Source organism: Flavivirga spongiicola (assembly GCF_030540825.1).
Taxonomy (GTDB): Bacteria; Bacteroidota; Bacteroidia; order Flavobacteriales; family Flavobacteriaceae; genus Flavivirga; species Flavivirga spongiicola.
The window spans coordinates 2,456,989-2,572,331 of record NZ_JAUOEO010000001.1 but is presented as its reverse complement, the minus strand read 5'-3'; the positions used below and the strand labels follow the sequence as shown (position 1 = coordinate 2,572,331).

101 protein-coding genes and 1 tRNA gene (1 of these 102 running past the window's edge) are annotated in these 115,343 nt (G+C 32.4%); 31 read left to right on the top strand and 71 right to left on the bottom strand.

The window, feature by feature from the left end; genetic code table 11:
- Positions 1-64: 64 nt before the first annotated feature.
- The 3 genes from Q4Q47_RS10280 to Q4Q47_RS10270 form a co-directional block, all read right to left on the bottom strand.
- Positions 65-1,381: a RagB/SusD family nutrient uptake outer membrane protein gene (locus tag Q4Q47_RS10280; RefSeq protein WP_303306571.1), complete on the bottom strand. Its 1,317-nt coding sequence runs from the start codon at positions 1,379-1,381 to the stop codon at positions 65-67.
- A gap of 18 nt (positions 1,382-1,399) precedes the next feature.
- Entirely contained in the window at positions 1,400-4,411 is a 3,012-nt protein-coding gene (locus Q4Q47_RS10275) for a SusC/RagA family TonB-linked outer membrane protein (protein ID WP_303306570.1), read from the bottom strand.
- Positions 4,412-4,599: 188 nt separating this feature from the next.
- Complete coding sequence (locus Q4Q47_RS10270) at positions 4,600-7,467, bottom strand: TonB-dependent receptor (RefSeq protein ID WP_303306569.1); 2,868 nt, start codon at positions 7,465-7,467, stop codon at positions 4,600-4,602.
- Between the two features lie 464 nt (positions 7,468-7,931).
- Between Q4Q47_RS10270 and aspS the strand changes: the two genes are divergently transcribed.
- From aspS to Q4Q47_RS10255, 3 genes are all read left to right on the top strand, one after another.
- Positions 7,932-9,686 carry an aspartate--tRNA ligase gene (aspS, locus tag Q4Q47_RS10265; RefSeq protein ID WP_303306568.1) on the top strand — a complete coding sequence of 585 codons (1,755 nt, stop codon included), beginning with the start codon at positions 7,932-7,934 and terminating at the stop codon, positions 9,684-9,686.
- Positions 9,687-9,733: 47 nt separating this feature from the next.
- Positions 9,734-11,521: a chloride channel protein gene (locus Q4Q47_RS10260; RefSeq protein WP_303306567.1), complete on the top strand. Its 1,788-nt coding sequence runs from the start codon at positions 9,734-9,736 to the stop codon at positions 11,519-11,521.
- A 134-nt stretch (positions 11,522-11,655) separates the two neighbouring features.
- Entirely contained in the window at positions 11,656-11,892 is a 237-nt protein-coding gene (locus Q4Q47_RS10255; protein WP_303306566.1) for a hypothetical protein, read from the top strand.
- A gap of 135 nt (positions 11,893-12,027) precedes the next feature.
- Here Q4Q47_RS10255 and Q4Q47_RS10250 read toward each other — a convergent pair whose 3' ends face one another.
- Entirely contained in the window at positions 12,028-12,477 is a 450-nt protein-coding gene (locus tag Q4Q47_RS10250) for a nucleoside deaminase (RefSeq protein WP_303306565.1), read from the bottom strand.
- A gap of 41 nt (positions 12,478-12,518) precedes the next feature.
- On the opposite strand from Q4Q47_RS10250, the gene dxs reads away from it, so the two are divergent.
- Together dxs and Q4Q47_RS10240 are read left to right on the top strand one after the other, a co-directional pair.
- Complete coding sequence (gene dxs / locus Q4Q47_RS10245) at positions 12,519-14,282, top strand: 1-deoxy-D-xylulose-5-phosphate synthase (protein WP_303306564.1); 1,764 nt, start codon at positions 12,519-12,521, stop codon at positions 14,280-14,282.
- 130 nt (positions 14,283-14,412) lie between these two features.
- Positions 14,413-14,628: a hypothetical protein gene (locus Q4Q47_RS10240; protein WP_303306563.1), complete on the top strand. Its 216-nt coding sequence runs from the start codon at positions 14,413-14,415 to the stop codon at positions 14,626-14,628.
- A 226-nt stretch (positions 14,629-14,854) separates the two neighbouring features.
- On the opposite strand, the gene Q4Q47_RS10235 is transcribed toward Q4Q47_RS10240, so the two are convergent.
- The 3 genes from Q4Q47_RS10235 to Q4Q47_RS10225 all read right to left on the bottom strand — a co-directional run bounded on the left by Q4Q47_RS10235 (position 14,855) and on the right by Q4Q47_RS10225 (position 20,850).
- Positions 14,855-15,544 (bottom strand): fibronectin type III domain-containing protein, encoded by a 690-nt coding sequence (locus Q4Q47_RS10235; RefSeq protein WP_303306562.1) that lies wholly within the window; start codon positions 15,542-15,544, stop codon positions 14,855-14,857.
- Between the two features lie 10 nt (positions 15,545-15,554).
- The gene (locus tag Q4Q47_RS10230; RefSeq protein ID WP_303306561.1) at positions 15,555-19,442 is read right to left on the bottom strand and encodes a PA domain-containing protein; all 3,888 of its coding nucleotides are present in this window, start codon (positions 19,440-19,442) and stop codon (positions 15,555-15,557) included.
- Between the two features lie 61 nt (positions 19,443-19,503).
- On the bottom strand, positions 19,504-20,850 hold the full coding sequence (locus Q4Q47_RS10225) for a deoxyguanosinetriphosphate triphosphohydrolase (protein ID WP_303306560.1): 1,347 nt from the start codon (positions 20,848-20,850) through the stop codon (positions 19,504-19,506).
- A gap of 163 nt (positions 20,851-21,013) precedes the next feature.
- On the opposite strand from Q4Q47_RS10225, the gene Q4Q47_RS10220 reads away from it, so the two are divergent.
- The 3 genes from Q4Q47_RS10220 to Q4Q47_RS10210 all read left to right on the top strand — a co-directional run bounded on the left by Q4Q47_RS10220 (position 21,014) and on the right by Q4Q47_RS10210 (position 26,891).
- Positions 21,014-21,400, top strand: coding sequence for a carboxypeptidase-like regulatory domain-containing protein (locus Q4Q47_RS10220; protein ID WP_303306559.1), 387 nt, complete (start codon positions 21,014-21,016; stop codon positions 21,398-21,400).
- A 437-nt stretch (positions 21,401-21,837) separates the two neighbouring features.
- Positions 21,838-24,582: a TonB-dependent receptor gene (locus Q4Q47_RS10215; protein WP_303306558.1), complete on the top strand. Its 2,745-nt coding sequence runs from the start codon at positions 21,838-21,840 to the stop codon at positions 24,580-24,582.
- A gap of 269 nt (positions 24,583-24,851) precedes the next feature.
- The gene (locus Q4Q47_RS10210; RefSeq protein WP_303306557.1) at positions 24,852-26,891 is read left to right on the top strand and encodes a hypothetical protein; all 2,040 of its coding nucleotides are present in this window, start codon (positions 24,852-24,854) and stop codon (positions 26,889-26,891) included.
- Between the two features lie 71 nt (positions 26,892-26,962).
- On the opposite strand, the gene Q4Q47_RS10205 is transcribed toward Q4Q47_RS10210, so the two are convergent.
- A complete protein-coding gene (locus tag Q4Q47_RS10205) occupies positions 26,963-27,676 on the bottom strand; it encodes a tetratricopeptide repeat protein (protein WP_303306556.1) in 714 nt (237 codons plus the stop codon).
- A 234-nt stretch (positions 27,677-27,910) separates the two neighbouring features.
- On the opposite strand from Q4Q47_RS10205, the gene Q4Q47_RS10200 reads away from it, so the two are divergent.
- Complete coding sequence (locus Q4Q47_RS10200; RefSeq protein WP_303306555.1) at positions 27,911-28,387, top strand: CBS domain-containing protein; 477 nt, start codon at positions 27,911-27,913, stop codon at positions 28,385-28,387.
- A 27-nt stretch (positions 28,388-28,414) separates the two neighbouring features.
- On the opposite strand, the gene Q4Q47_RS10195 is transcribed toward Q4Q47_RS10200, so the two are convergent.
- The 7 genes from Q4Q47_RS10195 to Q4Q47_RS10165 form a co-directional block, all read right to left on the bottom strand.
- The gene (locus Q4Q47_RS10195) at positions 28,415-29,122 is read right to left on the bottom strand and encodes a hypothetical protein (protein ID WP_303306554.1); all 708 of its coding nucleotides are present in this window, start codon (positions 29,120-29,122) and stop codon (positions 28,415-28,417) included.
- A 49-nt stretch (positions 29,123-29,171) separates the two neighbouring features.
- Positions 29,172-29,522, bottom strand: a complete 351-nt coding sequence (locus Q4Q47_RS10190) for a hypothetical protein (RefSeq protein WP_303306553.1) — start codon at positions 29,520-29,522, stop codon at positions 29,172-29,174.
- Between the two features lie 2 nt (positions 29,523-29,524).
- Positions 29,525-30,055, bottom strand: a complete 531-nt coding sequence (locus Q4Q47_RS10185; protein WP_303306552.1) for a GNAT family N-acetyltransferase — start codon at positions 30,053-30,055, stop codon at positions 29,525-29,527.
- A 14-nt stretch (positions 30,056-30,069) separates the two neighbouring features.
- Positions 30,070-30,579: a DinB family protein gene (locus tag Q4Q47_RS10180; protein ID WP_303306551.1), complete on the bottom strand. Its 510-nt coding sequence runs from the start codon at positions 30,577-30,579 to the stop codon at positions 30,070-30,072.
- Between the two features lie 7 nt (positions 30,580-30,586).
- Entirely contained in the window at positions 30,587-31,111 is a 525-nt protein-coding gene (locus tag Q4Q47_RS10175) for a DinB family protein (protein WP_303306550.1), read from the bottom strand.
- Positions 31,101-32,258 (bottom strand): serine hydrolase domain-containing protein, encoded by a 1,158-nt coding sequence (locus tag Q4Q47_RS10170; protein WP_303306549.1) that lies wholly within the window; start codon positions 32,256-32,258, stop codon positions 31,101-31,103. Before Q4Q47_RS10170 ends, Q4Q47_RS10175 begins: the two co-directional genes overlap by 11 nt.
- Positions 32,259-32,827: 569 nt before the next feature.
- Positions 32,828-32,995, bottom strand: coding sequence for a hypothetical protein (locus Q4Q47_RS10165; protein WP_303306548.1), 168 nt, complete (start codon positions 32,993-32,995; stop codon positions 32,828-32,830).
- Between the two features lie 321 nt (positions 32,996-33,316).
- Between Q4Q47_RS10165 and Q4Q47_RS10160 the strand changes: the two genes are divergently transcribed.
- Positions 33,317-33,748, top strand: coding sequence for a hypothetical protein (locus tag Q4Q47_RS10160; RefSeq protein ID WP_303306547.1), 432 nt, complete (start codon positions 33,317-33,319; stop codon positions 33,746-33,748).
- 229 nt (positions 33,749-33,977) lie between these two features.
- Positions 33,978-34,310 carry a single-stranded DNA-binding protein gene (locus Q4Q47_RS10155; RefSeq protein WP_303306546.1) on the top strand — a complete coding sequence of 111 codons (333 nt, stop codon included), beginning with the start codon at positions 33,978-33,980 and terminating at the stop codon, positions 34,308-34,310.
- 153 nt (positions 34,311-34,463) lie between these two features.
- Here the strand turns inward: Q4Q47_RS10155 and nadB are convergent, their stop codons facing one another.
- From nadB to Q4Q47_RS10140, 3 genes are all read right to left on the bottom strand, one after another.
- The gene (nadB, locus tag Q4Q47_RS10150) at positions 34,464-36,023 is read right to left on the bottom strand and encodes an L-aspartate oxidase (RefSeq protein ID WP_303306545.1); all 1,560 of its coding nucleotides are present in this window, start codon (positions 36,021-36,023) and stop codon (positions 34,464-34,466) included.
- A gap of 3 nt (positions 36,024-36,026) precedes the next feature.
- Positions 36,027-36,953, bottom strand: a complete 927-nt coding sequence (gene nadA, locus Q4Q47_RS10145; RefSeq protein WP_303306544.1) for a quinolinate synthase NadA — start codon at positions 36,951-36,953, stop codon at positions 36,027-36,029.
- Between the two features lie 324 nt (positions 36,954-37,277).
- The gene (locus tag Q4Q47_RS10140; RefSeq protein ID WP_303306543.1) at positions 37,278-39,086 is read right to left on the bottom strand and encodes a hypothetical protein; all 1,809 of its coding nucleotides are present in this window, start codon (positions 39,084-39,086) and stop codon (positions 37,278-37,280) included.
- 359 nt (positions 39,087-39,445) lie between these two features.
- On the opposite strand from Q4Q47_RS10140, the gene Q4Q47_RS10135 reads away from it, so the two are divergent.
- Positions 39,446-42,034, top strand: a complete 2,589-nt coding sequence (locus Q4Q47_RS10135; RefSeq protein ID WP_303306542.1) for a phosphoenolpyruvate carboxylase — start codon at positions 39,446-39,448, stop codon at positions 42,032-42,034.
- Positions 42,035-42,573: 539 nt separating this feature from the next.
- A complete protein-coding gene (locus Q4Q47_RS10130) occupies positions 42,574-43,209 on the top strand; it encodes a hypothetical protein (RefSeq protein WP_303306541.1) in 636 nt (211 codons plus the stop codon).
- Positions 43,210-43,369: 160 nt separating this feature from the next.
- On the opposite strand, the gene Q4Q47_RS10125 is transcribed toward Q4Q47_RS10130, so the two are convergent.
- The 3 genes from Q4Q47_RS10125 to Q4Q47_RS10115 are packed head-to-tail and all read right to left on the bottom strand — an operon-like array spanning position 43,370 to position 45,974.
- Positions 43,370-44,587 (bottom strand): ammonium transporter, encoded by a 1,218-nt coding sequence (locus tag Q4Q47_RS10125; RefSeq protein WP_303306540.1) that lies wholly within the window; start codon positions 44,585-44,587, stop codon positions 43,370-43,372.
- A 25-nt stretch (positions 44,588-44,612) separates the two neighbouring features.
- Positions 44,613-44,951, bottom strand: coding sequence for a P-II family nitrogen regulator (locus Q4Q47_RS10120; RefSeq protein ID WP_303306539.1), 339 nt, complete (start codon positions 44,949-44,951; stop codon positions 44,613-44,615).
- 21 nt (positions 44,952-44,972) lie between these two features.
- Complete coding sequence (locus tag Q4Q47_RS10115; RefSeq protein WP_303306538.1) at positions 44,973-45,974, bottom strand: outer membrane beta-barrel protein; 1,002 nt, start codon at positions 45,972-45,974, stop codon at positions 44,973-44,975.
- Between the two features lie 464 nt (positions 45,975-46,438).
- On the opposite strand from Q4Q47_RS10115, the gene gltB reads away from it, so the two are divergent.
- On the top strand, positions 46,439-50,953 hold the full coding sequence (gene gltB, locus Q4Q47_RS10110; RefSeq protein WP_303306537.1) for a glutamate synthase large subunit: 4,515 nt from the start codon (positions 46,439-46,441) through the stop codon (positions 50,951-50,953).
- Positions 50,954-50,957: 4 nt separating this feature from the next.
- On the top strand, positions 50,958-52,421 hold the full coding sequence (locus tag Q4Q47_RS10105; RefSeq protein WP_303306536.1) for a glutamate synthase subunit beta: 1,464 nt from the start codon (positions 50,958-50,960) through the stop codon (positions 52,419-52,421).
- 420 nt (positions 52,422-52,841) lie between these two features.
- Here the strand turns inward: Q4Q47_RS10105 and Q4Q47_RS10100 are convergent, their stop codons facing one another.
- The 5 genes from Q4Q47_RS10100 to Q4Q47_RS10080 form a co-directional block, all read right to left on the bottom strand.
- The gene (locus tag Q4Q47_RS10100) at positions 52,842-54,338 is read right to left on the bottom strand and encodes a VWA domain-containing protein (protein WP_303306535.1); all 1,497 of its coding nucleotides are present in this window, start codon (positions 54,336-54,338) and stop codon (positions 52,842-52,844) included.
- 3 nt (positions 54,339-54,341) lie between these two features.
- The gene (locus tag Q4Q47_RS10095; RefSeq protein ID WP_303306534.1) at positions 54,342-55,892 is read right to left on the bottom strand and encodes a M48 family metalloprotease; all 1,551 of its coding nucleotides are present in this window, start codon (positions 55,890-55,892) and stop codon (positions 54,342-54,344) included.
- Positions 55,893-56,038: 146 nt separating this feature from the next.
- Positions 56,039-56,707 carry a response regulator gene (locus tag Q4Q47_RS10090; RefSeq protein WP_303306533.1) on the bottom strand — a complete coding sequence of 223 codons (669 nt, stop codon included), beginning with the start codon at positions 56,705-56,707 and terminating at the stop codon, positions 56,039-56,041.
- Between the two features lie 7 nt (positions 56,708-56,714).
- Positions 56,715-58,646: a tetratricopeptide repeat-containing sensor histidine kinase gene (locus Q4Q47_RS10085; RefSeq protein WP_303306532.1), complete on the bottom strand. Its 1,932-nt coding sequence runs from the start codon at positions 58,644-58,646 to the stop codon at positions 56,715-56,717.
- Between the two features lie 117 nt (positions 58,647-58,763).
- On the bottom strand, positions 58,764-58,925 hold the full coding sequence (locus Q4Q47_RS10080) for a hypothetical protein (RefSeq protein ID WP_303306531.1): 162 nt from the start codon (positions 58,923-58,925) through the stop codon (positions 58,764-58,766).
- Between the two features lie 195 nt (positions 58,926-59,120).
- Here Q4Q47_RS10080 and Q4Q47_RS10075 point away from each other — a divergent pair, with 195 nt between their 5' ends.
- The 8 genes from Q4Q47_RS10075 to Q4Q47_RS10040 all read left to right on the top strand — a co-directional run bounded on the left by Q4Q47_RS10075 (position 59,121) and on the right by Q4Q47_RS10040 (position 66,916).
- On the top strand, positions 59,121-59,861 hold the full coding sequence (locus Q4Q47_RS10075) for a hypothetical protein (RefSeq protein ID WP_303306530.1): 741 nt from the start codon (positions 59,121-59,123) through the stop codon (positions 59,859-59,861).
- A 13-nt stretch (positions 59,862-59,874) separates the two neighbouring features.
- Positions 59,875-60,999 carry a hypothetical protein gene (locus Q4Q47_RS10070; RefSeq protein ID WP_303306529.1) on the top strand — a complete coding sequence of 375 codons (1,125 nt, stop codon included), beginning with the start codon at positions 59,875-59,877 and terminating at the stop codon, positions 60,997-60,999.
- Positions 61,000-61,183: 184 nt separating this feature from the next.
- Positions 61,184-61,474: a hypothetical protein gene (locus Q4Q47_RS10065; RefSeq protein ID WP_303306528.1), complete on the top strand. Its 291-nt coding sequence runs from the start codon at positions 61,184-61,186 to the stop codon at positions 61,472-61,474.
- 80 nt (positions 61,475-61,554) lie between these two features.
- Entirely contained in the window at positions 61,555-62,532 is a 978-nt protein-coding gene (locus tag Q4Q47_RS10060) for a vWA domain-containing protein (protein WP_303306527.1), read from the top strand.
- A 37-nt stretch (positions 62,533-62,569) separates the two neighbouring features.
- Positions 62,570-63,097 carry an outer membrane protein gene (locus tag Q4Q47_RS10055; protein WP_303306526.1) on the top strand — a complete coding sequence of 176 codons (528 nt, stop codon included), beginning with the start codon at positions 62,570-62,572 and terminating at the stop codon, positions 63,095-63,097.
- A 96-nt stretch (positions 63,098-63,193) separates the two neighbouring features.
- Entirely contained in the window at positions 63,194-64,870 is a 1,677-nt protein-coding gene (locus tag Q4Q47_RS10050; protein ID WP_303306525.1) for a hypothetical protein, read from the top strand.
- A gap of 35 nt (positions 64,871-64,905) precedes the next feature.
- Positions 64,906-65,937, top strand: coding sequence for a right-handed parallel beta-helix repeat-containing protein (locus tag Q4Q47_RS10045; RefSeq protein WP_303306524.1), 1,032 nt, complete (start codon positions 64,906-64,908; stop codon positions 65,935-65,937).
- Position 65,938: 1 nt separating this feature from the next.
- Positions 65,939-66,916 (top strand): T9SS type A sorting domain-containing protein, encoded by a 978-nt coding sequence (locus Q4Q47_RS10040; RefSeq protein ID WP_303306523.1) that lies wholly within the window; start codon positions 65,939-65,941, stop codon positions 66,914-66,916.
- A 67-nt stretch (positions 66,917-66,983) separates the two neighbouring features.
- On the opposite strand, the gene fbp is transcribed toward Q4Q47_RS10040, so the two are convergent.
- The gene (gene fbp, locus Q4Q47_RS10035) at positions 66,984-67,991 is read right to left on the bottom strand and encodes a class 1 fructose-bisphosphatase (protein ID WP_303306522.1); all 1,008 of its coding nucleotides are present in this window, start codon (positions 67,989-67,991) and stop codon (positions 66,984-66,986) included.
- 124 nt (positions 67,992-68,115) lie between these two features.
- Between fbp and Q4Q47_RS10030 the strand changes: the two genes are divergently transcribed.
- The 3 genes from Q4Q47_RS10030 to Q4Q47_RS10020 are packed head-to-tail and all read left to right on the top strand — an operon-like array spanning position 68,116 to position 71,699.
- The gene (locus Q4Q47_RS10030; protein WP_303306521.1) at positions 68,116-68,595 is read left to right on the top strand and encodes a GNAT family N-acetyltransferase; all 480 of its coding nucleotides are present in this window, start codon (positions 68,116-68,118) and stop codon (positions 68,593-68,595) included.
- A 1-nt stretch (position 68,596) separates the two neighbouring features.
- Complete coding sequence (locus tag Q4Q47_RS10025; RefSeq protein ID WP_303306520.1) at positions 68,597-69,847, top strand: aspartate kinase; 1,251 nt, start codon at positions 68,597-68,599, stop codon at positions 69,845-69,847.
- Positions 69,848-69,869: 22 nt separating this feature from the next.
- Positions 69,870-71,699, top strand: a complete 1,830-nt coding sequence (locus Q4Q47_RS10020; protein ID WP_303306519.1) for a lysophospholipid acyltransferase family protein — start codon at positions 69,870-69,872, stop codon at positions 71,697-71,699.
- Here Q4Q47_RS10020 and Q4Q47_RS10015 read toward each other — a convergent pair.
- From Q4Q47_RS10015 to Q4Q47_RS10000, 4 genes are all read right to left on the bottom strand, one after another.
- Complete coding sequence (locus Q4Q47_RS10015; RefSeq protein ID WP_303306518.1) at positions 71,696-72,121, bottom strand: arsenate reductase ArsC; 426 nt, start codon at positions 72,119-72,121, stop codon at positions 71,696-71,698. The genes Q4Q47_RS10020 and Q4Q47_RS10015 overlap by 4 nt on opposite strands.
- A gap of 321 nt (positions 72,122-72,442) precedes the next feature.
- Complete coding sequence (locus tag Q4Q47_RS10010) at positions 72,443-72,940, bottom strand: GNAT family N-acetyltransferase (protein WP_303306517.1); 498 nt, start codon at positions 72,938-72,940, stop codon at positions 72,443-72,445.
- Positions 72,924-73,421 (bottom strand): DUF6428 family protein, encoded by a 498-nt coding sequence (locus Q4Q47_RS10005; protein WP_303306516.1) that lies wholly within the window; start codon positions 73,419-73,421, stop codon positions 72,924-72,926. Before Q4Q47_RS10005 ends, Q4Q47_RS10010 begins: the two co-directional genes overlap by 17 nt.
- 11 nt (positions 73,422-73,432) lie before the next feature.
- The gene (locus tag Q4Q47_RS10000) at positions 73,433-73,756 is read right to left on the bottom strand and encodes an ArsR/SmtB family transcription factor (protein ID WP_303306515.1); all 324 of its coding nucleotides are present in this window, start codon (positions 73,754-73,756) and stop codon (positions 73,433-73,435) included.
- A gap of 99 nt (positions 73,757-73,855) precedes the next feature.
- Between Q4Q47_RS10000 and Q4Q47_RS09995 the strand changes: the two genes are divergently transcribed.
- Positions 73,856-74,218, top strand: a complete 363-nt coding sequence (locus Q4Q47_RS09995; protein WP_303306514.1) for a DUF805 domain-containing protein — start codon at positions 73,856-73,858, stop codon at positions 74,216-74,218.
- A 256-nt stretch (positions 74,219-74,474) separates the two neighbouring features.
- Here the strand turns inward: Q4Q47_RS09995 and Q4Q47_RS09990 are convergent, their stop codons facing one another.
- From Q4Q47_RS09990 to Q4Q47_RS09900, 19 genes are all read right to left on the bottom strand, one after another.
- Positions 74,475-74,927 (bottom strand): TM2 domain-containing protein, encoded by a 453-nt coding sequence (locus tag Q4Q47_RS09990; RefSeq protein WP_303306513.1) that lies wholly within the window; start codon positions 74,925-74,927, stop codon positions 74,475-74,477.
- Positions 74,928-75,015: 88 nt separating this feature from the next.
- A complete protein-coding gene (locus Q4Q47_RS09985; protein ID WP_303306512.1) occupies positions 75,016-75,471 on the bottom strand; it encodes a hypothetical protein in 456 nt (151 codons plus the stop codon).
- 65 nt (positions 75,472-75,536) lie between these two features.
- Complete coding sequence (locus Q4Q47_RS09980) at positions 75,537-76,301, bottom strand: sulfite exporter TauE/SafE family protein (protein ID WP_303306511.1); 765 nt, start codon at positions 76,299-76,301, stop codon at positions 75,537-75,539.
- A 32-nt stretch (positions 76,302-76,333) separates the two neighbouring features.
- Positions 76,334-76,720 (bottom strand): VOC family protein, encoded by a 387-nt coding sequence (locus Q4Q47_RS09975; RefSeq protein WP_303306510.1) that lies wholly within the window; start codon positions 76,718-76,720, stop codon positions 76,334-76,336.
- 13 nt (positions 76,721-76,733) lie between these two features.
- Complete coding sequence (locus Q4Q47_RS09970; protein ID WP_303306509.1) at positions 76,734-77,195, bottom strand: DUF1801 domain-containing protein; 462 nt, start codon at positions 77,193-77,195, stop codon at positions 76,734-76,736.
- 4 nt (positions 77,196-77,199) lie between these two features.
- Positions 77,200-77,709: a DUF4199 domain-containing protein gene (locus Q4Q47_RS09965; protein WP_303306508.1), complete on the bottom strand. Its 510-nt coding sequence runs from the start codon at positions 77,707-77,709 to the stop codon at positions 77,200-77,202.
- A 178-nt stretch (positions 77,710-77,887) separates the two neighbouring features.
- The gene (locus Q4Q47_RS09960) at positions 77,888-78,259 is read right to left on the bottom strand and encodes a VOC family protein (protein ID WP_303306507.1); all 372 of its coding nucleotides are present in this window, start codon (positions 78,257-78,259) and stop codon (positions 77,888-77,890) included.
- Between the two features lie 260 nt (positions 78,260-78,519).
- Entirely contained in the window at positions 78,520-78,930 is a 411-nt protein-coding gene (locus Q4Q47_RS09955) for a response regulator transcription factor (RefSeq protein WP_303306506.1), read from the bottom strand.
- A 233-nt stretch (positions 78,931-79,163) separates the two neighbouring features.
- The gene (locus Q4Q47_RS09950; RefSeq protein ID WP_303306505.1) at positions 79,164-80,120 is read right to left on the bottom strand and encodes a 2-hydroxyacid dehydrogenase; all 957 of its coding nucleotides are present in this window, start codon (positions 80,118-80,120) and stop codon (positions 79,164-79,166) included.
- A 137-nt stretch (positions 80,121-80,257) separates the two neighbouring features.
- Complete coding sequence (locus tag Q4Q47_RS09945; protein WP_303306504.1) at positions 80,258-80,623, bottom strand: cupin domain-containing protein; 366 nt, start codon at positions 80,621-80,623, stop codon at positions 80,258-80,260.
- Positions 80,624-80,730: 107 nt separating this feature from the next.
- Positions 80,731-82,104, bottom strand: coding sequence for a magnesium transporter (gene mgtE, locus Q4Q47_RS09940; protein WP_303308455.1), 1,374 nt, complete (start codon positions 82,102-82,104; stop codon positions 80,731-80,733).
- A gap of 10 nt (positions 82,105-82,114) precedes the next feature.
- Positions 82,115-82,909: a 16S rRNA (adenine(1518)-N(6)/adenine(1519)-N(6))-dimethyltransferase RsmA gene (gene rsmA / locus Q4Q47_RS09935; protein ID WP_303306503.1), complete on the bottom strand. Its 795-nt coding sequence runs from the start codon at positions 82,907-82,909 to the stop codon at positions 82,115-82,117.
- Between the two features lie 70 nt (positions 82,910-82,979).
- A complete protein-coding gene (locus Q4Q47_RS09930) occupies positions 82,980-83,303 on the bottom strand; it encodes a DUF4286 family protein (protein WP_303306502.1) in 324 nt (107 codons plus the stop codon).
- Positions 83,304-83,305: 2 nt separating this feature from the next.
- Positions 83,306-83,818, bottom strand: a complete 513-nt coding sequence (locus Q4Q47_RS09925; RefSeq protein WP_303306501.1) for a GNAT family N-acetyltransferase — start codon at positions 83,816-83,818, stop codon at positions 83,306-83,308.
- A 9-nt stretch (positions 83,819-83,827) separates the two neighbouring features.
- Positions 83,828-85,603, bottom strand: coding sequence for a tetratricopeptide repeat protein (locus Q4Q47_RS09920; RefSeq protein WP_303306500.1), 1,776 nt, complete (start codon positions 85,601-85,603; stop codon positions 83,828-83,830).
- Between the two features lie 595 nt (positions 85,604-86,198).
- Positions 86,199-87,470, bottom strand: coding sequence for a serine--tRNA ligase (gene serS, locus Q4Q47_RS09915; RefSeq protein WP_303306499.1), 1,272 nt, complete (start codon positions 87,468-87,470; stop codon positions 86,199-86,201).
- A gap of 230 nt (positions 87,471-87,700) precedes the next feature.
- Positions 87,701-89,017, bottom strand: a complete 1,317-nt coding sequence (locus Q4Q47_RS09910; protein ID WP_303306498.1) for an HTTM domain-containing protein — start codon at positions 89,015-89,017, stop codon at positions 87,701-87,703.
- A complete protein-coding gene (locus Q4Q47_RS09905) occupies positions 89,010-89,942 on the bottom strand; it encodes a bifunctional riboflavin kinase/FAD synthetase (RefSeq protein ID WP_303306497.1) in 933 nt (310 codons plus the stop codon). The genes Q4Q47_RS09910 and Q4Q47_RS09905 overlap by 8 nt, the downstream gene beginning before the upstream one ends.
- A 59-nt stretch (positions 89,943-90,001) precedes the next feature.
- Positions 90,002-90,457, bottom strand: a complete 456-nt coding sequence (locus Q4Q47_RS09900) for a hypothetical protein (RefSeq protein ID WP_303306496.1) — start codon at positions 90,455-90,457, stop codon at positions 90,002-90,004.
- 165 nt (positions 90,458-90,622) lie between these two features.
- Between Q4Q47_RS09900 and Q4Q47_RS09895 the strand changes: the two genes are divergently transcribed.
- Together Q4Q47_RS09895 and Q4Q47_RS09890 are read left to right on the top strand one after the other, a co-directional pair.
- Complete coding sequence (locus Q4Q47_RS09895) at positions 90,623-93,358, top strand: zinc-dependent metalloprotease (protein WP_303306495.1); 2,736 nt, start codon at positions 90,623-90,625, stop codon at positions 93,356-93,358.
- A gap of 269 nt (positions 93,359-93,627) precedes the next feature.
- The gene (locus Q4Q47_RS09890) at positions 93,628-97,131 is read left to right on the top strand and encodes a zinc-dependent metalloprotease (protein WP_303306494.1); all 3,504 of its coding nucleotides are present in this window, start codon (positions 93,628-93,630) and stop codon (positions 97,129-97,131) included.
- Between the two features lie 36 nt (positions 97,132-97,167).
- Here the strand turns inward: Q4Q47_RS09890 and pth are convergent, their stop codons facing one another.
- The 3 genes from pth to Q4Q47_RS09875 all read right to left on the bottom strand — a co-directional run bounded on the left by pth (position 97,168) and on the right by Q4Q47_RS09875 (position 99,632).
- Positions 97,168-97,794, bottom strand: a complete 627-nt coding sequence (pth, locus tag Q4Q47_RS09885; RefSeq protein WP_303306493.1) for an aminoacyl-tRNA hydrolase — start codon at positions 97,792-97,794, stop codon at positions 97,168-97,170.
- A gap of 78 nt (positions 97,795-97,872) precedes the next feature.
- Positions 97,873-98,520: a 50S ribosomal protein L25/general stress protein Ctc gene (locus Q4Q47_RS09880; RefSeq protein WP_303306492.1), complete on the bottom strand. Its 648-nt coding sequence runs from the start codon at positions 98,518-98,520 to the stop codon at positions 97,873-97,875.
- 170 nt (positions 98,521-98,690) lie between these two features.
- Positions 98,691-99,632: a ribose-phosphate pyrophosphokinase gene (locus Q4Q47_RS09875; RefSeq protein ID WP_303306491.1), complete on the bottom strand. Its 942-nt coding sequence runs from the start codon at positions 99,630-99,632 to the stop codon at positions 98,691-98,693.
- A 145-nt stretch (positions 99,633-99,777) separates the two neighbouring features.
- Between Q4Q47_RS09875 and Q4Q47_RS09870 the strand changes: the two genes are divergently transcribed.
- Positions 99,778-99,859 (top strand) — tRNA-Leu (locus tag Q4Q47_RS09870).
- A gap of 190 nt (positions 99,860-100,049) precedes the next feature.
- Here Q4Q47_RS09870 and Q4Q47_RS09865 read toward each other — a convergent pair.
- The 6 genes from Q4Q47_RS09865 to Q4Q47_RS09840 all read right to left on the bottom strand — a co-directional run bounded on the left by Q4Q47_RS09865 (position 100,050) and on the right by Q4Q47_RS09840 (position 106,733).
- A complete protein-coding gene (locus Q4Q47_RS09865) occupies positions 100,050-100,985 on the bottom strand; it encodes a phospholipase D family protein (RefSeq protein WP_303306490.1) in 936 nt (311 codons plus the stop codon).
- Positions 100,986-100,996: 11 nt separating this feature from the next.
- Entirely contained in the window at positions 100,997-102,598 is a 1,602-nt protein-coding gene (locus Q4Q47_RS09860) for a hypothetical protein (protein ID WP_303306489.1), read from the bottom strand.
- A 56-nt stretch (positions 102,599-102,654) separates the two neighbouring features.
- Positions 102,655-104,592, bottom strand: coding sequence for an AAA family ATPase (locus Q4Q47_RS09855; protein ID WP_303306488.1), 1,938 nt, complete (start codon positions 104,590-104,592; stop codon positions 102,655-102,657).
- A 2-nt stretch (positions 104,593-104,594) separates the two neighbouring features.
- Positions 104,595-105,140: a hypothetical protein gene (locus Q4Q47_RS09850; RefSeq protein WP_303306487.1), complete on the bottom strand. Its 546-nt coding sequence runs from the start codon at positions 105,138-105,140 to the stop codon at positions 104,595-104,597.
- On the bottom strand, positions 105,137-106,369 hold the full coding sequence (locus tag Q4Q47_RS09845; protein ID WP_303306486.1) for a dsDNA nuclease domain-containing protein: 1,233 nt from the start codon (positions 106,367-106,369) through the stop codon (positions 105,137-105,139). Before Q4Q47_RS09845 ends, Q4Q47_RS09850 begins: the two co-directional genes overlap by 4 nt.
- Positions 106,370-106,514: 145 nt before the next feature.
- Positions 106,515-106,733 (bottom strand): helix-turn-helix domain-containing protein, encoded by a 219-nt coding sequence (locus tag Q4Q47_RS09840; RefSeq protein WP_303306485.1) that lies wholly within the window; start codon positions 106,731-106,733, stop codon positions 106,515-106,517.
- Between the two features lie 88 nt (positions 106,734-106,821).
- Between Q4Q47_RS09840 and Q4Q47_RS09835 the strand changes: the two genes are divergently transcribed.
- Positions 106,822-107,388, top strand: a complete 567-nt coding sequence (locus Q4Q47_RS09835) for a hypothetical protein (RefSeq protein WP_303306484.1) — start codon at positions 106,822-106,824, stop codon at positions 107,386-107,388.
- 10 nt (positions 107,389-107,398) lie between these two features.
- Here Q4Q47_RS09835 and Q4Q47_RS09830 read toward each other — a convergent pair whose 3' ends face one another.
- From Q4Q47_RS09830 to Q4Q47_RS09775, 12 genes are all read right to left on the bottom strand, one after another.
- A complete protein-coding gene (locus tag Q4Q47_RS09830; protein ID WP_303306483.1) occupies positions 107,399-107,914 on the bottom strand; it encodes a GldL-related protein in 516 nt (171 codons plus the stop codon).
- An 18-nt stretch (positions 107,915-107,932) separates the two neighbouring features.
- Entirely contained in the window at positions 107,933-108,289 is a 357-nt protein-coding gene (locus Q4Q47_RS09825; RefSeq protein WP_303306482.1) for a hypothetical protein, read from the bottom strand.
- A gap of 483 nt (positions 108,290-108,772) precedes the next feature.
- Complete coding sequence (locus Q4Q47_RS09820) at positions 108,773-109,696, bottom strand: tetratricopeptide repeat protein (RefSeq protein ID WP_303306481.1); 924 nt, start codon at positions 109,694-109,696, stop codon at positions 108,773-108,775.
- Between the two features lie 19 nt (positions 109,697-109,715).
- Positions 109,716-110,396: a DUF6891 domain-containing protein gene (locus Q4Q47_RS09815; protein WP_303306480.1), complete on the bottom strand. Its 681-nt coding sequence runs from the start codon at positions 110,394-110,396 to the stop codon at positions 109,716-109,718.
- Positions 110,397-110,423: 27 nt separating this feature from the next.
- Complete coding sequence (locus Q4Q47_RS09810) at positions 110,424-110,819, bottom strand: hypothetical protein (protein ID WP_303306479.1); 396 nt, start codon at positions 110,817-110,819, stop codon at positions 110,424-110,426.
- 74 nt (positions 110,820-110,893) lie between these two features.
- Positions 110,894-111,355 (bottom strand): hypothetical protein, encoded by a 462-nt coding sequence (locus Q4Q47_RS09805; protein ID WP_303306478.1) that lies wholly within the window; start codon positions 111,353-111,355, stop codon positions 110,894-110,896.
- Positions 111,356-111,365: 10 nt separating this feature from the next.
- Positions 111,366-112,151 carry a hypothetical protein gene (locus tag Q4Q47_RS09800; protein WP_303306477.1) on the bottom strand — a complete coding sequence of 262 codons (786 nt, stop codon included), beginning with the start codon at positions 112,149-112,151 and terminating at the stop codon, positions 111,366-111,368.
- 49 nt (positions 112,152-112,200) lie between these two features.
- On the bottom strand, positions 112,201-112,923 hold the full coding sequence (locus tag Q4Q47_RS09795; protein ID WP_303306476.1) for an SMI1/KNR4 family protein: 723 nt from the start codon (positions 112,921-112,923) through the stop codon (positions 112,201-112,203).
- 4 nt (positions 112,924-112,927) lie between these two features.
- Positions 112,928-113,320, bottom strand: coding sequence for a hypothetical protein (locus Q4Q47_RS09790; protein WP_303306475.1), 393 nt, complete (start codon positions 113,318-113,320; stop codon positions 112,928-112,930).
- Between the two features lie 208 nt (positions 113,321-113,528).
- Complete coding sequence (locus tag Q4Q47_RS09785; RefSeq protein ID WP_303306474.1) at positions 113,529-113,954, bottom strand: hypothetical protein; 426 nt, start codon at positions 113,952-113,954, stop codon at positions 113,529-113,531.
- Positions 113,955-113,975: 21 nt separating this feature from the next.
- Entirely contained in the window at positions 113,976-115,040 is a 1,065-nt protein-coding gene (locus Q4Q47_RS09780; RefSeq protein ID WP_303306473.1) for a tetratricopeptide repeat protein, read from the bottom strand.
- Between the two features lie 8 nt (positions 115,041-115,048).
- A protein-coding gene (locus tag Q4Q47_RS09775; RefSeq protein ID WP_303306472.1) for a hypothetical protein crosses the window boundary here: on the bottom strand, positions 115,049-115,343 show its 3' portion. Its footprint extends 263 nt past the window's final position; only the last 295 of its 558 coding nucleotides appear in the window; the start codon falls outside the window, past its right edge — the gene reads right to left on this strand; it ends in the stop codon at positions 115,049-115,051.

Below are 115,343 nucleotides of genomic sequence, written 5' to 3'. Positions count from 1 at the left end.
GAAAAGCCTCAACGTCATGTTGAGGCTTTTCATTTTTATTCAATTATGAGAATACCTTTTAATATTATTGTCCCTCACTTTGGGGAATAGGGAATTGACTAGGTACTGGCGATATATCACCAGCTCTATCAAAACTTTGGTTTATATCAGCGAGCCTTCCAAAACGTCGCATATCAATCCAACGGTGACCTTCTCCAAAAAGAGAATACCGTCTTTCAAATATAATTTGATCTTCATCAACATTTCCAGCACCAATTACACCTAATCCTGCAGCTGCTCTAACAGCATCTATGGCTGCTTCTGCCTCACCAGGATTGGTAACCATATTGGCCTCTGCATATAATAATAATAATTCCTCATTTCTTATTATTCCTACAGGGTCAGTACTAGATTGATATATCCATACATCATATGCTCCAGCCATACCAGCAAGTTCTAATTGAACAGGGAAGTCAGCACGAGCAACAACCTTATTTAATCTTGTATCTCCAGGCTCGAAGGATGGTACAGAAGGGGTTTCTATAAAATCGGGATAAGCTACGGCAGCTCCTGTATCGCCAGAATTCAAAGCAATAAACAATGGATTTAACTGATCTGCTCCTGCAGCTGAATATCGAAAATAAGCACCCAAATTCATGTCACCATTTATATCCATAAAAGAATCAGATAGTGCACTTAAAACTCCTGCCATATTTCCTTGATATGCTGCAACTCTAGCTGCAATAGCTCTATTGAATTCTATGTAAGAAACACCTAAAGTGTTAGGAGACACTTCTCCTCCAGTAGTAAGATCTGTAAAGCCGGAATCTAAAAGCCCCGCAATGGTAGTTAATGCTGCATCATAAGTTTCAAAAGGGCCTAAATTATCAGGGTCAGCCACATCTGTTCTTATCCCATTTTGATATACCAAATTTAAAACCGATAGCAATTCATGAGCTTTTATTGTATTTGCAAACCCTCTAATAGCAGCTATTTCATCTGAAGAAAAAATTGTAATAGTGCTTTCCGCTTCTAAACTTTCTAATAGAATATTACATTCCTTAACGACAGCGTACCTTGCAGTATATGGTCTGTTTATAAAAAATGCCGTATTACTCAACAATCCAGCAGCCAATTCTGTCCCCCATCCTGGGTCAGAACTTTGAAGATGCCAATATTCTCTCCCTAATACAGATAATACATCTCTTTCTGTTTCCATGTCAATTCTCATATCTGATAATATTCCAGCAACCACCTGTGGAAGTTCTGGTCTTGAGAGTCCTTCAGAAATTGAAGTAATTTGAGGTCCATTTAAACTTTCCCCTTCGTTGAGACTACAAGAAAAAGCAATACTCAATGCGAAGAATATGGTCAATATTTTTATTTTATTTGAATTTTTCATATTATTATTTTTTAAGTATTAAAGTCCAACTGATAAGTGAAACATAAATCTTTTTGATGATGGAAACGGAGCCACCTCTATACCAATTCCAGCCGCTGCTGAACCAAAATTCGACACCTCAGGGTCATAACTATCATAATCAAAAATATTAATTAAGTTTCTACCTGATAATCCTACTTTTATATCTGAAACATTGCCGTTAAACCATTTCTTTAAATTATTGCTAGGAATGTTGTAATACAACCCAACCTCTCTTAATTTTAAATAGCCAGCATCTTCGATGTACGCATTTGTACCATTCCCTAAAGTACCAAGTCTATATAATCCATTTATGGTTGCACCAGCTGGATCTAAGGTAAGGTCGTCATAATCATGACTTGTTGCTGAATCATCTGTAAGTAGACGTGTTAAATTTACATTCTCGCCGCCTTTTTTCCAATGCCACAAAAATGATAAAGTAAAATCTTTATATTTAAGATTATTATTAAAAGACATTTGGAAATCTGGCTCTGAGTCACCCATCACAACAGGATTACCATTAGCATCATTACCAAATATTGCTGTTGCACTTTCTCCTTCTACAATTCTAAAGGTTCCTAAACTCGTTCTAAACCCTTGTGTATTAAACGGGTTTACATCTAATCTGGTAATTTCAGATTTGTTTTTAAAGTAAATAATTCCCGTATCCCAAGAAAAGTCTTCATCATCAAATACTCTTCCATTTAATGCTATTTCAACACCTTTATTTTCTAATTCACCAGCATTGGCCCAACGAAATGAAAAACCAGAAGATCCTTGATTATCAGCAGAAAGAATTAAATCTTCTACATCTTTTTTATAATAAGTAAATTCTAAAGACACGCGCTTATTAAATAAACCTAAATCAAACCCTAGTTCTAATTCTTTTTGGCGTTCTGGTTGAATGGTTGGGTCGCCTAATGTGTTAGATGTTATGATTCCTACATTTGGATTTCCCGAAGGGTCATTAATTAATGTATTCAAATACCGTGAAAATAAGGCTCCATTAGGCGCGAAATTTCCAGCTTCACCATATGCGGTTCTAAGCTTTAGTTGCATGGTTTCCGGCATGCTAAACAAATTATGTAAATTAGCAGCCACTGACGCCTTAGGATAATAGAAGTACTCATTAGCATCACCATTGTTTGATGATTTATCACCTCTTATACCTAAAGTTCCTATAATTTTATCTTGATAATTTACTTCCTCCTGAACAAAAAACCCAAAGTCCTCCTGTATCAGTCTAGTTTGAGTCACGCCTACATTTGTGGATTGATCTACATTTGATTCTGAAGCTATTAGCCCATTTGAAGTCACTCTAACCGTATTTTGATCAAATTGGTTATTAGTTACCCCCGCCTGGGTTTTAAAATTAATATTGTTATCCGTAGTATAATTATGAACTAAAAAAGCCGAATAATTAGCATCGGTATTTTGAGTTGTTCCATCTGATGTCAATCCATCCAATCCCAATGAACCAGTTACTGGATTCATAAACTGTAATTCTCTAGGAAAAAACACTGTTGTTTTTAGTGTATAGTTATCAAACCCTGCTTTTAAAAACAATTTTAGGTTTTGTTTATCTGTACTAAATAAATTAATATCTAAACCAGCTCCTGCAATAATCCTGTCTACTGATTCATTATTAGTAATCACATCACGTGTGTGTATTGGGTTTGAACTTCCTGTTAGATTATCAGGATAAATACCATTAACTGGGAAAAAATCATCCCAAGGTCTGGAAAATAATTGTGTCACTCCAATTGTAGTTCCACTATTTTCATTATTAAAAAAGCCTCTGTCTGCACTAGAATTTATATAATTACCTGTTAAAGCCAATTTAATATTACTCGTTATTTTGTGATCAACATTTACTCTAAATGACTTTTTTTCAGCGCCTGTTCTTTTAACAATACCATCTTCTTCATTATTAGTAAAACTACCAAAGAATGTCGTTTTTTCATTTCCTCCAGAAACACTAATATTGGTATTTGTAATGAAACCTTTCTCTCCATAAATTTCATCTTCCCAATCAACCAATTTACCTGCATTTTGTGCTGCTGTAAATAAAGCACCAGCACCAACACGTCCTCCTCTTCCAGCACCATTTGCGGTATTACCATTTTCAGCTAAATCAGCTGTCCATTTTCTTGTACCTAGCAGATTAATAGCTTCATTCCAACCTAAGGCTTGTGAAAATTTAATTTTTGTCTTTCCTTGTTTACCTCTTTTAGTTGTAATAATTACAACACCAGCTGCGGCACGAGCTCCATAAATAGCAGAAGCAGAAGCTCCTTTTAATATCTCAATATTCGCAATATCATCAGGGTTAATGTCTGCAATTCTATTAGATGCATTATCCTGAGAATCAACAGAGGTTGCACCACCTCCTGCTGCATCAGAAACTTCATTTAATCCGCCAGCAAAAATACTATTGTTATTTACATAGACGCCATCTATAATGTAAAGCGGTTGTCCATTAGCATTAATAGAAGTCACCCCTCTAAGCTTTACAGATATGCCTCCTCCAGGGGCACCAGAAGCAGCCGTAATTTGAGCTCCGGAAAACTTCCCTGCCAAGGCCCCATCTAAGGTTTGTGGTGGTGTTCTTCCTGCCAAATCATCAGCAGAAACAGATGCTACAGCATTCGCAGCATTACTCCGCTTAATTGAGGATGCTAAACCTGTAATCACCACTTCTTCTAAAGACTCAGCTGACTCTTGTAAAGTGACATTTACTGTTCTAACCTCATTTACTACGACTTCAATGGATTCAAACCCTAAAGAAGAAATTTCTAATGTCACAGGAAAGCTGCTAACATTTAAACTAAAACGTCCATCAAAATCGGATGTTGTTCCAATTTGTGTTCCTTTAATAATAACATTTGCACCTGGCAAGGGCAAACTTGTAGCTCCATCTGTTATCGTTCCCGAAATCTGCTGTGAAAAAGCAATTACTGGAATAAAAGATAACAACGTTAGAAGCAATTTAAATTGTAAAACTTTGCTCATAATGTAATTTATTTGAAATTAGTCAGCATTAAATATCTAAAAAAAATATGGATATTCATAAAAACTAATTACATAAATTAAGAATTTAACAAAATTAGACCAGTATTTTTAAGAATATATCAAAACAGAATAAACACGAAAAGCCCCATGAATATTCATGGGACCCTCAAAATAAAGTCTTTATTTTCTTACTTTAACTTAAAGCTAAGTCTGGCAAAAAGAAAGCGTCCAGCGACACCAAATTGTTGAGAACGTCTAGACCAATCGAAACGACCACTACTTCGGTTTGCTTCAATGGTTCTATCTGGGTATACATCTAACAAGTTATTTGCTCCTACCGTTAATGTTAAGCTTTCTGAAGCTTTATAACCGAAAGATAAATCGGTTACTAATTTAGAACCATACACTTGTTGGTTAGCTACATTTGTTGTAGCTTCTGAAACTTCACCAAACCAAACATTTCTCAAGAATACATTAAACTTGCCTGTTGTTAAGTTATTAGTTAAATTTAATTTCGTTCTAGGCACAGCTTCTTCTAGATAAATTCTACTATCTTCAGGAAAATAAGTGCCTACTAAGCCAGCATCTTCTAAAACCTGAGATGCTTTAATAGCGCCTACTTTTTTTGTTTTAGAGAATGTTCCCGACAAATCGGACTTTAAATTTGCATTGGCCCCTATGTTGGCTTTGTGTGTAATAACAATATCTAAACCTTTTGATTCTGTATCTATAGCATTTGCAAAAAATGAGGCTGCCGAAGCATTGGCTTGAGAAAGCAAATTATCTAATTCAGTTCCTGTTCCAGGTCCTCTAAATTGCCCAGTATAAACCACTCTATCATCAATTCCCACAAAATAGCCATCAACAGTAAAGGTTAAATTTGCATCAGGTAGTTTTGCTGTAAAACCTATGCTGATACTTTGAGACGTTTCTTCTTTTAATTGCGGGATACCTAAAAGGTTTGCCGCACGACTATCATTTGAAAATGTTCCTACTTCAACAGGAATGCCATCTTGAAATATTGTAGACGTTGAATTAAAATTTAACTGGTGTAATGAAGGCGCTCTAAAGCCTGTATTTAAAGCGGCTCTTATATTAACATTTTCACTAGCTTTTAATCTGGTTGCCAGCTTAAAGTTAATGGTTGAACCGAAATCTGAATAATCTTCAAAACGTGTTGCAAAACTTACTAAAAATGCCTCTGAAAAATCTGCTTCCAAATCAAAATATCCTGCGATACTATTTCTGTCTCTAGATAGCTCATTAGCAGGACTGAACCCTGGGAATACCTGAGAACCTCCCGGTCTGCCACTTCCAAAGAAATTTTCTGAAGGATTCTGAGTTGGCAACGTTATTAACTCGCCTGCAGCTGTATATTGCCCATAAGAAGCCTCTTCTCCTGCAATAATTTCATAATTCTCAAGCCTATACTCAGCTCCGAACGCTATGTTTAAACCACTTAAAATATCATCAAAAAATTGATTCACATCTAAATTAACGGTATTCTGCATAAAGTTAAACCCTCCAGCATCAAAGGTTGTTGGAGACGCATTTTGAAGTGATGCATTAAAGGTGTTTCCTATAGTATACAAAAATGCATTTTTACCCCAAGTATTACTTAAATCTACATTCCAGTCATTTATTTTACCTTTAATTCCAACTGCTAAAGATTTATCTGTAATCGTTGAGTTAATCTCTGGTAAAAAACCATTGATATATGCCGGAGTAAACGTTCTACTTTGATTTGGCAATCTGTAAAAGCCGGCAGAATTTCCTTTTCTGGAACTTGCTCCTGCAAAGGAGTATAATTCTGTACCATTATCGTCTAGGGGCAAAGATAAATTTGCAAAGAACCTTCCACCTCTTACCTCAGATTGGCCAACACGCATGTTAAAATCACTTCTAACCAAACCTCTGGCAGCTAATTCGGCATCCGTATTATCAACTTCTAAAATAGGTTGTAAATCTGCTTTAGTGCTTGCACCTCCTAAACTAATACCTGCTGCATTAGCATATTGTATAACATCGGCTACATCATCGTCTAGTAAATCAGATAAATTATAACCATCGTTATTGGCAAATCTTTCTACAGTATTATAAAGATTAAAAATATTGCCTTCCCATTCTTTCATTCTACTATAGTCTTCTCTATAATCAAAATCACCAGTGAAATTGATGAATCCTCCTTTGTCTCCTAAAGACACTCCATAATTTGCACTTACATTAACTGTTCCTCCATCAACGCCTCCAGTTTGATTATTAGCGTTTTTAGCAAAATTAGCTCCTGTAGTGACATTTAAAGTTAGTTCATTTACATTACTATTTAACACAATATTGATAACCCCAGCAATGGCATCTGATCCATATTGGGCCGCTGCACCATCACGTAAAACCTCTAATCGTTGAATGGCTCCGGATGGAATAGCATTTAAATCTGTCCCCACGCTACCACGTCCAAAGGTTCCATTAACATTAACCAAAGAAGAATTATGTCTTCGTTTCCCATTAATTAAAACAAGCACTTGATCAGGACCTAATCCCCTTAGAGAAGCAGGGTCAATATGATCGGTTCCATCAGAAATTGTTTGAGTATTAGATGTAAATGAAGGCGCTACAAAATTTAAAATTTGATTTAAATTAACTTGTGGACCTTGCGATGTTAATTCGGAAATATCAATAACATCAACTGGAACAGGAGTGTCTACGGCTGTTCTACTTGGATTTCTTGACCCGATTAAGATGACTTCATCTAAAGCAACACCTTCCTTTAAAGCTATAGTAACCTTTTGAGAAGAAGATACACTCACCTCTTGGGTATCGTATCCTACTGAGGACACCACCAAAGTTATTGGGAAACCATCTGCGTTTAAAGTAAAGTTTCCATCAAAATCTGAAATGGTTCCAGTAGTGGTCCCTTTAATAATAATATTTGCCCCTGCTAAAGGCAAATTTGTTGCTTCATCTGTTACCGTACCTGAAACCTGCTGCGAAAAAGCTATTACAGGCATAAAAAATAACAAAGTTAGAAGCGTTTTAAATTGTAAAAATTTGCTCATAATGTATTTTATTTGAATTAGTTATCTTTAAATATCTAAAAAAAATATGAATATTCATACAAATAAAGCAAGTAAATTCATGATTTAATAAAAAACCCTAGTGAATTTTAAGAATATAGCAAACTACCTCGAAGCAAGCTCGTGAGGCATTATAATGAAAAAATAATTTTTAAAGTCCCGAAACAAGCTTTTGAGGTATTAGTCCGTATGATCCGGCTAGAAAAGCGGGATTAGTTCAACTATCAATTTCGAAGACATTGCTTCGCAACTTTTCAAAATTGAGTTTTCCTGCCACGCAATAGGCGTGGACTAATAAAACAATCTTTATTTAAATCTTTACAAAAAAGGTTATACTACAAAGTAATATCTTCATAAATTTGCAATCTGTTTAATGCATTAAACTACTATTCGGTTAACTCAATAAAGACTATAGAATAATAGAAATGCACTTCAATTTTACAACAATGTATAGAAGTCATAATTGTGGTGAATTAAGAGCTACAAATATAAATGAAGAAGTAACCCTTGCTGGTTGGGTTCAAAAATCTCGTGATAAAGGATTTATTGTTTGGATAGATTTGAGAGATCGCTATGGTATTACACAATTGGTTTTTGATGAAGAACGCACTTCGAAAACCATGATGCAACAAGCTCAAAATCTAGGTCGCGAGTTTGTCATTCAAGTTAAAGGTACTGTTATTGAGCGTGCTTCAAAAAACCCTAATATACCAACTGGAAATATTGAAATATTAGTTTCAGAACTAAATATATTAAACGAAGCTTTACTTCCTCCGTTTACAATAGAAGATAAAACAGATGGTGGCGAAGATATACGTATGAAATACCGCTATCTGGATATTCGTAGAAATCCAGTAAAAAATAGTTTAATCTTTAGACACAAAGTAACTCAAGAAGTTAGAAATTATTTATCTAAAGAAGGCTTTATTGAGGTTGAAACTCCTTATTTAATTAAATCAACACCTGAAGGGGCTCGAGATTTCGTAGTGCCTTCACGTATGAATGAAGGTCAGTTTTACGCATTACCTCAATCACCACAAACTTTTAAGCAATTGCTTATGGTTGGTGGTATGGATAAATATTTTCAGATTGTAAAATGCTTTAGAGACGAAGATTTACGAGCAGATAGACAACCGGAATTCACACAAATAGATTGTGAAATGGCGTTTATAGAGCAAGAAGATATTTTAAATGCTTTTGAAGGGTTAACACGTCATTTATTAAAAGAAGTGAATGGTGTTGACATAGAAAAATTCCCAAGAATGCTCTATGACGATGCCATGCGTTTGTATGGTAACGATAAACCAGATATTCGTTTTGGGATGGCCTTTGGCGAACTAAATGCTGTTGCTCAACATAAAGATTTTGGTGTTTTTAATAATGCAGAATTAGTTGTTGGTATTGCGGTTCCTGGAGGAAATAGTTATACCAGAAAAGAAATAGATAAATTAATTGATTGGGTAAAACGACCACAAGTTGGCGCTTTAGGAATGGTTTATAGTCGTTGTAATGACGATGGTACTTTTAAATCTTCAGTTGATAAGTTCTACGATCAAGACGACTTAGCTAAATGGGCAGAAGTTACTAATGCAAAAGCAGGTGACTTAATTTGTGTGCTATCAGGTGATAAGGATAAAGTACGCGCACAATTAAGCGCCTTACGTATGGAGTTAGCAGAACGATTAGGCTTACGTAAACCAGACGAATTTGCCCCTCTTTGGGTCATGGATTTTCCTTTATTAGAATGGGATGAAGATACAGAGCGTTACCATGCGATGCATCACCCCTTCACATCACCAAAAACTGGACAATTAGAATTATTAAAAACGAACCCTGGAGATGTAAAAGCCAATGCTTACGATTTAGTTTTAAACGGAAACGAAATAGGTGGAGGCTCCATTAGAATTCATGATAAAGAAACGCAATCTTTAATGTTTGATTATTTAGGGTTTACTCCAGAGGAAGCTAAAGCACAATTTGGATTTTTAATGGACGCTTTTCAATATGGCGCACCGCCTCATGGTGGTTTAGCTTTTGGATTGGATAGATTGGTAGCTATTTTAGGTGGACAAGAGACTATTAGAGACTTTATTGCATTCCCTAAAAATAATTCGGGACGTGATGTCATGATAGATGCTCCTGCTCCAATTGACGATGAACAGTTAACAGAGTTAAGTTTAAAGCTTAATTTGAAATCATAAAATTTAAATCCTGCTTCTTGCAGGATTTTTTTTAGTAATTTTATAATATGCCTCTAAGTGCTAAAAGTCTTTTACGTAAATTTTTAATCTGGAAATACAAGCATATTTCCGAGCTTCAATTTATTTACATTCTTAGTATTCTGGTTGGTTTTTTAGCAGGAATGGGCACCGTAGTCCTAAAAAACTTAACGCATTATATTCGATTACTTTTTGAATTAGATTTCTTTAATAATTACCAAAATTCACTTTACTTCATCTTCCCAATTATTGGTCTTTTACTTGTTTATACAATCAAGCAAATCTGGCTAAAAAAACATATTGGACATGGTATTTCTTCAACACTATATGCTATTTCGAAACTTAGCGGTATCATTCCCAGGTATAATATATATGCCGCATTAATTACCGCACCTTTAACTACTGGTTTTGGTGGTTCGGTAGGTTTACAAGGTCCTGCCGTAAGTGTAGGATCTGCTTTGGGGTCTAATGCTGCACGCTTATTCCACATGAATACCAAAACGAGAATGCTCTTAATTGGTTGCGCCGCTGCCGGTGCTATGGCATCCATGTTTAAAGCACCCATAGCTGCTATTATTTTTGCTGTCGAAATATTTAGCTTAGATATTGCTTTTGCTTCTTTAGTACCTCTTTTATTGGCTTCTGTTTCTGCAGTCGTAACATCTTATATGTTTTTAGGAACCGATGTTTTATTACGATTTGAATTAACCGATAAATTTGAAGTTAATGATATCTTATTCTATATCGTTTTAGGCCTCGTAACTGGTATAGCATCTGTATATTTTTCAAAAGTATTTTTTGGTATTACTAATTTCTTTAAGCAATTTGAAAGTCGTGCCAAACGCTTGTTAATTGGAGGCATTGCTATCGGTTCTATGTTATACTTTATTCCACCTCTTTACGGTGAGGGTTACGGTATTATGAATAATCTTTTAAAAGGCGATCACTTATCTGCCATAGGCACAACCCCTTTTAGTTTAGATTTATCCAATATCTGGATAGTTATCGCTCTGTTACTTGGCATAGCTATATTCAAAGCCATTGCTATGACGACTACCTTTGGTGCCGGTGGTGTGGGTGGTGTATTTATCCCAACGCTAGTTATGGGTAGTGCGCTAGGTAATGCTTTTGCGAAAATCATCAATAATATTGGTTTGGGTTTTCAAGTATCCGAATCTAATTTCACTTTAATCGGTATGACAGGCTTAATGGCCGGGGTACTCCATGCGCCTCTTACAGCGATTTTCCTCATTGCTGAAATTACAGGTGGTTATGAATTATTTGTCCCTTTAATGATCGTGTCAACCATTTCATTTGCCATGACTAAATATTACGTTTCCCATTCCATTTACACACTTAGGTTGGCACAACGTGGTGAATTGATGACTCACGATAAAGATCAAAATGTATTAATGGTTTTGGATATTGACAAAGTCATAGAAACTAATTTCATCATATTAAAACCCGAAATGAAACTTGGGGATATATTAAAAAAAGCAGTTGCAAAGTCTTCTCGAAATCATTTTCCTGTAGTCAATGATAACCACGAGTTTTTAGGTGTTATACGTTTAGACGATGTCAGACATATTATGTTCAACTCGCATCTTTATGATAAGGTTGACGCTTCTAATTTAATGCATGCCGATGCAGATATTATTGTTTATGAAGAAAATTCAATGAATGATATTATGGATAAATTTAAAAGTAGTGGCGCATGGAATTTACCAGTCATTAAACATGGTAAATACTACGGATATATCTCAAAATCTAAATTACTAACAGCATACAGACAACAATTAATTAATTTTACAAAATAACACCTTAAAAGGTGTTTTAATTATCTCACTCATATCCTTTTTTATGAAACATCCATAACTAAAAGTTCGATACCCAAGGACAATGACTATATGGATGCTACATGTGACAAATTAAAAACAATAAATATAAACACATGAAATATATTATTCTTTTTTTGTTTTTAGCTGCCTTAGGAAGTATTGTAACTGGTTACTTTTTAGAAAATGAATGGTCGCAAAAATTAATTGGTTTTGGTGTTGCTGGATTATTTTTTATTGTGTTCCCTTTGTTTTCATACTACCGCTGGAAAGACAAAGATGTTAAAGACTACATGCTTACTAAAGAGAATTTAGATAAAATGCGTGAAAAGGAGCGCGATAAGAAACATTAATCTGATCTGTGTTGATATCGTTTTTATGTCTGGTCGAGTGCAGTCGAAACCTTTTTATATGTATTGAAAACTAATGACCTCCCGACTTTAGTTTATGTTGAGCGCAACCGAAGTACTCGAGGAGACAAAAGAGTATTAATTCAAATTCCGTTTTTCAATAAAAAACCGTTTCATTAACTCGGAAGCTTCATCAGCCATGATGCCTCCTTTTATAATCGTTTTAGGATGCAATTTTGTACCCATGGTTATGCAACCACGTTCTTGATCTCTAGCCCCGTAAACGATATTAGAAATCTGACTCCAATACAAAGCGCCTGCACACATCTGGCAAGGCTCCAAAGTGACATACAGGGTGCATTTTTGTAGATACTTACCTCCTAAAAAATTAGCAGCAGCGGTAATAGCTTGCATTTCTGCATGCGCCGTAACATCCGTCAAGGTTTCGGTTAAATTATGTCCTCTGGCTATTATTTTGTTATCAATAACAATAACAGCTCCCACAGGAATTTCTCCTTTTTCATAAGCAGCTTCAGCTTCCTGAAGTGCTTTTTTCATAAAATAAGTATCATCAAAAGGTTCTATCATAAAAGCAAAAATACAATTTCAAATAGTACATTTGCAATCGCATGCAAGAATTATTAAATACTATTAACTCACCAAAAGAGCTTCGTCTTTTAAATCAAGAAGACTTACCTCAACTTGCAAAAGAATTACGTGAATTCATAATTAATATCGTTGCTACTAAAGAAGGGCACTTAGGAGCTAGTTTGGGTGTTGTGGAGTTAACCATTGCACTGCACTATATTTTTAATACCCCCGAAGACCAACTTATTTGGGATGTAGGCCATCAGGCTTACGGGCATAAAATACTAACTGGCAGAAAAGACATTTTTCATACCAATAGACAAATTGGGGGGCTAAGTGGTTTCCCAAAACGTGAAGAAAGCAATTATGATGCTTTTGGGGTTGGACATTCCTCGACATCCATTTCTGCAGCTCTGGGTATGGCCATTGCTTCGCAATTAAAAGGTGAGACAAAAAAACAACACATCGCTATTATTGGTGATGCTTCCATAGCCAGTGGCATGGCATTTGAAGGCTTAAATCATGCTGGCGTAACGGATGCCAATTTACTGGTTATTTTAAATGATAATGCCATTGGTATCGACCCAAGCGTTGGTGCATTGAAACAATATTTAACCAATGTTAAAAAGGGAACTCAAAAACAAGACAACATTTTTGAGGCTTTAAATTTTGATTACTCGGGTCCTATTGACGGACATGATATAGATATTATAATTTCGGAATTAGAACATTTAAAAACTATAAAAGGCCCTAAGTTTTTACATATTATCACTACCAAAGGTAAAGGTTTAAAACAGGCTGAAGAAGATCAGGTTAAATACCATGCTCCAGGAAAATTTAATGCGCAAACAGGCGATTTAATTGTAAAGTCCGAAACCATCCAACCTCCCAAATATCAAGATGTATTTGGACATACTATTGTCGAATTAGCCAAACAAAATAAAAACATTGTAGGTATTACGCCAGCCATGCCTACTGGAAGCTCATTAAAGTATATGATGGATGAAATTCCTGAACGCGCTTTTGATGTTGGCATCGCAGAACAACATGCAGTCACATTAGCTGCTGGTATGGTGACACAAGGTTTAGTCCCCTTTTGTAATATTTACTCCACTTTTTTACAACGTGCATACGATCAAGTAATACATGATGTGGCACTTCAAAAACTACCTGTTATTTTTTGTTTGGATAGAGCCGGATTGGTTGGAGAGGATGGTGCTACCCATCACGGTGTTTATGATTTATCCTATTTAAGATGTATCCCTAATCTCATTATTTTTTCTCCTAGAAATGAAATCGAGTTACGTAATATTATGTATACTGTACAGTTGGGTTTGAAACAGCCTATAGCCGTACGTTATCCTCGAGGACGTGGAGTTACAATAGATTGGAAACAACCATTTTCAAAAATAGAAATAGGTAAAGGGATCCAACTAAAAAAAGGAAACAACGTAGCCGTTTTAAGTATTGGAGCCATTGCAAAAAATGTAAATGAAGCCATTCAAAAATGTCATGAACCACAAGATATTGCACATTACGACATGCGTTTTGTAAAACCATTGGATGAGCCTCTTTTACATGCTATTTTTAAAACACACGAGACCATTATTACTATTGAAAACAATACGATAAAAGGTGGGTTTGGCAGTGCCATCTTAGAGTTTGCTTCGGCAAACAATTATAAAAACAGCATTAACATATTAGGGATCCCTGATCATTTTGTTGAACATGGAAGTGTTAACCAATTACAGCAGTCTATTGGGTTGGATGTTGAAAGCTTAATTAGCTATATTAATGGGTTGTAACACATTTGATCTAATCGTATAATTAGAAATTAACTAAAAAAGCTAAATGGGCTTTAATCTGATTGTCAATTCCAGCTATTAAACTTTGGACACTTATAATTACCTGAATCTTTTTTAACTGACAATATAAATGAAAACAAAATTCAGTGACTTGATTTCAGAATATCCTTTTTATTCTGGTTCTATATGTCTCATCCTTGGAATTTCATATCTGATTTATAAGGTTTACAAAAAGGAATCCTTTAACATGAAGGGTTATAATGTAGCAGGTTGGAGAGCATTTGTAAATTCCTGGGCACTAATTTTAATACTTATTATCATGGGGCTGTTTTTAATTTTTAAATAGAACAACCTTGTCATTCCTGCGAAGGCAGGAATCCACTAGAGTATTAGAAATATTAAATCACCTCTTTATTCTTATTCAAAACATATGTTGTTCAAAATTGTTTGTTGCATCAACGTAGAATGTTCTCTAAGTTTTATCGATAAAACATAGAGATAGTATTGGAGAATCGTTTATGTATGAAGTGTTTTGCAAACAAGTAGATTCCTGCCTCCGCAGGAATGACAGACTAATTCACATTAAACTTCCAAACTTGCCCAATTGTTTTCGCCCCAGAGCCATCTAATGTATTTATTTTCCAATAGTATGTTTTTCCTGAAACCACATTAACATTTGAGGTTTGAGATGACAAATTACCATCCACTAATGGCGGATCAAGATCCTCACCGAAATATAACTCATAGGTTAATATATCATCGGTATTTGTATCTCCTCCCGTCCAATTTAAATTTACTGAACCAGCATCTATATCACTATCATTATCAGGACTTACTAATGCTGCGGTAAATGGGGCGTAATTAGAAACTCCGATCCCTGCAGTAAAAAATGCCTGTGTTGCTGTTGGCTCCCCTTCATTAGTTTCGCTATCTACCGCAATCACACTCCAGTAGTGAGCAACACCCTTTTGTAAGGTTATAGTAACACTTGTTCCATTAACTGTACGTTGTTCTACAACATCTGTTAAAGCTCTATCTTTAGCAATGGTTAATTTATAACGAACAGAATCACCATCAGGATCTGAAGCTGCATTCCAATTAAAAGTAATGGTATTATCAATACATAATAAATCTACTGATGGGTAAATTAATTGAGCCTTTGACGGTGCTGCATTTGATGCCGAATCATCTCCTCCACCTCCGCAAGCAAAAACAAAAAACAGTATTGTAAAAATGGTTCCTGTTTTAATGATCTTTTTCATGATAGTTCCTCTATTTAATGATCTTAAAAACGACTGGTTTTTCAATATCGATTCTAACAAAATAAACGCCTTTATTAAATTTTTGAAAGGGTATCTGTATCTCATTCGAGTTGCTTTTATTTATGGTTTTATTAAAAAGCAATTGGCCATCTATATTATAAATCTGTATGGGAATCTGATGCTCTTCAATAACAGGTAAGGTTATCTTTAAGTCTTCAATTACCGGATTAGGGCTTGCTACAAATTTATTAAAATCATCATTGTTGTTAATTACCTTACTAGCCACACCTTCACAAGCTTTAGAAGAAAATATTTCTAAGATTCCTGAGCCTAATGTTTCTATTTCAAAAGCGGTTTCACTAGTCGTTCTTATTGTATCACCATTAAAGACAACTGTGAATGGTGGCGTTCCTTGATTTATTGTTACTGATGTTAGATCAGAATTATTTTTAACACGCTTTTCAAAAACGGCATCTAAAGCTTCTGCAGCCGCTATATTAATTTCAAAACATTGCCGAAACGATCTACCATCTACATCAACGCATAAGGTATAAGACCCAACGGCTATGTCTTCAAAAGTATGAGTTGTTGTAAGTCCCTGAGTTAAATTTAAGCCATTCCCTGTTAATGTTACTGTGTATGTAACAGAAGTTTCGACCACACTAACAATAATCTTTCCATTATCCAATCCCTGACAAGTTTCAGATATTATTTCAAGGCTTATATTATCGGGACTATCATAATCAGCATCACAAGAATCACCAATACCATCTCCATCCGAGTCTAATTGATCTATATTTGAATTCTCCACACAATTATCATTTATATCTAACACCGTATCGTTATCTGAATCCTGACACGCATCACCAATACCATTTCCATCTGAATCTGCCTGATCTGCATTTGCTACCTGAGGGCACACATCTACACCATTAAGTACACCATCTCCATCAATATCTCCTGCAGGATCTAATTCAAACTGTCCTGAAAACACCCCACGACCATACGTTGATGCAAAAACCTTGTTATCGTCCCTTAAATCTAAATCTGTTACTATGACGTTACTCATCCCATTAAATGCCTGATTCCATATAGGTGTTGAAGATGAAAAATTATTAGTAAACCAAACGCCTAGACCTGTCCCTATAATAACTTCTTCATAGTTTAAGGGGTTTTGTAAAATTGCTTTAACAGGCATATCCGGTAAGTCTCCATCCTTGCTTTCCCAAGTCAATCCGCCATCATTCGTATACCAAATGTTTGTTACGCCATAATTATGCATCGTAACAAGTATGTCATTTTCGGTAGCTCCTAATTCAATATCAGAAATACTTCCAACAAAACCGGTTCCTGTGATATCCGACCAAGCGGGGGAGTTTTCGTTGGCATTAACCACTTTCAGAACATTTCCTAAAACAGTTCCAACAAATAATTTAGACGAGCTTACGGTATATGGAGATACGGTAAATGCTGTTGGTCTCGATGTAAGTAAAGCATTTGTTAGATTGTTTTTAGCAACTGTTGCTTCAGACTTTATTTGAGAATACCTTTTAATAATATTATTTCCTCCTGATGAGTAGTTAGAGTATAAAATATCTAAATTAGAGTCTAACGCCTGCGGGTTAATAAAAGATCCATTATTTGTATCCTCAGAATTAATTGTAACAAACTCATCTGTATCATAATTAAACAAGAATACGAATTGATTGTAAAAAATATTTCCAATGAAATAGGCATCGTTGCCATCTTGATCAAAAAAACTATGAGCGCCATCGCCTCCTGCTACTTCTAAAGATTCATCTGGCTGATTCTTGTTGACATCTTGAAATAATTGAGTCCCATTATCCTGAGCTCCTGCTAGAAAATAATCATCTCCATTGTAAACACTAACTGGACCAACTCCAACCGTATAAAATTGAGTGACATTATACCCTTTATTCCTGGCACTTATTGTACCCCCTGCATCATTTGAATAATAAACGCCTCCATCATTCACAAACAGAACTTTGTCATTATCATTTTTACCATATACCATATTATGTTGGTCTGCATGTACTATAGGAACATCTAAATCTTTAAGTGGGTTATCTCCTCCTCCTTGAGTCCATTTCGATATTTGATTCCAGCCTGTTCCTCCATTTGTAGATTTAAACAAATCGATACCCCCAGCATAAACAACATTATCGTTAACTGGATCTACGGACAGCATTAAATCGTAAAAAGCCTGGCCTCTTGTAAAATCGTCTGCAGGAATACCGGAATCGGCATCATTGGGTAGGCTTAACTCTATGCTTGTTGCAAAACCATTGGTCGTTTGTTCCATTATTACTGGTGACCCACCAGTACCATCTGCTAAAACATATAGTTTTTGCGCATCGGTTGCAGATAATGCTATTTGTGTTCTTTTAGCACCTGCAATTTCATGTATTTTGGTAAAGATTGTACCATCTGCAGATGATAAAATAGTGCCTCCTCCATCTCCAAAAACCACACTGTTCGTTGTGGCTACCCAAATTTTATTATCTGCTCCAATTTCAATATCATTAGGGGCATATTTATTTCCGTTTGAGGTTAATGGCAATACCATTTCAGACCAATTCGAGCCACCATCTGTAGATTTGTATAATCCGAATTCCGGTCCTCCAAGAAACGTATTAACATTAGCATCACTATAAAAAGAGTCGCCTGCTGCAACATAAATTTCTGAAACTCCTGCATTATTTCTAACAACGACGTCATTAATATGCTGTATCCCGGGAACAAGTAGGCCTGTAAAATTTCCACTTCTTGGGTTTAAAGATATATTAACTGCTTCTGTTGCCAAGGTGTTTTCTATTAAATCACCATCTGCTTTTGAAATCATAATTGCAGGAATGGCAATTGTAGCATCGTCTCCACCCATATTGATTGGACTACCATCAACATTATTCATGACGACAACAGCTATGGCTCCGGCATTTTCGGCATTCTTTACTTTAGTAACAAAATTACAGTCACCTCTTCTTACCAATGCTATGTTTCCATTTAATTCTGTACTGTTTTCTAAAGCATTACACCCATCACTTGTTACACCGTCTCCATCATCAACTAAAATAGCATCTGCAGTAATTACAGAAGTAATTGTGGTTCCAAAATTTGTTGTTGGCAGATATGATATATCTCCAGCTATAGATCCAGGAGAATTAATAGTTAAATTAGTTGCCGATTGAAAAAAACTATCGCCACTTATGCCTCCAAAAATTTTAGTCCAGGTATTTCCTCCATCTTCAGATTTCCATAACCCATCGCCATTTACATCGCCTCCTACATAGGATTCACCTGTACCTATATAAAAAATATTTGTGTTATTTGGATCATAAGTGATACTCGAAATCGCTAAATTTTCAGGAATATTGACTCGCGTCCATTGTGAATTTGCATTCGAAATATTGGTGTTTTTCCATAAGCCCCCACTAACACCTCCAGCAAAAACTATTTCGTTGGTCGCATCATTAGGATCAAACATGATGGCTCTAGTTCTACCTGCAACATTAGTTGGTCCTCTCTCTACCCAAACATTATCAATCTTTTCCCCAGGAACCTTTCCTATTAAACCATTTAAAGTTCTTGACTTAGCTAATTTTTGTTGTAACGCTTTTACTTTTTCACGAGTAGGTCTCCCTAATGCAGGATTCATCTCCAATAAATATTGTTCTTCAAAATATTTATTGGGAGGGATCCTTAATTTTTTTCTTTCTTTTTTACTAAGCTTTAATGTTTCATTATAGGGATGTGATTCTAAAAACAATGCATGCTGTTCTCTAAGTTTTTTAATGTCTGAGTTTTTTGTATTCAAAAAAAACACCAAAGCTGAAATGGTGAAAACGGAAACAATAGATAAAAGAATGTCTTTTTTCATATAAGTAATAGTCAAGACAAGGGGGATAAGTTTACAAAATATATCGATTATTTGTTTTAAGCTATTGATTTATATTGATTCCCCTTATTTTATTGAATAGCAGAATGGCATTGCTATCCGACATATTTGAGACAAAGCTACAAGCTTTAAATATTCTATTGTATAGAGAATTTTGCGTTTCCACATCATTTTTAGGTAAAAGATGAAGGATCAATTTATCATAGTTTGATGCTTTATTCACATGAGAATTATTGATGGCCGTTATAAAAACATCCAATAAATCGGATAAAATTCTATAACCGGCTATTTCTTTTTCGATAACCTCCTTACTTTGGTACACTTGTTCTACACTAATTTTAATAATATCGTTTATTTGTGCTTCATATTTACTTTTATCCAGCAAAGCACAATTAAAATCACCATTTAATATAGTTTCTTCATTTTGCATAAAAACGGTAACCGCCTCATTAATCAAGGTATTTATTGCTAAAGCGCGCAGATAACTTACTCTATCTTGCGTGTTTTTTAGTTGATGATACTTTTTGGTATTTATAGTATCCCTCACTAAATTAATTAAATACTCCAAAGCGAATTCCTCTTGTATCAAACCGAGGTTTATACCATCTTCAAAATCGATTATAGTATAGCAAATATCATCTGCTGCTTCTACTAAAAATGCAAGCGGATGTCTGGAAAAACTAATAGCTGTTTTACTTCTTTTTAACAAACCCAATTCATTGACAACATCAATAAAAGCTCCTTTTTCACTTTGAAAAAAACCATACTTTTTATCGGCAATATGCTTTGTTGGTTTTTTAGGCAAAGACTCTTTTGGATATTTCATAAAAGCCCCTAAAGTGGCATAACTTAATCGTAACCCGCCATCTCGTCCTGCTCTACTTTCGGTTAAAATTTTAAAGCCATTAGCATTGCCTTCAAAATCACATAAATCCTGGTATTCTTTTTCAGTCAACTGATCTTTAAACTGTTTTCCGTTTCCTGTTTTAAAAAACTCACCAATTGCCTTTTCTCCAGAATGCCCAAAAGGTGGATTACCTATATCATGTGCTAAAGCTGCCGCGGCAACAATAGCTCCAAAATCGTTCGCTTGATACCCATGAACACTGTATAAATGTGGGTGTTTTTCTAATAATTTCTTACCAACTAACCTACCTAAAGAACGTCCCACCACACTTACTTCTAAACTATGTGTTAATCTGGTATGCACAAAATCGGTTTGCGATAAAGGAATCACCTGTGTTTTATCTTGAAGGCTTCTAAATTCTGAAGAAAATATAACCCGATCATAATCTACTTCAAACCCCAAACGAGTTTCATCTTGTTCTTTTCGTATGCGTTTATTTGTGTCGCCAAAGCGCTTTAAGGATAATAATTGTTCCCAGTTCATTTTATATTTTTAAGAACAAGCAAGATAATTAAATTCGATAATAATTAGTCCTCAAAAATTTGATAACATTAAGATAACATTTTAATCACTGTTCTTTAATAATTAGATAACATACGAATGATTCAAAAATTAGTTCTTTGCACGTATTATTTTACATAAGCTTATGAAACTGCTAACAACCTTTTATATACTAATTTTTACTTCTTTTTGTTTTTCACAAAACACAGGTATAATAACTGGTAAATTAATGGATCAAGAGTTTGACAACAACCCTTTAGTTTTTGCTAATGTCTCTATTAAAGGAAGTTCTATAAAGTCGACCACAGACCAAACTGGTTTATTTGTTATTGAAAATTTAGAAGATGGTGACTACACTCTAGTATGTAGCTTTATAGGTTATGAAACTAAAGAATTAAAAGTAAAAGTTGTTTCGGGAGCATCAGAATACATCAAAGCTTCTTTAGGTGCAAGTACAATATCTTTACTTGAACTTGCATCAATTACTAATGTGGGTGAAAAAAACAATAAAACTGCTTCTCGAATAAATTAATAGTTAGATCTAACATTAACTTACTATCCCTCACTGCCTCTACATCTTTAAAAGAAAAGACACGAATTACACAAATTTTCACTAATTAGCTTGCCTGTCAGGGGGTTTTAGACCTGCACCAACATTATCATGTGATCGCAGATTCGTGTAAATTTGTGTAATTCGTGTCAAACTTTATTATTCGTTACATATATGCACACGGAGACTTACTCCCAATAGATATACAACAATACTCATTTGGAGTTTAGTAAAATTCAATCTTCACTTTAACATCATTTTTTTAAGAAAAACCAATGTTAACTTATTGTTTACAAATTAAAAAACAGGCTTGTTTTAGGTAACATTTAGATAACTCTTTAGTTACTGTTGTTTAATCTAAAGGTAACATAGTCTTTACATAGTCTACCGTTCTTTGCAGCTAGAAATTAATAGAAATAATGAAAAAAATTTTAGTACTATTGGCAGTTTTTACTGCTACATTTTCCCATGCTCAAAGTAAAGGTTCTGCTGTTGGAAAGCTAACAGACAAAGAGTATAACAATGAGCCTTTAGCTTTTGCTAACGTAATAATAAAAGGCACTACTAAAGGAACAACTTCAGATTTTGATGGCCATTATACATTAGAAGGTTTAGATCCTGGGCCTTATACATTAATCTTTAGTTTTGTTGGGTATGAAACTCAGGAAATAAATATACAAATAGTTGCTGGAAAAGTAACCGAAGTAAATGTACCTATGGGAGCTAGTGCAGCTTCTTTAAGTGAAATTGTAATTACTACAACCACCAAGCGAGAGAGTGAAACAGCGCTTTTAATAGAGCAAAAGAAAGCTGTTGTTATTAAAGAAAGTATTGGAGCGGAAAGATTAGGTAAAATTGGAGTTTCTAATGCCGCAACAGCAACAACTAAAATTTCTGGAGTTACACAAAGTGAAGGAACTGGAGAAATATACATAAGAGGCTTAGGAGACAGATATTTATCTACTACAATGAATGGCCTACCCATACCATCTGATGACGTTGATAATAAAAATATTAATCTAAATTTATTTTCAACCAATATGATTGAAAATGTTGGAATTAGCAAAACTTATGCTACTTCTGGTTATGCTGATCAAACTTCTGGAAATGTAGATATCTCTTCAAAAGGGTATTCTAAAAAGCAGTTTTCTGTTAGTGTAGGCTCAAGTTATAACACTAATGTTTTAGGATTAGATGGTGATTTTAAAAGAAGCGTAGCTTCTGAAGATGTTACACTTGGTTTTCATAAAAAACAATTCGCTCTTGTAGATTTAATTACAAGACAAAGTTGGGATCCATTAAATCAAAAAAACACTGGAAACTATAACCTATCCTTATCTGGTGGATATAAGTTTGAGGTTTTTGGAAAAGAGCTATCGATCTTTGCTTCTGGTTCTCATTCAAAATCTTTTGGGTATCAAGAAGGGATCTTCAGAAGTTATAGATCTAATATTTTAGATAATGAATTTACAGATGTTGAGTCATTTACAACGAATACAAATTCTACTGGATATGTAAATTTAGGACTCAAATTAGATAATAATAATAGAATAAAAATAAGCAGTTTATCGGTTAATAAAAGTACAGATAATGTTTACGAGCAAGGTAGAAATGGTTTGGGTTATGTTTTCGATCAAGACCCTCAAGAAGACGCCGCTTTTGTAAGAGACCAAAATTTCAAGCAAACCAGACTGCTCGTGAATCAAATAATTGGTGATCACCAAATAAGTGAAAACAATACATTAAAATGGGCTGGTGGCTATAATTTTGTATTGGCTGAAGAGCCCAACAGGATTAGAAACGAAGCAAATATTTTAGATGCTAATACCGTTCAATATGCTCACGTTGGTGATTTTCAACAAAGAAAATCTAAACAAAAAATTGAAGATACTGAATACAATGCTTACCTAAAAGACGAGATAAGTTTTGGGAAATTAGATGAAGATGAAAAGAAACCCTTCAAGCTTCATATAGGTGCTAACATTCGTAAAAAAGAAAGAGTATTTAGCTCTTTATTTATTGGTGTTAGAGCTAGAGATTTTCAAGTTCCATCTGTAGATGATTTTTCAATCACTTTTACTGAAGCTAACTTTAACAATGGTTTAATTTTAAGAGAAAGTGACCCTGATAGATATGATGCTGATTTAACCATTATGTCTGGTTTTGCCAATTTAGATTTTGGTTTAAACAAAAGGTTTTCTGGAAATATTGGCGTAAGATATGAGAGAGATGAAATAAATGTGTTATGGGATGTGGCTAACTTTGTTGGGCGCGTTGGTTCCATTGCAAAAGAGTATAACGAAATATACCCAAGTGTTAATTTGAAATATGAGTTAAATGAAAAAAACTTTTTACGTTTTGCTTCAAGTTTAACTCAGACTCTACCGGAATTTAAAGAGTTATCTCCTTTTGAGTATGTTTCGCCAACGGGTCGTGTTACAAGAGGTGACCCTAATTTAGAAAAATCTGATGTTTTTAATGTTGACTTAAAATGGGAGTTTTTCCCTAAAAAAAGTGAGTTGGTTTCTGCCACAACATTCTACAAACAAATAAAAAACCCAATTAACTTAGCCTTAACCAGAGGCTCTGCCGGGATTTTTGAATTCTCGAATACAGGTAAAAAAGCTAATGTTTTTGGTGTTGAGTTGGAAACACGTTTAAATTTAATTGAAAACGAAGAAGAAGACCCCATCCTTAACTTTAATGCTAACATAACTAAAATGTGGTTTAATCAGGATTTATTAGAAGAATTTCAATATAAAAATGTTACAGAATCCGATTTACAAGGCGCTTCAGATTTAATCTTAAATGGATCATTAGGATACAACAATCAAAAAGAGAAAGAGTTTATTGCTACCATAACTGGTAATTATTCATCAGACAAAATATTTGCATTAGGGTCTCCTGAAGATTTTGCTAATAGTAGCACCCTTTATAATGATGAAATTATAGAAAAAGGATTCTTTACTATGGATTTGGTTGTTAGTAAAAAAATAACAGATAATTTATTATTAAAATTTATTGGAAGAAACCTTCTTAATCCAGATATAGAACAAACACAGTTAATTAGAGACATTAACACAAGTGTTGAGACAAACGAAGTTGTAAGCTCATATAAAAAAGGAAGTTTATTAAGCTTGAGCTTAAAGTATACGTTTAAATAAACATACCATTAAATCATATAATCGTTTAAAGCCTCAAAGAAATCTTTGAGGCTTTCTTTTTAATAAATATTACAAAAACATAAGTAGAAATTAATTTAAAAGAACAAAAAACGAAACATCAAAACATCGGTTATATGCAGTTAACCTTTTGGTAACAAAAGCACCTAATTTAACAACAAAACGTAACCTACGTTTAATATTCTAGTAAACAAAAGGAGATATAAATCGATTTTCTTTGCATAACTATTATAAAATAATAAAAATCAAAAATGAAAAAATTATCTTTAAAATTAATTGCTGTGGCATTAGCATTTACTGCTATTAATTTAACCAGCTGTAGCTCTGATGATCCAGCACCAATAGTGCCATCAAAAGCGAAAGTTTTGGAAAACTTAGAGGCTGGAGTTATGAATGGTACTTTAGAAGAAAACTATACGCTTAAAGCTTCAACTGTTTATAATTTAACAGGTCAATTTATTATAGCAGATGGTGCTTCATTAAGTATTCCTGCTGGCACTAAAATTCTTGCCGATAATGGTGGTACCGACGTATATATCGCTGTTTTAAAAGGTGGAGAAATTAACATTAATGGAAACGCAGGAAGTCCGGTTGTAATGTCATCTGTTGATGGAAATCGTGGCGATTGGGGAGGTTTAACCTTGTGTGGAAAAGCGACTACTACTGCCGGTGTTGATGCTCAAGCTGAAGTTGGTGGTTTTATTTACGGAGGTACTGATGATACCGATAGTTCTGGAATTATAAGATACTTACAAATTGTTGGTACTGGTGCACAAATCAATACAAAATCTCAATATAACGGAGTTTCTTTTTATGCTGTTGGTTCTGGTACATTAGTAGATAACGTAGCAGTAATAAATGGTTCTGATGATGGCGTTGAGTTTTTTGGCGGGACTGTTTCTGCAACAAACTTATACTTAGAGAACAATGATGATGATTCTATCGATTGGACAGAAGGGTGGAATGGATCTGTAACAAATGCTTACATATCTCATACTATTGCTGATTTCTCAACTGTTTTTGAAGGAGATAAAACAAATGGAAACCCAAAATTCACGAATATAACAGCAATTTCTACTGTAGGTGGTACTGCATTACAATTCAAATTACAATCTGGAGCTACTATTGATGGCCTTTCTTTAAGTGGTTATGATGTAGATTTAGATATGAAAGACGGTGGAGATACTGCAAATGTCGTTTTTAATGATGGTTACGCTCCTGTTGCTCACGCTCTTCCTGCAAAACAAATAGAAACAGGAGAATACTTTTATTCTTTAAATACTTCTGTTGTTCCTACTGTAGATGCTTCAGACTTTGATTGGGTAGATACAAATTTATCATTTGAAAGCAGTCTTTTACAAGGAGCTGTTACGGGTAATGTTACTTTAGACGCTTCTGTAAACTATATCTTAAACTCTTCTTATATTGTTCAAAGCGGCGCTAAATTAACAATTCCTGCAGGAACTAAAATTACTGCCAGAGACGGTGGTACTGGTGTTTATATTGCAGTTTTACAAGGCGGTGAAATAGATATTCAAGGAACTGAATCTGATCCTGTTGTAATTGCATCTACAGCTGCAAATGGTGGAGACTGGGGAGGTTTAACTATTTGTGGTCATGCTACAACTACTGCTGGCGTTAATGCTGTGGCTGAAATAGGTGGTTTTGTTTATGGTGGTACAACTGACAATGACAACTCTGGTTCTATAACATATTTAGTGCTTAAAGGAACTGGAGCTCAAATCAACTCTGAGTCTCAATACAATGGTCTTTCGTTATATGCTGTTGGTTCTGAAACTGTTATAGAAAACATATCTGTTATTAATGGTTCTGATGATGGGGTAGAGTTTTTTGGTGGAACAGTTTCTGCATCTAACTTATACTTAGAAAACAATGATGATGACTCTATCGACTGGACAGAAGGATGGAATGGATCTGTAACAAATGCTTACATTTCTCATACGGTTACTGGTTTCTCAACTGTTTTTGAAGGAGACAAAGACAATGGAAATCCGACTTTTACAAATATCACGGCTATTTCTAGTGTAGGAGGTACTGGTTTACAATTTAAAAAGCAATCAGGTGGAACCATTACCGGTTTACATTTAACCGGTTATGATGTCGATTTAGACATGAAAGACGGTGGAGCTTTAGCTAATGTACAAATTGAAGGTGCTAATGCTGATGCAACTCTACTATCTGGAGAAACTAAAAAATACACGCTTAATTCTGGTAAAGATGCGACGGCATTAGATATTTCAGGATGGACTTGGAAAAACGCCGGTCTGTAAGAATAGTAAATAATATATCAAAAAGAAAAGCATCCCATTTGGGATGCTTTTCTTTTTGATACTCTTTTTTATTAGTTTTTTGGTTGTGCAGCTTGCGTTTGCATAATCTGCTTTTGTCTTAACAATTCATTTTTTGTTAATTGAATTAAATTAAAGCCAGGTGCTATTTTTAAAGTTTCATCTAAAATATCAACAGCGGCATCAATATTTGCTTTTTTGTCTTTATTATAAGTAGCTAGTGCATTTAAATACATAAATGCAGCTTTTAAAGACACCTCATAAGGTGTTTGAGTCTCATAAAAAGCTTTCTTCATATCATCTTTAGAATTTGCCAAACCATAATTAATATGTTTTTCTGCCTCTGCCAGTTTTTGAGTTTGCAAATTAAGTTCAGCTAATTCATAAGCAATTAAAGCGCTTGGGTTTCTTTTAAACATTTCTTCAAAAAATCCAATGGCTAATTTTGGCTGTTTAACCGATTTTAAAGACAATGCTTTTACCTCAACCGCAATATCAGAATCCGTAGTACTTTTTTCTATTCCGATAGTATTTAGAGCTTGCATATATTTACCTTCGGTCATATATAAATAAGCTAAAGTATCTTTTCTTGCTTCAGATGGCACTAATAAATTTAAATGTGTCATCCCATTTATAATCCCCTGTACATCCCCTTGAGCTTTCATTTGCTTATAATAAGCTTCATAATGTTTTATTAATTCTGAGTTACTTTGTGCGCTTAACATAAAGCTGCTCGCTAATAAAATCAATCCAAATAATCTTTTCATTCCTCTTATATTTATTTTAATTTGCTAAAACTATAAAAAATTAACATTTAATCTCTTAAAAGAATGCTAATTATTTTCGTTTAAGCAAAGTAACTCCCTTTTCTAGAAATTATATGATGTCATTATTCTACTATAATGTATCATTATTCATTAAAATTCCCCTAAAATGAAAAGCATCTTTTTAGGAAAATCTAAAAAAAATAACTATATTTAAGATTACTAAATTTAATTATTATGGGAATAAAAAGTTTTCTGGCTTCACGAAAAAAAACAAAAAAGGCTACTGCTACATCCGATACCCCAATTAAGGTTAGTGATTATATGACCACAAATTTGATTACATTTAGATCTGATCAAGGAATCGAGCAAGTCATTGATGCTATAATAAAACATAGAATTTCAGGAGGACCTGTAATAAATGAAAAAAATGAATTAATAGGCGTTATATCTGAAGGTGATTGTATTAAGCAAATAAGTGAAAGCAGGTATTATAATATGCCTATGGACAAAGACGCCACCGTTGAAAAGCACATGGTTAAAAATGTTGAAACCATTGATGGCAATATGAATATTTTTGATGCTGCCAATAAATTTCTCGACTCTAAACGAAGACGTTTTCCTATTGTTGAAAATGGCAAACTAGTAGGACAGATAAGTCAAAAAGATATTCTTAAAGCAGCTCTGGCCTTAAAAGGGCAAAACTGGAAGTAATTTAATACCAATTGAGTGTGAAGACATTCAAATGCTATGCCTTGAGTCTTTTAAGGCCTTTGGGTGATCTGTAATAATAAGCTTTTCTTTTTCGTCACTTATTAATTCCACAATTTTTGAATACGCATATTCTGGAATGGGTTCGTTTAATGTTTTCCATTTTGCAATACCTGCAACCGTTATTTTTTCACCAACTTCTATGATACCCTCTTCATATCGTAGTGTTTTATTGAATCCAAAAAAACCTTCGCTATCAATATTATATGTTTTAAGCAGTTCCTTAAATTCTGGGGTTGGGTCATTAAATACTCCTGAAGACACTTTTTCATCTTTAACCAAATAACTCTTATAATTTTTAGGGGATGGTACTGGCCTTACTATGACATAACTTCCGTTTTGTTCAAGAAAAAAATCTTGCATCTTTTCTTCATCTACAATAGTCTTCCAATAAGAACTTTTGCCTGAGCTTACCTTTTTTTCTAATTTAATAGTATAAAAAACACATTTTCTTTTACTTAAAGGGGCTACCAAAGGAGCTACAACATGTAATGCTTTTCCATGAACTTTAACAAATTCGTTAGTCTTTAAACTTGCTACTGCTTTTCGTCTTGTTTTGGATAACTTTCTTAATATGACTTGTTTTTTATTAAAATAGTATAGTGCAAACACTAAAATAGATCCTAAAATAACAATAACTGCAATAGGACTTTCAATAAAACTGAGAGCTAATATCATAGAGTGGTTTTATACTATAAGTGTTTATTTTCATTATTTGTTACAAGATTCACCCTTCTCGTTTCACCAATGCATAATAACCCCCTTCCAAAGGTAAGTAGCCTTGATCATACACAAAGTAATAAATAGTGCCTGCTTTTGTTGTATAAATAGTGGTAAAATAATTAAAATCAAAACCTGCTTCTATTAGTTTGGCACGGGATGTTTTTGTTTTTTGTGTTGGATTGAGTGTCTCTAAAATTCTATAATTTTTACGCAACCTATTATTAGTATTGCGGATTAAGTTTTTACTGTCTTTGTTTATTTTATTATTATAAGCATTTCGACAACCATCGCTACAGAATTTCTTATCTATTCTACCAATTATTTTATCGCCACATTCTAAACATTGTTTTTGCATAACTATTTGTTTTCAATTTTATACCAACGGAGTTTTAGTTTTTCTTCTTCATAATAAAAATCTTCGACATACTTTAATCCTATTTTTAAAAGCACATTGTGTGAAGCTTCATTCCCCATTTCTGTTATGCCATATAATTCTGGAAGTTTTAAAACTTTAAAGGCATAATCAACTGCTGCTTTACCAGATTCAGTAGCATAACCCTGTCCCCAAAAACGCTTTATTATTCTGTAGCCTACATCATAAAACTCGGCAAAGCCATTCATAGTATATTCTATATTAAGCTTTAGTCCAGACCATCCCATAAACTCTTGAGTGTCTTTATTAATTATAGCCCAGCGGCCAATACCGCGTTCTTCATATTGATTGATAACACGCTCTAAAATTTTCTGTGACTCCTTTCTAGTTTTTACAGGTTTATTACCTAAGTATTTATGCACTTCGGGATCAGAATCTAACTCGAACATGCCTTCTAAATCACTTAACCTGAGTTCTCTTAAAATTAATCGTTCTGTTTCTATATTAAACGTCATAATAATCTCATTTTTCACCAACTTCCTGCATATCCTAAATCAAGGTTTGTTTTCTGTTTTAAATAATTATAATGATACCTTAAAATTTGTCTGATATGCAAATAGTTATGAGCTAACCAATTCGTTAAAAATAACTTCGCCGACATATCTCCTAATTCAGGGTGTGTTAATTTACTATCCCAATTAGCATTTATCTGACTTTTTAACCATATTACGGATTGTTTTCGTTCTTCAAAAAAGGCTAAAAGTGTTTGGTTATAATCTTTAGTACTATATGCTCTTTCTTTAACCCATCCCTCAGGATCAATTGGTATCAACGCTTTTAAGGGAGTTTCAAGTGCATGCTTTACACGGGCTTTAAAATCGTCTCGTTCTTCATCTAATAAATGACATGCAATTTCTAACAAACTCCATTTTCCAGGCTCAGGTTTCCATAAATATTCCTCATCTCTTTTAGAGATTAAAAGACTTTTAAATACCTGTTGATTGTTTTCTAGTTCTTGTATAATCTCTTTAATAGACATCTGTATTTTATTTATTTAAAATAGGAATAAAAGCTTCCCAAGGACCGACTTCATCTTTATATAGTTTTGCCATAACACGAGTAATTTGAGCTATATGGCCTAAATCATGTGTGACCCAAGTTGCCAGTAATTCTTTTAAAGTCACCTCACCCAATTCCGGATGAGTAGCTTTCATACCAAATTGGGATTCTTTAATTTCTAACTGTTTAAGTGCTTTTAAGTTTTCTACACGTAATTCTGAAAATTCTTTTAATAATTGTTGTAATGTTTTCCCTTTTGAATTTTCAAACTGCGCAAATCTATCAAAAGACTCAAATGTTTTATTCTCTGAATCACTTAAAATAATCCTTGTTCGAATCATCCAATCTGTTTTTTCTCCATGAATTAAATGTCCAACAACATCAAAAACACTCCAGGTATTGTCACCTTCATTAGTATAAATCCATTCATCCGATAAATTTGTAAGCCATGCATTAAGTGTATTTGGTGTACGCTCTAAAATTTCTAATGCTTGTTTTAAATTATATGTCATTTTTTTCTGTCATAGATATTAATACTAGGTCATCTATTAAATCATTCATGTCTAATGCCGTAGTAGCATAATCACAATTTAACTGAACGGCTGCTGCAATCTTTTTATCCGGATAATAAATAAAAATTGAATCGAATCCAGGCATAAACCCAGAATGCCCATAGGCTTTACCTAATTGACTTTCATAAATAAAACTACCCATACCATAAGATCCCTTATTTACAACATCTACACCGTTAGAATTTGGTGTTGTTATTAAGTTCAAAGTTTCTTGAGAAAACAATTTGCCTTCGTAATACAACTTGGCCCATTTCGCTAAATCTGATGTCGTTGAAACCATACCGCCACCTGTCCATTCAAGTTGGGGGTTTATAAAATACTGTCCGTTTTTAACCGTTTTATTTGGCACAAAAAAAGCATCTCCCATATTAGAATATCCAGTAGCAAGATTAGGAATACTCCGTGAAAGAGAAGGATATGTTTGTGAAAGGTTATTAGGTGTTATAAGCTTTGTTTGTACTAAATGATAATATTCTTTTGAAGTTACTTTTTCAATAAGCATCCCCAGTAAGATATAGTTGGTATCTGAATACCCCCAACCCTTTCCAGCTTCATGCACAGGAGCTTCATTAAACACATAAGACAAGCGATCTTTGTAAGACCATACTTTATTAGGATTCTCATTAAGTGATTTCCATAATTCCGGTTTTAACACATATCTGGGTAATCCGCTAGTATGCTGTAATAACATCTCAATCGTGATATCGTCAATATTAGGTAACTTCGATAACCATTCAGTATCTGGGAAATAAACCATAAACTTATCTTGCAGGCTAATTTTGTTAGATTCCACAAGATTCATTAGCAGGGCTACCGCATATGTTTTTCCTATACTTCCGGAAAAAAGAGTATGACTGATACTTAAAGGTTCTTTTTGCTCAACATCTGAATATCCTAATGAATAATTCTCAATATGACCGTCTTCATATACTATAGAATAATTTAACCCGGGTAATTTTTTTTCATCAAGCGCTTTATTAATAGCATGAACGACCTCTTTGCTTTTATTAAACTTTTTCTCAACACGAGTTTTACAGGCAACTAAAAACAGCAAAAATGCGGCTAAATAAAAAATATTTTTTTTCATAAAACGGTTTGTTTATACACATCTGGTAATAGACACTTAATATAAAGAACAAGATATGAAAAAATATCCGTTTACAAACGTTTACAAACAGGAAGTCTTAATCCTGATTTTTCAACAGGTAAAAAACACTCTTTTTTGAAGTCTTAAAAAATACAGTCACTTGTCCTGTAAGTTTTGTGAAGAAAAACTAAAGCAAAAAAAGCGAGACTAGCTCGCTTAAAATTCTAAATATGAAACTAAAATTATTTAAAACGTCTTTTCGAATTCCAAGTGATGGCACTTGAATTTTTAAACATTCTTGTTTTAATTCCAACCTTACTTTCTGCTGATATTTTATTATTATTCATTACTATAATTTTTTACCTAATTTTTATGAGCCGGCAAAAGTAGTCTAATTAATTGTGATAGAATTTATTTTAACATAATTTTTAACAAACAGTTGTTTTTAAGATTATGGAATACTGGATGAACCAAAACAATAAACAAACACAGTCATAAAGAAGCTACATAAACACAACACATAAAGGCCATCAACTTCTCAATAAAATTGCTAATTAAATGTAATTAAATTAATAATGATCTTCAAAATTATGCTTACAATTTGTATTTGCACATTTAGGAAATGTTCCAGTTACATCTCTAAATGCACCACAATTACAGCCGTCTTTTTGGCAATGACCATAGCCACTTTTGATTTCTTTCTTTTCAGTAGTGTTAATTATTGTAAGCGTTTCCATAATTAGAAATTTTAAAAGTTAAAAATCTATTAATCATGATATTAGGAAGGACTCTAAAATACGAAAAATTAATGAATCTAAAACTACTATAGATAGGGACAAGAGCCTAATACTATAGAAGTAGATTGGTTAGTAGAGATAAAAACGTACTTATAGTCATCCTTTTTTTACATTTTAACATAATTGTTTTTTAATCGGCATGCTTTTTGAGGTTAAAAATTTAACTGTTTTTTAAGATTCTATATAGAATAAAAAGATGAACTTCGGTTCGTGTTTTTTATATAAACAGCTACAGATTTTACCTAAATCGAAAATAAAAATATGAAAACAAAGAGGTTTGAACCTATACTTCAAAACCGTGCAGACATTGAACGCACTATCATTGAATTAAAAGTTACTAAAACTAAATATGTAGGTAATAAAATAAAAAAGCAAAGTGAGGTAGCAGCTCTAAAAGATATCTTAAACAAACAAAAGAACTGCGAATCTGAAAAAGCTATGCGTACTAAACTTCGTCAAGAACTGGACGAAATAGAATTTAATATAAAAAAAATCAATCTACAGATTGAGTCAAAAAGAAAGCTATTAGACCCTCAAAGCAATTTGTTAAAACAAATAGAAATTCTAAAAGACAATTATAGTACGTTTTCAAAAGATAAAAGATGTATTCCTAATTTGAGAGCTATGGCTGCAGAGGTTTCTAGAGAATTAGAACACATAATAAATAATAATCTTAAAACTCTATTCTTATAGTATTGTTTACTATAATTTATACTTAAATTGATTTTTAAATTCTCTTGTCCCTTAATAGTGATAGATGCCTTATATAGAAAAAATTATTCGTTTTCAAACGACTACAAACATTTACAAACGACTTTAAATAAGTAAATACCGAATAAAATTTGGAAGCCGTTTCATATTTGCAGTGTTGAATCAATGAAGGTTCAATGGTATTAACTGTTTAACAATTAAATTTAAAATTATGAACACGCTTAGAAACAAAGTACAGTTGATTGGTAACTTAGGAAATGATCCAGAAATCATCAATCTAGAATCGGGAAAAACATTAGCTAAATTTACAATGGCCACAAATGAAAACTACACCAATAATAATGGTGAAAAAATCACAGATACACAATGGCACAATATTGTGGCCTGGGGTAAAACGGCAGAGATCATTGAGAAATATGTAACAAAAGGAAAAGAAATCGCTATTGAAGGCAAATTAACGTCTCGTAGTTATGATGATAAAGAAGGAAATAAACGATATATCACTGAAGTTGTTTGTAACGAATTGTTAATGTTAGGAAAATAACAACAATTGTCAAACATCTTAATGAAGGTGTATAAAAAAACTACTAGTGTCATTTTGAGCGCAGTCGAAAAATCTTAAAAATACTATAAGAAATATTCAATATATAGTGAGATTCTTCATTTCATTCTGAATGACACTTTTTAAACAGCTTCTTTATTTTTTAGCATTATCAACATTATAATACCCCCCTTTATTTTCCTTTCTATCCAAAGATTGTCTAATAATTAAGTGAGACACGTTAATCATATTACGTAATTCACAAAGCGAGGTGGTTATTTTAGATTCTTTATAAAGATCTTCAACTTCATTATAAATTAAATCTAAATGTTTGATAGCTCTTTTTAAGCGCTTATTACTTCTTACAATCCCAACATAATCTCTCATCAAAGCCTGTAACTGCTTTAGGTTATGTTGTATTAAAATATGCTCTTCGGTAATAGTTGTTCCCTCATCATTCCAATCTGGGATTATTAAATCAGTCAATTTATAATCATGCTTACTATGATATTTAAAAATATTGTGAGCATACACCAAAGCCTCTAATAACGAATTTGACGCCAACCTATTAGCACCATGCAAACCTGTTCTAGTACACTCACCACAGGCAAATAAATTATTAATAGTTGTTTTTCCTTTTTTATTAACTTTAATACCTCCGCACAAATAATGAGATGCGGGAATGACAGGAATCCAATCGGTTTCAATATCTATATGATGCTCTAAACACTTTTTATAAATATTAGGAAAATGGTTTTTAAAGGCTTCTATATCTAAATGTGTACAGTCTAAATACACATGAGGCTCTCCAGATTTTTTTAATTCGCTGTCTATACTCTGGGACACAATATCTCTGGAAGCTAATTCGGCACGGTCATCATAATCAGGCATAAAACGATGACCTTTTTTATTGCGAAGATGTGCTCCAAAACCTCTAACAGCCTCTGAAATTAAAAATGAAGATTCTCCTTTTTCTTCATACAAAGCCGTTGGATGAAACTGAACAAACTCCATATCTTTAATCCGTGCTTTGGCTCTGTAAGCCATGGCAATACCATCGCCCGTTGCAATAACCGGATTTGTTGTATGTCCATATACGCAACCTATACCTCCAGAAGCGAGCAGTGTACTGTTTGCTTTTATCGTAAAAATATCTCCTGTATTTTGGTTAAATATATAAGCCCCAAAACACGATAAGGTTTCGGATTTATAGCTTTCTATATGGTGATTAGTAACTAAATCTATTGCAAAATGATGGGGTAATATAGTGATATTTGATAATTGATGTGCGCGTTCTAATAGTGCACGTTCTATCTCGTAACCCGTAATATCTTTATGATGAACTACTCGATACTCCGAATGCCCGCCTTCTTTTCCTAAATCAAATTTTCCGCTGGCATTAACATCAAAATTTGCCCCCCAAAGCAATAGTTCTTTCAGTCGTTTTGGTCCTTCTTCAATAACCAGTTTAACGACGTCTTCATTACACAAACCATCACCGGCAATTAAGGTATCTTTAATATGTTTTTTAAAGGAATCTTGTTCTTTATTTAAAACCACGGCAACACCGCCTTGAGCATATTTAGTATTGGATTCGTCTTCGTTAGCTTTTGTAACAACAATAATCTTTCTATCCGGGAATTTCTCCGCAATTTTAACCGAAAACGTTAAGCCTGCTATTCCAGAACCAATAACCAAATAATCTGTAGTAATCATTTTTTATTTAGATAGTTCTAACATACGCTCAATAGGTAACAAGGCTTTTTTTCTAATTGGTTCGGGTACTTCAATTTGTGGTGATTCGTTTAATAAACAATCATACAATTTTTGCATGGTATTCATTTTCATAAAATGACACTCACTACAAGCACAGGTATTATCTTCTACAGCGGGTGCTGGAACCAGTTCTGTATTTGGCATTTCCTGTTGCATTTTATGCAAAATACCTGCTTCCGTAGCAACAATGAATTTCTGTTCTTGATGCTCTTTTACATAATTTATCATGCCTGAGGTAGATCCAACATAGGTTGCGGTATCTAAAATATGCTCCTCAGATTCTGGATGTGCTATAATTTTATAATCTGGATATTTTTTATGCAATTCAATTAATTTATCCATAGAAAAGGCTTCATGCACAATACAACTACCGTCCCAAAGTAACATATCTCTTCCCGTTTCTTTAATAACATATTTTCCAAGATTCTTATCTGGAGCAAAAATAATAGGCGTGTCTTTTGGTACTGATTCAACAATCTTTAAGGCATTTGAAGAAGTACATACAATATCACTTAAAGCCTTAATTTCTGCCGAACAGTTTACATAAGTAATGACAATATGATCTGGATGTTGTTTGGTAAATTTTTCGAAACTATCTGGCGGACAAGAATCTGCCAGAGAACATCCTGCATTTAAATCGGGCAATACAACCGTTTTCGAAGGATTTAATATTTTAGCAGTTTCTGCCATAAAATGTACCCCTGCAAATACAATAACATCTGCATCTGTTTCGGCTGCTTTTTGTGATAAGCCCAAACTATCTCCTACATAATCTGCTATATCCTGTATTTCTGGAACTTGATAATAATGCGCTAGAATGACAGCATTCTTTTCTTTTTTAAGGCGTTTTATTTCTTTTACTAAATCCATTTTATTAATCTTCACAACATTACACAACAAACTAATGTTTCGATAATATCATTATTTATGCAAATATCTTAATTAAAACTGTATTCAAAATCACATTGCATTAAAAATTGTGAAGAAATTAAGCATCTTCAAAAAAATCATGAGATAAAGGAATCTAACTCAAATAAACACTTTAATATTTCATGAGTTCATATCTATTGATTTTTATTCGTCACATGTAGCATCCATATAACCATTGTCTTTGGGTATCAAACTTTTAGTTATGGATGTTTCATGAAAATAGAATTTCATTCTATAGAACTCATCTTAATTTTTTATAAGGTATTAGCTTTTAATTGATAAACTTTCAATTTCAACTTTAATTAAACTTAAAGTTCTTTCACTTTTATCTAATTCATTTAGAACAACGTCTTTAATATCTTCAAAAGTATTTTTTAATTCACAAAACATCGTTTTATAATAAGAAACCCCTTCTTTCATATTGTTTGTAAAAGTCAGCAAGTATTTTTCTTCTTTTTTTGTTATTGACTTTCTTGCTTCGTCTAATTTATTCTTTAAATAATCTATATAAATATGTAATTCTTTAATAAAGAAATTGGGTCTATCATGCCTAGAAACCATATTATCTCTTCCATAAATATGGTCTGTAATATTCTTTAAACTCATAATATTTGAATAATATGCCATATTAGGACCAGGGCAAATAGACACCCCTTTTCCTTCTACTTTTGTATCTAAATTGTATGCCAATAATGCAGAAGTACCCAAGCCCACACAGGTACAAGATTTCTCAATTATTTTATTAAACTTAGCTTGATATTCTTCTAATGGCAACCCTTGTTCGTCTAACTCTTTGATTTTTAAATATTGATATTCTCTAGAAGCGGTACAAATCCCTTTTTCTTTAAATTCTTTATTTAAAGCCACAAACTTCTTAGGGCAAGCACTGCCTGGCCTTCCTTTATTAATATTTCCCTCCTTTTCAATGTCTTTAGTATTGTCTCTAAGGTTATTAAATGGAATCCCTAATGGCGAAATATCACTTAAGTACAAATCGGCCTCTTTAGCTTTAGTTAACTTATCTAACGTTTTTTCATCTACAGTAGTTGCTTCCGGGACTAACAAAAAAGGAGTTCCCCAACCGACGGAATCTAATTGGTATTGGTTTAATAGAAACTCATGTTCTTCTTGAGTTCCGACACCTCCTTGTGCAGAAATTTTTAAAGTTAATGGTGTTTCAGAAACTGACCGACCTTGATTTATTAATTCTTGATTTAACAGGTCTTGAATGGAGCTTCTTAACTCTTCCCGTTTTTCTTTAAATTCGGCTAAAACAGGCCCTAATAGATACCCGTTGGTAGCAAAAGCATGACCGCCACAATTTAGCCCAGACTCAATCCTATATTCTGAAACCCATAACCCTTTTTTTGCTAAAAATTTACCTTGAATTAATGCCGATTTATAATCACTTACTTTTAAAATGATTCTCTTTTTAAAGATGCCTTCATCTGAAGGGTAAAAATCATCAAACTGCCCCATATAGCTATACAATCTGGGGTTCATTCCTGCGGAAAGCACCACGGAAGAGTTCAACTTGCTATTCACAAAACCTCTTAAAGCTGCATGCGCATCGTTATATTCAATAGATAACTTTTCACCCTTAACATAGTTGTCTTTATCAACTTTGGTCATGATATTAACATCAACGGCTCCCATAGATAAATTATTAGTTGCCCACTTTTTAATCTCTAAAAAATTAAACTCTTTTGAGGTTAACTTTTTAAATTCATCCTTTATTTTAGAACTATCTGGCAGCATGTTAATATAAGCGCGAAGCTCATCACTTTTTTCAGCAGTTATATTCTTTAATAATTCAAATTTTCTATCAGCTAGATCATTTATTAAATTTAAATAAGACGTGATCCTTTTTGCTCTAAAATCATCTATTTTATCTGTAATTTCCTTGTAAGGAACCTCAAATTTTTCACTATACATTTTTCTTAATTTCTCTAATAGAATATCATCAACTAAAGAAATCACAGAATCCATCCCGTATTGTGCCACTTTTAATGGTGTGTCAATTGTAAAACCAATACCCATTACAGGAATGTGAAACGAATGTGCTTTTTTCATACTTATCATGTTAATCGGCAAATATATTATGTCTAATAGGTATAGAACATGACATATATCATACTTTAAATTTTTGAGCCCCTTAAAAAAGCCCAAAAGTCACACATTTTCATTGATACCTCTTACAAAAATACTGTACAGCAAACATCTCACGGGTTCTAAATTTGCATCGACTACAAAACAATATCCGCAACAGGAATACGAAACGAATTGTAAAGAAACTAGGATAGCCCCTGTTTTTTTTAATTATTCATAATTAGAATTCATCAAACTAAAAAAATCAATAAATCTTAATCTAGTCTTCGCGCTTTAGTTAAAGCTTCACTACTTTTACAGTTAATTTTCAATAGAACGAAATTATGTCGGTAGAGCCTAAATTAACACGATTTAAACAAAGTGTACTGTCTAAATATCAAATATACAACAGTATATTTATGACATTGCCATTTGATACCATTACAAAAACAGGAATCCTGCTTCCTTTATTTCATGAAACCTGTGAAAAAGGTTTTGAATGGGGGGAAGACCCTACAACTATTGTTGATACATTCTTTAAAAAATACCAAGGCAGACGCTCTAAAGAAAGTCAAATAAACTTACTGTTTCGTTTTATTCAATATATAGAAAGACAAGTGGTATTATTTGATGCTATTGAAGATGCTGCATTCCCTATAGTTAATAATATGGAAGGTATTGGTACTTTAAGAAATCTTAAAGAGACCGCTAGTTCAGAGAACAGATTAGAAGCATTAAAAAACTATCTTGAAGAATTTAAAGTACGTATTGTTTTAACAGCACATCCTACACAGTTCTATCCCGGCTCTGTTTTAGGAATCATCACAGATTTAACTGAAGCTATTAAAGAAAATAATCTGTCAGATATAAATAATTTATTTGGTCAATTAGGAAAAACCCCTTTCTTTAAACACAAAAAACCAACACCTTATGACGAGGCAAAAAGTTTAATTTGGTACTTAGAGAATGTATTCTATCAATCGTTTGGTGAAATTTACAATTACATTCAGCAAAATATTTATGATGATGGTAAAAAACATAACGAAATTATAAATATTGGCTTTTGGCCCGGAGGTGATCGTGATGGAAATCCGTTTGTAAAACCAGACACTACTTTAAAAGTTGCCGACAAATTAAAACAAGCTATCTTAAAGAAATACTATTCTGATCTTAAAAAATTAAGACGCAAACTCACCTTTAGGGGTGTAGAAGAACGTATTATAAGATTAGAAACTATACTATATAATTATAGTGTTGATTTAAATGCAAAAGAGACAATTACATCTAAAGAGCTCATCTTAGAATTATTAAGCATTAGAAATCTCATTGTAAAGGAACATCAATCTTTATACGTAGGAGAAGTAAACAACTTAATAAATAGAGTGCGTCTTTTTGGTTATTATTTTGCTACTCTGGATATTAGACAGGATAGTAGAATTCATCATACCGTTTTCACAACAGTCATAGATCATTTAATTGAAACAGGAAGTAGTTCATTCCCTAAAAATTATCATGATTTATCTGAAACAGAACAAATTAAAATATTATCTGAGGCTTCAAACACTTCTATCGATATCAGTGTTTTTAAAGATGAAATGGTTTCTAACACTTTAAAAACCATTGAAGCCATTAAAAGTATTCAAGAAACTAATGGTGAGCGAGGTGCCAACAGATATATTATAAGTAACAACCAAACTGCTTTAAATGTCATGCAACTTTTTGCCATGCTTAAACTGGTTACATTCAAAGATAACCTAACGGTTGATGTTGTTCCACTTTTTGAAACTATTACTGATTTAGAAAATGCCCCTAGCGTTATGGAGCAATTGTATACCAACCCTGCATACATGGAGCATTTAAAAAGTAGAGGCAACAAGCAAACCATCATGCTAGGATTTTCGGACGGCACTAAAGACGGTGGCTATTTAATGGCAAACTGGGGAATTTTCAAAGCAAAAGAGTTGTTAACGGAAATGTCTAGAAAATATGATATTACTGCCATATTTTTTGACGGTCGAGGTGGTCCACCAGCAAGAGGCGGTGGTAAAACACATCAATTTTACTCATCTCTTGGCCCAACCATTGAAGACAAAGAAGTACAATTGACCATTCAAGGACAAACCATTAGTTCTAATTTTGGAACTTTAGAGTCTTCGCAATATAACCTAGAACAGCTAATTAGTTCTGGGGTTTCTAACCGTTTGGATGAGAATAAATCTGCCATGTCTCCTGACGACAAGCTTGTTATGAACGATTTAGCTGAAATAAGCTATCAAACCTATAAAGACTTTAAAGGACACCCTATGTTTATTCCTTATTTGGAAAGAATGAGTACTTTAAAGTATTATGCTAAAACCAATATTGGTAGTAGGCCATCGAAACGATCTAATTCCAGCGAGTTAGTGTTTTCAGACCTAAGAGCTATTCCGTTTGTAGGTTCATGGAGTCAATTAAAACAGAATGTTCCTGGTTTCTTTGGTGTTGGTACGGCCCTAAAAAAGTATGAAGACGATGGCCAATTTGATAAAGTAGAGCAACTTTATAATAATTCGAAATTCTTCAAGACCTTATTAGAAAACAGTATGATGTCTTTATCAAAATCGTTTTTCAATTTAACTAAATATATGTCCAGAGACCCTGAATTTGGTAAATTTTGGAATATCATCCACGATGAATATATCTCTACCAAAAGACTTCTTTTAAAACTTACAGGCTATGAGAAATTAATGGAAAACGAACCTTCTGGAAAAGCTTCTATTGAAGTTAGAGAATCCATTGTTTTACCGTTATTAACTATCCAACAGTATGCGCTTAAAAAGATTCAAGAATTAGAAAAAGCAGACGTAAAGGACGAGGAGCAAATAAAAATCTTCGAGAAGCTAGTAACACGTTCTTTATTTGGTAATATTAATGCTAGTAGAAATTCGGCTTAAAAACTATTAGAAATATCAAACACAAACAAGCCTTCGATAATCATTATTGAAGGCTTGTTTATTTCATGTCTAGTCCCAAAAAAAGTTTACATATTTATACTTAATCCTAAAATAGATTTACAACTTGATCTTACCACCACTAGGATATCCTAGTGGTGGCGAGCATACTATACCCGAGCGGAGATTTTAAATGATCGAACATATTATGCTAGTGTAGTCAATGAAAAAGGAAAGCTAATTGATAAAAACTTTATTACATACACTAGATAAAACAGAATTAGAATTATTAAAAAAATTATTGAATTTAAAAAACATAACCACTGATATTTAACATTGCCTAACAACACCTATATAATAATGCGGGTTACGGATTAATTGAAAAATTATTATCTTTTTAGTTTGTCGCTAAAGATTTTAATTTAGTATTTTAGGAAAAACAAAATATAAACTTTTGCTAAGTGTCTTCCCGAAAATCTATGGTTTTCTGCTCCCGCACTAAACATTGTTAAACGCTAAACTTAATAAAACAAAACGAAAAAATGGAACCTACTTATGTCATTTACATTATCTCTATCATTTTTACTGGAATAGGGCTTTGGATTTTATTTTATGTATTCAAAAAATGGAACCCAAATTATGTTCCTAGAAAGATTACAGCCAAAATTATTAGAAATCTCTTTGGTTCAAAAGGCTCACGTATTTTTTCTGGAATAATGGGTACTATTATTTTAATTTTTGGAATAGGGCTTTTTTATTTGGAATCTACTCGAGAATCAAGACATTTATCCAATAAAGAAAAAACTTATATCAAAACTGATAATATTCAAATAACACAACATAGTGATAATTCAATACTTCACACAACTCTAAAAATTGAACAACAAAAAATCTCAAGAATAGGTAAAGATCATTTAAAAAATTATAAAACAATTAGTTTCGATGGAAATGGATTAGAAAACATTCCTAATATTATATGGGATATGACTAATCTTAGAATACTCGATTTATCGAATAATGAATTAACAGAAATACATCAGTATAAGGATAAAATACAAAAATTTGAAGAACTGAATTTAATCATTTTGGACAACAATCCAATGGACTCTTTGTACGTTAAAAAAATCAACCAAGAATTTTTCTATGATCAGATACAATATAAAGGAATATTGAACTAAAATGATTAAGCCTGACACAGGCAATTACCTGAACGAGGTTATTTAAACAATTAATCAACAAAGAAACTGCAAACCATATTTTCTTTGATAATGGCAATAAAAAAGGGCCTCTTATATTTACATAAGACGCCCTTAATAATATTAACTAAATTAAATTTATTTAATGCTCATTCATTCTAAAATCGGAGTAAGCACTCATACCATGTTCATGGTTATCTAAGCCTTCTAACTCTTCTCTTTCAGAGACTCTAATGCCAACCGTTTTCTTAAGCGTAAATATAATAAGGAACGATGTTACCAAACAAAATACGGCATAACAAACCACACCAATTAATTGAGCAACAAAAGTATGCTCAGGGTTGGTTGAAAACAGACCAACAGCAAGCGTACCCCAAACGCCACAAATTAAGTGTACAGCGATCGCTCCAACGGGATCATCTAGCCTTAATCTATCAATACAGCTTACTGCAAAAACAATTAGAGCACCTGCAACAGCGCCAATTAAAATAGCACTCTCAGGAGTCATGACATCTGCTCCAGCAGTAATACCTACTAAACCTCCTAAAATACCATTTAAGAACATGGTTAAATCTAAATTCTTATATCTTAAAAATGACACTAAAGCAGCAACAACACCACCTGCAGCGGCAGCTAAACATGTAGTCACTAATGTTAAAGACGTTAATTCCGGGTCTGCAGAAAGGACAGAACCACCATTAAATCCAAACCATCCTAACCAAAGCACTAAAACACCCGCAGTTGCTAAAGGAATATTATGCCCTGGAATCGCTTGTGGTTTACCATCTTTAAATTTACCGATTCTAGAACCCAATAACCAAACTGCGACTAAAGCAGCCCATCCTCCTACAGAATGTACCAAAGTAGAACCAGCGAAATCATAAAACCCTAATTCATCTAAGAATCCACCACCCCATTTCCATGATCCTGCAATTGGATAAACCAAACCTACATATATTACTGTGAAGATCATAAATGGTCCAATTTTCATACGCTCAGCGACAGCACCAGAAACGATAGTTGCAGCAGTTGCAGCAAACATCCCTTGAAATAAAAAGTCTGTCCACCATGTATAGCCTCCATCTGCATATTCTGGAGTCATCCCATTCTCAGGTGGCGAAATACCAGGAACTAATGATCCTATGTATCCATTAAACTCTCCCGGATACATTAAATTAAACCCAATTAAATAGTATAATAGAAGACCAACTGTAATAATAAAAATGTTTTTGAATAAAATATTGATTGTGTTTTTTTGTCTGGTCAATCCTATTTCTAAAAATGCAAAACCCGTGTGCATAAAGAAAACCAGTGCTGTACAGATCATCATCCATACATTATTTGCTGTAAATAATTCCATAATATAATTTTTTAAATGATGATTATTATTTTAAAGTGTCTCCACCTTTATCCCCTGTTCTTATTCTGTAACATTCTTTAATATCTGATACAAATATTTTTCCGTCTCCCACTTCACCTGTTCCGGCTGAATTAAGAATTGCCTGAATAGTTACTTCTTCAAAATCATCATTTACAACAATGGATAAATGTCTTCGTTGAATATCACTTGTACTATATGACACCCCTCTGTATACGTGCCCTTCTTTTTCATTTCCTAAACCAGTAACATCCCAGTAAGAGAAAAAGTTTACGCCAACATCGTGTAACGCTTCTTTAACAACACGATATTTTGATTTTCTAATAATTGCTTCTATTTTCTTCATGATTGTATTATTTTGTTTTTGTTAGAAAGAATATATAGCAGCCAATGTAAAAGCAGCTAAGCTTTTTGTTGGCTCTAAATCTGAATTAAAATAAACGTCTTCAGAATTACTATCTAAGCGTAATTCAGGTTTTATTATTAAGTTTTCTAGTGTATAACTCCCCGTTAGAGTAAGGGCGAATACATTTGGCTCGTCTGTTGCACCATCAATCATCCAGTTAAAATATTCCCCTCTTAAGCCAATTGAGAAATCATCAGAGGTTGCCAATTGTGGATATAAAGCAGCACCATAAAATCCATTTCCGTCATTATCTGCATAGGCACCATTAATACCTAAGAAGAAATCATCAGATAAATCAAACCCACCTGTGTAATCAATTTCAAACCCAAGAACGACACCAGAGTCATAATAGAAATTTAAAAACTGACCTGCATACCCTAATTGAGCCCCTAAAGCGTAGTCTCCTGTAGTATTACTATTAACATCTGTTGCATTCATAACAGCCAACATGAGGCTAAAATCGTCTGATAATGCAAAATCTGCTTTTAAACCTACATGAGAAAATGGCCCGTTAGAGAATAAATAAGACGTGCTGTAGTTAAAATTTGCTGCAGGTGAGATCACCTCGTATCCTAAATACGTATTAAATCTACCTAAAGTCAATGTGGTTCCTTCGGATACATTCCAATATGCAAACAATTGATTTAAATTAAATCCACCAGTAGCAGCATCTGCTCTAGGTCCGAAAGCCACATCTGCAACAAACCCTGTTTTTTCGTTTTTATAACTGGCAATAATATTTGCCATACCTAATGCAAAACCAGTCTCATCTGCAAAAGAAGTTCCAAAAGACTGAAATTCGTCTGCATTATTTCCAAATATAGCTTCATCTGTCGATGTTAAATTTGTTTTGTAATAAGCATCAACGGTCCCGCTTATAGATACTTTCTTCTCAGAAGCTTCTTCTTGTCCAAATAAAACCGTAACCATAAAAAGCATTGAAAGCGTCATTAATTTTTTCATAATCATTTTCGTTTTAGTCATTAATTTTTAGTGTTTATTTTCTAATTAACAAGGCGAAACTATATAAAAAACATATATACCCTATAAAAAATAGGGGTTCAAATTGTATTTTTATCAATATTGTATTTTTTACCCCTATTTTTTATAGGTATCATGTTTATAATGATGATTTTTAAATTTTTAACAACTCTCACATTTGAATGATTGTCAGTGTTTCTCTAACTTTAATGATGTTATTCTCATTAATCTGATTTTTTGTTAGCATTAATTCACATATCTGTATTTATTTCTAAAAAAAATAGATTGAGTATTTATTAAAAAATGCGTTTAATATTGATATATAATTATTTTTATCTCAACTTCATTTCTATAATCGGAATAATGAAATACCCCCTATTGCTATTCAAACCTTAGTCCATACCTTAGCTTTTCAACTCAAGTTTTTAAACCAAAATTTGCTGATTATGCTGAAGAAACAAGGACTGTATTTACCCGAATTTGAACACGAAAACTGTGGAGCCGGTTTTATTTGTAATCTTAATGGAGATAAAACAAATCAAATCATTCATGATGCTTTAGAAATTCTCGTAAAGCTAGAACACCGTGGTGGTGTAAGTGCTGATGGAAAAACTGGTGATGGTGCTGGCTTATTAATTGATATCCCTCATGATTATTTCAAAAGAGTTTGTAATTTTAATATCCCGGCACAAAGAGAATATGCTGTTGGGATGGTATTCTTACCAAAAGCATTAAACCAATACCAATTCTGTAAAGACACATTCGAAAATGAAATAAAAGCACAAGGTCTTTCGATCTTAGGCTGGAGAGAAGTGCCTGTTGACTCTAGGCAATTAGGCCAAATAGCTTTAGCTTCAGAACCTAATATTGAACAACTTTTTGTTGGCAAAACCGACCCTATTAGTGAAGCCGATTTTAAAGCTAAATTATATGCCGCACGTAAAATTACGGAGCACACTATTAGAAATTCGAAAATTTCTGAAAGCAGCTATTTTTATGTGCCAAGCCTATCTACTACTACCTTAATATATAAAGGTATTATAATGCCTGAAGATATTGGCCCTTATTATACCGATTTACAACAACAGGATTTAGTAACACGTTTAGCATTAGTACATCAACGTTTCTCTACCAATACGATGCCTACCTGGGAATTAGCACAACCATTCCGTTTTATGTGTCAGAACGGAGAGATTAATACACTTCGTGGTAATGTTAGTAGAATGCGTGTTCGTGAGGAAATCATGAAAAGTGATGTTTTCGGACCTCAAATAGACAAATTATTCCCGATCATATTACCAGGTAAGTCAGATTCCGCTTCTATGGATATGGTGGTTGAGTTATTAACTCACACAGAGAGATCATTACCAGAAATTATGATGATGATGATTCCTGAAGCATGGGAAAAACACAAGACCATGTCTAAGGAAAGAAAAGCATTTTATGAGTATAATGGTTGCCTGATGGAACCATGGGATGGCCCTGCATCTGTACCCTTTACAGATGGTGATTACATTGGTGCTTTATTAGATAGAAATGGGTTAAGACCTTCCAGATACACCGTTACCAAAAGTGGCAAATTAATTATGTCATCTGAAATTGGTGTTGTAGAAATAGACCCTGAAGATGTAGAAAGACATGGTAGATTAGAGCCTGGAAAAATGTTCTTGGTAGACATGAACAAAGGGCGCATTATTGAAGATGAAGAAATTAAAAGTAAAATTGTTTCAGAAAGACCATATAAAGAATGGTTAGACAAAACGAGATTACACTTAAAAGACGTTCCTTATACAAGCGAAACGTGCCCGATTGAAACGATTGATATAAAAACAAGACAGCGTTTATTCAATTATACATTTGAAGATATTCAAGAGGTTATTACGCCTATGGCTGTTGTAGGAAAAGAAGCTTTAGGATCTATGGGAATTGATACCCCTTTAGCCGTTTTATCTGATAGGCCTCAACTCATTTCAAATTACTTTAAACAATTATTTGCTCAAGTTACCAATCCACCATTAGATGGTATTCGAGAAGAGATTGTAACCGATATTAGTTTAAATTTAGGTAAAGACCGAAATATTTTTAGTATCACAGAAAGACAGTGTAGAAAACTTAGAATTCAAAACCCTGTTATTTCTAATGCTGATTTAGAAAAAATAAGAAGTATTTCTATTGAAAGCTTTAAAGCCGAAACTATTGAGATTTTATACCCTAAAAATCAAGGTCTCAATGGTCTTGAAGATGCTTTAGAAAATATCATTGTACAAGTGACTAAAGCTTTAGAAAGAGGCACTAATATCATCATATTATCTGATAGAGGTGTCAATCAGGAATTCGCACCTATTCCTTCTTTATTAGCATGTTCTTATGTAAATCATCAAATGAACCGCTTACGCAAGCGCTCTTATTTTGATATTATTATTGAGTCTGCAGAACCTCGTGAACCTCATCATTTTGCTACCTTGTTTGGTTATGGTGCCAGTGCCGTAAATCCATATATGGTAAACGAAATTATCAGAATGCAAGTAAAAGAAGGTTTTATAACCGGAATGGACGAGCAAAAAGCAGTTGATAATTTCAATAAAGCGATTGGAAAAGGGATTTTAAAAATTATGAACAAAATAGGAATCTCTACGTTACATTCTTATAGAGGTTCTCAAATTTTCGAAATTGTTGGATTCAACTCTCAATTTGTTGAAAAATATTTCCCTTATACGGCTTCTAGAATAGAAGGTATTGGTTTATATGAAATCGAAAGAGAAATAAACCAACGTTATAAACTAGCTTATCCAGATAACTTAATTGATAAGCGCTTAGGGTTAAATATTGGAGGAGATTATAGATGGAGACGTAATGGTGAAAGACATCTATTTAATCCAACTACAGTTGCTAAATTACAACAAGCTGTTAGGCTAAGTGATCAAGCAAGTTACGATGTGTACTCAAAAGCGATCAACGAACAATCAGAAAACTTAATGACCATTCGTGGACTATTTGAGTTTGACAATTTAAATCCTATCCCACTAGAAGAAGTGGAACCTTGGACCGAGATTGTAAAGCGTTTTAAAACTGGCGCCATGTCTTACGGATCAATCTCCAGAGAAGCACATGAAAATTTAGCCATTGCTATGAACCGTATTGGCGGTAAATCAAATTCCGGTGAAGGTGGAGAAGATAGAAAACGTTTTCAAAAAGATATAAACGGCGATAGCCGTAACTCAGCAATAAAACAAGTGGCATCAGGGCGTTTTGGAGTGACTTCACATTATTTAACTAATGCGAAAGAAATTCAAATTAAAATGGCTCAGGGTGCAAAACCAGGAGAAGGTGGGCAACTACCTGGTGAAAAAGTATTGCCATGGATTGCTGCAGCAAGAAACTCGACTCCTTTCGTAGGTTTGATTTCGCCACCACCTCATCACGATATTTATTCTATTGAAGATTTAGCTCAATTAATTTTCGATTTAAAAAATGCCAACCGTGAAGCTAGAGTTAATGTAAAATTGGTTTCAGAAGTTGGGGTAGGTACTATTGCTGCCGGAGTTTCAAAAGCCAAAGCCGATGTGGTTTTAATTTCAGGTTATGATGGTGGTACAGGAGCTTCGCCATTAACATCATTAAAACATGCCGGATTGCCATGGGAACTTGGCTTAGCGGAAGCACAGCAGACCTTGGTTTTAAATAAATTAAGAAGTAGAATTGTCGTAGAATGTGACGGCCAATTAAAAACAGGTCGAGATGTAGCCATTGCTGCCTTGCTAGGTGCCGAGGAATTTGGATTTGCAACGGCCCCACTAGTAGCCTCTGGCTGTATTATGATGCGAAAATGCCATTTAAACACTTGCCCGGTAGGTATTGCAACTCAAGATAAAGAGTTACGTAAAAACTTTAAAGGCACACCAGAGCACGTTATTAATTTCTTTTATTATATAGCTGAAGAATTAAGAGGTATTATGGCACAGTTAGGGTTTAGAACTCTGGGCGAAATGGTAGGACAAACACATAAGATAAATGCCAACAAGGCCATCAAACATTATAAGGCAAAAGGTTTAGACTTATCTAGTATTTTACACAGGCCTGAAGTTTATAAACAACTAACGGTTAAAAATACCGAGCAACAAGATCATAATTTAGACAATGTTATTGATTTTGAAATACTAAAAGACTCTCATAGAGCTATTTACAGGAAAGAAAAAACAAACTTAAATTATCCTATAAATAACACCAATCGTTCAGTAGGAGCTATAGTAAGTAATGAGATTTCTAAAATATACGGACACCTAGGCCTACCTGAAGACACCTTAAACATTAACTTTACAGGATCTGCCGGACAAAGCCTTGGAGCTTTTGGAGCACATGGATTGTCCTTTACCGTGGAAGGGAACACCAATGATTATTTAGGTAAAGGTTTATCTGGTGCTAAATTAATTATCAAAAAACCTGCTAAGGCTGATTTCTTAGCGGAAAACAATGTTATTGTTGGTAACGTTTGTCTATTTGGAGCTGTTGAAGGCGAAGCTTATATCAATGGAATTGCCGGTGAACGTTTCGCTGTACGTAACTCAGGTGCTAAAGCAGTTGTTGAAGGTGTTGGAGATCACTGTTGTGAATATATGACAGGTGGAAAGGTGATCGTATTAGGTCATACAGGAAGAAACTTTGCGGCAGGAATGAGTGGAGGTATTGCCTATGTTTATGATCCTGAGAATAAGTTTGTAAATGGATTATGTAATACAGAGACCATTGAATTCGAAGATATTTCTAATGAAGATGCAGCAGAACTTAAAGCATCTATTGAGAAACACATACTTTATACAGATAGTAATCGAGGTAAAGATTTATTGGCAGACTGGAATACCAGCTTAGGCAATTTTGTAAAAGTCATGCCAATCGAATATAAGCGTGCCTTAAAACGTTTAGAGACTGAAGAACAAATGGTAGAAGAACTAACAACAGCATAGTGTCATGGGAAAAGCAACAGGATTTAAAGAATTTGAAAGACAAGATGAAAAATACACGCCTGTAAAAGACCGTGTAAAACATTATAAAGAATTTACAGTTCCATTAAGTGAACCGGAATTGACGAAACAAGGATCGCGTTGTATGGATTGTGGTATCCCGTTTTGCCATAGCGGTTGCCCTTTAGGGAATTTAATCCCAGACTTTAACCATATGGTACATCAGGGAGAGTGGCAAAAAGCCTCTTGGTTATTGCATTCCACTAATAACTTCCCGGAGTTTACAGGTCGTTTATGTCCGGCACCTTGTGAAAAATCTTGTGTACTAGGTATTATTGAAGATCCCGTATCTATAGAAAATATTGAAAAGAATATTGTTGAACGTGCCTTTAAAGAAGGTTGGATTAAACCACAACCGCCTAAAACACGTACAGGAAAAACTATTGCAATTGTAGGTTCGGGGCCTGCTGGTTTAGCAGCCGCTCAGCAATTAAATAGAGCAGGGCATACCGTAACTGTTTTTGAAAGAGATGATGCTATTGGAGGGTTATTACGTTATGGCATTCCTAATTTTAAAATGGAAAAAGAGATTATAGATCGCCGTATAGCTATTTTAGAAGCTGAAGGCATTACTTTTAAAACCAATGTGAATGTTGGTGTTAATTATGATGTGGAAGAGCTAAAAGCTTTCGACTCAGTTGTACTTTGTGGGGGCGCGACAGAAAGACGAAGCTTACCAACTCCTGGTATTGATGCTGATGGGGTAGTACAGGCCATGGATTTCTTAACACAGCAAACAAAAGTATTATTTGGTAAAGAAGTTAAAGACCAAGTATTAGCGACTGATAAAAATGTGATTGTTATTGGTGGTGGTGATACTGGGTCTGATTGTGTAGGAACATCAAACCGTCATGGTGCAAAATCAGTAGTAAATTTTGAAATTATGCCGAAACCACCTGGACATCGTTCACCAACAACGCCTTGGCCTTTTTGGCCATTGCAGTTGAAAACATCCTCTTCTCATGAGGAAGGTGTTGAACGTAACTGGTTAATTAATACTAAGGAATTTATAACGGATAAAAACGGCAAACTTACCGCTTTAAAAACAGTTAATGTGGAATGGAAAATGGTTCCTGGTCAACGTCCTCAACTCATAGAAATTGAAGACACCGAAAAAATATGGCCTTGCGATTTAGCATTGTTAGCACTTGGGTTTACCGGTCCGGAAAGCACATTAGCTGATAAATTAGGTATTGAAAGAGATGCGCGCTCTAATTATAAAGCTGAATACGGAAAGTACCAAACGAATATTCCCAACATCTTTACTGCTGGTGATATGCGTCGTGGGCAATCATTGATTGTTTGGGCCATTTCTGAAGGTCGTGAAGCTGCCAGACAAGTAGACCTTTATTTAATGGGCAAATCAAATTTACCATCTAAAGATATGTCTGGAGATCTGGTTGCTATGTAGTAAGAAACTTTTTTAAATATACTTGATAAAATCCTTTTACAAATGTAAAAGGATTTTTTAATAGTACTTTACTTTTGTATTTTGTAAGTTTTTTTATATTTGTATCAGTTTTTGAAATATTTAAATTACAAAAACTCAAATTCCCCCTAAATCTTCCACTTACTGGTTTTCTTGTTTTATGATAGTATTTAGCCAATAAAACGAATTATAGAATTAAAATTATATTTTCTGAAAGAAGTAAATTGCTATCCTTAATTATTGTTCGCTAATAATTGGGATAATTACAAAATGCGAACTAAAAAGTTCGCATTTTTATTTTGCATTCTGTATAAACGCTTCAAAAACAGCAAAATCCTACACTTTAAAACAGAAAGAAAAAGACACCTAAATTAGCCGTTGCATTTCCAATTAAGAATAAGGTTATAACGTGTCTATTAATATTTCGAGATTAAAGAAAATTAATGAAAGTGAAGATGATGCATTTTTATCCCAATTATCCGGATCCTTTTTAATATACTTAGCACATTTATTTAGCCCAGACTGTATGGTATTGCAAAGTCTCTGTTCATTTTTATTTTCTAATCCCAACTTAGAAGGTAAATCATTATAATAAAATTCCTTTTCTTTAACAAATCCCATGAATTCATGTGCCAATGCAACACTTTCCCCATTTTGGATTTTCTTAAAATGCAATTCCAAATATTCTAAATCTGTTTTTAAAATCTTTTTAGTATAATCAAAAAAATGAAGCATATCATTTTGTAATAACTGAATCTGTTCCAATACCCATTCTTTATCTTCGGCATCTGGTAGAAGGCTTAAATACCGTTCAAATTTTTCTATAGCCTGTAAATGAAAATCATTGGCTTCGTACATTAACGCTAAATTAAATAGCGCATTATAGTCTTCTGGATTTTCGACACAAAAACCTTCAAATAATTGCTGTGCTTTTCTATACACTTCTTCTTGAATAGCCTCTACTCCTGATAAAAATAGATGTTCTTTTTCAAAGTTTAAATTTGTAAGGCTACTATTGAGTTTGGGATAGTATACCTTAAAAAATTTTGTAAACGCTCTAGTTAATTCAAATTCATTCTGCGTATTTAAATATTTACCTCCGGTTTGCCCTGCAAGGTATTGTAAATCGCGTTCTGCCGGCGATCCTGGTTTTATATCAAAACCTATTGTAAAATATTTTATTGGAATGGTATTCCCAACAAATGAGTTCATTTTTTGCGAAGTGCTATTAGAGCTATTACTTGTCGCACTATTATTTGCATTTGTTCTATTTCGATATCTCTTATTGTGATTATTACCAGTATTACTTGTAGCAGCTCCATTAATAGTAACCATCGTTGTTCCTGTTCCATATACTTCCTTAGGCCTTATTCGACCGCAGGTAGCTACACCATCACTTAAAACAATTAATTTAGATACGTCCCCATCTCCATAATTAGCACTATAATACTGCAATCTTTTTTTGGCGGAACTCACGGCCTCATGCAAGGGCGTTCCGCCTCCAGGTCTACCCAAAGCATTTAGCTGTTGTTCTACTTTTTTATAGTCACTGCTAAAATTTAAGGTTTGCTGTTTCGTCGGGTCTTCTACACAGCCTCCTGAAAAAGTTAAAAAAGCTACTTGTTGGTTTTCACTATGCCCCTTTAAAATAGACGATGTTGCTTTTAATGCTGCTTCTTTGGCTTCTTCCCATTTGGACTTACCACTTTTCCCTTTTGCTCCCATACTACCAGATTTATCAATAAGAAAAATAGTAGATGATTTGTTTACAACAGAATCATTAATTACATCCTTTTGATTTGAAAAGGTTGCACCATTATAAAGCCCTTTTTCTGGAACATATTTTACAAAAGAAAATATTACACTACACAATAGACATAATACTATTAACTTTTTCATGTCCTATTCTTTAAATTTCCCCATATGTTTATAAAACGATTCTTTACCAACATCTAGCTGAGAAAAATTCACATCTTTATAAGTTGTACTTAACAAATGGTTAATATCTCCCAGTCTTTTTATAGCGAGAGGATGTGATGTGTATACAGTTTCTAATAGACTTTTTACCAATATGTTCATGCCATCTTCCCCCAAAGCATCATAATCTGTCTTATCTAAATCTGTTTCAATATTGTTTACCATACTTAATGTAGAGCTAAAAACTTTATTCATGAATTTTTGATTCCCTGTGCTTTCCATCATGATTTTCCAAAAATTCGCCGCTTCTCTAGGGTCATAACCTGCTTCAGACATATAATACAAGCCTGCTCTATCCGATTGCGTTTCATTCTTTTTATTAAATAAACTCATCACCGTTTCTGGAGTAGTATGTTCCAAAGCGGTATTTAAAGCTTTACCAACCAAGGTGCCTTCATCTATATTCATTTTCTTTGTAAAGGCTTTTTTTAACCATTTAGAAGTCTTTTTACCTAAATTACTATTGGTAAGTCTGGTTGTTTTGTATTTTCTTATTCCATGCTCATAAGTAACATGTGCAATTTCATGCCCTAATACAGTAGCAATTTGGGCTTCATTTTCCATAAGTCTTAACAGCCCTGTGTGTATAAATATCATCCCATTAGGTAATGCAGCGGCATTAGGCACGTCGTTTTCAATAACATAAAATCTAAAAACAACTTCGTGTTCTTCAGAAAAACCATCTTCTTTAACGTAAGTTGGCAATATACGGTTCCCTATCATATTGATATATCCCTGTACTCTAATATCATCCAATAACTTAAATTCTAAATTCCCCAACTTTATAGTCCCATTATGCAATCCGTTAGCCGCTTTAAACACATTACTCGGTATCTTCTTAAATTGGTTAAGATTAGAGGCATCAAAATCTTTAGATAAGTTTAACATGTATTCTTGATCTATTTTACCATGTGTGTTTTTACAAACTTCTATTTTAGAAGCCCTATAAACACCATCTTCATTTTGCTCTCCGTAAACAGTTAAAAAACTTCCTAATTCAAGCTCATCAAAACCCAAAAAGCTTCTTCCTTTACTACAGGCACAATCTGTCCCTCCATTACATTTTATGGTCGTCTTATCAGTTAATGCCACTTTTCTTCCGTCTATAACTGCAGTATCGCCTTTATATGATTCAATGACCCCTTCGAACTTTTTCACCTCTCCATATTCATCTTTATTAAGGAGTATTTTAGTTAATACTCTTTTCCTATTTTCTATAATTATAGCAACATCTACAGTACTCCCTATTGAAATTCTCTCTTTAGAAATACGTTGCTTTTTTCCAAGTAAAAATTTGGTTTTTTCTGTTACATTAAAGACAAATTCTTCATCGTCATAATTAATGGTAATGGTTTCATAAGGGGCATTAAATTCAAAAACAGTCGTTTCTTTCCAGATTTCTTCTTTTTGAGCAGACAGGTATTGAGTACATAATAAAAGTACTCCATACCACAATAACTTTAAATTAGTTTTCATTTTGGATATGTTATTTTGTTAATATATAGCGTACTAACAAACGTAATCCCTATACCTTTTAAGTCGTTACGGGAAACCGTAAAAAAGAAGATTTTTTGTGTATTTAAGCGTGTTTGTGAGAATTAACCTAACACGCAAGAGTTGTACTATATTAAACCTAAGTCTTTGGCATTAGCCACTAGTTGTATGGTTGTTTTAGCTTTAAGTTCTTCCTTTAATCTATTAAGTCTTTTTTCTATAGAACTTAAGCTACTTGGTGAAATGCTTTTTTCTTTTAAAATAATAGAAATTTCTTCCTGAGTATTCCCTATAGATAGTTGATGTAGTAAGACAGCATCAAATTCTTCTAATGTAAAGATTTCCTTTTTTCTTAGAGTTGCTGCCAATTCTATAGAAGTAAAACGCTCACCCTTTTTAACGGTCTTTAGCGCATTAATCATGCTTTTGGTACAGTTTCGACCTTTAACAACATAAGCGGAAATATTATACCTATCTATTAATTTTTTAACTACAGAAGGACGCTCTTCAATGGAATACACAATAATAGGAATGTCGTAATTTTGATCTCGTAATTTTTTAATCAATTGCTCTCCAGAAGATATAGTACTATTTCTATAATCTTTTTTAAAAGAAAGGTCTGTAATTAAAAGATCAAAAGGTTCCTTATCTTTTTCTGCTTTTATAAATTTTAAATAAGCATCATCACAATACTGGGTCATGATTATATTTGCCACCCCAATCTCTTGCTTTATTTTTATAGCAATACCATAACCTATACTATCAATATCTTCTACGAGAAGTACTTTTTTAAACATACCTGTGTTAATTAAAAGGAATTACAATGTCAATTTTTGTTCTATGACCATTTTCAGAGTCAAATTTAATTTTCCCATTAACACCAGCAATACGGGAAACCGTATTATTGAGACCTACTCCAAATTTTTGCGAGGCATCCATGCCTATTCCATTATCTGAATAAGTAATATGCAGTTGTTTCCTGTCTTGTTTAAAATCGATAGCAACCAAACTGGCCTCGCTATGTTTTTTCATATTCACCATAAACTCTTTAAGGCTTCTATGAATGGCTACACATTTATACTCTGGCACTTTTTCCCATGCAATGGTTTCTAAACCTTTAACCATTACGGTAGTCTCTTTGTTATAAAAAGCACCTAAAGTATCTTTAAGCTCAACTGCAAATTCTGTTCCCGTAGCAATTTCTCGATGATCATGAGAAATGGTTCTTGTATGTTTATAGATTTTTTCCAAACCATCTAAAAGATAAGGGCTATCTACATTAGGGCTTTGCTCAATGGCAGCCATTAAACCATAAATATCGTTTGAAAGCTCATCATGTAAACGTTTGCTAATCTGCTTTTCTGTCTTATAAACTTCTTTTAATTTCTCTTTTTTATACCGCTGTCTTAAAGCATAATATAAAAGCACTCCGCCTATTAATAATAAACCACTAAGCGACAAAAACAATATCTTTTGTCCTTTTTGAACTGCTAAAGCAGCTTTTTCTTCTGCCGCTACTCTTTGTAACCTTAAAATTTGCTCTTTTTCTTGCTGATCATCATAACGCATTTTTGCAAACTGTGTTTTTACTTTAAGCTCCTGCTGATACAGACTGTCTTTTAAAAAAATATAGCGGTCTCTATAAGCTATATTTTTGGCATATAATTTCATTAAAAGTTGCAAGGCATCGGTTTCTGCTTTAGGGCTTTTTATTTCTTTAGCCAATTGTATCACTGTATCTAAATAGCGACTGGCTTTTTTAGGATTTTGATCAGCATAATATTCTCCTAAATTGGTATAGCTTTGGATTTGCCCTCGTTTGTCTTTTTTGTTTTTACGAATCTTAAGGGCTTCTAAAAACGCAGGGAGGACACTATCTTTACCATTGCGCCATTGAGCATAACTCAAATTATGTAATATTCTGGCATAGCGGGTAGAGCCTTTTTGTAACAAAGAGTCCATTAGCAATTCTTGTAGCATGCTCGTGGCTCTGTTATAGTTTCCTTGTTCTATATATGAAAAAGCTAAATTATTTTGATAGCTGACAACATGACTTTTAACATCTGTAATTGCTATGGCCTTTTGATAATATTCAATAGCATCCCTGTAATTTAGTAATTTATGATTGTTTGTTGCTAACTCGTTATATATAGAGGCCAGATATTTTTTTTCTGAGCTCTTACTTAAATACTGTAAAGCTTCCACTAGGCTTTCTTTGGCTCCAAAAAAATTATTTTGAACATTTTGCAACATAGCAATATTCATAGTGGCCTCGCCTACTTTTACACTATCTCCTGCTTTTAAAAAAACATTTTTTGCTATACGGTAGTAGTAAAAAGCACTATCTGGAAAGTTGCTAAACTCGTCATAATAATAGCCTAAATTAAAAGAGGCTATAGCTTTGTAACGCTTATTATCAATCTTTTGGGATTGCTTTGCCAAAAACCGATTGTAATAGAAAAAACTATCATTTTCTTGTTGTTGGAGATGTAAAAAGCCTTTCTGAGAAATAACTGCCAAAGCCAAAGAATCTAAAGGCAATTGTTGTGACATATAGAAAGCACTATCAATATAGACTACTTTATCTTTTAACCTTGTAGATTTATTTTTGCTTAATTCTAAAAATCGTTCAGGCTTATTCTTTGTTCTATAAGTATCATTTTTTTTGCATCCAAAAACAAACAATACTATTAAAATACTTATAGAAAACTTTTGAATCGTAGTATCGCTTAACATTTTAGTTATACAGCTTGCAATGAGGTATTTAGAAAATCACTGCATAAAACTAATAAAAAAAGTCATACTTATAGTATGACTTTTAGATTATAATTTATGTAATGCAAAAATTACAAATTAACCGCCAGTAGGGAGTGCTTTAATTTTTTCATCTCCGCCTTCCGTACTTTGCGGATTTACTTCTTCCATATTATCTGTTTCCAAATCTGTTTTAGTACACGATGTTACTGTTGAAGCCAATAAGATTCCCATGCATATTAATCTTGCTAAATTTTTCATAATGTTAAAATTTTAAATGTTAATAAATGCGGTTAAGAAAATTTGAGGCGTTTCTTTGTACTTGCAAAAGCTTAAACCGGTGTGCTTTTAAGTACATTTCAAAGGAACAAGGAAGCCGGATGAAAGTGCTGTCATGACCGTCATGGAAAACATGACTGGTTTTTTCACAATAAAGTTTTTAACTACATTTGGCACATGCCAATTACAAAACTCACAGAAGAATATCTTCCTGCATTTATCTATATTACAGACCTTATTTTGGCTGATGAGGCTACTATTGACTACAAAAAAATAGCAGAAGAAGGAGTCGCTGCTAAAAAAGAAATTGATGCGCGTACTATAAAACGCGCTTTTGACCTTAGGGAAGAACTTGCAAAAAATAGATTGGAACGAAAAATTTATAAGCCTACTTTAAAAACCCTAAATGTACTTTGCGCTTATTATTTTGAAAATCCTGAAGAAAAATTTTTAAAGATCGCGAAAGGTTACCGCGAAAAAATAGAAGAACATTACACAAAAAATAGTCCTACAACTGCTGTAATTCAAGATATATTTAAAGCAAAGCCCGAAAAAATACAGTTTTTAGAACAGCAACAAGACCAGTATATACAACTTAAAAACAATGTAGAGCAACAACCTTTGAGTAATTTGGTAGCCACTATGGAACAAAAAATATTACAGCGCTTTGAAGATTTACAGCAGAAGATGAATGATGATCTGGCCATAAAAACCAAAATGATAGCGCATATGGAAATTAAAATAGACGAATTACAGCAAAAGCTAAAACAAGCACATTTTATGCATAACACATTGGGAGCTTTAGGTCTGTTTTTTGTTTCCATTGACTATGATATTATGGATACCGGAAGTATTTTTGAAGCATTTTTAGATGACTATGATGGTACTCATGAGGATTTGTTAGAAGATCTTATATAATATTAACAGGATTATGGATTTAAAAACAGAACGAAAAATAAAATTTTGGTTAACTACTATTTCTAAAATTTTAGTGATTTCTCTCGTGCTTTTTAAGCTTGTGGATATTCTGTTTGAGAAAAAAGATACCGCTCCATCAGAAAAAGAAGTATTAACAACCAATCTTAAAGAAAAACAAGCCATAGATTCTTTCCACAAAAAAGAACCTATTGTTAAAGAGCAAAAGAGTTCTACTATACAAACACCAAATAAAAAAACAGAAGAACAAAAAAACGTAGCCATAAAAAGAGCTACGTCTCCTATATATGCAAAACTACATTTGGTAGATAATAGTTTTATATGGCTAAAAGATAAACATAAGTTTGTTTTAAAATTAGCAAATACAACCGCTGCTTTGGCAGAAAATGTAACGGTAAACGCTGTTTTAATATATGAAAAAGAACAGCAGGCTATTCTCGTACAACATAAAGCGTCAATTGACGCTCATGGCATGCTAAATATAGATTTTGTAACCTCTAATTTATTGCATACTACTTTGCCAAAAACCATCATGCTATGTATTAACCATGAAAGTAAAAATGCAAAACAAAAAAATTGGTATAAGTATTTATTAGGTAATAAAATAAATGGTTCTGGCGCCATTGAAACAAGATCTGTATATTATAAAACCCTTTCTGTTTCAGATGGTGTTTATACTAACACAGCACCAAATTGTATTGTACAGACGCACACTTCTAGTACTACTAATACAAAAAAGGATAGTGATATTGATTTAGAAAATATTAAATCCAGTACGCAGTTATTTTTAAGAGGCTTAAATAATAGATCGCAAATCACCGTTAAAAATACCACAACGACTAAACTTTATACACAACTTTCTTCTGTAGATTCCAATAAATATAGTTATGGTTTTAGCAATAAAATTGAAGTGGTCTCACATACTAAAAATACTGCTATAGTAAGACTTGTTTTAACAGAAAAGGGACGAGCTACCTACATAAAGCAGCAGACCGCCTATGATGCAGAAAATAGCCCCAAAAAAGTGAGCGATTTCTTTAAGTTCCTAAGGCGAAAAGGGAGTAGCTGGGAAGGCCGATTGATCAACCAAAATGGTATTTGGAAGTTTGATATGTATTAGATTAAAGCTTATCTAAAAAGACCATTAGAGTTTATTTTTCCAAAATCGAATCAAAAGGCGTATTTCATCGTTTTTTTATTCTGTTCATCTTTATTTGTCATAAAAAAGACCTCCATTATGGCAACCCGTAAGGAAATATATGGTATTGAAATTATGTTTGATGCAAATTTAATTTCAGCACAAAATGAAAAAAGCATACGTTATACTTATCACCATATGTACCTTAACTTATTCAAAAGCCAATAAAACAAAAGATCGTATTTTATCAAATGGCTTCAGCCTTCAATGTATTTCTGCTAGAACTTTAATAGCAGGTATAGCATCATCAGCATCATGCTTTTCACAAGTCAAATCATTATATGCCAAAATTATTACTCGTGCTAAAAATTTAGGCAATAGGGATTGGCTTTATGGTAAAATCAACCAAAAAATATCCCCTATCATGTTAGAAGGTGGTATTAAATGTCACCAATAAATAAAATAACCAGTATAAAATATACTCTCAAAACTTTATTCATATAGCTATTATTTAATCCATTAAAAACAAAAACAAATATGAGAAAAATCTATTTTTTAACCATTTTAGCAACTACTTTATTTGCTTGCTCATCTGATGATTCTAATAACTCTTCACCAGAACAAGCTTTCGAAAATCTAAACGATGTTACGACTACAAGCCTTGAAACAACCATTCCTCGATTAGAAATTTCGCAATCAAATAATAAGCTAGTTGCTTTATTATCTGTTACCGATCAGGATGGAATTCCTTTAGAACAATTTACGCTTGGGAATTATGAAATTAAAATAACCGCAAATGATGGTGACCCAGTAGCAATCGACCAAAATCAAACCACACTCTCAGAATTAAACAATACCAATACGAACCCCTTGGCCATGGCTACCACTATGGATTACTCTGGAAGTATGAGCAATATTAATATTCAGGATATGGAAGCTGCGCTGAAAAACTTTATTAGCCTTAAAGACGATGCCGACTTAATGTCTGTAATCAAATTTGCAAGTTCTATAAAAGAAGTACAGGGCTTTACCTCGGACACATCATTACTTGAAACAGCAATAAGTACTAATGCAAACATTGGTTCACTTACAGCATTTTACAGCGCCTGCGATTTAGGACTTGAAGAGGTAAACAAACTTAGTGATGTTTTGCCTGTAGTAATAGGCTTTACAGATGGTTTCGATAATAGATCAACCATTTCGCTAAATAATTTAATACTTAAATCTAAATCTTTAAGCATTCCTATTTATACAGTAGGTTTTGGAAACACAGATCAATTTGGTTTAGAGTTTTTAGCAAATGAAACTGGTGGGCGATTTTTTTATGCTCCAACGAGTGAAGACATTTCAAACCTTTATGAAATAATTAATCAACAATTACGAAAGCTATATATTCTGGAATGGGCAATTAACTATCCTTCTGGAACTGTATTAACAATAGAAATTACTACCAACTATACGGCTGCCAATGGTTCATTTACTGACGTATCGACAAAAACAATCACTATTCAATAATTTATAAAATCATTCTGATTTACTTAAAAAATAAAAGATGAAAAAAATCTATTTCTTTACCGTTCTATTTACCTTATTAATAAATTCAAACCTTAGCGCACAAGGTATGACCGAAGCTGGTTCTTTGGGTGTTGGCGCTCAATTTAACAGTCTTTTTTATGGTCTAAGCGCCAAATATAATTTTACTGAAATTCACTCTGGAGAAATTGTAGTCGGAGGAGGTAACTACGGATTTGGTGGTGACTTCAGCTCCTTTACCGTAACTGGTAGATATCTATACAATTTCGATATAGGGAATGAAAACCTTAGACCTTATGTATTTGGTCAGGTAGGCTTTTGGACCTTAAAATTTGATGGATTTAACATTCTTGGTGTCTCTACACCAGAAGTAAAAGAAACTTCAATATCCTATGGTTTTGGTGGTGGTGCAGAATATGCTTTTAGTGGTTTGGAACAATTAGGCTTTAACATAGAGATTGGCTATGGCGGCGGTTCTTTTGGTAATGGTCTTGGATACTCAGGAATGATTTTCGGAGCAGGGTTTCATTATTATTTTAACCTCTAAAGCTGATGTTTTAATTAGTTAGTTGACAAATAAGGCTGTTTATTAGGCCATAGCCCTTAAGCAGCCTTTATCGATTTAGATAAATATGTAATAATGATGATGAAGTCTATAAACACCTTACCTTTTTTATTGTTTAGCTTCCAGCTAATAGCGCAATCCAACTTAAGTATACAGGTAGATCAAATTCAAGATTTATTAAACACCGTAGAAACAGGAAAATTGACTTTTAGGCAACATCTTAAATTATCGTCTGATGGTTTGTTAACTTATACTTTGCAACAAGAAGATTTAAAAGGAAAAAACAATGAGACTATTTATCATTTCAGTTTTTCTGATATTGATATAAATACAGTACGGTCAATTACCCATAAAGATCTTATCAAAGTGCAACTTTTAGTTGCCAGCAAACAAAAACTTATTCAGGTTATTTCTAATGGAGGTGACCAAATCACATATACTAACGAGCTTTCATTTTATGCCAAAAATTCAAATAACGGAAACGATCTCGAAAATGCCATAAAAACACTTATCCCACATGCTATTACTTTAGAAGAAAAGCGTTTATCTCTAACCTCTTATGAAGATCATTTAAAATGGTTATTAGAAAATATAACAGATATAGAACTACCTAATAAACAGGTAGTACAAAAGCTGGAGACAGATTCAAAATATAAAGGACACTTGACATTTAATCAGTCCATTAATATAAAAAACAAAAGTACCTCCAAATTGTACAAGTTTAACCTGGCAACATTAAACCCTAATGCTATAGAATTTAAAATATCCGGAAACGAACTTGGCATTTCTATAGCAATAAGAAGAGGAATAAAAGGTATTAAACATATTGAAAATGGTGTACAGAAAAACTATACAAATACATTAAAATTATATGCAAGATCCATCACTAACGGAAAAGATCTACTTAAAGTTTTAAAAGCCATTATTCCATTGGCAGAAAAAGCATTTAATAAGCACAAACCTAAAATAACATCTGCACCAGAAATTATATCCTTTTTAAATAAAAATGTTTCAGTAATAAATACTGGTGAAGAAACTTTAACTCAAAGCTTAAGTTTAAATAAAAATGTCACTACATATCAATTAGTAGAAACAGACCCAGACAAAAGTACAGAATACGAATATCGATTCAATTTTGCAGATATTAATGCCAATAATATAGACTATGGTACGGATAAAGATCGATTATTTGTGATTTTACCAGCTAAAAAATTAGTCAAGTTTATAAAGTACTATAGAGATAATGAAATACAGAACTATATTAACAGTACCAAATTATACTTCAATACTATAGAAGATGCCATAATAGCTAAAAAGCTCCTCCAAGATTTAGCAAAATTATTTGAAGACAACTTAAGTGCTCAAACCCATAAATCTGATTCTGTAAATGCGTCGGTACTAGAAATAAAAAAACATTTAAGCAAAGTATCTATTGGAGAAGATTCTTATGATGTTTTTTTGGAATTAAAAGATTCTAAAACAAATACACTTAAGCTAACAACTGTTTTTTCCAACCTTAAGAAAAGTAAAGAAACGGTTTTAGAGTTTAGTCTAAAAGATATTAACGATAAAAATATTGAGATTGTTGTATCTGGAAAAAGAGTATGGGTCGAACTCCATACCAAATATTTGGAAAAAGTTATAAAGGTATATGTAAATGGACAAATAAAACCTTATGCATATAAGGTTGTAATGGAAGTTAAGGATATCGAGAGTGCCAGAACTATAACAGCCATATTTAAAAATATTAAATAATAATTTAAAATATCTATTAATTAATCTTTAAAAAAATGAAAACAAAACAATTACTCTTAAGCGTAGGTATACTATTCTCTTTTTTATGTCATGCGCAAACAACAATTACAGTCGATAATTCTGTTGGCAGCAATGCTCAATATAGTGATTTACAAAGTGCCATTTCTGCAGCCAGTAATGGGGATATTATTTATGTACATGCTTCTGAAATTAATTATGGGAATATTACCATTGATAAAGAAATCAAGCTTATTGGTTTTGGACATAGTAATGTTAACAAACAAACTATGGTTACCGATTTAATTTTAAACGCCAATTCATCAAACACTGTTATTTCGGGATTTCATGTAACTGACGATATTTATACAAATAGCAATAGTTTGATATCTAACTTAACTATTGAAAATAACATCATTGATAGTGCTTTACTTTTTGATAGCTCTGGAGGTGCAGATAATGTTATTATTAGAGGCAACATCATTTATCAAATCGGGTTTGGTAGTAATTCATCAAGTCGCGACAATTATACCAATACTATTATTTCAAACAATATCATAACATATTATATAGGGCTAAAAAACCATCAATCTATAACTATTAAAAATAATATTTTCTTAAGCCCAAATAATAGCTATCCTGTTTATAATGCTGGAAATGCCACTGGAAGTATTACCGTACAAAACAACATTTTTTATTATAACTCTAGTAGTATCTTAAATCCAGATGCCGATGGTGTCATATTTGAAAATTGTTTAACCTATAATATTGGGTCTGGTAGTTTAATAGCCTTAAACGGCTCCAATAACCTGAATAATCAAAATCCAAATTTTGTAAGCGCAGACGATACCGATTTTAATGTTACCGACGATTATCATCTTCAAGGAGGTTCTCCCGCTATTGACGCTGGCGTTGGAGGCATAGATATCGGTATTTATGATGGAGGTGCTTTTACATTCAATAATCTTGGCTTAACCAATGGCATACCAACTGTAAAAATTACTAATATCACTGACAGAATTGCTCCTGGAGCTAACCTTAGTGTTACAATAAACACAAACGCTAACTAGTATGAAAGGGCCTTTATTATTAGTTTTTACTTTGATTAGTTTAATAATCAATTCTCAAAGTATAACTTCAGCTGAGTACTTTTACAATACAGATCCCGGGGTGGGGAATGGCATTTCGCTAACTGTAAATAGTAATACAGGTGCCCTCAGTCAAACATTTTCTATACCAACAACCAGTTTGTCTGAGGGCTTTAACAGCTTTTATATTAGAACTTTTAACAGTAGTAATAACTGGAGCTTGTACGATAGACAAAACTTCTATCTAAAAAGTTTTGACACGTTCACCATTACCGCTGCAGAATATTTTTTTAATACAGATCCAGGGGTTGGCAAAGGAACCTCCATAGCCGTAAATAGTAATTCCGGACAATTAACTCAAGTTTTCTCAATTCCTACCGCAAGTTTATCAGAAGGTTTCCACAGTTTCTATTTGAGAACTCAAGATAACGATGGTAATTGGAGTTTATATGACAGGCAAATTATTTACATAAAGGATTTCGATTTATCACCAGATGAAGTTTCGTCTGCCGAATATTTTATAGATAATGACCCCGGAGTTGGAAATGGCACTTCTATTGTATTCGGAGATGCATCACAGTCCACTCAAGTTTTAAATATTGATTCCACAGGTTTAGCCGATGGGGATCATTTATTTTATGTTCGTGTCCAGGATACTAATGGTGATTGGTCTATTTATGATATGTCCCTCTTTACTATTGACAACAGTTTAGGTATTGAAGATAGTTTATTTAAATTAGTAAAGATTTATCCTAATCCTTTTGAAAATGAAATATCAATTAAATTACCGCAAGGCGGTCAAATTATAAAAACACAAATTTATAACAAGTTAGGACAAACTATTTATAGGAATACAGAAAACAAGTCAGCTTTAGAATTATCAAACTTAAAAAATGGTATTTATATTCTAAATTTAGAAACCAATTTAGGTAAAGCATCATTTAAAATTATAAAGAAGTAAATTGTTATACCAACTATGATCCGCTATAATTGGGGGCATAAAATGCGAGCTGAAAAGTTCGCATTTTTTATTGTGCATTCCGCATAAACGCTTCACATTTTTCAACCATATTTTTGCTTCCGCAAATAAATGGCACACGTTGATGTAATTCTGTGGGTTCAACATCCATAGTTCGTACAAACCCGTCACTAGCCTTTCCATTAGCTTGTTCTGCTAAAAAGGCCATAGGATTACATTCATATAACAAACGTAATTTTCCTTTTGGATTTTTTGAGCTTTGCGGATATAAATAAACCCCTCCTTTAATCATATTTCTATGAAAATCAGAAACCAATGACCCAATATATCTGGAAGTATACGGTCTATCGGCCTCTTCTAACTGACAATACTTAATATAATCTTTAATACCTTGCGGGAAATGAATATAGTTCCCTTCATTTACGGAATAAATGGTTCCATCTTCAGGAAATTGCATATCTGGATGCGATAAATAAAAGGAGCCTATGGCAGGGTTTAGTGTAAATCCGTTAACACCATCACCAGTTGTATAAACCAACATAGTAGATGTGCCATATACCACATAACCGGCGGCTACTTGCTCACTGCCTTTTTGTAAAAAATCTTTAAGCGTCACTGGGGTGCCAACCGGTGTAACACGCCTGTAAATTGAAAAAATAGTTCCCACAGACACATTCACATCAATATTTGAAGAACCATCTAGAGGATCTATTAATACGATGTATTTATTTTGGTGATTTTCATCCTGGCTATTAATTGAGATAAAATCGTCTTCTTCCTCACTCGCAATACCACAAACAATATTTCTATTGGTTAGTGTTTGTATGAATTTATCGTTAGCATAAACATCCAGTTTTTGTTGATCTTCTCCTTGAATATTCAGATCTCCTGCTGCCCCAATAATATCTACTAACCCTGCTTTATTAACTTCATGATTTACCACTTTTGCTGCTAACCTAATGGAATTGATAAGACTAGATAATTCACCCGAAGAATATTTAAAAGATGATTGATTTTCAATAATAAATTCTCCTAGAGTTTGTTTTTTATGAGCCATAAAAGCGTTCGTTTGGTTTGTGCAAATATCCACTATTTTTTAATCAACTACAACGTTTTCGTAAAAGATTAATAGCTCTAAATAATCAACTTTAAACTATATTTGAAACAATTATAATTATCCTATGAATTACTCTATAAGAAAAGCTACTAAAAGCGACATGCCTCAAGTACTCCATTTAATAAAAGAACTAGCCAGTTTTGAAAAAGAAGCCAATGCTGTAGAAGTTACTGTTGAAGATTTGCAGGCAGATGGGTTTGGTCATGAACCTAAATTTCAATGTTTTGTAGCTGAAGCAAATAATACAATCGAAGGTATTGCTCTGGTTTACAATCGATACTCTACATGGAAAGGAAAAACATTACACTTAGAAGATTTAATAGTAAGTGAGCAGATGAGGGGTTCTGGTTTAGGAACTGCTCTTTTAGATGAAGTTATTAAATACGGACATGATTTAAGGGTAAAACGGATTAATTGGGAAGTACTTGATTGGAACGAACCAGCTATTGCTTTCTATGAAAAAAAGGGAGCACAAGTAAAACGTGATTGGGATGTTGTTCATTTAGATGAACAGGGAATTAAAGATTATATATCAAAATTATAAAATGCGGGTATTCAAATTTGGTGGCGCATCGGTAAAAGATGCTGCTGGTGTAAAAAACATAGCTATTGTATTGCAAAAAGTGGGTTACGCTAACACACTAATTATTGTTTCTGCTATGGGAAAAACAACCAATGCTTTGGAAATCGTTATCAAAAACTATTTTGAAAACAAATCCCAATTACAAAGCGCATTCCAGGAAGTTAAAAAATATCACAATGTCATTCTATTAGATTTATTTGAAAATGAAAGCCATCCAGCTTTTAAAAAAGTATCTATTCTTTTTGATGAATTAAATAACTTTTTCACAACAAATAAATCACCAGATTACAACTTTGTTTATGACCAGGTCATAGGTTTTGGCGAATTAGTTTCAACAACCATAATAAGTGAATACTTAAACGCTATCAGCGTAAAAAATAACTGGATTGATGTTAGAACCCAAATTAAAACAGATAGTTATTATAGACGTGCCAATGTAAATTGGGAAGAAACACAAAGTTTAATAACTTCAAAACTCGATAAAACTGTTTTAAATATTACACAAGGGTTTTTAGGTAGCGATTCTAACAACTTTACAACCACACTTGGTAGAGAAGGAAGTGATTATACAGCAGCTATTTATGGCTATTGTTTAAATGTCGAAAACGTTACTATTTGGAAAGATGTTCCTGGCGTTTTAAATGCAGACCCTCGCTATTTTGAAAACGCCCAACTGCTAAATAAAATATCATACAGAGAAGCTATAGAATTGGCTTTCTACGGGGCATCAGTAATTCATCCAAAAACAATACAACCACTGCAAGGTAAAGAAATTCCATTATACGTAAAATCATTCTTAAATCCCGAAGCATCCGGAACAAGAATTGGTAAAAATGTTACTTTAGATCCTATGATTCCTTGCTTCATTGTAAAGAAAAATCAAGTTTTAGTTTCTTTATCATCTTTAGATTTCTCATATATAGTTGAAGAAAATATTAGTGATATTTTCAATTTACTACACCAATACAAAATGAAAGTAGATGTGATTCAAAATTCTGCTATCAGTTTTTCGGTTTGTGTAGATAATATTTTTAATAATCTTGATAAATTATTATATCATTTAAAAGCAAAATTTAAAGTAACTTGTAACGAAAATGTATCACTTTACACGATTCGTCATTATAATAAAAACGCCCTTAATCAGATTGAGGCCGATAAAACCGTGTTATTAAAACAATTAACTCAAGAAACCGTTCAGGTAGTAACTAAATAAACAATTTAGTACATTTACACTCATGACCAAACAACAAAACACTGGGCTGGTAACCGCCAAAGAAGTCGCTAAAGCTATACAATTAGGCAAATATGGGTTTATAGGTACTTTTATTGGTTGGATTTTAATGAAAGTTCTTAAAATATCTACTTTAAATAAAATATACAAGCGTAACAAACACCTTAACGACTTGCCTTTTCTAGATGGTATTTTAGATGACTTTCAAATTAAATTCGAAATCCCTGAAGAGGATTTAAAGCGCTTACCAAAAAATGGTGCTTATATTACTATTTCTAATCATCCCTTAGGTGGTATTGATGGTATACTGCTTTTAAAGCTTATGCTCGAACAGCGAAAAGATTTTAAAATAATAGCCAATTTTTTATTACATAGAATAGCCCCTTTAAAACCCTACATCATGCCTGTTAATCCTTTTGAAGATAGGAAAGATGTAAAATCCAGCATTTCTGGGTTTAAAAATTCTATTTTACATTTAAGAAGTGGACACCCGCTAGGTATTTTTCCTGCAGGTGAAGTATCAACGTATAGAGACGGTAAATTAGTAGTAGACAAACCCTGGGAAGAAGCCGCCATGAAACTTGTTAAAAAAGCTGAAGTCCCTGTAGTTCCTATTTATTTTCATGCTAAAAACAGCAAATTGTTTTATAAACTTTCTAAAATTAGTGACACTTTTAGAACAGCTAAATTACCTTCAGAGCTATTAACTCAAAAACGACGTGTCATAAAAGTTAGAATAGGAAAACCAATCTCTGTTGCCAATCAAAAAGAACACATAGCTCTCGATGATTTTTCTGATTTTTTAAGACGAAAAACCTATATGTTATCCAATGCCTTTGAGGATAAATCGAAGATTTTAGATAATATCTCATCAACATTAAAGACCCCTAAAGCACCTAAACGTATTGTAACACCTGTTGACAATATGTTAATGACAAAAGAGGTTGAAGTTCTTATTAAAAATAATTCCAGACTATTACAAAGTAAAAACTATGAAGTGTTTTTAGCGGAACCAAAAAGCATTCCTAACATTTTACGCGAAATTGGACGCTTACGTGAAATTACTTTTAGAGAAGTTGGTGAAGGAACAAATGAAGCCATAGATTTAGATACATTTGACACCTACTATCACCATATGTTTCTTTGGGATAATGAAAAAAAATTAATAGCCGGTGCCTACCGAATGGGCTTAGGTTCTAAAATTTTTGAACGTTATGGTATCGATGGGTTTTATTTACAGGACCTCTTTAGGTTTGAACCTGAGTTACACAAAATGATGAGTCAGTCTATTGAAATGGGACGCGCTTTTATTATTAAGGAATACCAACAAAAACCCATGCCATTATTTTTACTCTGGAAAGGCATTGTGCATACCACACTGCGTTTTCCTGAGCATAAATTTTTAATTGGGGGAGTTAGTATTAGTAATCAGTTTTCTAATTTCTCAAAATCATTGATGATAGAATTTATGAAATCTCATTATTACGATCCGTATATAGCGCAATATGTACATCCTAAAAAAGAGTTTAAAGTCATCCTTAAAGACGCCGATAAAGACTTTGTTTTTGATGCTACTGAAGCTGATTTAAATAAATTCGACAAGATTATAGACGAGGTAGAACCTGGGGCTTTACGTTTACCTGTACTACTAAAAAAGTACATAAAACAAAATGCTCGATTGGTCGCATTTAATGTGGACCCATTATTCAACAATGCTGTTGATGGTTTAATGTATATTAAAATTGCCGACTTACCAGACAGTACCGTACGCCCTGTTATGGAAGAGTTTCAAGCAGAGTTAGAAAGCAAGCTGGAGAATAACGGGGAAGCTTAAACTAAGTTATACTGTCCCACAAACGCTTTAAAATAAGTTTTTATTTCTTCTCGTGCTTTTAGAAATGCCATATGTTTTTCTTCATTAGTTCCCACTACTTTAGATGGGTCGAAAAAATTATGGTGTAAGCGCAAGGCATTTTTACTTGGAATGTACGGACAGTTTTCGTTAGCATGGTCACAAACAGTGATGATGTAATCAAAATTCACATCAGCGTACTCATCTACATGGTTTGAGGTATGATGATCGATATTTAATCCATCTTCTTTCATAATAGCCAATGCTCCCGGGTTTAAACCATGGGTTTCAATCCCGGCACTATATAAGTTTACTGTTCTATTATCTAAAAAATGGTTTAAATACCCATGAGCCATTTGGCTTCTACATGAATTACCTGTACACAATACTAAAATGTTCTTCATAATATTTCCTGCGAAGGCAGGAATCTTTTTTAATTAAACTTCAATTTCGATAAACAGATTCTTACGTTTCGCAAAAAAAGCGAAACTCAGAATGACCTTCCAATTTAACAGTCAATAACTCTAATCATTTATTTAAATATACTTTCTTGATGCATTCAATAATATATAGAGAACTACTATTCCTAGACTTTTTTATTAGTTACAATGCTTCAAACTAACCAAGACAAAGTCTTGATTCTTAATTCTAACAGCGAAGCTGTTTTGGATCTTTGACACCGTATTACCTCATGCATTAGTTAAAAATGTTAACTCAGATTCCACCTAACATAAATCTATCTTATTACTTCGTCTCTCCAGAAAATGATTGTCGTACCATTTTCCATATAATTTCCCAATCTTTTCGCGAATACCAACCACTCTAAATCCACATTTTAGATGTAAATTAATACTTGCTATGTTTTCTGAAAAAATACTTGCTTGCAAGGTCCAAAACCCATGAGTTTCACTTTCATCAATCAATTGTTTCAACAGTGTTTCTCCAATATGTTTTCCTTTAAATGCATTTGAAACATATACACTAATCTCTGCAACTCCTTTATAAACCTGTCGCTTTGAGGCTGGTGATAAAACTGCAAATCCCACAACTTTTCCTTTTATTAAAGCTACGAATCTACAAACCGAAACATATTTGGTATCCCATTGTTGCCAACTGGGAACTTCTGTTTCAAAAGTAGCTATTCCAGTAGAGATACCTTCTTTATAGATTCTTGAAACGGAACGCCAATCGCTTTTTGTTAATCTTCTAACAACAATTTCCATCAGGAGAACAACATGCTTCAGCATTTGTTGATACTGCTTCTAAAGGTTCGGGTACTCCACAAAGCTCTTTAGCTTTGCAATCCGTTTTTTCGATGGCTAATTTAACTATTAAATGATTCTCCCTTATTTCAAAATCGTTAACAAATAGTTGTGCTGTGTGAAATCTTGCATTGCTATATTCAAACTTTACCTCAGCATCAAAATCATAAGGTTTCATTTTTCCAACCTTGTTTAAAATAGCTAAAGCCTTATAAACAGACATATATTCTGTTTTACCTAATTCATTTGGACTTTCCCAAAGTTGAATTATTGTTTCATTCCAAGCATCTACTTGAGCTCCACAATCAACAGAATCAACTGTTACATGTTTTACTTCTGTAATATGGTAATTAGCTCCAACCAATAAATTAGGTGCATATTCAAATAATAATGATTTGTCTTGATTTTGTTCTAGTACTTTAAATAATTCTTGTGTTTTCATAATTAAAGAATTTAACAACAATTTGATTTTGTTGTGTTAAAAAATGAATTCAATTGATCTTGAATGGCAGTCCATCGCTCAACATTAATACAATAGCACATACTTTTACCTTCCACTTCACCATTTAACAGTCCTATGCTTTTAAGCTCCTTTAAATGTTGAGAAATGGTAGCCTGTGCTAACCCTATTTCCTCAACTAAATCGTTACAAATACAAGCGTTTTGATTACTGATGTATTGTAAAATAGCTACTCTGGCAGGATGTCCCAAGACTTTAAAAAACTGAGCCAAGTCGTTTTGCTTTTCGGAAAACATTTGAGTTTTGGTAATTCCCATTATCTTTATTATTTCATCTATATATTGCAATATTACGATAATATGTTTAAATAAAAAAGTTATATTTGAAACTTATTAACCCCAAAATCAACTATTATTATGAATTGGTACCTACAAGTATTAAAACAGTATGCAACGTTTTCTGGAAGATCCAGAAGAAAAGAATATTGGATGTTTTTCTTATTCAATATGATTATTTCATACGGAATTATCTTTATCGCAATCGGATTGGAAATGCCTTCCTTATCTATTGTAAGCACTATTTATTCTTTCGCAGTTTTAATTCCTGCATTAGCTGTAGGCGTGAGAAGAATGCATGATGCTGGTAAAAGCGGGTGGTTTTTACTTATTCCTATTTACAATTTAATTTTAGCTTGCACAGACAGTGAGGCCGGATCTAACAAATGGGGACCAAATCCGAAGTCTGATGCTGAGGAAATAGACCAAATTGGTCAAGAATAATTATCATTTACTTTATAAAAAACAAAAGCCAGAAATTATATTTCTGGCTTTTTTGTATCTTAAAAATAACAATAAATAATTTTTTGAAACGAACTATCCTCAAGGTAGGGCTAGGTATTTAGCTCGTTTCATATCCAATCAAGTTGAGCACAGATTTTGACCTATGGGTCGGGTTAATTCTGTATTTGGATTCCCGTCATTCACGGGAATGACAATTTCAACGGAAACCCAGAAAGCGTCGAGGAATTCTTTTTGATTAAAACCAAGGCTTTTGTCCCACTTGATAAGTGTTATAAAACTCTTCATCAGATTTAGTTAGATATATAATACCTTCTATTAATCCAACAAGGCCTGTTAATCCAGCTCCTAAACCGCAAGTAATAAACCCAAGAACAAAAGTAACCACCAGCATAATAATCCCTTCTTTATTATATCCTAAAATAAATTTATGTATTCCTAAAGGACCTAATATAATAGCTAAAACACCTGCTAATACTTTTTTATTATCTCCACTTACACTATCAAATGTTTCTTTAGCGCCCTCGGCAAACTCCGAAGCAGATTCTTTAACATCTTCGAATGTTTCTTTTGCTTTTTCTTTGGCTTCTTCTGCAAATTCCCCTGCTTTGTCTGCAGCTTTTTTTGCACCTTCTTTAGCATCACCCAACATATCGTTTAGATCATCGCTTAAATTCTTTTCGTCAGACATAATATTTAATTATTTTTGGTTATTATATAAAGGTAATAAAAAATTAAATTCATTTGCAAAAACGCCTTATTAACAGCGTGTTAATCCCTTATTTTTTATCGAAAATCTTTTTTATAAACCCTTTTGTTTTTTTTGATACTACAGATAGTGTTTGTTTGGTTTCATCTGCAAATTCCTCTAATTTCTCGCTTGTTTCGTCTACAAACACAATCGTTTTTTCGGTAACTTTATCTAAGGTTTCTCCCGCTTCTTCAGCAAATTCTTTTGTTTTAACCTTGGCTTCTGCATACTTTTCTTTGGCTTCAACTGAGAATTTAGCACCTTTATCTTTAGCTATTTCTGTAAAATCTTCTAATTTTTCGTTCGCTTCCTCCAAAAACTCATTAGCTTTTTCTTTTGTTTTATAATAAATTTCTTTGGCTTCAGCTTTTAGTTTTTCTGCTTTATCATGTGCATGGTTTTTACCATGATACGAATCGCCTTTTATAATCTCAGCTTCATAAACTTTATCTTTTGGTTGATTCTTTTTAGATTCTTCAGACATAACTATTTCCTTTTAATGTACGCTATCTATATGTCTATCAATCCACAATAATGTTACAGGAAAGGTTATCTAAATAGCATAACAAGCCCTCCAAGAGCTGTAATAATTAAGATAAAACGTCTATAATTTATATTCGAAATCAATTTTACAATGGCTACTCCAACAAAAAAACCAATGATTATAGATGGGATTAAAACAGTATTTAAAACAAGCGTTTCTTTGGTAACCGTTTTCCAAACAAAAAAATGAAAGGGTAGTTTAAATACATTAATAATAAAAAATAACCATGCGGCAGTTCCTATAAACTCATTTTTAGGTAAACGCATCGCCAAAAAATAAATATTAGAAATTGGTCCTGCTAAATTACCAACCATAGTTGTAAATCCTGCTAAAAACCCAGCACCACTAGAAAAAAACTTGTTTTTTGGTATGTCTTTAGACGTTCTGTTTTCTGTATAAAACATAATGAGGACGGAAGCAATTATAATAACAGCCATGATTCTTTTAAATAGTACTTCAGAAATATCATTACCAACCCAAACACCTACTAAAACACCTATAATCATCCACGGCATTAATTTCTTTATATACGCCCATTGCGCATGTCTGTTATAATATATTACTGCAAAAATATCGGCTACGATTAGCATGGGAAGCAAAACACCTGTTGAGGCCTTCTCTCCAAAAACAAAGGCTAGTATGACCACTATTAAAATCCCTATCCCTTTAATTCCTGCCTTGGATAATCCCAATAAAAAAACCGCAAAACAAATGGCCGTCCATTGCAATGCAGTTAAATTGTATGATTCTAGTATTTCTAAATAAGTCAATTATTTATACTCAAATTGGTATTTGAGCTAAATTACAAAAAGGCTTTATCTATTGGTTCCCAAAGTTCAATTTTGTTTCCTTCATTATCTAAAATCCAACCAAATTTTCCGTATTCATACGTTTCTACTTCTCCAACAATAGTAACGCCTTCTTCTTTTAAAACTTTAAGCAATTCAAGTAAATTTTCTACACGATAATTAAACATGAAGTCTTTTTTAGACGGTTCGTAATATTTGGTATCTTCCGAAAACGGACTCCATTGTGTAGAGCAATCACTACCTTCTTTGTCTTTCCACCAAAAGGTACACCCGTAATCATCGGTATTAAACCCTAAATGTTTTTTGTACCAATCTTTCGATGCTTTTGGGTTTTTCGTTTTAAAAAATAATCCACCTATTCCTGTTACGCGTTTTTTCATCACTTACCTTTTATTACTTTCTATTTTTTACAGCTTTTTCATAAATATCGATCCACTCATCTGCACTAACCTTTGAGGCAAGCTCTCCTATTAATTCAAAAGGAATATCATGCATTCTTTTAAAGCGAATACAACTTTTCCCCATATCTAACTTATACTTACACTGCTTAGTGTATTCTGAAGTAAACCAATCCATAACTTCTTTTTTAGCATAAAGCACCATACTATATACAGCTACAAAATTCTTTTGAGAAGCCAAATTCATAAACGGCAAAGGTAATTTCGGGTCACAATGATAGCCATCCGGATAGACAGCATGCGGTATAACATAACCTAACATGCCGTAATTCATCTGTTCTTCGATACCTTCTGGTAGATTATCTAAAATTTGCTGCCTTAATTTATGAATTGGCTCCTTTCTGTCTTCTGGTAATTCATCTAAATACTGTTGTGGTGAGGTAGCTTTTGATTGCATAATATTAGTTTTTACGCTGTAAAATTAAGGATGATAATAAAGATACAATTATTCCAATGGCGAATACTATTGTGAACATAATTAATCCGGCAAATACTGGGCTTTCAAATAATTTCATTTGTTCTTCCAATGTTGCTTTCTCTAATTCAAATTCAGTTGCCGACAAGGTATTCTTCATACCTTCTAAAGCATATACTTTATATTCAACAACAAAATCCGGATTTATCATGGTAACATAAACAACATCCAAAAGTCCTATCACAATACCTGAAATTGCTGAAATTGCCAAACCAATAAATAAGGCTTTTTTAAATGATATCACTCCATTATTTATTTGGTCCCTAAAATGTTTTATTCCAAAGAACACAAAAGATAGTGATGCAAAAATAGATGCATAACCAAGAATTTCTAAAGTTCCAAAATCAACATTCCAATCCAAAAAGTGTCCTCCAATAAAGATGAGTCCTCCAACTAAGGCTGCGTAACCACCAAACTTTTTAATTGTGCCTTGCATAATTTCTATATTATACCATTTGTTATTCGAATTTAACGGAAAATAAAATTAAGATTTTTTTGCTTTAGTTTCAGAAGAAAAATCAAGCATAGCAGAGCTACGGTTTATTTTTATTCTGAAACTAAGGTTAAAAAAGAACATTTTATTACGGTAAATTCAAAGGATAAATGGTATTGTATTAAACGTGTTGATCGATAAGAATGGCATTGCCATCGGGGTCTTTTAAAACGATGCTTGCCGGACCGACAGAACTCTCGTCTGCTTCGTTTTCAAGTTTGACTTCTTTATTTTTTAAATGCTTTTGAATATCCCGAACATCTGTAAAAGCATCTAATTTATTTGCGTTTTCATCCCAACCAGGATTGAAGGTTAAAATATTATTCTCAAACATCCCTTGAAAAAGTCCTATTAAGGCGTTTCCATTTTTCATAATGAGATAATTTCTTTCTATATCGCCTGCGAAAACCTTAAAACCTAGATTTTCATAAAATACTTTCGAAACGTTAATGTTTTTAACGCTTAAACTTATCGAAAATGCTCCTAATGTCATATTGCTTATTTTTTAATGAGTTATGAACTCATTTAAAATCTTTATAATCGTCTGCAAAATGCTCTTTTACTTCAACATTTCACCTTTTTACTACTACGTAACGATGCTATGTAGTGCAAAAAAGCTTTCATCTTGAAGTAAAATTTCTATTTTTCGCCTCAATCAAAAAACACTAAATGAGTTCAGGGATAAAACTACTTTTAATAGCTAAAACCGACTTCATACTAAAGTACCAAATACCTTCTACTTTTGTTTTAAAGCTATAAAATATTATGGTCTTTTGCAATTTGAACAGCCTGTGTTCGTCTTTTTGCATTAAGTTTTACTAATAAATTAGAAACGTGGGTTTTTATCGTGCTTTCCGATAAGAATAATTTTTCAGCAATTTCTTTATTAGATAGACCTTCTGAAATAGCTTGAAGTACTTCATATTCACGAGAAGTGATCTCTAGTCCTTTAATTTTTTGGCGATCGATTTCCTTGGAAATGTTGCGTGGTTTATGAAGACTCTTTTTATTAATATAAATACCAACAATAAAAAACACGATGGCAATAGCAGTAATAATAAACTCCATAGAGGTTCCTCCAACAAGCAACGAGTATTTGCTAATTCTAAAAAGGGTATAGAGTGCAACAATTAAAAGTGTAAAAACTAAAATAGTTTTTTTCATATGCTAAATTTAGTAAGTTAAACTAATACTAGAGCAATGATTTTTTGATAGTTATTAATTTAGGTTGGGTGTCAGGTTGCATACTTCGACTCCACTCAGTATAAACTAAAGTCGAAATCTATTTAAGCTTATAGATTTTAAAGACCTTTCGACTGCGCTCAAGGTGACGTATAAGTTATCCATTGATACAAGTAACTTAATTATGAGTATTTTTTAAATCTAACTCGTTAAATTTAGCAAAATTTTACTTTTATTTTATCTACTATGGTTTGGGCCAATTTCTCTTTGCTTTCAATAGTCCAGCCTGCAACGTGAGGTGATAAAATAACATTTTGTGAATCAATTAAATATTGAAAAGCTTCCGGCATCTCTATAGCGCCAGATGTGGCATCCTTTTTAAATAAGTTTTCGAACGATGCCTTTTCGTATTCCAAAACATCGAGCCCAGCGCCTAATACTTTCTTGGATTTTAGAGATGAAACCAGATCTTTTGTCACCACACTTTTACCTCGTGCCGTATTTATAAACCAAAATGGTTTTTTAAATTGATTGATAAATGTTTCATCAATCATATTTAAAGTTAAAGGGGTTTGCGGCGTGTGTAAGCTTACTATGTCTACTTTTTCTTGAAACTCTGTTAATGACACTTGTTTTGCATTAATGTCTCCTACATGCTCTTTAATATCGTAACAAAGCACCTCAACATCAAAACCACACAGCTTTTTGGAAAAAGCTTTTCCCATGTTTCCATATCCAATAATTCCAACGGTTCTTCCATCGAGTTCTACCCCTCGGTTATCTTCACGTAACCATTTGCCTTGCCTAACTTCTAAGTCCGCTTTATTGAGTTTATTAAATAATGATAAGAGCATGCCTAATGCATGTTCTCCAACAGCATTTCTATTTCCTTCAGGTGCTGCGATTAAAGTGATTCCTTTTTTTTCGGCATAGTCGCAATCTATGTTTTCTAATCCTGCTCCTACACGACCTATAAACTTAAGATTTGTTGCAGCATCTAAAAATTGTTTGTCGATAGTAAAACGACTTCGCAACACAATGCCATCATAACCCTTAATTTTAGCTTCAATAGCTTCCTTTGATGATGTGTAATCTTCGTGATTGGTAAAGCCTAGATCATTAAGTTGGTTGATTAATAATTCGTGATTGGTATCTAAGTGAAGTACTTTCATTTAATAGCTTATAAAAAGTAAATGTTTAATTGATTTATTATTCAAAAAAACCATGAGATGCTGAAATCGAAGATTCATGAATACCTAAATATAAATTTAAAAATGATATGAACTAAACAAGTTCAGCATGACAAAAGTCAAATTTTCGGGTAATGGGTTTGTGTTTTTTCGTGCTTTACATTTCCCGTATGTGCTGTAGATAGCTTTTCGAAAAGTAATACATGTACTTCTTCTCCATTTTTTGTCTGTGGATTATGTTCAACACCTTTTGGTACGACTATAATTTCGCCTTCGTTAACTATTTCTGTTCTGTCACGAAATTGCATATACAAAGTGCCTTTCACCACTTGAAATAACTCATCTTCATCCTCATGACTATGCCATACAAATTCACCTTTTATTTTTGCTAAAATAACTTGCATATTGTCTACCACAGCAATTTGATGCGGATGCCAGTTTTTATTAAATTTTGAAAACTTGTTTTTGATATTTATTGCTTGCATATTGTAAAATTACGAAGTTTTACGTTAGGGATTGATCAATATGTTTGAGTTCTTGGCATAGGAAAAGCGAGTAGAGAAAGCCCGTCCCTTGCGGTAAAACCCTAAAACTATATACCTAAAATCATTTTTGCTATCCAAAAATAGAGTAGGATTCCTAAAATATCATTACTTGTAGTAATAAATGGTCCAGTTGCTATTGCTGGGTCAATGCCACGTTTGTTTAAAAATAACGGCACAAAAGTACCTATAAGCCCCGCAACAATAATGACAGCCACTAGCGATACAGAAATAGCGAAAGCTGTGTTTACTTCACCTTTAACAGCCCATACAAATAAGAATAAAAATAAGGCTAGAATAACGCCATTTAAGGCTGCAAGCAACATTTCTTTAATTAAACGACTATTCACACTACCTCGAACATCATTATTTGCCAAACCTTGTACTATAATTGCACTAGATTGCACCCCTACGTTTCCTGCCATTGCTGCTATAAGAGGTGTAAAAAAGAATAGTATAACTGCTTTACCAGTAAAAAGGCTTTCGAAACCTTCCATAATTAAAAAAGCTCCAATGCCTCCTACTAAACCTAAAAATAACCAGGGTAATCGTGCTCTAGTAAGTTCAATGATACTGTCATCTGAATCTACATCACCCGTAATACCTGCTGCTAATTGATAATCCTTCTCGGCTTCTTCCTTTAATACATCAACTATATCATCAATAGTTATTCTCCCTAACAATGTTTGCTTTTCATCAACTACTGGAATGGCTTCTAAATCATATTTAGCCATAACTTTTGCCACCTCTTCAACATCTTCTTTTACATTAACAAAATCTACATTTTCTTTTGCTATATCTGCTATTTTTTGGTCACTTTTAGCTACGATTAAATCTTTAAGAGATAAGCGTCCAATAAGACGTTCCTGTTTATCTACAACGTAAATTGAATGCACACGTGTAACTTCTTTAGCTTGCCCTCTAATGCGTCGCATACAGCCAGCAACTGTCCATGTTTCATAAACCTTTACAAGCTCTTTAGCCATAAGCCCCCCCGCAGTATCTTCGTCATACTTTAGAAGTTCTGTAATTTCTGCTTTATGGGCTTCATCTTCAATTTTCGAAATGACTTCCTGTTGACGTTCTTCCGGTAATTCCGAAATAATATCTGTTGCATCATCAGTGTCTAATTCTTCAATCTCTTCAGCAATTTCCTTAGCAGAAAGGTTTTTTAATACCTTCTCTCTATTGTCTTCATCCAGTTCCATTAAGACGTCTGAAGTCGTCTCCGAATCCAATAATTTAATCACATAGATGGACCGTTCTAGATTTAGTTCATCTAAAATTTCAGCAATATCAGCATAGTGAAAATCTTTTAAAAGCTTCTGTAGTGCCTTACCATCGTTTATTTTGATGAGACTTTCAACCTGATTGATTAAATCTTGTGTTAATTCAAATGGTATGTTTTCTAATTCTTCAGACAAATGGTTGAATTTATATGTCTTTTTCAATGAGCTGTGTGAGTTCTATAAACTCCTGAACAGCTAATTGTTCTGGACGTTTGCCAAATATAACATTTGCTTTTAAATTATCTGATAGATTGAATGTTTTTAAACTGTTACGAAGTGTTTTTCTGCGCTGTTGAAACGCAGTTTTTACTACTTTAAAAAACAATGCATCGTCACAAGGTAATGTATAATCTTTTTTTCTGATGAGTCGTAATACGCCTGATTCTACTTTTGGTGGCGGATTAAAAACATCTGGTGGTACGGTAAATAAATATTCCGCATCATAATACGCTTGGGCTAAAACTGATAGAATTCCATAAACTTTACTTCCTTCTTTAGAACAAATACGTAGTGCAACTTCTTTTTGAAACATCCCGGAAAATTCTGGAATTTGGTCACGCATTTCTAAAGTTTTAAAAACTATTTGCGTTGAAATATTATACGGGAAATTTCCTATAATGGCGAATGGTTCTTGATTAAAAACACTATTTAAATCATACTTTAAAAAATCTTTTTCTATGATTCTTGGGGCTAGATTTAAGTAGTTGGCTTGTAAATATTCCACCGACTCTGTATCAATTTCTATCACATAAGTTGTGATATCCTTTTTTAGCAAATACTTCGTTAACACACCCATTCCCGGACCAATCTCTAAAACATTTTTATAGTTTTTTAAGGTAAGTGTATCGGCAATTTTTTGTGCAACAGATTCATCATTTAAAAAATGCTGTCCTAAATACTTTTTTGCTTTTACCTGATGTTGGTTTGGATTATATGCCACGAATCACGGATGTTTTGAATACAAAAGTAAGTTATATATAATGGATTCCTGTTTTCACAGGAATAATAAGCTATTTAAAGCTTACAGTATATTCGTCAATAATTTCAAGTTCTGTTCTAAAGGCTAGCATCTTGTCTGCAAATTTTTTCATGCCTTCTATCCTTAATTTTTCGGCATCTTCTTTATAATAGGCATCTAAGGCTTCTCGTGAATATGACCTATATTGAACAGAATATGTGACGCCGCCCATATCTTCTTCTACCAAAACTTTAGTGAGTGTTGCCTTTTCAAATTTTCCTGTAGCCAATACTTGCGGAATATGTTCTTTTATCCAAGTTAACCATTCTTCATGAATGGATTCATCTATATTTGCGGTTACGTTGTATATAATCATTTTTACAATTTTTTTGCAAATAACAGGAGTTCTTCATCATCTTCAAAGGGTTTTATTCTTTTTTCACAAGCAAAACCTAACTTTTCTAATAGCTTCATTGAATTTTTATTATATGGAACTGTTATAGCTATAAGTTTATTCAGTTTAAAGGTTTCTTTTGCTAAAGTCATGATCCTTATGGAAGCTTCAGAACCAAAACCTTTGCCTTCATACTCTGGAAGAAAAGCAAATCCAATATCTACATCATCTAGCTCTTCTCTTTTTGCAAGTCCACAAGTGCCAATGGGTCTGTTTTTTTCTCCTTTTAACTCAAGTTTATAAAATCCAAAGTTGAAATCATTATAACTTTTAATAGTCTTGTTTATCAGATATTTTTCTGCATCTTCAACACTTTTTAGTTTTTTATCACCAATATATTTAATCGAATTAGGTGCATTCGTCAGTTCTAAAAAAAATGGTGCATCTTCTATTGTGAATTCTGAAATAAGTAAGCGTTTAGTTTCTGCTATTATCATATCTAACGTCTAATTAATAGCATCACCACGTAGTGCTCTATATCGTTTTCTGGCATCTACAAAATAAATACTATCGGCATGGTTAAAGATAATTAACTCATATAACGCTTTAGCTTTTTCTGGTAGATTCAGTTGTTTTTCATAGATCTCAGCTAACTTAAAATAAGCATCATCTATCAAAATACCATCTCTATAATTAGCAATAATAGCCTCATAGTTGGTTTCTGCTTTTTCATACTGCTTTTTAACTTCAAACAATTGGGCTTGCTTATATAAAGTTTGAGCTATTATGGGTTCGGTTTTATGTTCATTTAAAATCTTATTTAACAATAGTATAGATGCTTCATTTCTATTTTGAAAAGCAAGCAAATCTGCTTTGGCATAAAGTTTTAAAGCTGTTTGTAAAGAGTCTTCATATTTATTATCAGAAATAAGTAGTTTTAAATCTAGTGCATCATTGGCAATAAGTTGCGAGGTAGAAGCCTTTAAAATTTTAAGCTGCGACTCTGCCCATTTAAAATCACCCTTATAATAACTTGTTTTTGCTACTTTATAACGTGCCTCTTGCGAAATAGTACTATTTTTCAAATTACGTTGAATTTGTGTATAATAAAGTAAAGCTTTATTAAACTTTTCTTGTAGTACCAAAATATCACCCAGCTCTAATTTCACCTCTGCTTTCTGTAATTTCGTTAGAGGTAATTTTAATGTGTTTTCTAAAAATGTGGTTGCTTTATTGGTTTCATTCATATAGAATGCCAAAAAATGAGCATAGGCTATTTGCAGTTTTAAGGTCTGTGAAAATGTGCCAAACTCCTTAAACAGCGCTAAATATTTAGCATTAATACTAGCATAATTCTCTTTTAAACTTTCTTTTGTCTCTAATCGAATTAAATTATAATGTGCCTTTAGTTTGGTGTCCGAATCTTGTGCGGTTTCAATGATGTATGTAAAAATAGCCTTAGCAACTTCATTTTCGTTCTCGTTAGAGGCTATTAATGCCAACTCTTCAATGCGACCTAAATTATCCGGCTGTCGATTAAAAATTGCTTTTTCTTGAATGAATGCTTTATTAAAATCTTTTTGCTGAATGAACAACCAACTTAACATTTCATTCCAAAGCAAATTAGGGGCTTGTTGATTTTTCTTGAGTAAAACTTTTCGAAATATTATATTGTTTTCATTAGCACTATTCTCACTTATAAATTCGCTAATCGCCCTTTTAATATTATTTAAACTAAGCGGGTTAGATTCTGCAAAATGAATATAGCTAGTAAACATTTTTTCTATGTTTCCTTGCTCCCCATATATTTTGGCTAATTGCAGATTAAAATTAAAATCTGGGTTTATCAACATCGCTTTTTCATAAGATACAACTGCTTCGTTTAAGAGTGTGTGTCCTTGAAAACTTCTGGCAACAGCAAACACATTGCTAGCTCGGGCATCTATAGTTGCTATAGCTTTATTGTAATTAATTGTAGCATTTTCCAAATCGTTTTTAAGTTGATAATTATAACCCAATTCTACTAAAAAGGAGGGATAATTAATTCTCTCCATTAATTTTAAAAGAAACGTTTCTACTTCATCATATTGTTCTAATTGCTGATGAGTGTTTACAATCTCATTGATGTAATTAATATTAGAAGGCGATTTGGCATATAACTTTTTATATTCATACAATGCTTTTTGAAAGTCTCCCTTTTTGAAATATTCTTTCGCAAGAATATCGTTTTGAGAAAACATCGTTGTACTTATTAATATGAATAAAATATGAATACATCTCATATCGTAAATATAAGAAATGTAATATGTAGATATTGTAATATTTATGAATTTTTAAAGATACACTAAAACTACCAAGAAAGATAATGGGATCCAGCTATGAAGCGGGATTAGCTCAACTTACTATTTTGAATGCGTTTTAAAAACTTTTCAAAATAGAGTTTCGCCAAAAAAATGCCCGAATAAAAATTCGGGCACAAACCAACCAAAATAAATGTTCCATTAACTATTGTTAATATTAAAAACGATGTAATATATGATTGGGGACAGTTTTATAAATGAAATAAATAGCTGTCTATTTATTCATCACTGTTGTAACTTCATTTTCAGATTTTGAAATTTCGAAATCTGAAAATAAAACTTTGCTTGCAAAAAAGATTAATGTAATTAAGATTATAATACGTTTAAGGTTTTTCATGGTCGGGTAGGTTTGTTAGGTTTGGTCTAGCTAACATCTAAAATATATACCTTTTTACAAAAAGAATTAAAAAATAATCGTTAAACGGCATGTCAAACTTGCATTTAATCGATTATTGGTGCAAAAAACTTACGCATTCACAGGTCTTTGTAGTCTTTTTTTGTGTTTTTTAAACAATATTTAATCAATAATACTAAACCCCGTGTAAGATTGAAGTACTTCTGGTATCACAATACCGTCTTTAGTTTGGTAATTTTCTAAAATTCCAGCAAGTACTCTAGGCAGTGCTAACGAGCTTCCATTTAACGTATGTGCTAATTCGTTTTTACCATTACTATTTTTAAAACGTAATTTTAATCGGTTGGCTTGAAAGGTCTCAAAATTAGACACAGAAGAAATTTCTAACCACCTGTCTTGTGCTGTAGAAAATACTTCGAAATCGTATGTTAATGCTGATGTAAACCCTAAATCTCCTCCGCAAAGTCTTAAAATCCTATATGGTAGTTTTAATTCTTGAAGAATAGTCTTCACATGATTTACCATACCTTCCAGAGCATCGTAAGATTTACTTGGATGCTCCACTCGTAATATTTCAACTTTATCAAATTGATGTAATCTATTCAAACCTCTAACATGTGCACCATAACTTCCTGCCTCACGACGAAAACATGGTGTATACCCCGTAATACCAATAGGTAAATCACTTTCATTTAAAACCACGTCTCTAAAAATATTGGTTCCAGGTACTTCTGCTGTCGGTATTAAATACAAATTATCTTCGGTTACATGATACATCTGCCCCTCTTTATCTGGCAGCTGTCCTGTACCAAAACCAGACGCTTCGTTGACTAAATGTGGTAATTGATATTCGGTATAACCTGCTGCTGTATTTTTATCTAAAAAATAAGCAATTAATGCACGCTGTAATCTCGCTCCTTTACCTTTATAAACAGGAAACCCTGCACCTGCAATTTTATTTCCAAGTTCAAAATCTATAATATCGTATTTCTTTGCGAGTTCCCAATGTGGCAAAGCACCTTCGTGTAAAACAGGAATATCTCCTTCTTTAAAAACCTCTAGATTATCTTCATCTGAATTCCCTGAAGGCACAATCTCATTTGGTACGTTAGGAATTTTATAGAGTAATTCCTTTAACGCATCAGATTTATTATTAAGTGCCTCGGTAAGTTCTTTTGATGTTTCTCTTAATTGAGTTGTTTTTTCTTTTAAAAGGTTTGCTTTTTGAGCCTCCCCTGATTTGAACAAGTTCCCAATTTCTTTAGATAATGCATTAGACTCTGCTAAGGTATTATCTAATTCTGTTTGGATACGTCTTCTATCTTCATCAAAGGAAATAACTTCATTTACCATTTGAGTAGCATCTATATTTCTTTTTGCTAATCGCTCAATGACTAACTCTTTATTTTCTCTAATAAAAGGAACCTGTAACATGTCTTGAAAATTTAAGCGACAAATTTAGGAAATTACTGAGATATTCATACCATTTACACTTTGAATTTACTGTAAAAGAAAATGATGATTTTTTACTTTATATAAATTAGAAAATCATGTGCTCAGCTTGACTGGGCATAAAGCATAGTCTAGTCTACGGTTTCATTTTATAATGAAATAGAAAGGAAAAAAGGGTGTTTTATTGCAGTAGATTCAAAATGCAAATGGTATTAATCCTCTTTTGAAGGTAAAATCCAATTGTTATGCTTAAACGCATTCCATTCAGCATTTGTCAAATCTACTTCTCGGTTTATTAATGTTTTATAAGGTTTTCCATTGATACTTATTTTACAATCAACATAAACCGCTATCTCTTGACCTTTATTTTGAAACTCTTGCTTTAAATGTTGTGCAAATTGCCATATAACATCTGGTTTTGTACTTGCAGAACGCTGCTGTTTAGTCGTTAAATAGTCATTCAAATTAACGGTAAAACTTTTACCTGAGTCTTTGTTTTTAATTATATAGTTCGTTCTGCCACTTTTCGATCTAAGCATCATACGCCAAGAAAGTCTATGCCCTTCTTCTGTCCAAAGTACATCATCTTCAATAAAATGATGCCTTAGAGGTAATCCTATTTGAACTAAAAAATAAATAGAGAACAGGACTAATAATGGTTTTTTAAACTTTGGAATTGCAACGTCATCCGACTTATAAATAGGCTTCTTTTTTAAAAACAATTTTTGAATAATTTCAGGCTCAAAAAAGAACAAGGTAAATGCTAATGACAAATAAGGAAAAATACCTATTTGAAATACGATCGAATTAAACAAATGAAAGAAAATAGAAGACATAAAAGCATATTTTCTTGTAGGTTTAAATAATAATAACGGAACGATTAAACCGTCAAATAATATACCTCCATAAGCTAAAATATAGTGCAGCCATTTTTGTTGAAGCATGTCGCCTACCAACATATAATGTTCTTTACTTTTCATAAGTATTTCCATCACACTGGTATCTAACCAATCTGGATACAGTTTGGCAATGGAAGCATAGGTATACACAATAAAAAGCTGAAATACAATAATCAAGCGGCACCAATGAGGCATTGAAAAACTCTTTATTTTAGGATTTAATTTCACATCTATTGAAGCATATTTATGTGCAGGAAGAAACACCATCATACTACTTAAAAGCATCAATAAGTAATAGTGGTTATTATAGGATGATTTTTGCATTAAATAAGTGGCAGCCCACATGAAGGCAAAACACAAGGCACTCAGCCTATATTTGTAACCAATCATAATGAATAATGCAAATATGCCCATAATGACATAATAGAAATACATGGCATTTCCTGGAAATGGTTGTAACCACTCAAACCCAATAAAAGAAAAGGTGAATTCTGGTTCTACAAGCGTTTTCTTTACCCAGCCTGTAAAAATGGCGCCAACTGATTCTAAAAAGCAAAGTAGTCCAAAAATAATCCGGAAAACTATTAATGCCGAATTATCAATGTTTTTAAATAACCATTTATTAAGCATGATGTGTTGCTATGTAGGTAAGTGCCGTTTCTTTATCCTTTTTTAATTGTATTTTCAAGGCTTCAACCGATTTAAATTTTTCTTCATCACGAATACGGTTTAATAATTCAATTTGAATGTTTTCACCATAAATATCATTATCAAAATTAAAAAAATGAACTTCGATAGTTTCCTTTTCACCATTAACAGTTGGGTTTAAACCTATATTCATCATACCATAAATTGATACTTTATCAATAACAGCTCTTACAATATACGATCCCTGCTTAGGTATTAATTTATAATCTTCTTCAACTTTAATATTGGCCGTTGGAAAACTTAATTGCCTCCCTAATCCCTTACCTTTTGTTACTATTCCTGTTATGGTAAAATGATACCCTAAAAAAGTATTGGCTTTAATAATATCACCTTCTTTTAAAGCGTTTCTAATTTTAGTCGAACTAACTGCCACATCATTTATATCTTGCGCCGATATTTCTTCCACTTCAAACCCGTAAATCTCACCAAATTTTTTTAAATCATCAATATTGGCATTTCTGTTTCTCCCAAATCTATGATCATAACCAATAATCACCTTTTTTACATTGAGTTTATCAACCAAGATTTGTTTTACAAAGTCCTCAGCCGAAAGTCGAGAAAATTCTTTAGTAAATTCTTTAATAACCAAATAATCTAGACCTAAACCGTCTAAAATATCTCGTCGTTCGTTAATAGTATTTATTAATTTTATATTAAAGTCTTTTTGTAAAACCATCCGGGGATGCGGAAAAAAAGTTAGAATTACAGATTTTAAACCGTCTGTTTTTCCTGTAGAAATTAAACGCTTAACTATTTTTTGATGTCCAACATGAACACCATCAAAAGTTCCAATGGTTACAACAGTTTTCGTTTTAGAATCTATACTAAGGGCCTTGCTAATTTTCAACCTAAAAGTTTTGTGTAAAATTAGACATAAAACATATATTAACAAACATTCTTATTATGTTATAACAAATTAAAAACCTTCTTTATTTGAGTTATAATTTGAGGGATATCATGAATTTTAAATTTTAGTTCTATCTCATATGTTTTATCCTGAAGCTTTTTTATAATGATCTTTCCTTCCTTTACCCTATAATATCCTGTTTGCCCTTTACAATAACATAAACGTGCAAATAGTATTTTAATACCTTTAAGATTTTCTTTTTCTAATTCAATTTGATCTGGATCTAACTCTATAAACACCTGTTCCGTATAGCTACCGTCGTAAACGTCCTTTTCTTGATTTCTTTTGTATTCAAATTTAAGTACTACTTTATCTCCAGTTAATAGTTCAGGGTAAAGCATACCAAAATTATCATGTTTTAAAATTAGCTGTTCGTTCTGTTTTACTTCAAAGGAACAACTACCATCTTCTGGACAATATTCAATATAGGTTTCTTGATTATTACCCAAAGCCATTTCGCTTTTTATTTTACATGATAAAACGATTGAAATAAAAATTATTAATTTCAAAAACCTCATAATCAAAGATATATTATTTTAAAAACAACATCAAATTTTTGTCATTCACAACTATAAAATGTATTTTTATTGATGACCTACCCCAATAAAATACTTAACCTTATGAAACAGCCTTTCTCTAGTTTTACTAGTTTTTTTGTTTTTCTATTTTTTTTCACACAAAATATAACCGCCCAAAACCAACAATCTATTTGGGTTAAAACGTCTAAAGAAAAAGCTTATCAGGGGAAAAAGACATCTCAAAAAGCAGGGTCTGATAAAATCAACTATTATCAATTAAATATCAATAATCTTAAAAAAGCTTTAACTAAATCTCCAAAAACAAAAAGCAAAACAACGTCTGATGTTATTATAAATTTCCCGAATTCTGAAGGCGGTTTCGAAGCTTTTAGAATTATACAAGCTTCCATTATGGAGCCTAGCTTCCAATTAAAACATCCTGAAATAAGAACATATGAAGGTGTGAGTGTTAGCAACCCTTCAAGTAAAATTAGATTAAGTATTACGCCTCAAGGTCTTCATACTATGCTATTATCTACAGATAAAAGCACAGAGTTTATAGACCCTATTAGTTATGGAAATTCAAACTATAAGGTTTATAAAAAAACAGATTTAAAAGGTTTAAAAAAGGATTTTATATGCCATTATATAGATGATTTAACAGCCTCTGAAAATCTATCTGAAAAAGCAGCATCTATGATTAATGCAAATGATGGTTTACTAAGAACTTACGATTTAGCATTAGCATCAACTGTTGAGTATTCTAACTATCATATTAACCTTGCTCCTGTACCACCAGTTACAGATAGCGAAAAAAAAGCAGTTGTTTTAGCTGCTATGGTAGTTACCATGAATAGAGTTAATGGTATTTTTAAAAACGATTTATCTCTTACAATGAACCTTATTGATAATACAAGTATTATTTTTCTTAACGAACCTGATGGTTATACTAATAATGATGGTGAGGACATGCTTGATGAAAATCAATCTATAATTGATGCTGCTATAGGAGCTGGCAATTACGATATAGGACATGTTTTTAGTACTGGCGGCGGCGGTGTGGCTATATTAAACTCACCATGTGTAGACGCAAATAAAGCTAAAGGAGTTACAGGTTTAGCAAACCCAATAGGAGACATTTTTGATATTGAATTTGTTGCTCATGAAATGGGGCATCAATTTGGAGCACCACATACTTGGTCTAGTAGTAATGGAAGCTGTACTTCGGGTCAATGGAGTTCAACAAATTCTTATGAGCCTGGTAGTGGAAGTACTATTATGGGTTACGCTGGTATATGCTCTCCAGGTAATGTACAAGCTAATGGTGATGACTATTTTCATCAAAAAAGTTTGCAAATGATTTGGGCAAATATAAATTCTGGAAATAGCAGTACATGTGTTACAACTACTAGTACGGGGAACTCCACTCCTACTGCAGATGCAGGGAATAATTACACTATTCCTATTTCTACACCTTATAAACTTACTGGCGCTTCAACTGATGTTGATGGTACGGGTACCCATACTTATACCTGGGAACAGTATGATTTAGCAACATCACATGGCGCTACTTATTCTGAAAGCAGTCTCACAGGTCCTTTAGTTCGTTCTTTTAAAGGCACTTCTAATACTTCTAGATATATTCCTAAATTATCAGACTTAATATCTTCTGGAGGGTCAACAACTTGGGAAAAATTAGCTTCGGTTAGTAGAGCTATTAATTTTCAATTAACTGTAAGGGATAATGACACAAGAGGCGGGCAAACTGCAACAGATAATATGGTTGTTACTACAAATACTGGTGGTGGTCCATTTTTGGTAACCTCTCAAAACACGTCATCAATTAGCTATCCGGTTAATAGTACTCAAACCATAACTTGGGACATAGCCAATACAACATTGGCTCCTATAAGCACTTCTTTAGTAAACATTCGTTTATCTACAGATGGCGGATTAACATACCCTACGCTATTGTCCTCTAACACAAATAATGATGGTACAGAAGACGTAACATTACCCGTAGGCGTTTCTGCCCCATATTCTAGAATTATGGTTGAGGCGGTTGGAAATATATTCTTTGCTATAAACTCTACTGATTTCTCCATTGGGTATACAATAACTACAACTTGTAATCAACAATTTAGCTCAAACTCTAATTTAAATCTTTCAATTTTAGATAATCAACAAGTTTCAAATATTATTAATGTTCCTGCGAGTGGAACAGTTAACAGCGTGAAAGTAAATGTAGATGTTACTCATTCTTTTATAAGCGACTTAACCGTGACTCTCACTCATCCAAACACCACCACAAATACAGCTGTATGGAATAAAAATTGTTTTATTGGTGCTGGATATGAAAACTTTGATATTACATTCGAGGATAATACAAATACCATAGTTTGTGGAAATAATATTACTGGAACTTACACCCCTGAAAATTCATTAAATATATTTAAAGGTTTAGGAAGTTCTGGCAACTGGACGCTTACTATTGCTGATGGAGAAAACGGAGATCAAGGTACTTTTAACGATTGGTATGTTGAATTCTGTATTACTACAGAGGCTACTCTTAGCACTCACGAATTTAGTTTTGAAAATTTCAAAATATTTCCCAACCCCAATAAAGGTAAGTTTACAATTAATTTTAATGCATCAATCTCAAATAAAATTAATATAGATGTTCATGATTTAAGAGGGCGTACTATTTTCAAAAACAGCTACAAAGGCACAGGACATTTTAATAAAATTATTAGCTTAAATAATGTACAGTCTGGCATGTACATACTAAATGTAAGTGACGGCATTAAAAAATCTACTAGAAAAATTATAGTTGAATAAAAAAGCATCCAGAATAACACAGAGTCATTCCAATATTTAAAGTTGAATATGCCTATTCTTGAGCTGTAGGTGTTTGTACCTTCAGCTAACCCTGTTTTTCCCAACTCGGACACTATTAAAAGTACCAATGGTTACAACTGTAATTTCTACAGGTTTATAAGTTTCAATGTTTTTTACTTTATCCATTTAACAAGTTAAATTGTTAATTTGACCTAAAAAAGTTAGATTTGTTTATAGATCGCTTAATAAAAATGCCCTAAATATTTTTTATGGAAACAAAACTATATTATGTTTTATCAATAACAATGCTTTTGTTTGCATTTTCAACTAATGCTCAAAATTCTTCATGGAAACAGGTTGAAAATTTAAAAAATTCTGAAGAGCTATCTGAATTTCATTTAACTAAAGATAAAGTTCATCTATTTGAACTTGATATGACGTCGTTCAAAAACAGTACCGTTTCAACAACCTTAAGAAGCTCTAAAAACAAAAAAGAAAATACTATTATTACTGTACCTGGAATTAATGGGCGCATTGAAACTTTTAGAATTTATGAAGCTCCTGTTTTTTCTCCTGAGCTCGCTTCTAAATACCCAAACATTAAATCGTATGTAGGCATTAGCACAGATAATTCCGGGACACGTCTGCGAATGAGCATGTCTCCTCAAGGGATACAAACCATGATTTCTTATATTAATAAATCCACTGTATTTATGCAGCCTTTAACAAAAGGCTCTAATAAATATGTTGTATACAATAAAAGCTCTAAAAATGGTTTTGCTGACATATTTGAATGTAAAACGCTGGATAAATTAAATAAGTCATTTAACAAAACGAATCAAACGGCAAAAGTTAATGAAGGTGGTGCTAACAATCAAACATTGCAAAAACTTAGAATTGCCATTTCCACGACGTCAGAATACACCGCTTATCATGATGATGGTAATGCCGGAAATGGTGATGCCGTAGCTGATGCACTCGCAGCAATAAACAATACTTTAAGTAGAGTTAATGAAGTCTTTGAGACTGATATGGCTGTGACCTTCGAACTTGTTGATGCCACACAATTAATATATACTAATGCCGCTACAGACCCTTATTCTGACGCAAATGTTGGTACTGATAGTGATAACTTTAACAACTCTAATGGATGGAGTTTACAACTTCAAAACAATTTAACCAGTGTTATTGGTAATGCCGCTTATGACATAGGCCATTTATTTGGAGCTACCGGTGGTGGTGGAAATGCAGGCTGTATTGGCTGTATCTGTGAAAACCCTACAGGATCATCATCTCATGCTAAAGGAAGTGCTTATACATCACCATCAAGCGGTGGGCCTGAAGGGGATACTTTTGATATAAATTTTGTCGCTCATGAAATTGGACATCAAATGGGAGCCAATCATACCTGGGCTTTTGATAGTGAAGGAACGGGTGTTAATTCTGAACCTGGAAGTGGTACCTCCGTTATGGCTTATGCCGGTATTGAAGGTGCTAATAATGTAGAACTAAATAGTGATGACTATTTTCATTACCATAGTATTAAGCAAGTATTAGATAACCTGAGCACCAAAAGTTGTCAAACAACTGAAGTTATCTCAAACAATCCACCAAGTGCAGATGCTGGGAACAATTATAACATACCTAAAGGAACCGCTTATGTTTTAAGAGGAGCTGCTACGGATTTAGATGGCGGGGATAACCTAACATATTGCTGGGAACAAATAGATAGTGGTATAACCAATTACTTAAATTTTGGTCCTGAGTTAACTTCCGGACCAACTAATAGATCGCTTCCTCCTTCAAACTCTCCCGATAGATATATTCCTAAACTCAGCAGTGTTCTTGCTGGTAATACCATACAAACCAATCCTACATTAGGTAGTGATTGGGAAACGGTGTCAACGGTTGCGAGGTCTTTAAATTGGGCATTAACTGTTAGAGACCGATCTCCAGCTTCTTTCTCAGGCGGTCAAAGCAGTTATGACACCATGCAAATTACAGTTGAAGATGTGACTCCTTTTACTGTTACCAATCCTGTTTCTTGGGCTCAAGGGTCTATGCAAACTATTGAATGGGAAGTTGGACAAACAACAAACGGCACTATAAATTGCCAAAATGTGAATATAAAACTATCAACAGATGGCGGACTAACATTTCCTACTACTATAGTATCAAACACCCCTAATGATGGGGCTTTTAGTTATACTGTTCCGGCCATTCCAGATACGTCTACAGCACGACTATTAATTGAAGCTGCAGATAATATTTTTTATGATGTTTCTAACTTTAATTTTTCTATTTCTACAAGTCCAGATTTTTTTATAATCAATGAGACTTTAGATCCAATTGCTTGTTCAGAAACTACAGCAACATTTCATTTTGACTATGTTGCAACGAATGGCTTTTCAGAAAATACTGTTTTTAGTGTTTCAGGAAACCCCGGAAGCTCTACGGTTAGTTTTTCACCAACAAGTTTAAGTGCTTCTGGAAGTGTCACTATGACTATTAGTGGTTTAGATGGTGTTACTCAAGGTAATTATCCTTTAATAATTACCGGAACTTCAACATCTGTGACAAAAAATAAGAATGTAGCATTTCCTCTTTTCAATGGACTGTGTGCTTCCGTTGCAAACACAACGTATGGTACAAGTACAACACGCGTTCAATTCAACACTATTAATAATACCTCTGCGAAACCTTCTGGTTACTCAGATTATACCTCTATAACTACAGATTTAAATAGAGATGATTCATATGATCTAACTGTAAATGTTAATACTGATGGTAATTTTACTACTAATACTCAAGTTTGGATAGATTGGAATCAAAACTGTAGTTTTAATGACGCGGGTGAAGTATATAATTTGGGAGACGCTACTAATGTTGCTAATGGAGCAGCTAGTAATGCGCCGCTTTCAATTACAGTTCCTATGAATGCTATTCCCGGAAATACTATTATGAGGGTTTCAACAAAATTTAAAGATGATGGATTACCGACTTCTTGCGAAAATGGTTTTGATGGAGAGGTTGAAGATTACACAATCAATATATTGCCATCAGATTTTGAATATGACACTTCAATAACTTTGGTTCAATTTAATACTATTAACCAAACTTCTGAAAAACCTTCTGACTATTCTGATTACTCATCAACTGTAAGCACAGAATTAAATAGGGATAATGCATACGATTTAACTGTAAATGTTAATACTGAAGGAGATTTTACTACCGCTACAAAAGTATGGATTGATTGGAATCAAAATTCAAGTTTTAATGATCCTGGTGAAGTATATGATTTAGGTGACGCTACCAATGTTTCAAATGAGGCAACTAACAATTCACCACTTTCTATTAATGTTCCTATTGATGCTATTTTAGGAAATACTATTATGAGAATAGCTACCAGATATATTGGGAATTCTGGAGATCAGGAGCCCATCCCTTCCGAAAATGGTTTTGATGGAGAAGTAGAAGATTACACCGTTACAATAATACCAACCTTAGCTATTGAAGCATCTGGTTTTGACAACCTAATTGTTTATCCAAACCACAACAACGGAAAATTCAATATTAAACTAAACGGAGCTTTATCTAGAGAGATTACTGTCGAGGTTTTTGATGTAAGAGGACAATTTATTTATAAAAACGTATTTGAAGGTACTGGAGACTTTAACGAAAGTGTCGATTTAAATAATGTACAATCTGGTATGTATATTTTAAGTGTAAGTGATGCTATTCGAAAATCTACTAAAAAAATCATTGTTGAATAAAAAGAGGGCTTTTTGACACTTTTTAGGCGATTTCTTTTATTTACCATTAAAAGTATTCATTGTAATATTCATTCCTGCTAAAACAAAGGATTTTATAAGCTCAACTGATTTATCTAAGCGTTCTTTAAGTTTATCTGACTCTTCTTCATTCCACTCACCTAAAACATAATCAATCTGTCTCCCTTTAGAAAAGACATCGCTAATTCCAAATCTAAAACGATTGTATTTCGTTGTGCTTAATTTTTCTTGAGTGTCCTTCAATCCATTATGCCCACCATCACTACCTTTTGCTTTCAATCGAATACTTCCAAAAGGCAGATTTAAATCATCTGTAATGACTAATAAATTTTCTAAAGGAATTTTCTCTTTTGTTAACCAATATAATATGGCCTTTCCGCTTAAATTCATATAGGTATTAGGTTTTAAAAAAATAAACGTTCTTCCTTTTAGTTTATATGTAGTAAGGTCTCCTAATTTTTGAGTTTCAAAAGTTAGTTCTTCTTTATTTGCGAAATGGTCTAATACTTTAAATCCAATATTATGGCGCGTATTTGCATATTTCTCTCCAATATTCCCCAAACCAACTATTAAATACTTCTTCATGACATCTTGTTCTTCTATTTCTTTTTTTTTCTTAAATAGTTTGAATAAAAACCGACACATAATTCTTATGTTTCTGTAAAAATAAAAAAGCATCCTGAATAATTCAGGATGCTTTTAATATTTAAGTTAAGAATATATCTATTCTTGTGCCGCAGGTGCTTCTGCCCCTTCTGCTGCAGGTGCTTCTGCTCCTTCAGCTCCTTCTGCTACTTCTTCTTCATCTTCTTCGTCTTCAACAGCTACTCTAGAAGTCTTAATTTGACATACTACAGTGTTGTCTGTATGTAAAAATGTATACTTGTCATTTAGCAATTCTCCAACAGCAACTTTATCTCCAATTTTTAAAGGTGTGATGTCTACCTCTATAAAATCTGGTAAATTAGCTGGAAGTGCTTTAATACGTAATTTTCTGTTATTTCTCCTTAAGACACCACCGTTTTTAACACCTTTTGAGTTTCCTACAAGGCGAACTGGAATATTTAAAGCAATTTCTTTCTCTTCAAATAATTGATAAAAATCTACATGTAAAATTCTGTCTGTAACCGGGTGAAATTGAATATCTTGAAGTACTGCATTTAAAGTCTCTCCGCTATCTAAAGCAATCACAACTGTATGCGCATTTGGTGTGTATACAAGTTTAGAGAATGCTAATTCTGCTGCTGCGAAATGAACTGGCTTATCTCCTCCGTATAATACGCAAGGAACCTGACCAGCATTACGTAAGGCTTTTGTCGCTTTTTTGCCCACGCTTTCTCTTTGAGATCCGTTGATTGTAATTGATTTCATAATTGTTATTTATTTTAATTTAATTGTATTATGTAAACTTTATTGAAAATAAATTTTATTTTAAAATTTAATATAATTTATATTTCAAGTCGTTTTCATTTTCTATTTATATATTAATTAATAATCATTCTTATCTAACACTCCTTCCCTTTGGGGAGGTCGAGAGAGGATTACATTACAAATTGTGAACTGATAGATTGGTTGTTGTGAACTTTGTCCATAACCCCCGCGAACAAGTCTGCACAACTTAAAACTCTAATTTTATCACTCTTCTGTGATAATGGTATCGAGTCAGTTACTATGAGTTCTTCTAATTTTGAATTCTCTATATTCTCATAAGCTTTTCCAGATAATATTGGATGCGTACAAATAGCTCTAACGCTTAACGCTCCGCGTTCCATCATTAAATCTGCTGCTTTTGTCAATGTACCTGCAGTATCAACCATATCATCAACTAATACGACGTTTTTTCCTGTAACGTCTCCAATTAATTCCATATGCGAAATTATATTAGCCTTGGCTCGCTGCTTATAACAAATAACGACGTCGCTTGCTAGTGCTTTAGAATATGCATAAGCTCTTTTTGAACCACCCATATCCGGAGAAGCAATTGTTAAATTATCTAAGTTCAAGCTTTTTAAATACGGTAGAAAAATGGTAGATGCAAATAAATGGTCTACAGGCTTTTCAAAAAATCCTTGTATTTGATCTGCGTGCAAGTCCATCGTAATAATACGAGTAGCACCTGCTGCTTCTAACATTTTAGCAACCAATTTTGCTGCAATGGGTACACGAGGCTTATCTTTTCTATCTTGTCTTGCCCATCCAAAATATGGTAATACCGCAGTAATATGCCTTGCTGAAGCACGTTTTGCTGCATCTATCATTAACAACATTTCCATCAAGTTCTCCGCGCCTGGATTCGTCGAGCCAATAATAAAAATTCTGGTTCCGCGAATAGATTCTTCATAGGACGGTTGAAACTCTCCATCACTATAAGTAGAAGTAATTACATTGCCTAAATCTGCACCAAATGCCTTAGCAATTTTTTCACCAAGAACTTTACTTTGTGTACATGCAAAAATTTTGGCTTCAGTATTTATAATTGGCATAGTTAACTTGTTGTTTTGCAGTACTAATACAGCACCTTATTTTAAACGAGGTGCAAATTTATACATTTATTTTAACCTAAAAAGTATATTGACTGGTATTTTTATGTTTAATATCGAAAAAATCTATATTTTTGCTGTCCGATATGCTCAAGTGGCGGAATTGGTAGACGCGCTGGATTCAAAATCCAGTTCTTTCGAGAGTGTGGGTTCGATTCCCACCTTGAGTACACATATAATCCGTAATACAATTGATTATTAATTGTTTACGGATTTTTATTTTTGTTATTTGTACGGTTTATGTACGATTAAAAATGATTTACTACTAAAAAATAAAAAATTTGTTTTAATTAATGCATCTTTTACATTATTTGTATTTAATTAGTATGTGCTTTCTAAATATACTGCTTTTTTTATCTATTACTTTCCTGTAAGACTTCTATATTTCTTAATTATTAAATTGATACCTTCATTTAACTTCTTATAATATAGTTTTTCTTTTTCTTCTATACTATCCCAATCATATTTGTAATCTCTATACACTAAAATATCAGCAGAGTAATAATTCCAGTAATACTTGAACCCTTTAAACTCAAATTCATCATAGGTTTTCATCCATTCTTTATAAAGCCCTTTCAATTGCTTTTCATTTAAATTGAGAGTAATTGCTAATCTATGATGATGAAATATAACATCTACCTTATCAAAAAAATTATCACATCGCGAGAACCATTCATCCTTTGAGTTCTCAAAGGGTTTAAACTTTTTATTAAGGAAATGATTATTTATCTCATTACAACGTTCTATTTCCAATTCTTGATCAGTTTTAATGATTTCTATTTCAAAAGATGATGATTTTGTTCTCTCGCTAACTTTCTCAGCACTAGAACCATTTACAATTTCTCTTATTTCATTAATTGCATCAATAAAAATATCATCATCATCCGGGAAATTAAACGCATTTAATAAACACTGTTTATTCTCTTTTTCTTCAATATCATCATTACTAAATAAAACTCCCATTTCACGGTTATTTTTTTCCGAATAATCATAAAGGTTCATAGAACCGACTATTAGCCAATTTCCATTAAAATAACATTTACAATGTATGTTAGGATGATGTAATAAATTAATATTACCAAGTGAAAGCAGCTTGTTTTTTTCTTTAATTGAAAGTTTATTCTCTCTATATACTAAAATAATCTCTATATCTCTTTCGTCTGCTACTTTCAATGACTTAAAAATATTATCTGAAGTTTGTATATACGGAACAATTAATATTAATTCTTTTTCTGCCTCTTGAATAAGTTTAGGTATCCAGTAGTTTAGTTTTGTAGTATTTAAAAATTGTGCCATTCTTTATTTTATTATTTGCCAAATCTTCTAAAAGCAGCAACAAATTGATAAAAAGCAAATCCAATAAAAATTCTTGAAAAGAAACTTGTCATATAAGTCCATCCAGTAATTTCATTCACTGGCGCTAAAGAAGATAATTTGTGAGCTGGGTTAGCAATAGAAAATAAATATCGTATTTCATTAGAAACAATGTCTTTAAATTCTCCCCAATCTTTATATCCAAATTCTACAGACTCAAAAGAAAGTACATTTAGAGAGTGAAAAACAAGAATTATAATTAATGCTAAAAAAAAAGCGTTTCTAATTGATATTCCATGAAAATTAGAAAGTCTGTTAAGCCCTAGTATAATTTTATTATTCCAAAAGTCTGATTTAGATACTTTCCAATCCTCAATTTTATATAAAAATTCATGGGCTACTGATTTCATTTTTTGAGATTCAAAAGAATTACCTCTTTTATCAAAAGCTTGTTTTAACTCTAAAAACAGCTCATACATGTCTCTATAAAAAGACTTTTTATCTTTAATTTCGTTAGGGTAATGGATATTTTTAACAGAAGAAATAGAGCTCTTAAGTTCTTTTACAGAAGGAAAAACTGTAGACGAAAATTTAGTGTTGATAAAAGATGATTTATGAAAAACAACAAAATAATTTTTTAGACTCACCGCATTAAACCATGTGTTATCCAAATTTGAATTATGGACTTCAAAATTCCCTTTACCAACTAAAGGTTTAATATTATATAAAGAAAAATCTGATTTAGGTGAAAAATCCCTAATGTAAATATTATTGATTTTACAATCTTCAATCCTAACCTCTCCTTTCGCCTTACCTCCTAAAGAAATAGCCTCAAGCAATAAATTACTAACTTGTGTTTTAATATGATTAAAACCAATATTATAACTTAAATCAATATTAATATTTAATAGTTCTTTTTCTTTTAACGTAAGAATACGTTTAAGTTTATTTTTTTTATACGCTTGCCTATCCAAACCAAATCCTTCATATTTCCCATCAGACTTTAACAATCTTTCTTTAATTAATTGCTGTTTTCTTTTCTCTTCTATTTCGTGCCCATAAAAATTGATGCTTTCTGCATCTGTGATATGAAAAATAGTTTTGTAATTTAATAGATTTTGTAATTGTTTTTCTGTTTTTATTTGATTCACCCAATCTTTTAGGAAAATATTCTCTTCAGAATAAGAAACATTGACATTTTTTATTCCTTCAATAAAATAACTACCAAAACAATTATTAAGCTTAATTGATTTCAAATTCCTCGATTGAACTCTTAGGTTTTGGACAAAACAATTTCCAAAAAACAGCACCATATTCTTAGATTCTAAAGCAAAATCTGAAAAGGAATCAATAAAGCAATTATGAAAACCTATTGATATTTCATCTTCTATTCCTTCATCTACATTAATTGATATTTCACTATTAAATTTTACGTTTTGAAAAGATATTGTTGTTTGATTTTTTTTAATGGTCAAGCTTGCTTTTGCTTTTTCAAAAGAATTTGCTTTAATAATCAACTTTACTGGATTATTGTAAATTTTATTTTCAACATCGCTTTTGATGTAATTAAAGATGTCTATTTTATGGTTAACCATTGTACAACATAACTAAATTTATTTTCTACAAAACTAATTTATAATAACACAAATTTTTAAGCTCCTCTATAATATGGAATTAATGGTGGGTTATCTGGATCATCAGGAGTCATATATCTATCATAAAGGTCAACTTCAAATTCAGGCATAACAAAATCTTTATCAACTATTACAAATTGAGTGTTTAACAACTCGTTAGCAGACAAATTGTAAAGAAGCTTATAAAAATTATCAAAAATTTCTGAATTAACATCCTCCCCAATATTTTTCATTGGTGTATCAATAATAATAAAATTAGGAAGAGGTAAACCATTATTTTCAGCAACAATGTGAATTGATAATAAGTATGCTACATTGAAAAGAGTCTTTTTACCTCCACTACCTGCATTTTCAAAACTCCATTTTCTGTCTTCATTACCTTTAGGATATACATATATGTTCCAAGTAGTTCTGTTAATCTTTGCAATATCACCTTTATTTACACCAGGGAAACTAATGTCTAATAGTGTTTCAACAAATTTAGTCTCTAATTCACTTATAATTTTAGATGCTTTATTGAACTTATTTTTTTCAGCTAGAATCCTTTCTTTTGTTTTACTAATATTTGAATCAGATTTTATTATTTTCCCTTCAATCAAACTAATTTCAGTTGGTATTTTTTTTAAGCGATTAAATCCGCGTATTCTTTCTTCTATCGTAGCAATACTTCTATCAACCTCCCTGAATGAACTTAAATATTTAGAATCGTAATTTTTTAATTCAGTATTAATTCTGTCATCAATATTTTCTTTGAAATTTTCAAGTTTTTTTATTAACCTCCTTTGCCTATCTAACTCTTTTTTATGGATAATAACAGAATTATCAAGCTCTTCAATTCTTGAATCAATGTCTAATCTTATAGTTTCTATATTGTTAGCTTTTTCATCAGGCTTATTCAAGTCAGAGTGACACAAATAACAATCATCTTCATTAACTACAGCATTTTTAATGTCCGTACCACAGGAAGGGCATAAATCAAACTTAACGTTGTCTAAAACATGGGCAATTGAAATCGATCTTGCCATTTTAAATTTTGATGCTAATAACTCATTTTTAAGTGATATTTGGTCGTCAATTCTACTTTTTAAATCACTAAGTGCATTAAGAGATATTTCAAGGTTAACAATATTCTTTCTAGCGTTTTTTCTTAATGAATCAACAAGGTGTGTTTCTGATTGGTAACCACTTTCTAATTTATCTTTATGCTTTTTTAAATCAAAAAGCTTGTTCTTATTTGTTTCTGCCTTTTTCTCAATTTCGTCAACAGATTCAAAATCAAATTTTGTCATCAAAGTTTTAAGGCTTTCAACGTTACTTATGTAATTACTCTTTTCATTTTTATAACTAAAAAGTAGCCCCTCTAGTTTGCTCAACTCCTCTGAATGATATCCAACAACATAACGCATAACATCACGAGATTTATTACGTTTAAATGTATCTTCTAACCTGTAAAAAGAAGAGTCAAGATACTCTTGTTTTAAATAGCAATACCACATAAAGTCTCTAAAACTAACCCTAACCATCTCTGTATCCTCTTGAAGTTTACTCTTTCGGGATTTTGGAGGTTCAATATCTAGCAAGAAAAATAATAAATCGCTCAGATTGTGTATTGTTTCCCCGAAAATCGGGTTTTTGTCAGCATCAATTGGTGCTAGTAAAGTAAAACCCTCTTTATCACTATCAGTCCAAGTTACTCTTACATTATTAGTTTTACTTTCCCTATCAATAATTACATCGTTTTCACCAATAGATATTGATAATGTACATGAAACAAATTCTTGATTAATTGCAGAAGTATATTCAAGTTTCCCTCCTAAGGCAAAATCAATTAACCTAACGAGTGATGATTTACCTGAACCAATTTTACCATGAAAAAATGATATTTGGTGAGATAAATTGATCAGAACTCTTTCTTTTCTGCATTGAATTATTAAAGATTGAAATCTAAAATACATAATTAACTTATTTTTGTACCGTACTTTAATGTCCCTATTTCTGGGAATGTTTTGTATATAAAATGCATCAAATTAGTGCCGGATTTATTAAAATTTCCTTTTATGATTTTTGCTCTAGTAATTAAATCTTGATTAACATTATCATTCATTAATTCAAGTACAATTTTTCTACCATAATCCGTAATCCCAATATGGACAGTTCTACCTTGAGGACGAATATATATTAGGCCTTTACCAACAAGTTCATTTATAAACTTACGATATCTAAAATCCCATGGCCCATATTTAAACCGAATCATTTTAGATTCTACGCTTTTCCTTTCATATTGTTTTAGTTTAACTCGTTCTGGGTTTTTATTAATTGAGTTCAAAGCTCTTTCTAGATATAATGGATACCTTAATAAAAAGTCAAGTTTGGCTAATTTGGTAAGCCCCCCTATTGAGTCTTTTCCTTCCGTTCCAGAAAAAATATTTATTAAGATTAGAATTCGCCCCAAATGACTATCTTCTTCTCTTTCTAATTCTAATAAGTGTTCAAATAAGTTCATTCTATGTCGAATTTTTTACTCCACCATACTTTACAATCCTCTGTTAATATAGATGACATACCCATTAAGTGTTCATAGCGAAAATTTAGTACTCCATCTGCATCTTCCTTAGTGCTCGTTTTTAATCTTTTTCTAAGATTGACAAGCATTGAAGTGCCAAAATTATTCTCATCACTATATTCATCATCAAATGCTTCTTGTGACTCGGCATTTACTAATAATCTTATTTGATTGTACTTTTTACTAGCATCGAATGTGCCTTCTTTGTACATTAATTCCATTAAATAAGTTTCTAATGAATATTTTAAATCCTTCATTAAACCAATGTTTTCGGAACTTATTCCTCCAGCATCCATTTTTAATTCTACTTTGCTATCGGTTTTGGGAATTTGAGCTAAATTAGTAGTGTCTTTTAAAAACAACGATACAGGATTTTTCAATTCATCAGAAATCAACTCATTTAGTTTTTCCTTTGTTATTCTCTTTCCTTCAATTCTTTGTTGAGTTTGAATCTCAATTTCAGGTTTTTGCTGTAAATAATTTTCAACCAAATTTTCATCTTTCTGCAAGGCAGCTGCTTTAAAATGATAGCCAAATAATTTGTTTGCTATTGAATTCAAAACTCCCAAGTTTTGACCTTTGGTTAGAGACATCTTTGTAAGCTTATCTACTATGTGAAGGTTGATGTTTTCAAGATTTGCATATTTAGAATGTACTTCTACTTTTTTTAATGTATTTAACACATCTTCAATATCACATGATAGTTCCTTGCAAATTTGATTGATTATTTTTTTCCCTTTAGACCTAGCTTTAGTAAGTTCATCAACACTGTCTAGTTCAGCTAATAAAATTAGATGCTTTAAATTATAATGAGATGTTGAAGAATCCATACCTGTATTTGTAGCAAAAACAAATTTTCTGAATTGATTAGGAAATTTCTTATCCAAGTCTACAAACCTTTTTAAGGATTTAATGACTGGATTATCAATTGACTTAAAGGGACCTAAATTTAAATCTCTAGTCTTTACTTGAATACCTATAAATTTACCTGATGATTCTTTTGCTAGAACATCTTCGAATTGCTCACAGAAAACTTCTTCTATATCATTTTCAGAATCTAAAATGCTGAGTGCAATCAAAATAGAATAATATACCTGATATGCATATCTCTTTAGAGTTTCATCTCCAGGGTCATTAAAATCAATTTCTTTATCTGGACTTTTATTCATTAAAATGTTTAGTCGCTAGTTACAAAACAAAAGACACTAACCTTTAGAAGTATTATATTCTTAATACTATCTATGCTATAATTCAATTAATAGAGAGAGAGAATTATCTTACAAATAAGATAGCCAAATATATTAAAAAAAAAAATTAAATCTGATTAAAAAAATCTTTTAAGCTTACCTCAAAATATACACAAATTCGTAAAAGTGTACTATAGTTAATATCTCTTTTACCTTGCTCAATTCTTGCAAAGTGAATACCAGTATCATTATATGCGTTTTGCTGGCTCACACCCTTTTGTTTACGAAGAACTTTTATTCTTTGTGCAAGTTGTACTAAAACCTCATCTTTTGAGAAATTTTCCATGACACCAAGGTCATATCTTTAATTAATTTCAACAATGACACATTGGTCATTTTTATATATATTTGTTTTTAAATATTTAAAAAGCAATATGAATAAAAAATCAAACTCCAAAATGATTAAAAAATCAATTTTGACTTTATTAATTGCAACTCTATTATTGACTTGTAAATCTGAAACAAAAGCTAACATAGTTGAAAAACCCCTACCACAATATGAGACAGTAAAAGAGATGCTATCATATGCCAACGACTTTTACGAAGAGAACGGCTCTCTTAAGTTTATATCAAAAGACAGTAGTAATTTGCATATTCAAGTTTCTAAGCCTGTCTTTCAAAATGATTTAGAAAAGAATAAAAAAGAAATTGTAAAAAGAGACATTATTTATGTTGCGTTTCAGACATTTGCTCAAACTGATATAAATGAGCTTACAATAACTGCTGTTCCACTAGACCAAGAAAATAGTAAAAATTACTTTGAAGAATACAAGATGACACTAAAAGTAAACAGAAATCGAGCTAAGTCAATTCTTAAGAAATATTTGAATAGTGATGATTTTTCTATTTTATATAGCGAAGATGATGGTCTTTGGCTACCTAATTCTAACTTTAGTAAACTTAAATTTGAGAAGTTGGAAGAGGTATTTAATGACTTGTAAACAAACTAATTCAATCAAATAACTTTCGTTTTTCCCTTTCTTTTTTCATGTAATCAATTATAGCAAGCCACATAATTGCACTTGATAATATTTGATAGTCAAAACTGGTAATATGTAAAATCTTAAGTATAGTACCTGTATAAGCAACAATAACCCAAACTAGTTTTAAATAATCAAGTCTTTTTCTAATAGGTTTATTAAGAAAACTAAAGAAATAAGTTAATACGGCTAATGCAAAACCAATAATCATAATTATATTATTGTATTGCCAATATAATATTTTAGCTAATGCACCAATGATTATGATAGCAAAGACCACTTTGAATATTCTGAAATATTTAGTTCTAATAAAAGTGCCATTGCGAATTAACATAAGAAATCCAGAAAATTCACTTATTGCCAGACCAATTTGAGTCCAGAATTCAGCATCTGGACTATAAGTTAATTTTGAAACTACAAACCCTATTAAAGCGATAACTAGACCTATAATTATAACCGAAACATAATTGTAATTTTTAGTCTTCATAAATTTTACTGTTGGGTATTAAGAGTTTAAATATAACTGATTAGCATCAAAGACATCCTTAATGTCATCTCTTGTTACATTGTATATTTTTATTCTACTTAAATTAGAATATATATAATCAATATTTTCTTCTGTAAATGTTTCTTTACCTAATCGCTCAAACTCTTCTTGAATTTCAATAATTATTTCGACCTCATCCTTTTTAACCCTTTCTATTGTTTTACGAAGTAGATTATTCCATATATAGTTAGTTTTATCATCATACTCTGTTTCATTCATTTCTTCCGTATAATCTATTCCACCAGATAAGTTAACATGAATTGCTTCTAAAGTATATTTAATGGATTTAAATCCTCCCCACCAACCAAACACCATTGAAATTAAAGTGTACCATATAGATAGTGAAACTAAGACAAAGTTATTCTTGATTGTATAAACCTTTGTATTGCTATAAAAGCGAAAGAAAAGAAAACCTATGGATACTCTGAAAACCTTATATCTAATCATGGTTTCGTAGCTTCTTTAAATTTAGTTTATTTTCAAACCAATCATGAAAGTATATAATCAATCCAATAATAAAATGATAGATCATTAGACTCTTGCCCAAAAGTTCATGTGTATTTACAGAATCCCAAAGGAATATTCCCGAAATTATGTGGTATGCGGTTAGAAGGAATAAGCTCTTATTTGATTTACCTATCAAAATAAATACTATAAGAATTGCTTGAAAAAACAATCTCCCAAGATGAATTGGCAATCTCTCATCTCCAATTTTGTTATACACTAAAACCATTAAAACTACTTCAACAATTATAGTTAGAATAATTGCTGCTATTAATACAGGCCTTTCCATCATCTTTAACGAGTAGTTCTTCTTAATAATTCTTTTACTTTCATTTCTGCTTTTCTAGAATTTATATCTCCTGAAAGCACTAATTCATTAATCTTCAACAGCTCTTTAGCTATTGCTATATTGTTGTTTGAAGCTATTAATAAATCATTCTGAGCTTCTTTATGCTCTTTAATTTTCATCAAAACTCTTCCTCTTGTCAAATAGAAACTTGGGGTCGATTGGTGAATTTTTAAAGCTCTATCAAAATATTTAATCGCTTTCTTATATCTCTTAAATCTTTTATAGCATAATCCAGTATTATATTGAACCTTATAATTTTCTGGAAACTTATCTACTACCTTTTTATGTAGTCTTAATGCTTTCCAATTATCCTGATTTCTCAAATAACTATAGGCTAAATTCACCTTAATTTCATCTATTCTATAATCTCCTTTTAAGCTAATTAGATAAGCAGGGATCGCAAGGCTATGTAATTCTCTAAGGGCATAACATTGAGCTTTAATATAATAGGCATAATATAATGAACCCTCTAAGCCTATCACTAGGTCGCATTCTTTTCTGGCTTCGTCAATATCATGATTTACAAAATACAAGCATGCCTTAAAAAAATGAAAAAGGACTTTCTCTAATTTAGTTTTAAAAATATCTGGATTAATACTTTCAAATGTTGATAGCTTTTCTTCAACATCAATTTCCTTGAGCTGAATAGCTAACTTTAGAAACTCACCAATATAAATATCCTTAGTCTGAGCAGTGAATTCATCACATAACTGTATGGCTAATTCAGTTTCATCATTTTCCCACTTATCAACAGCCCGATCAAGCAATTGAAATAAATAATCGGAATAATTCTCCTTCAGAGGGTTAAGAAAAAAAGAGTCGTTTAAAAACTCTTTTAGGTCTAAAAAATTAAATAAATCATCGTTCATTATATGCTTCAAATATATTTTACCAAAATTTCCAAAAAGGTTTATTCCTCATTGGTTTCAATTCCGTTTTGGGGTTATTATATTTTTCTATGATTTCAAAAACTCTACCGTAATTATAATCAATATTATCTGGCGTTTTTTTCCAATTTATACTTGTTATTTCAATTCGAGTATCCAATGAACCATTCCATTTAACATTAAATCCATTTGTTTGTAATAAATCAACTATTCTTTCTACGACCTCTTTAGCTATATCATTATTTTGATTAGTACTATCATAGCCTATAAATAACATACGTTCTTTTTCAATAGCTCTCTCTAAGTCTTGCGAGTGATAATAACAATAACCTTTAGCCTCTATGCCGATTGCGCCTAGTTCATCAATGATTTCCATACAATCACCTTCAGCATCTTGTCTTGTATGACCTGCCATATGAAGGCTAACTATTTTTTCTCTATTAAGCTGATCGAATACCTTTACTAATCTTTCAAAATCTGTAGGATGTTGCCAGTTTTTACTGTCATCCACATGTTTTTGCAACCTACTTTCTATTTCAACTTTCAACCACTCTTCATCAAAATCATCTTCGTCATAAAACAATTCCCGAATACTTTCGAAAAGTTCGTCTCCATTTTCAAAACCAAAAAGAATATCTTTTTTTAACTGCTCTAAAGCTTCATCTTTTATTTCTTGTTTCATGGGTTTCTCTATTTTCAAGTTTTTCTATTAATTTTTCTTAAGGCTATCAATAAGCTTTTTATCTTGATCGATTTCATTTTTATAATACTCCTTTTCTTTATTTAAATCTCTTATCTCAGAATCAAGTTTTCTATTCAATTTATTGAATTTCTTTTCTAACTCCAGATTTAAATAAAACACATGAATAATAGCATAAATATCTTGTTTACCTACTCTGTTAATAGCCTCATCAAAAGGAAGCTTTAAAATTTCAAGAAACTCAGCAGCATTTTTATCGCCTTCTGAAGCTTTTTGAGACATCATATTATTAATTTCCTTGTGCTTAATATAATACTCTGTCATTTTATTAAAATCAGTTTCATCATAGTTTAGGGAATCAATCTTTTCTAAAACTTTTTCTATCGACAAACTATCTGTTTTCAAATTCTTAGTTTGAGAAAACAAGAAGGGACTTGAAAAAAATATAAAGATTATAAACGCATTTTTCATTTTAAATATTAATTATGTTCTTTAATCTGATGCTGATATTTTTCTCTATCGGTTGGAGTATTTCCAAATATAGAAATTCCAGTATCAAAAATCTCTACTTCAAAATTCCGTTTCTTTAAATAAAGATCATTCAAATCTATTGACAAGAATACAAATCCTAAAAAAAGCAGTCCGTAGCCTATCCAAAATACTTTAACAATTTTTGCTGGTATATTAATTGTCCAAATGCGAGTTGCTAAAAATGTTACTACAAACCAAAACAGAAAGTATGTCATCAAATTAACAAATAGTTCGAATATAAAATATTGAGTAGACAACGACGTATGGAAACCTTCGCATTTATAAATTAATGGAAATCCTTCAAAAAACACATCTTTAGCATCAATCGCAATTCCAAACCACCATTTGGTGACTAACCCAAAAGATATTAAGGTTAAAGGAAGGATTAATCTAAATATATGTTTTGTCATTATTACTTTTCTAAACCTTAATAATTGGTATTAACATTTTCTCTACCCTATTGATGTCTTCTAGTGAAACAAGCTTAAGTGTCTTTACAAATAAATTATCATTTTCAATTTCAACTTCCAGTCCTTTTTCTTTTTCAAAAGCCTCTAAAATTCGATTAATCTGAATAATGCTATGACTCTTTTTTATAGTAAAGCATTCATATCTGTCCGATTTGATTTCATCATCATTTCTAATAAGGTCAAATATTTTTTCGGATGATGTCTTCTCTCTAAAAAAGTAATGCCCATTTATTGAATCTATCTTTACCCAAAACATTAAATGAGACTCTCTATAATGTCCAGCTAAGTTTAATTCAACAGAAGGGAGAAAAACAGCACCTCCCTCAAATTTATATGAATCTGAGTATGACCAATCATCATAGTTTTTAAAAGTCTTTAATTCTTCTAAAACACTGTGTTGCTCTTCTGAGAATCTAGTTTTTCTATAGTCTTTGCTTTCTCTTAAATAATTTAGAGCTATTTCAGCTTGTTTTGCTCCTTCAGTAGGCAATTTGTTTAATTCAGCTTTAGGAATCGTTTTAAACTCGTTATCATGAGCTATCCAATGACCAGATTCTGCTTGTTCTAAAGTTAATTTAGCACCAGTCTCTGGATCAATTATATATTCATCTTTCAAACTTTCTTTAAGTTTCCTATCATATTCTCTCTCTTCAGCTGTTCTGCTAAACATCCAAAAGATTAAAGCTATAACCACAACGGTAAGCCCTATAAACAAGAGTATCTCGACATTATCCAAATGATTCCAATTTATTATTCATATACTTATCGGGCTACTTATGTTATCACTATCCAAACAATCTTTTAAAGAATCCTTTCTTCTTGTTCTTAATAACCCATATGAGTTCTTTACCATGGCGCTTTGTAAATTGATTCGATCCAAATTTTCCCCAAGCAAAACCATCTCCGTTTTTGTCATTTCTTAAATCAGCAACTGTCCATTCATCTCCTTCAAATTCATCCAAAAACCCCTTAAAAGAAGTGTTTTTGGTTAAAAAATCTGTTTTGCTAACACAGAGATTATTATTATCCCATACTGTCATTACTGTATTATCGTGAACTTCGTTTAAATGGCATGATTCTGGTTTTTCATAAAACTCCACCAAATGCATTAAGTATTCATTTAAATTTTGTGAATGAACTATAAATACAGCTGGATCATGACAAGCAAAAAACACCTTTCCTAAATTTCCGTTTTTATCAATATCTAAAAGCCAAAAATTTCCAAACCCATCATGGCCGAGTGTTATTGAATAAGGAGAGAGCTCCCAAAACCCAAACTCTCCAATGGAATCAAAATAAACCCTTTCTAATCCAAATCCATCCCATCCCTTGGTGTATTTCAATATATCTAACAATTCTTTATCTATTGAGCTATTAGGAAACTGTTTCTTTAAATTTTCAATTTCCTTATCTGATAAAGCAGGCTGGAAGTCTAGCGTATATTGCTCTCCATCTTCGTCAGTAAAAGTTGAAGATTGAAGTTTTTCTATTATTTGAAGATTATTCATTTCTCTAATTTAGGTTCTTAAATTTACTATTCGCTTTTCTTCTTTTTAAATACATCAATAGACCCATAATAATTAATGGTACTATCACACAAATAACAACAGATGCCTGAATATAATTAAGACCTATTATGCTAAACCAGTTTAAAAAATCAACTGATTTGTTAAATAATGCCGTTGAGAAAATCGAAAAATCAGGAACTATAATGATTGTTAAGAGAATCAACACTACAAATCCTATTTTAAGGTAGTTTGTTTTTAAAATTCTTTCAATCATATATATAAATATGACTGGAATAATAATAAAATAAACAATAATATTAACCTCATGATAAGTAAATCCTGAAATTTTTGAAATCCATTTTAATAAATCATATACAATTTTAAATGCTTCATTCATTTTTTATTAAACACAATTAAAAAGATTATCAATAAAACAGGAACACAAACTATAAAAATTAGCCCATAATATTTTATAAAAACTATTGCTGCTATCATCGTAATTAGAAAAGCCAAAATTTGTAATACTCCTTTTTTTATGTTTTTCTCATAATATCCATCTACAATAAAAATAAACAAAGGAATTATCGCTATAAATTCTAAGTAGATCATTTTTTAACTTCAAGAATGAAGGGTGATTCTGTTAGTCTAAAAAATACTTTTCCGTTCTGTTTTTTAACAATTATTTCCATTAAACCTCCGTTCCACTTTTCCTTATCTTCCCATTCCTGTATAACAATTTTTGACTTTTTAGCATCATACTTCCAATGAACCTTTATCATCATATCTTCAATTCCAATAAAGTCAATATCAAAAGTAAAACTGTGATCTGATTCTAATTCAAATGTAGATTCTTTAAATGCTCTCATTAAAGCATCCATCGTTTCTTTTTCAGCCTCAACAGAAGGCAGCTCTCCTTCTAAGTTAACAACATTCCATTTACCTATAAGTTCTGATTCTTTAATTGATTGGCTATAGGTAGCCATATTTGCGAAAAACAAAACGATAATTAATACTTTAGATATATATTTCATAGATATTATAATAGCTAGTTTTTAGTTCTTAGTTTTTTCAATAACACAATTCTCTTTCAGCAACTTCTCACCTCTTTTTTGTCCTAATTCTGCAAGTCTAGCCCAGTCATAACAGGCCTTTAAATATTCCGTTTTTTGAACATAACAAGCTGCACGATTATACAATGCATCAACTTTAGTGTGGTTTATTTCAAATGATTTTGTGAAATATTTAATTGCTTCATCAAATTTATCTTTTTGAAAACTTGACAATCCTAGATTAAAGTATTTGTTTCCGTCTCTTATTTGCTCATAAGTTAAACCATAAAGCCCACGAAGCTGAGTAAATGAATCTGTTAGTAAACCAATGTTTAGGCCTCTATAGGTTTTAGTCTTTTCCATGATAATTACAAAATTAATAGCAATGGAATCATAGTTTTCAAATCCACTAACATCCCAGAAATTAAATGTTTCATTTAAAAGGTTTACAATAACCCCCTCTCTAAAAGGATCGTCTTTATCTCTATATGTGATTTCGGTTCTAACTTTTTTATCCTTAAGCAGTATATTTATTGTCCCTTTTAGACTAAGACTCTTATGAGTTTTTTGAAGTCCTCTATTGAGGTATCGCTCTAAATTCTGACTAAATTGCGGTGTATAGTAAGGGTTTGCTATTAAATGGTTTGAACTAATATGCTTTTGCTTTTCAGTTAAATTAATATTAGCCTTTTTTATCAAATAATGTCTCTTCAACTTATCATCCTCCACACCTTTCATTTGCTCAACGATAATTAATGAATCTTTATTTAGCTTTTCTACTTCGTAAGCAAAATGTTTTGATGCAACAATCCTATTTCCTCTTAACTTATATTTAGAATTTGAATTGTCCTTTTTCTGAGCAGGATAATAATCTGTATCATAATCATTATCTCTAAAAACCATTTCGAAATGTTTAATATAATCTGGGTAGACAGGAATTAAATAGCTGCTGTCCTTCATTTCTGTTTTTATTTTTACCCAAGAGCCTAATAAATTAGACTTATTAAGCTGAGCTAACCCAATACAGGGAATTAAAAAAAGTATTAAAATTATATGTCTTTTTCCCATTCGCTTTATTAATGCAACACTTCTTTTTTTAATTGACCATTTTTATGGTACTTCTTCCAAGTACCTATCTTAGTATTGTTCAGCATTTGTCCTTCACAACGCAAATACCATTTACATTCTTTAAATGAATAATCGTACTTCTTATTATATGTGAGAATTTCAAAATACTTTTTAGGATTAAGAAAATCTTTAATGGTTTTTGCTTTGGTATCAATCTTTATTGATTTGGATTCAAACATTAAAGCACCATCATCATTGCTAAACCATTTATAAACGAGCATATTTCCAAAGTTATCGTATTCA

Bases quoted from the DNA above. Each gene is read 5' to 3' on its own strand.
- Q4Q47_RS10125 (WP_303306540.1), bottom strand. From the start codon at position 44,587: ATGGAATTATTTACAGCAAATAATGTATGGATGATGATCTGTACAGCA.
- Q4Q47_RS10260 (WP_303306567.1), top strand. From the start codon at position 9,734: ATGCCTCTAAGTGCTAAAAGTCTTTTACGTAAATTTTTAATCTGGAAA.
- Q4Q47_RS09920 (WP_303306500.1), bottom strand. From the start codon at position 85,603: ATGAGATGTATTCATATTTTATTCATATTAATAAGTACAACGATGTTT.
- Q4Q47_RS10060 (WP_303306527.1), top strand. From the start codon at position 61,555: ATGAGAAAAATCTATTTTTTAACCATTTTAGCAACTACTTTATTTGCT.
- Q4Q47_RS10185 (WP_303306552.1), bottom strand. From the start codon at position 30,055: ATGACGTTTAATATAGAAACAGAACGATTAATTTTAAGAGAACTCAGG.
- Q4Q47_RS09880 (WP_303306492.1), bottom strand. From the start codon at position 98,520: ATGAAATCAATTACAATCAACGGATCTCAAAGAGAAAGCGTGGGCAAA.
- Q4Q47_RS09950 (WP_303306505.1), bottom strand. From the start codon at position 80,120: ATGAAAGTACTTCACTTAGATACCAATCACGAATTATTAATCAACCAA.
- Q4Q47_RS10180 (WP_303306551.1), bottom strand. From the start codon at position 30,579: ATGTCTATTAAAGAGATTATACAAGAACTAGAAAACAATCAACAGGTA.
- Q4Q47_RS10275 (WP_303306570.1), bottom strand. From the start codon at position 4,411: ATGAGCAAAGTTTTACAATTTAAATTGCTTCTAACGTTGTTATCTTTT.
- Q4Q47_RS10160 (WP_303306547.1), top strand. From the start codon at position 33,317: ATGAAAACAAAGAGGTTTGAACCTATACTTCAAAACCGTGCAGACATT.
- Q4Q47_RS10050 (WP_303306525.1), top strand. From the start codon at position 63,194: ATGATGAAGTCTATAAACACCTTACCTTTTTTATTGTTTAGCTTCCAG.
- Q4Q47_RS10215 (WP_303306558.1), top strand. From the start codon at position 21,838: ATGAAAAAAATTTTAGTACTATTGGCAGTTTTTACTGCTACATTTTCC.
- Q4Q47_RS10105 (WP_303306536.1), top strand. From the start codon at position 50,958: ATGGGAAAAGCAACAGGATTTAAAGAATTTGAAAGACAAGATGAAAAA.
- Q4Q47_RS10170 (WP_303306549.1), bottom strand. From the start codon at position 32,258: ATGAAAAAAAATATTTTTTATTTAGCCGCATTTTTGCTGTTTTTAGTT.
- Q4Q47_RS09845 (WP_303306486.1), bottom strand. From the start codon at position 106,369: ATGAATAAAAGTCCAGATAAAGAAATTGATTTTAATGACCCTGGAGAT.
- Q4Q47_RS09970 (WP_303306509.1), bottom strand. From the start codon at position 77,195: ATGCAATCAAAAGCTACCTCACCACAACAGTATTTAGATGAATTACCA.
- Q4Q47_RS10120 (WP_303306539.1), bottom strand. From the start codon at position 44,951: ATGAAGAAAATAGAAGCAATTATTAGAAAATCAAAATATCGTGTTGTT.
- Q4Q47_RS09790 (WP_303306475.1), bottom strand. From the start codon at position 113,320: ATGAATGAAGCATTTAAAATTGTATATGATTTATTAAAATGGATTTCA.
- Q4Q47_RS09975 (WP_303306510.1), bottom strand. From the start codon at position 76,720: ATGAAAAAACGCGTAACAGGAATAGGTGGATTATTTTTTAAAACGAAA.
- Q4Q47_RS09780 (WP_303306473.1), bottom strand. From the start codon at position 115,040: ATGGGAAAAAGACATATAATTTTAATACTTTTTTTAATTCCCTGTATT.
- Q4Q47_RS09830 (WP_303306483.1), bottom strand. From the start codon at position 107,914: ATGAAGACTAAAAATTACAATTATGTTTCGGTTATAATTATAGGTCTA.
- Q4Q47_RS09860 (WP_303306489.1), bottom strand. From the start codon at position 102,598: ATGGTTAACCATAAAATAGACATCTTTAATTACATCAAAAGCGATGTT.
- Q4Q47_RS10010 (WP_303306517.1), bottom strand. From the start codon at position 72,940: ATGGAAATTGTTGTTAGAAGATTAACAAAAAGCGATTGGCGTTCCGTT.
- pth (WP_303306493.1), bottom strand. From the start codon at position 97,794: ATGTGTCGGTTTTTATTCAAACTATTTAAGAAAAAAAAAGAAATAGAA.
- Q4Q47_RS09895 (WP_303306495.1), top strand. From the start codon at position 90,623: ATGAAACAGCCTTTCTCTAGTTTTACTAGTTTTTTTGTTTTTCTATTT.
- Q4Q47_RS10155 (WP_303306546.1), top strand. From the start codon at position 33,978: ATGAACACGCTTAGAAACAAAGTACAGTTGATTGGTAACTTAGGAAAT.
- Q4Q47_RS09805 (WP_303306478.1), bottom strand. From the start codon at position 111,355: ATGACAAAACATATATTTAGATTAATCCTTCCTTTAACCTTAATATCT.
- Q4Q47_RS09875 (WP_303306491.1), bottom strand. From the start codon at position 99,632: ATGCCAATTATAAATACTGAAGCCAAAATTTTTGCATGTACACAAAGT.
- Q4Q47_RS10020 (WP_303306519.1), top strand. From the start codon at position 69,870: ATGACCAAACAACAAAACACTGGGCTGGTAACCGCCAAAGAAGTCGCT.
- Q4Q47_RS09900 (WP_303306496.1), bottom strand. From the start codon at position 90,457: ATGGCTTTGGGTAATAATCAAGAAACCTATATTGAATATTGTCCAGAA.
- Q4Q47_RS10195 (WP_303306554.1), bottom strand. From the start codon at position 29,122: ATGATATTAGCTCTCAGTTTTATTGAAAGTCCTATTGCAGTTATTGTT.
- Q4Q47_RS10190 (WP_303306553.1), bottom strand. From the start codon at position 29,522: ATGCAAAAACAATGTTTAGAATGTGGCGATAAAATAATTGGTAGAATA.
- Q4Q47_RS09965 (WP_303306508.1), bottom strand. From the start codon at position 77,709: ATGCAAGGCACAATTAAAAAGTTTGGTGGTTACGCAGCCTTAGTTGGA.
- Q4Q47_RS09925 (WP_303306501.1), bottom strand. From the start codon at position 83,818: ATGATAATAGCAGAAACTAAACGCTTACTTATTTCAGAATTCACAATA.
- Q4Q47_RS10095 (WP_303306534.1), bottom strand. From the start codon at position 55,892: ATGAAAACTAATTTAAAGTTATTGTGGTATGGAGTACTTTTATTATGT.
- Q4Q47_RS09945 (WP_303306504.1), bottom strand. From the start codon at position 80,623: ATGCAAGCAATAAATATCAAAAACAAGTTTTCAAAATTTAATAAAAAC.
- aspS (WP_303306568.1), top strand. From the start codon at position 7,932: ATGTATAGAAGTCATAATTGTGGTGAATTAAGAGCTACAAATATAAAT.
- Q4Q47_RS10075 (WP_303306530.1), top strand. From the start codon at position 59,121: ATGCCAATTACAAAACTCACAGAAGAATATCTTCCTGCATTTATCTAT.
- Q4Q47_RS09865 (WP_303306490.1), bottom strand. From the start codon at position 100,985: ATGGCACAATTTTTAAATACTACAAAACTAAACTACTGGATACCTAAA.
- Q4Q47_RS10070 (WP_303306529.1), top strand. From the start codon at position 59,875: ATGGATTTAAAAACAGAACGAAAAATAAAATTTTGGTTAACTACTATT.
- Q4Q47_RS09995 (WP_303306514.1), top strand. From the start codon at position 73,856: ATGAATTGGTACCTACAAGTATTAAAACAGTATGCAACGTTTTCTGGA.
- Q4Q47_RS10270 (WP_303306569.1), bottom strand. From the start codon at position 7,467: ATGAGCAAATTTTTACAATTTAAAACGCTTCTAACTTTGTTATTTTTT.
- Q4Q47_RS10255 (WP_303306566.1), top strand. From the start codon at position 11,656: ATGAAATATATTATTCTTTTTTTGTTTTTAGCTGCCTTAGGAAGTATT.
- Q4Q47_RS09985 (WP_303306512.1), bottom strand. From the start codon at position 75,471: ATGTCTGAAGAATCTAAAAAGAATCAACCAAAAGATAAAGTTTATGAA.
- Q4Q47_RS09785 (WP_303306474.1), bottom strand. From the start codon at position 113,954: ATGAAATATATATCTAAAGTATTAATTATCGTTTTGTTTTTCGCAAAT.
- Q4Q47_RS10040 (WP_303306523.1), top strand. From the start codon at position 65,939: ATGAAAGGGCCTTTATTATTAGTTTTTACTTTGATTAGTTTAATAATC.
- Q4Q47_RS10085 (WP_303306532.1), bottom strand. From the start codon at position 58,646: ATGTTAAGCGATACTACGATTCAAAAGTTTTCTATAAGTATTTTAATA.
- Q4Q47_RS10135 (WP_303306542.1), top strand. From the start codon at position 39,446: ATGTCGGTAGAGCCTAAATTAACACGATTTAAACAAAGTGTACTGTCT.
- nadB (WP_303306545.1), bottom strand. From the start codon at position 36,023: ATGATTACTACAGATTATTTGGTTATTGGTTCTGGAATAGCAGGCTTA.
- gltB (WP_303306537.1), top strand. From the start codon at position 46,439: ATGCTGAAGAAACAAGGACTGTATTTACCCGAATTTGAACACGAAAAC.
- Q4Q47_RS10200 (WP_303306555.1), top strand. From the start codon at position 27,911: ATGGGAATAAAAAGTTTTCTGGCTTCACGAAAAAAAACAAAAAAGGCT.
- nadA (WP_303306544.1), bottom strand. From the start codon at position 36,953: ATGGATTTAGTAAAAGAAATAAAACGCCTTAAAAAAGAAAAGAATGCT.
- Q4Q47_RS09840 (WP_303306485.1), bottom strand. From the start codon at position 106,733: ATGGAAAATTTCTCAAAAGATGAGGTTTTAGTACAACTTGCACAAAGA.
- Q4Q47_RS10140 (WP_303306543.1), bottom strand. From the start codon at position 39,086: ATGAAAAAAGCACATTCGTTTCACATTCCTGTAATGGGTATTGGTTTT.
- Q4Q47_RS10090 (WP_303306533.1), bottom strand. From the start codon at position 56,707: ATGTTTAAAAAAGTACTTCTCGTAGAAGATATTGATAGTATAGGTTAT.
- Q4Q47_RS09910 (WP_303306498.1), bottom strand. From the start codon at position 89,017: ATGCTTAATAAATGGTTATTTAAAAACATTGATAATTCGGCATTAATA.
- Q4Q47_RS10080 (WP_303306531.1), bottom strand. From the start codon at position 58,925: ATGAAAAATTTAGCAAGATTAATATGCATGGGAATCTTATTGGCTTCA.
- fbp (WP_303306522.1), bottom strand. From the start codon at position 67,991: ATGGCTCATAAAAAACAAACTCTAGGAGAATTTATTATTGAAAATCAA.
- Q4Q47_RS10250 (WP_303306565.1), bottom strand. From the start codon at position 12,477: ATGATAGAACCTTTTGATGATACTTATTTTATGAAAAAAGCACTTCAG.
- Q4Q47_RS10220 (WP_303306559.1), top strand. From the start codon at position 21,014: ATGAAACTGCTAACAACCTTTTATATACTAATTTTTACTTCTTTTTGT.
- Q4Q47_RS10165 (WP_303306548.1), bottom strand. From the start codon at position 32,995: ATGGAAACGCTTACAATAATTAACACTACTGAAAAGAAAGAAATCAAA.
- Q4Q47_RS09820 (WP_303306481.1), bottom strand. From the start codon at position 109,696: ATGAACGATGATTTATTTAATTTTTTAGACCTAAAAGAGTTTTTAAAC.
- Q4Q47_RS10045 (WP_303306524.1), top strand. From the start codon at position 64,906: ATGAAAACAAAACAATTACTCTTAAGCGTAGGTATACTATTCTCTTTT.
- Q4Q47_RS09850 (WP_303306487.1), bottom strand. From the start codon at position 105,140: ATGAACTTATTTGAACACTTATTAGAATTAGAAAGAGAAGAAGATAGT.
- Q4Q47_RS09835 (WP_303306484.1), top strand. From the start codon at position 106,822: ATGAATAAAAAATCAAACTCCAAAATGATTAAAAAATCAATTTTGACT.
- Q4Q47_RS09930 (WP_303306502.1), bottom strand. From the start codon at position 83,303: ATGATTATATACAACGTAACCGCAAATATAGATGAATCCATTCATGAA.
- Q4Q47_RS09960 (WP_303306507.1), bottom strand. From the start codon at position 78,259: ATGACATTAGGAGCATTTTCGATAAGTTTAAGCGTTAAAAACATTAAC.
- Q4Q47_RS10230 (WP_303306561.1), bottom strand. From the start codon at position 19,442: ATGAAAAAAGACATTCTTTTATCTATTGTTTCCGTTTTCACCATTTCA.
- Q4Q47_RS10210 (WP_303306557.1), top strand. From the start codon at position 24,852: ATGAAAAAATTATCTTTAAAATTAATTGCTGTGGCATTAGCATTTACT.
- Q4Q47_RS10030 (WP_303306521.1), top strand. From the start codon at position 68,116: ATGAATTACTCTATAAGAAAAGCTACTAAAAGCGACATGCCTCAAGTA.
- Q4Q47_RS10015 (WP_303306518.1), bottom strand. From the start codon at position 72,121: ATGAAGAACATTTTAGTATTGTGTACAGGTAATTCATGTAGAAGCCAA.
- Q4Q47_RS10175 (WP_303306550.1), bottom strand. From the start codon at position 31,111: ATGACATATAATTTAAAACAAGCATTAGAAATTTTAGAGCGTACACCA.
- Q4Q47_RS10025 (WP_303306520.1), top strand. From the start codon at position 68,597: ATGCGGGTATTCAAATTTGGTGGCGCATCGGTAAAAGATGCTGCTGGT.
- Q4Q47_RS09890 (WP_303306494.1), top strand. From the start codon at position 93,628: ATGGAAACAAAACTATATTATGTTTTATCAATAACAATGCTTTTGTTT.
- Q4Q47_RS10130 (WP_303306541.1), top strand. From the start codon at position 42,574: ATGGAACCTACTTATGTCATTTACATTATCTCTATCATTTTTACTGGA.
- serS (WP_303306499.1), bottom strand. From the start codon at position 87,470: ATGTTACAGGTTCCTTTTATTAGAGAAAATAAAGAGTTAGTCATTGAG.
- Q4Q47_RS10115 (WP_303306538.1), bottom strand. From the start codon at position 45,974: ATGAAAAAATTAATGACGCTTTCAATGCTTTTTATGGTTACGGTTTTA.
- Q4Q47_RS09955 (WP_303306506.1), bottom strand. From the start codon at position 78,930: ATGAAAAAAACTATTTTAGTTTTTACACTTTTAATTGTTGCACTCTAT.
- Q4Q47_RS10055 (WP_303306526.1), top strand. From the start codon at position 62,570: ATGAAAAAAATCTATTTCTTTACCGTTCTATTTACCTTATTAATAAAT.
- Q4Q47_RS09990 (WP_303306513.1), bottom strand. From the start codon at position 74,927: ATGTCTGACGAAAAGAATTTAAGCGATGATCTAAACGATATGTTGGGT.
- dxs (WP_303306564.1), top strand. From the start codon at position 12,519: ATGCAAGAATTATTAAATACTATTAACTCACCAAAAGAGCTTCGTCTT.
- Q4Q47_RS10000 (WP_303306515.1), bottom strand. From the start codon at position 73,756: ATGGGAATTACCAAAACTCAAATGTTTTCCGAAAAGCAAAACGACTTG.
- Q4Q47_RS10240 (WP_303306563.1), top strand. From the start codon at position 14,413: ATGAAAACAAAATTCAGTGACTTGATTTCAGAATATCCTTTTTATTCT.
- Q4Q47_RS10205 (WP_303306556.1), bottom strand. From the start codon at position 27,676: ATGAAAAGATTATTTGGATTGATTTTATTAGCGAGCAGCTTTATGTTA.
- Q4Q47_RS09815 (WP_303306480.1), bottom strand. From the start codon at position 110,396: ATGAAACAAGAAATAAAAGATGAAGCTTTAGAGCAGTTAAAAAAAGAT.
- Q4Q47_RS10100 (WP_303306535.1), bottom strand. From the start codon at position 54,338: ATGAAAAAGTTAATAGTATTATGTCTATTGTGTAGTGTAATATTTTCT.
- Q4Q47_RS09795 (WP_303306476.1), bottom strand. From the start codon at position 112,923: ATGAATAATCTTCAAATAATAGAAAAACTTCAATCTTCAACTTTTACT.
- Q4Q47_RS09825 (WP_303306482.1), bottom strand. From the start codon at position 108,289: ATGGTGTTTGGTTGGTGGGGAGGATTTAAATCCATTAAATATACTTTA.
- Q4Q47_RS10235 (WP_303306562.1), bottom strand. From the start codon at position 15,544: ATGAAAAAGATCATTAAAACAGGAACCATTTTTACAATACTGTTTTTT.
- Q4Q47_RS10065 (WP_303306528.1), top strand. From the start codon at position 61,184: ATGAAAAAAGCATACGTTATACTTATCACCATATGTACCTTAACTTAT.
- Q4Q47_RS10005 (WP_303306516.1), bottom strand. From the start codon at position 73,421: ATGAAAACACAAGAATTATTTAAAGTACTAGAACAAAATCAAGACAAA.
- Q4Q47_RS10225 (WP_303306560.1), bottom strand. From the start codon at position 20,850: ATGAACTGGGAACAATTATTATCCTTAAAGCGCTTTGGCGACACAAAT.
- Q4Q47_RS09855 (WP_303306488.1), bottom strand. From the start codon at position 104,592: ATGTATTTTAGATTTCAATCTTTAATAATTCAATGCAGAAAAGAAAGA.
- Q4Q47_RS10280 (WP_303306571.1), bottom strand. From the start codon at position 1,381: ATGAAAAATTCAAATAAAATAAAAATATTGACCATATTCTTCGCATTG.